Raw genomic sequence first — 114897 nt, 5'->3', positions numbered from 1 at the left:
ATAAGGTTTTGCAAATTTCCAAATGAGGAATGGGAATACGAGATAAAAGACAAGATCTAATATAGCTTTTTTATTTTGATTCATACAAATCCTCCTTAAGTCATACATATATTTTATAATATAATTTCTGAAAATTGTATAAGGTTTAATAAAAAAAAGAAAAGTAGATGATTGGTAGACTGAAAAATTGCCCCTAGCGTAGTAAGTTTTTTTAGTATATAATAAAGGAAACGCTTTCATTTTTGGGTTTGTTCACAAAATGGACGGAAAATCACATATTTACTATTGATATGTTGCTTTATAATGAAACTAATTAAATATATATGCATACAATATTGTGAAATAAATAACATAAATAATCTATATAAATGTAAACGTTATCAAAAAGAGAGGTGGAGACAATGAGTAAATTTTTCTTCAATCATAATCCAGCAACATTAGAGGATGGAAGACTTGTTAAGTATGCTGAAATTATTTATGGAGAAGGTGGCCGTTCTGTATTAGAAAATTTAATGGTGAAGGCATCTATCAGATTGCGTGATCGTTATCCGAATAAATCTGACGAACAGATCTCGAACCTCGTAAATCAAGGCATCCATGATATGTTTCAAAAATACGTGAATGACTAGGAGTAGCTAATTGCTACTCCTATTTTTTTTGTATAAGGATTGTGCTTTTAGCTGAAAATAAAGGTGCATTTTGAAGTGTGTAAAAAGGAGGGGAAAAGATGAGCAATGGAATTGGGCGTTCAAAAGAAAACCTTCCAACTGATGCAAATCATGTAAGTGCGAAGGATCGTGCATATCAAAAACGCATGACAGAGAAAAAACAACAAGAGCGTAATGACGATAGAGAATAGGATGGAAAAACATCTTAAAGAAAGCTCCTTCAATAGTGCAGTGACCCCTGTCAAGTAGACAGTATTTAAAAAGCGCAACTAAGCAACCTGAGTTCTATATTTATATGGACTCAGGTTATTTAATTTCTTTTGAAATCTTTGATGATTATAAAAGTGCATATATTTACGCACGGCAAGTTTGACCTCATTCGCTTTATGGAAGGAGTGTAAATGAAAACACTCTGCCTTAAAGTGACTGAAGAAGTTTTCCATACAAGCATTATCCCAACAGTTGCCTCTTCGAGACATACTTGCCTTCATCTGATATTTTTTAAGTAATTGATTATATTGACGAGATGTATACTGGAACCCTTGATCACTATGTAAGAGGATTCCCTTCACATTTCGTTTTTTCTTTGCCTTTTTCAGTGTATCTAACACAAGTTTCAAGTCGTTTCTACGACTGGTTTCATAGGCAACAATTTCATTATTGTATAAATCCTTAATAGCGGATAAGTACAAGCGCTGTCCATTGAAAATCAAATAGGTAATATCGGTTACCCATTTCTCATTCGGTTTTGAAGCTTGAAACTCCCTATTTAGATGGTTCTCTGAAATCACATAAGCTTCTTTTTTTCCGTAATAAGGTCGTTTTTTCCTAATTACGGCTTTGATACCTAGTTCACGCGTCAATCTTTGGATGCGCTTATGATTCAAATAAAGGTTATATGTGGCTTTCAGCCACACTTGTATTCTTCTATATCCATAAATTCCTCTTAATTTTTTATGACACGCCAATATCTTTTTCTTAATTTCGATATCCTCTGATTGTTTTTTTGAAGGCGTCGTATGCCGTTTTATCCATTTGTAGTACCCACTTCTGGTTACACCAGCAATATCGCATAGAATGGTCACTGTATAACCTGTTTTTGTCATTTCATGGATGACTTCGAATTTTTTCGTTTTGGATACGACTTTCATTCCTCCTTTTACATCCCTAAGAGCTTTTTTAACATTTCATTTTCCGCTTCTAATCGTCTGATCTTAGCTTCTGGATCTTCGGGTCTAACCCTTGGTCTACCTAAACCTGGTCCTTTCGCTTTACCGCGTTTTTCTTCTAGTCCTTTGATTCCTTCAGCTTCAAAGTGTTTCACCCAACGACTTACAACCGAGTGATGAATACCTAATTCTTTCGCAATGTTTTTATAACTCATGCCGTCTTTTAAGTATAAATCTATAGCTTGTTTCTTAAATTATACATCGTAAGTGACTCTAATTTTCCCCATAAAAAATCCCCTCCATAGTAAACAGGGTAATGTGCTTTCTTTTTCCTGTCTACTATAAGGGGATCATATCATAGTTGAAGGAGCTTTCTTTAAGATAGAAAATGATTTGCGGTAATATAAAAGAGACCACCGTTTATAATTTGTATTGTAATACGTGGTTCGTATTGTTCTTGTAATGCTTGCTTTTCAATTTCGTAGCTTTCTGGAATTTTATCGCTATCTTCGTAAAAGCGATTTAAAAGGTCTAAATCGTGATTCCAACGCACTCTCGCTTCTTTTGCCCACGTGTGGTCATCTTCAGCGATTATACTTTTTAAAGTATCTTCTATACGTTGTAAGCCACTTTGTGGCTTAATGATAGGTGAGAGCGTAAAACAAAAATCAGGTATTTTCGGTGTGAGCTTGATCTCTGCTAAAGTGTCATGAAAGTTTGCAATCATTGTCCCGGAAATAAGATGAATACCGATGGAATGAAGCATGTCTTTTTTTCGGTCGCATTGATAAGATACTTTTATATTTACACCAAGCCAAGGATGAAGGGGGGTATGAGTTGCCCCGCTATGTTTCACTTCCTCATATAAACGTATGTATGAACCTAGTTCTTTTGTCGTTTCAAATATTTGATGCAAACGGGGTGAACCGTAATGAATAAGTTCACCGTCGTTTTCTTTGTTTTCTGGATTTGTAATAAGAGTAAGGCGCATCGGGTTCGGAACGCCGCCTGTTTTTTCAAGATAGTGCCAATAGAAAGGGCGGTTCATTAACAATTTATCCATTTCAATTGTTAACTGCACGTCTAATAGGTGAGGGGAACGCTCTAAAATTTCGCAGTTATTCGCCTCAAAAAAGTTGTATAAGTAATTATGAATTTCATTTTGCTGCATAGTCCTGCACCTCTGCTTCATTGCGCTTCGCAAAATCAATAATAGATGTTAAATTTTCCATCTTGATTCGAATTTCACCTTCGCTTTTTGACTGAGCGAAAATTTCTTGAATATGCGCATCAATATTTTTCATGTTGATTCTCGTTAAAATTTCATCGAGTTCACCGATTACACGTTCAAATAAATTAATTTTTTCATATAGTAGTTTTAAAATGTGCTCTTCAACAGTATGCTTTGTTGCTAAGTTATAAATATGAACATCATTTTTTTGTCCAAGACGGTGAATACGTCCAATCCTTTGCTCAAGTCGCATTGGATTCCACGGTAAGTCGTAATTAATCATATGGCTACAAAATTGTAAGTTAATTCCTTCACCACCAGCTTCGGTCGCAATTAATACTTGGGCACGATTTTGGAAAAGCTCCTTCATCCAATCTTTTTTCCCGCGCTTAAATCCACCGCGAAATGGTACAGAGGAAATGCCATGTTGTTGTAAGAACCATTGTAAATACATTTGTGAAGCTCTATATTCAGTGAAAATAATGACTTTATCGTCAATTTCTTTTATAAGCTCTAGTGCTTTATTTGCTTTGGAGTTAAACGGAATATGATTAATTTTATCCATAAGCACATCAATATGTGGGTCCTTTATGTAATGCTCATTTTCTTTCTGCCGTTTTTCTACATGTTTTTTTAATGAATAGTAAACAGCTTCACGACTACTACATGCTTCCCGTTTTAAAGTTAAGGATGAGAAAGCAGATGTGAAGGCATTTTGTTCACGCCAATTTTCAATTTCATTATACAAAGCTTGTTCTTCTTCATTAAATTCAACGAAGATTGTTCGTACATGCCTCTTCGGCCAATCAATGCCAGTGTTATGGCGTCTATTTCGAACCATTACTTTATTGATAAGAGCTTTTAAATCTTCATCGGATTCAGTGGAACGATTTTTTGAAGCATAATATTCTTCAAAATTAGATTGATTGCCTAAATGACCTGGTTTTAATAAAGAAACGAGGTTGAAGATGTCATCAATTTTATTTTGAACAGGAGTAGCAGTTAGTAATAAACAAAACTTCTTTTTTAATCGCTGTGCAAATTCATAGTTTTTTGTTTTATTGTTTTTTAGTTTATGTGCTTCATCGATAATAATAAGGTCATATTCTAGGTTTAAAACGATATCGCGATGCGGTGAACGTTTCGCAGTATCGATTGATGAAACGATGACATCAGCTTGTTCCCAAGAATAACTTTTCTTTTGAGCGACCGCAGGAATAAAAAATTTTGTGTTTAGTTCATACGCCCACTGAGATACGAGAGAAGCTGGAACGAGAATGAGTACCTTTTTTACAAGTCCTCGAACCATATATTCTTTTAAAATAAGTCCAGCTTCAATCGTTTTTCCAAGTCCAACTTCATCTGCTAGAATCGCTTTACCATTCATTTGTTCAATGACATTTTGAGCAACCTCCAATTGATGCGGAAGCGGCGTGAAATGTGATAAATGTTTCGGTGCTTGCAATCCATCAAAAGTAGGAACGAGTAATGATTTCTCTGTTTTATAAGCTAAATGATATAAATCCCAATTTGTCCAAGGACCATCTTCATCAATTCTTTTTAAAAAATTGTTTTGCCACGTTCGATCTACGGAAATATCGACATTCATTAAGACTCTCCCACCTTTTATAAACTAAAGTGATTATTTTAAAAATCTTTATTATAAGCCTCGTAATAAGGCACTATCACAATTACTAAAAGTTAAAGAATAGGCAATGATTTAGGACTAAATCTCGAAAGTTGTATTTAATATGATTAAGAATAAAAAATTCTAAATTTTTTTTTATGCTAGAATATTGATGAAATATAGCGAATGATGTTAGGATAATGGTGTGAAATGTGTGGAATCTTTCGTATTTTATCCAAGAAAGTAACTTTTTATTTACGCTTTCATAAAAAAATATAGTGAGATTCCGTATATCCTATCTTTTCAGAATGAAAATGTTTAGATATGGGAAGCAACTTTTATTGATTTGTCAGAGCATAAGGGGGAAAGAGCATGATTACATTACAACGTACACCGTTATTTGATGTATACGCGAAGTATGGTGGGAAAACAGTCGACTTCGGTGGTTGGGAATTACCAGTTCAATTTTCAAGCATTAAAGAAGAGCATGAAGCTGTACGTACAAAAGCAGGTTTGTTCGATGTATCTCATATGGGAGAAGTAGAGGTAAAGGGTGTAGATAGTTTAGCATTTTTACAACGTGTTGTTACAAATGACGTATCTACCTTAAAAGTAGGGGGCGCACAATATACAGCTATGTGCTATGAAAATGGTGGCACAGTAGACGATTTATTAATCTACAAACGTGGTGAAGAAGACTATTTATTAGTAATCAATGCATCAAATATCGAGAAAGATTACGAATGGTTAGCAAGTCATGTAATAGGCGATGCAAAAGTAGTCAATGTTTCTAGTGAAGTTGCGCAACTTGCAATTCAAGGACCAAAAGCACAAGACATTTTACAAAAAGTTGTGTCAGAAGATTTGAAAGAAATTAAGTTCTTTAAATTTAAAAACGATATTCTTGTAGATGGAATTCCTGCACTTGTATCTCGTACAGGTTATACAGGAGAAGATGGATTCGAAATTTACTGTAAGAGTGAAGATGCTGCAAAACTTTGGGAGAAACTTCTTGAAGTTGGAGAAGAAGAGGGATTAAAACCATGTGGCTTAGGTGCTCGTGATACACTTCGCTTCGAAGCAACACTTCCGTTATACGGACAAGAGTTATCAAAAGATATTACACCGATTGAAGCGGGAATTGGCTTTGCGGTAAAACCAAATAAAGAAGCAGATTTCTTTGGAAAAGAAACGTTAAAAGAGCAAAAAGAAAACGGTGCATCTCGTAAATTAGTCGGCATCGAAGTAATCGAACGTGGTATTCCTCGTACGCATTACCCTGTATTTATAGGAGAAGAAAAAATCGGGGAAGTAACGAGTGGTACACAATCTCCAACGTTAAAGAAAAGCATTGGTTTAGCACTAATTGATGTGAAATACGCAGCAGTTGATACAGAAGTAGAAATTGAAATTCGTAATAAACGCGTCAAAGCAGTAGTTGTTCCAACACCATTTTATAAACGTTCAAAGTAACGGGGAGAGGGGTAGATTTCATGTTGCATCGTTATCTTCCAATGACAGAAGAAGACAAAAAAGAAATGTTACAAACAATCGGCGTTCAAACGATTGATGAGTTATTCTCTGATATTCCAGAGAGTGTTCGTTTTAAAGGGGATTTAAAAATTAAAGAAGCAAAATCAGAGCCAGAGCTTTTAAAAGAGCTATCTCAAATGGCTAGCAAAAATGCGAACTTAAAAGAATATGCTTCTTTCTTAGGAGCAGGTGTATACGATCATTATGCTCCAGTAATTGTTGATCATGTTATTTCTCGTTCAGAATTTTATACAGCTTACACACCATACCAACCAGAAATTTCACAAGGGGAACTACAAGCAATTTTTGAGTTCCAAACAATGATTTGTGAATTAACAGGGATGGATGTAGCAAACTCTTCTATGTATGATGGAGGTACAGCTTTAGCTGAAGCGGCAATGTTAGCAGCTGGTCATACACGCAAAAAGAAAATTCTTGTATCTAAGGCAGTTCATCCAGAATCAAGAGCGGTACTTGAAACATATGCAAAAGGTCAAAATCTTGAAGTTGTTGAAATTGATCATAAAGACGGTGTAACAGATTTAGACGTATTACAAAGTGAAGTAGATGATACAGTTGCTTGCGTAATCGCTCAATATCCAAACTTCTTCGGACAAGTTGAAAAGTTAGCTGATATCGAAAAAATCGTTCATCAACAAAAATCATTATTTATCGTTTCTTCAAATCCATTATCATTAGGCGCATTAACACCGCCAGGAAAATTTGGTGCTGATATTGTAATCGGTGATGCACAGCCATTTGGTATCCCAACGCAGTTTGGTGGACCTCATTGTGGTTACTTTGCAACAACGAAAGCATTTATGCGTAAAATTCCAGGACGTCTTGTCGGACAAACTGTAGATTCAGATGGTAAACGTGGGTTTGTATTAACGTTACAAGCGCGTGAACAGCATATTCGCCGTGATAAAGCGACATCTAACATTTGTTCAAACCAAGCGTTAAATGCATTAGCAGCTTCTGTTGCAATGACTGCACTTGGAAAACAAGGTGTGAAAGAAATGGCACGTCAAAATATTTCTAAAGCGCAATATGCAAAACGTCAATTCGAAGCAAAAGGCTTCACTGTAACATTTGCTGGCCCATTCTTCAATGAATTCGTTGTAGATTGCAAACATCCAGTTAAAGAAATAAATGATGTATTAATCCAAAAGAATATTATCGGCGGTTACGACCTAGGCCGTGATTATAAAGAGCATGAAAATCATATGCTTGTAGCAGTAACTGAGCTTCGTACAAAAGAGGAAATTGACACACTTGTAAACGAAATGGGGGCTATCCAATGAAGAACCAAGACCAAGCACTTATTTTTGAAGTGACTAAAGAAGGGCGCGTAGGATATAGCTTACCCAAATTAGATGTAGAAGAAGTGAAATTAGAAGATGTATTTGAGAGCGATTATATTCGCGTTGAAGATGCAGAGCTTCCAGAAGTATCTGAACTTGATATTATGCGCCATTACACAGCGCTTTCAAACCGTAACCACGGCGTTGATTCTGGATTCTACCCACTTGGATCTTGTACGATGAAATATAATCCGAAAATTAATGAAAACGTAGCTCGTTTCGCAGGCTTTGCAAATATTCATCCACTTCAAGATGAAAAAACAGTGCAAGGTGCAATGGAATTAATGTACGACTTACAAGAACATTTAATTGAAATTACAGGTATGGATACTGTTACATTACAACCAGCAGCTGGTGCACACGGAGAATGGACAGGTTTAATGTTAATTCGTGCATACCATGAAGCAAATGGTGACTTTAACCGTACGAAAGTAATTGTTCCTGACTCTGCTCACGGAACAAATCCGGCGTCTGCAACAGTAGCTGGTTTTGAAACAATTACGGTAAAATCAAACGAACATGGTCTTGTTGACTTAGATGATTTAAAACGTGTTGTAAACGAAGAAACAGCAGCACTTATGTTAACAAATCCAAATACATTAGGCCTATTTGAAGAAAATATTTTAGAAATGGCAGAAATCGTCCATAACGCAGGCGGTAAATTATACTATGATGGTGCAAACTTAAATGCTGTATTAAGCCAAGCGCGCCCAGGAGATATGGGATTTGACGTTGTGCATTTAAACCTTCATAAAACATTTACAGGTCCGCATGGCGGCGGTGGACCAGGTTCTGGTCCAGTAGGTGTGAAAGCTGATTTAATTCCGTACTTACCAAAACCGATTTTAGAGAAAACGGAAAATGGATATCACTTCAACTATGATCGTCCAGAAGCAATTGGGCGTGTGAAACCATTCTATGGTAACTTCGGAATTAATGTTCGTGCATACACATATATTCGTTCTATGGGTCCAGATGGACTACGTGCAGTAACGGAGTATGCTGTATTAAATGCGAACTATATGATGAGAAGATTAGCGCCATTCTACGATCTTCCGTTCGATAGACATTGTAAGCATGAATTTGTATTATCAGGTCGTCGTCAAAAGAAACTTGGTGTGCGTACATTAGATATTGCAAAACGTCTGCTTGATTTCGGTTACCATCCACCAACAATTTACTTCCCATTAAATGTGGAAGAATGTATTATGATTGAACCAACAGAAACAGAGTCAAAAGAAACATTAGATGGTTTCATTGATAAGATGATTCAGATTGCTAAAGAGGTAGAAGAAAATCCAGAAGTTGTACAAGAAGCACCACATACAACGGTAATAAAACGTTTGGATGAAACATTGGCTGCTCGTAAACCAGTTTTACGTTATGAAAAGCTAGCACCTGTACAAGTGTGATTGGAATAAAAAGAACTCGCTATATGCGGGTTCTTTTTTTTGCAACATTGGTGCGGATAGAATGAAAAAAATGTTAAAAATTTATATTTTTTGTTTCATATTGCTGTAAAGATGCGGTTTTATAGGTGTTTTTGTTGAAAAAGTCGGTTTGATAAAAGTATTTATTTTTGTTAGAATTTTATTGAAATTAAGAAGATGTGATGAGGTAGAAATTACTCATTTTTATGTATATGTGAAAAAACGAGCAAGGCGGGGGTGGAAGCGTGGGATATCGATGCTATAGAATGGTATACCATTTAGAAAATGGAGAAACAATTAAAGATGTAAAAGAATTTTGTTACAGAGACCAAGGAAAAGTGTTAGAAAGAGTAGCGCACCGTGTAATGGATAATAGAGAAGTGACAGCGATTGATAAACAAGGAACAATCATTTCAATAGCGTGTGAGGACATTGTAAAGGTAGAACTTGATTACATAACAGAAAGTTAACCTTGAGTCATATCGAATTATTCGATACAATATACTGTTGAATGGTGAAGTGAGAAGAGAGGAGTTTATAATGGATAATACAAGACACTTTTATATGTTTATTTTAGCGTTTGTTCTTGTTGTGGCGTTAACGATTTATTTAATTGTTGATAGCAGCTGGTACAATACAGTTCATCCGGCATTCCTTCTGTTTATGTATGTAGGAATTGCGGTTGTTAGTTTCGGAATGAGAGACGAGATGTTAGATCGCTTTGAAAAGTGATACATATACGAAAGATCAACAGGAAAATGTTGGTCTTTTTTTCTTGCCAAAAATAGGATGTTGTGTATATACTGTGTATATAAGGTATACACAGTATATACACACTGGAGGAAAACATGAATATTATTATTTCGAATTCTTCCCAAGACCCTATTTATGTGCAAATAAGAAAACAATTAAGCCAGCTTATTTTAAATGGTGGTTTAAAGGGGGGAGATAAGCTACCGTCTATTCGTAGCTTAGCGAAAGAATTACAAATTAGTGTAATTACAACGAAGCGTGCGTACGAGGAGCTGGAAAAAGAAGGATATATAGAAACTGTTGCTGGGAAGGGGACTTATGTTTCACGTAAAAATAATGAAATATTAAAAGAACAGCGGTTAAGTCTATTGGAAAGTAAAGCTGAAGAAATCGTAAAAGAAAGTAAAGTGTTGCACCTTTCACTTGAAGAATTACAACAGATGATTGCGTGTTTATACGAGGGGGAATGAGAAAGATGTTAGAGCTAAAAAACGTTTGTAAAAGTTATCAAGATTTCTCAGTGAAAAATATAAGTTTTACGCTGCCACGTGGATATATTATGGGATTTGTCGGACCGAATGGAGCCGGGAAAAGTACGACAATCAAAATGATTATGAATTTAATTAGAAAAGATAGTGGCGATATAAACATTTTTGGCAAGGACAATAAGAAAGCTGAAAAGGAAATAAAGCAAAATATCGGTTTTGTATATGATGAAAACCATTATTATGAAGATTTAACGTGTGAGCAAATGAAGCGTATTATTGCACCGTTATATAAAAAGTGGGACGAAAATCAGTATCAATCGTATATGCAGAGATTACAGGTTCCAAAGTATAAAAAAATTAAAGAGTTATCTAAAGGGATGAAAATGAAGTTTGCGATTGCCATCGCGCTCTCACACCACGCAGAGTTTATCATTATGGATGAACCGACAGCAGGATTAGATCCAGTTGTACGGAGTGAATTACTTGATATGTTGCAAGAAATTGTAATGGAGGATGAAGTATCTGTATTATTCTCAACGCACATTACGACAGACTTAGAACGTATTGCAGATTATATTACGTTCATCAATGATGGAGAAATTATATTTACTGGTGAGAAGGACGAATTAATGGAGAACTACGTAATCGTAAAGGGAAGTAATGATTTATTAGATCGAGAAGGAAAAGAGCTATTTGTTGGATTACGAAAAAATAAGTTTGGTTTCGAAGGTTTAGCGAAGGATAAACAAGCAATTATAGACTGGTTTGGAAATGAGGTTGTACTAGAAAAGCCTAAATTAGATGACATCATCGTATACACTGCGAAAGGGAGAGGTGCCTATGCGTCAGCTCATATATAAAGATTTGTTCTTTTTTCGGGTAACGTGGTTAGTGAATTTTGTTATGCCTCTTTTGTTCTTTATGTTAGAGCCAAGTGGTGAATTGTTATTTCCGATGAGTTGTTTATTTATAACCCTTTCCTCGGTTATGACGTTAATCTTTATGGATGAAAGGAATAAAAGTGACATTTTTATAAATAGTTTACCGGTAAGCCGAAAGGATATCATCATTGCTAGATATATTTCCTGTGCAATATTCATTGTTGGTGGCATACTCTCTACGATGTTAGTTGTTTTTCTTATGAGAGGCATTGTGGTCATTGGTGATATCGGTGCCTATCATCCTAATCTATACATTGAAATTCCATGGTATGAAGTAATAAATGGAGCTGTTTACGCCTTGTTTTTTGTTGTGATACTTTTCCCTAGTTATTACGGTACAAAATCGAAGGTAGTAAGAAGTATAGTATCAGCAGCATCAATGGGAGTGGGTGTAATTTTTTGGATGTTTATTAGTGATGGGCTGAATGAAACAGCACCTTCATTCATTGAGTGGATTATGAATCCTATGCATATTGGTGTATTTATAGTTGGATTCATTACATTAGTTAGTATTTACATTGCTTCTATGTTTCTTACAATTAAAATTTATGAAACGCGTGATTTATAGAGAGGAGAATTCAGATGCAACAGTTGATTTTGAAGGAGTTTTTCTTACAAAAGAAGATGTTTCCTTTCTATTTTTTAATACCCATTTTATCTATTTTTAAGAATTCCGTCGAACCAATGGGGATTGCAATAGGATTATTTATAACATGTAGTACGATTATATATATTTCTTTTTATTATGACGAGAAAAGTAAAGCAGAAAAAGTATTAGTGAGTTTGCCTATAACAAGACAAGAGATAGTTATAGCTAAATATATTTCAAGCACATTATTTATTATGGCTGGTTTGAGTGCAACTTTTATAGTCGTAATATTAAAAAATATTTTGTTGGACAGGGATATAGTTATGCCTGGATATGCAGTGTTTTCAGCAATAGTAGCAACTTTAATTTATTGTGTAGTAACGATACCTACTAATTACATTGGGGGATATAAAGCTATTACTGTCTTGAATGTGATTATGCTTTTTCCTTTAATGGGTATGATTGGTCTTATGTGCAATGTTTTTGGTGATAAAACAATTATGTTAAAAGTACTCCACTCTCAAGAGGCTACACTAGCAATGAGTGTTCTTGGTATCGGAGTATTAGTAAGTATAGTCATATCAATGTTTCTCTCAATGAAAATGTTTCAGGAGGCAGAGTTATAGAAGGGACATTTTCATATTAGGAGGGGTGAAACGTATGGTTAGATGTAGAGAATGTTTGGAGCACGAGTCTAGTCGTAAATGGTTGTTTTATAGTAGGACTTCTTCTTTTATATATTATGTCAATGGTACTCTCAATTAATTTGTATAATGAGCGTGATTTGTGAGGGGAGGAGAATAGTTTTGAAACAACTTATTTTAAAAGATTTCATCGTTCAATGGAAATTTTTAATTTGGTACATACTGTATCCTGTTTTCTTTTATATGGTCTTAACAGATACGAAAAATTTATTCATAATTATGTCAGTAATTTTTACAGTCGGGGCAACAGTAAAAATATTTGAAGCAGATAGTAAAAATGAGAGTGAAGTTATATTAAGTAGTTTGCCAATATTGAGAAAACAAATTGTGTGTGCGAAATATATAGTAGCAATTATTATTCTTTTCATAAGTGTAACGATTGGTTGTTTCACGATGGGAATGAAGAATGGAGCTAATGTATTTGGATTTATTGAAACGACAGTGGTTGCTAGTATTAGCTTTACTTTAGTGTATTTAAGCTTTGTTTTACCGATATCGTTTTGGTTAGCATATAAAAAAACTGTTTTTATTACGATATTCATATTTATAGCACCGATTGTTATTGTAGAGACGTTCTTTCAAATCAACCTGGAACAAATTCAACTATATAACAGCGTGTTATTCGTTAGTTCAATATGCATGTTCATAGTATCTGCCTTCGTTTCAATAAGAGTATATGAAAAAAGAGAATTTTAAAAGGTGCCTCGTAAAAGGCACCTTCTTCAATAACGACAATACGAGAGCAAAAGTTTATACAAAGAAACGCTATTAGGTACATCTTTCGGAGTATGTAATATAAAGCTGAAAACGATAACGAGAATGAGAAAGAGGAAAAATAAAAATAGGATTTGTTTATGTATAGAATTCTGCATACTATCCACTCCTTTTTTAGGTAGTATGTCCAAAAGAAAGAAGGGTATGAAAAATTTTAGGAGGGAGAATGATGAAAAAAAGAAAATGGTTATATAGAATAGGAGTACTTTTATTTTCAATTGGTCTCATATTAGCAAATTTTTACTCAGATATACCATCGCCATTTCCTAATTTGCATAAAGGGATTGGTATGAGTGTTGTCGTAGTTGGTCTGCTTTGTCTTATCGCATCAAACTTCTATAGAAAGTCTGAATCAATATAAAAAAGGACAGTTACTCTTTTTCAGAGTAACTGTCCTTTTTAAATAACTTGTTCCATAGCTTGGCGATACTCCATATAATCACGATTGTAATGGAGGCAATAATTGACCAAGCGATAGATGCAATTTCAAGTGCCATGTTAGGAAGGAATGTAAGAATGGATAATACTTTATGAAACAGCCATTCTATTATATGAAAACTTATTTGCAATAGAATGACGATCCCAAGTGTGATCCATGTTAAGATTTGTTTTCCTTTTTCTTTCCACATGACATTCACCTCACGTTAGCCTAATAGTTTTAAGCCAACAGCACCGCATAGAATGCAGCTTAAGAAGGCAAGGCGGCGCCAATCCGCTGACTCGCGGAAAATAAGAATACCTAGAAGTGCACTTCCGGCAGTTCCGATTCCAGTCCAAATTGCGTAAGCAGTTCCCATCGGTAATGTGTCCATTGCAAGAGATAAGAAGAAGAAGCTTACGCCAAAGTTAGCGATTAAAATTACTTTTGGTGCCCAGCCTTTCTTTTCAGTGGCTACTTTCATAAAGAGTACACCAACAATTTCACAAATACCAGCTAGAATTAAAAATACCCAAGCCATTTTATGCAGCCTCCTTCGCTTCTTTTTCTTCTGTTACTCGTTTTAAGCCGATTACTCCGAAGAAGATTAAACCGATTAATAATACTTTTACGATAGAGAAAGGTTCTCCGAAAACGAAAATCTCTGTCAGAACGATTCCGCCAGCTCCAATTCCTGTAAAGACTGCGTATACAGTACCTACAGGTAAATCTTTATAAGCTCTAAATAATAAGACGAAACTAATTGTGATTAATAGAGCAACACCTATCCACTCAAGTGGTGTCTCCGCGTGTTTTAGTCCAATCACCCAAAAGATTTCAATAATACCAGCTATGATTACATAAATCCATGCCATATGTCATTTCTCCTTCCTACCAGTCGTTAGGTAAAGGGCTTAAAAACGACGCATTGCAAAGGAGCAATCCGTCAGTTTGAAAGTCCGCGCCAAAATACTTTCCAAGAAGCTTCTAAACGTGTCTCAAAACGATTTAAACCTGCGTATAGTAGTTCAACCATAAGGCCGTCAAGTAAGCATAAAAAAGCCTCCAAAGCGTCTTTTACTTCAATGTTATGCAATTCATCTTGTTCGCTTGCTCTTTTAAACACAGGGAATAAAAGTTTTCCGACGTTTTCAATGTGTACATTCGCTTTATCAATAATTTGTTCGCGGAATGCATCCGGCGGAAAATAAGAAGTTCGTAACCAAAACATTGATTCTTCACTTTCACCAAATCTTTTCGCATAGCCTTTTAACAAATTTAAGAGCAATTCTTCAGTAGACGATTTTGAAAAATTTTCGATATCGTCTGTGAAGCTCTGCAAATCTTTTTGAAGAGCTGATTCTAAGCATGTAAAATATAGCTCTTCTTTACCTTTAAAGTGTGCGTAAATCGATGGTTTTTTAATCCCAACTTCTTGAGCAATATTTGCTAATGAAGTTCCTTCGTAGCCGTAGCGTGCGAAATGAGAAAGTGCTACAGCTTTAATGCGGTTTGCTGTCATTTCCATCCCCCTACCTACCGTTCGTTAGGTTAATTATATGAGATTAAAAATATAAAGTCAATAGGTGAAGAGTTGAAAAAAAGAGCGCTATAATTAACGCTCCTTTTCAGACTGTTTTTCGTTCAATTAAATGGAATGAAAGTTCTTCTGAGTTCCCAATAATTTGTTCGTTTTGCCTCTGTTTATGGAATAAAGAAAAAGCACGTGATCCCATCGTGAGACCGGGATGTTCAATAGTTGAAATTTCTAATGCTTTTGAAATTTCGTGGTTATCAAATCCCAGGATAGCGAGGTCTTCAGGTATGCGAATGCCATGTTTTTTTGCCTCTGTTAATAAACCAGCAGCTACTTGATCGTTCGCTGTGAAAATAGCAGTTGGACGATTTTTCATGTTTAAAATACGATGAAGTATTTTTGCCCCGTCCTGCATCGTATAACATTGATGAAAAATCCAATCAGGATGTACTGTTTTTCCTTCGTGACGAAGGGTATCGGCGAAAGCCTTTTCACGTTCAATCGAATTTACACTTGTTTTTCTTGCTAAACAAATGCCGATTTTTTCATGACCTTTACTTAGTAAATATGCAGTACCGAGACGGAATCCTTCGTAATGATCTACATAGACAGATGAAATGAGGGAGTGGTTCATTTTTTCACATGAAATAATAGGGGCAAATTTTGCGAACGGTTCAATTTGTTCCCATGAACTCGTGCGAGAGCAAATAATCATCCCGTCGAATTGCTTCATTTTCATCATTTCAAGAACGCGAATTTCTTCAATACTATCGTAATTTGTTTGGCATAAATTAATGTGATATCCAGCTGCTAACGCTTCGTTTCCGATTCCTTCAATAATGGTACTGAAGTAAGGGACATTAATGAAAGGGAGCATAACCCCAATTGTATATGTTTTGCCCTTTATTAAATGAATAGCATTAATATTTTTTGCATAGTTCAATTCTTCAACTGCATCTAGAACACGCTTACGCTTTTCTTCTTTTACGTAAGGATGATTATTCAGGACACGAGAAACAGTTGATATAGATACACCAGCAGTTTTTGCAATTTGTTTTATATTGGCCATATGTATCACCTCTTTACTTAATTATAAGGGGAAAATAATAAGAATGAAAAAATCTTGACCTGAAAAGCTTTTCACAATCTATGTTATAAGCATGACTTCTGTTATTCGCGTAACCTTTTTATTTGGGCGTAAGAATAGAGAGGTCTTTTTTATGTCTGCAAAGAATTTTTGTCAAAATGTGTGAGAATAACGTGGAAAGTTTTCGGAGGAGGTGTTTGATAACGAAGCGAATAGAAGAGAGTATAAACGCTTCGTTCGTTAAGAGAGCGGTATGAAAGGGCGGAAACAAATTGAAAAAAGGAATCATTTGTTTCGTGTTTTCTAGTGTAATACTTAGCTCATGTTCATTTCAGCAAACGATACAAGAAGAAAAAACATTTGTAGGAACAACAGGAGGGGCTAAGGACCGTGTTACTGATCCGATTCCGCTAAAGGAACTTCCAAAATATTTTCCGGCGAAGTTTAAAGTTCCAACGTTTTTACCTTATGACATTACGAGTGATGTGCAGGGAGAGGTAAGAACGATGGGAAAGAAGAATGCTGTCTTAACGATTAAATATAAGCAACAAGAGAAAGGAAGGCATGATTATATAGAATTAACAGTGGCCAACTTTTCTTACAGCTTTCCATACCTCGTAGAAGAGAATCGATTTCAAGAACAAATGAAATTGAATAATGGAGCACCTGCTTATTTTAAAAATAAGGATGATTACGAGCGAGGGGACGAATTTGCTACGCTTATATGGAAAGAGAAGGGGATTGAATATCAGCTATTATATCGTAATGTAGATGAGAAAGATGAAGATGTGATTAAACAAAATCTACTGTACATTGCAAACAATATGGAATGAAAAAACTAGCTGTATCGTGCAGCTAGTTTTTGTATGTTATTTCTTTTTAATTTTGCCTGACCAAGATTTAAATCCACCTTTTAATTGGTAGAAATCTTTGTAGCCTTGTTTTTTTAAGTATTGAGCTGCACGACCTGTACGGAATCCGCTTTGGCAATATAAATAAACAGGTTGATCTTCGCGAAGTTCTTTGTAGCGAAGGCGAATTTGTGATAATGGAATGTTACGCGCACCTAAAATATGTCCCGCGTTAAATTCATCCGCTTCGCGAATATCGATAAGCTGTGCTTTACGGTAGCCAGCGCGAAATTCTTCTTCTGAAAGTGTTTTAATTAATTTTTTCTGATAGAAATACATCCATACAGTGTAGCCGATGAATGCTGCAATTGCGGCTAGTATAATAATCAAGTTTGTTGACACGATTCTATCGCTCCCTTTTTTCTTATCCTACTTTCAATATTATAATGCTCATATGTATTTATGCAACAGATTCATTTGTATATAAGAAGAAATTTCGTATTCTTTCACAAATTTTGTCGAATTTGGTAGACTAGAGGATGTGAAAAATAATTGGTTATATGAGGTGCAGGATGGGAAAAGAAAAATGGTGTTATATTAACTCTGGTCAATGTTCACCAGCATTTAATATGGCGTTAGATGAATGTTTATTAAATTGGCAAAGTGAAAAGAAAATGCCACCAACAATTCGTTTTTACGAATGGGAAGTACCAACATTAACAGTCGGGTATTTCCAGCGTGTTGAAAAAGATATAAATATGGATGTAGTTAACGAAAAGAAATATGGATTCGTTCGTCGTCAAACAGGCGGCAGGGGTGTACTACATGACAAAGAATTAACGTACAGTGTTATTGTGTCTGAAGATCATCCAAATATGCCAAAAACAGTTACAGAAGCATACCGCGTTATTTCGCAAGGCTTATTAGACGGTTTTAAGGCATTAGGATTAGAAGCGTATTATGCAGTTCCGAAAACAGAAGAGGATCGTGAGAATTTAAAAAATCCGCGTTCAGGAGTATGTTTTGATGCACCATCTTGGTATGAAATTGTAGTTGAAGGAAGAAAAATCGCAGGTAGTGCTCAAACACGTCAAAAAGGTGTTATCTTACAGCACGGTTCGATTCCGTTAGAAATAGATTTAGATGAGTTATACGATCTATTTTTATTCCCGAATGAACGTGTAAAAGAGCGTATGAAAAACATGTTTTCTTCTAAAGCGGTAGCGATTAATGAATTAACAGACCGTACATTTACGATTGAACAGTTAATTAAAGCGTTTGAAACTGGATTTGAAAAAGGTTTAGATATAGAGCTTGTGCCGTATGAACTAACAGAAGAACAGCTTCATGAAGTTCAAACTTTAGCAAAAGAGAAGTACGAAAGTAATGAATGGAATTATAAAAAATAAGGAGATGGCAACCGCCATCTCCTTATTTTTATAGTAAATTAAGTACTTTTTCTACTTTGATTCCTTTATCTTGTAAAGAACGAAGGCGATTTACAGCGTCCATAATTTCTTTGTCGAATGTAACGCTAATACCTTGGCTTTGTAGCTCTTTTTTTAATCCTTCAATAGAATCATCTATGTCGATGCCAAGCTCGTAATCTTGACAAACTTCAATTGTCTTTTTCACAAGTTTAACATAATTTTCTTGTAGTTTTGTATTTGTTTCAGTCAAAGCAGGTTGTTTCGGTTTTACAGGAGTAACCGGTGCTGTCTCTTGCTTTGTAACTGGAGTAGGTACTGCTTTTTTCATAGGTGCTGGAGTAGATAGTTCTACAGCTGCTTCAACACTTACTGACTTCGGCGTTGGTACCGGAGTAGGCTTAGGTGCTACAGCAGGTGTTTCTACACGCATAACAGGTTTAGGAGCGGGTGTAACTGCTTTAGGAGCCTCTACAACTACTTCTTTGTTCGGAGTAGCTTCTACAACTGTTTCTTCTTGCTCAGCAGCTTCTTTATTTTCTTTGCTCCACATAACGCGTTCAATTTCTAGAGAAACATTGTTCTTATTCATCGCTGTTAATGTAACTTTACCAACTTCCGCGTTCCCAGTGAAATCAACAATTTTATAAATAACACTCTTGTTCCAATCCACGTTTCCGCTCAAAAATAATTCTTCGTTACATTTCGGCGTTAAGCCCTCGATTTTAATTTCTGCGTTTACACCGTTTTCACTATATACCATAATTAGCGAAGCATTTACATCTTCGTCTGCTAACATTAGTTCACGTACCATTTTGCCGGTGCGTACTTGCGTTTTCTTCTTAACTGACATCAAATTTCTCCTCTCAAAAACTCAGTAATAATAAAAAAATCGTATAACGAAAAATAATTGCTCACGAAGATTTATGATACCGATAATAAAAGCATCACGTCAACAATTAACTTTAATTATTTTGCATTTTTCTTATTTTCTTTATGAAATTTTTCAATTTGTAAAATTAGACAGAAGAAAAACAGCCTTTTGAAAGGCTGTTAAAAATTTGATTTTTTGTATAGTAATTTATATAAAATATAAAATAGAATAGCGATTAAAGTGTTTTGCCAAAAGGTTAGATGATAAATGAGATAAGGTTGTTTTCTAAAGTAGAAATTTAAAAATACAGCTGAACAAAATGGAGTAGCAAATGCAAATCCAAATAGAATCCTTCTTTTCCAATTCATCGTTTGATCAAAGGAATAGCGCTTTAATAAATATAAAATGAAAAGTATGCCTAGCATAATAAGTGAAACGAACAAAGTGGTTCCAGGGATGCTAAAAGCTGGGCTTAATTGTTCGATATTCTTCCCGAAGATTAAAATGAAAGTCGAAACAAGTGCATCCATTCCAAACTGTATAGCAAGAAGTAAGCTAATAACAAAACCGATTAAAGAGGTTTTTTCTAGCTTTGTTTGGGTTGGTAAAGCTGATATAAGTTCATCACAGTAAGATCGTAAATCATTTCCGAAAATAGCATAAGCATTTTTATTTTCTGCTTGTGCTTCGATGAGATGATCTAATATTTCTAATAAAAGTTCTTCTACTTGATGTTCGGGTACGTTAGATAACCGAAGATATACTAACATATCACCGTAAGCAGCTTCGTTTTCAGGTGTTAGAAATTCACGTTTTTTATTGTTCAATTCAACCATGTCTTGCGCCCTCATCCTTATCACTCCCCTTGTAATAAGTTGTTTACCGTCGTTGAAACCATTCCCCAGCTTTTTTTAAATTCTTCAAGCTGTTCTAATCCTTTATCAGTTACGTGATAATATTTTCGCTTCGGTCCAAGAGAGGAAGCCTTTAATGTACCTTCAATAAGTTTCTCTTTTTGCATGCGTAACAATAAAGGATAGATGCTTCCTTCACTTACGAATGTAAAGCCGTATTTATTTAATTTTGTACTTAGTTCATATCCGTACACTTCTTCTTGTGAAATGATATATAGAATGCAACCTTCTAGTACACCTTTTAACATTTGGCTGTGCATGATTTCACCACCTTTTATCCAGGTAACTTGCCTTGCAAGGTAGCTGTTATCCAAATTATAACATTCAGTAACTTGTAAAGCAAGTTACTGAAGTGGAAAACTTTAATGTGTGTTAATTTTTCTTTGTTTCCCATACTAACGAGAGGAGGGAAGTATATGAAACCGTTTATGCCAAAACTCGTTTACTTTGAACCGAGGGCACTCGAATATCCGCTTGGAAAAGAGCTGTATGAGAAATTCACGAAGATGGGATTAGAAATTCGTGAAACGACATCACATAATCAAATTAGAAATTTACCAGGCGAAAATGATTTGCAAAAGTATCGTAATGCAAAGGCGACACTTGTCGTTGGGGTGAGGAAGACGCTAAAGTTTGACACGTCAAAACCGTCAGCTGAATATGCAATCCCGCTTGCAACAGGGTGTATGGGACATTGTCATTATTGTTATTTGCAAACGACACTTGGGAGTAAACCTTACGTAAGGGTGTATGTGAATTTAGATGAAATATTTGAGAAGGCAAAGCAATATATGGATGAAAGGGCCCCTGAAATAACAAGATTTGAAGCGGCGTGTACATCGGACATCGTTGGAATTGATCATTTAACACATGCATTAAAGCGGGCGATAGAGTTCATCGGAGAAAGTGAATATGGACGTTTACGTTTCGTTACGAAATATTCACACGTCGATCATTTATTAGATGCAAAGCATAATGGGAAAACACGTTTTCGATTTAGTATTAATTCACGTTATGTGATTAAAAATTTTGAGCCGGGGACATCATCGTTTGAAAAACGAATTGAGGCGGCACGTAAAGTAGCAGGAGCTAATTATCCACTTGGCTTTATTGTTGCACCAATGTATATGCATGAAGGGTGGGAAGAAGGATACCGTGAATTATTTGAGCGCTTGTACAATGAGTTGAAGGATATGGTAATACCAAATTTAACATTTGAATTAATTCAACATCGTTTTACGAAACCAGCCAAAAAAGTTATTCAAGAGCGTTATCCGAATACGAAACTTGAAATGGATGAAGAGAAGCGGAAATATAAATGGGGACGATACGGTATTGGGAAATATGTATATCAAAAGGATGATGCAGAAGTGCTGGAGGCAACAATAAGAAGTTATATACATGAGTATTTTCCTGATGCAGAAATTCAATATTTTACATAAGGGGAATCTGTATGCGAATATGGATTCTTTTTTTGTTTTATATATTTAGGCTCGTTTCCACCTTGTCACGTTATTCTTTCTGGTGTATCATTTTATTGATTGCTTCGTACGGAATAAGCAAAATGAAATTGGATGGAGGAAACCGATGCCTACCCCTAGTATGGAAGATTATATTGAACAAATTTATTTGTTGATTGATGAAAAGGGTTATGCCCGTGTATCTGATATTGCTGAAGCGCTTAGTGTACATCCATCCTCTGTAACAAAAATGGTACAAAAATTAGACAAAGACGAATATCTAATTTATGAAAAATATAGAGGGCTTGTATTAACATCAAAAGGTAAAAAAATCGGAGAACGTCTCGTATATCGTCATGAATTGTTAGAACAGTTTATGCGCATTATCGGTGTGGATGAAAGCAAAATTTATAATGATGTAGAAGGAATTGAACATCATTTAAGTTGGGAATCAATTGACCGTATCGGTGATTTAGTACAATACTTTGAACAAGATAAAGTTCGAGTAGAAACACTTCGTGGTGTTCAAAAAGCAAATGAAGAGAAAAGTAATTAAGGGGAACGTGTGGCGTTTCCTTTTTTATTTCAATCGAAAAGGACGGGAGAATAATGAAAGCAATTATTTTTGATTTTGATGGATTAATTGTGGACACAGAAACAATATGGTTTCACTCTTTCAGAGATGCTGTTCGTGAATACGGCGGCGAGTTACCTTTAGAGGAGTTTGCAAAATGTATTGGAACGACAGATGAAGTGCTTTATGCATATTTAAAAGAGCAATTAAAAGAAAAATTTAACGAGCATGCATTAAAGGAAAAAGTAACAACTTTACATAAAGAGAAAATGAAAATACCAAAAGCGCGTGACGGGGTAAAAGAATATTTAGAAGAAGCGAAAGAACTTGGATTGAAAATCGCATTAGCCTCTAGTTCATCTAGGGAGTGGGTCGTTCGTTTTTTAGAAGAGCTACAAATTAGAGATTATTTTGAAGTGATTAAAACGAGAGAAGATGTAGAGAAGGTAAAACCAGATCCAGCCCTTTATAAAGTTGCGATAGAAGAATTAGGAATTGAACTGTCAGAAGCTGTTGTATTTGAAGATTCATTAAATGGATTGAAAGCAGCGGTTGCAGCAGGATTAAAATGTGTCGTCGTACCTAATGATGTGACAAGAAATTTACAATTTGAAAACCATAACCTTCGTATCGAAAGTATGAAAGAAAAAAGTTTGAAAGAAGTGCTTCAACATATGAAGTGAAACTTTAATCAGTAGGGAGGCTCATTTTCCACTGATTATTAGCCCTGTACCAACCGGGATAAAAAAAGACCGTATTTCCTAAAAGGAAGCACGGTCTTTCTTTTTGTTTTTCTTACCTTCAATGACAGTTAGGTGAGATTGTTTTCTTTTTCTTTTCAACGATGGAGAATGACCCTTTTTTTCCTTGTCATCAGAAGCATTTCGTTTCAAGAAAGAATTGCTTAGGGGTGCTACGTTTTGTTTCCCGTGTTTGCGGTTCGATTGTTTTGCAGCGCGCTTATATGAGCTTTGCGAATTTGCAGAACCACTAGAATTTGTAAACATCTTGTATAGCAAATAAAAGATACCGACAACAAGTAACATGTACCCGATATTTCTTAATACTCCCATTGGATCTGTAATAACAGATGAAACAAGGCCGAATATTGCTAATCCGATAATAAGCACAAATATAGCGAATGTAAACGAACGACCGTTCATAAGGGACACCTCCTAAAAACATATATTAAAATTAGTATATTAACGATGAGGAAAGGAGTTGAACACCATTTTTAAATAATTATTGTTTGTTTTCTAAACGTAATAATTCTTCAAACGATGCGATTGCAACTTCCGCTTGATCATCTGTTGGTTCTTTCGTTGTTAATAGTTGCAGCCATAATCCTGGATATCCAAGTACTCGTAAAACAGGGACATCTCGTAATCGATTGGTAAATTGTAATACTTCAAAAGAAATACCGAGAACAACCGGAATTAATAAAATTCGGTTTACTACCCTTGCCCAAAGCGGATCTGTAGGGACGAGGAAATAGACAAACATTCCAATAATGACCGTAAATATAATAAAGCTACTGCCACAGCGATAATGGAGGCGAGTTTGCTTTTGAACATTTTCTACAGTCAGTGGAAGATTATTCTCATAAGCATTGATTACTTTATGTTCCGCACCGTGGTACTGAAATACCCGCTTAATAAGTGGGGTTAAAGAAATGAAGTATATATAGCTCAATAATAGCATGAGCTTAATGACACTTTCGACAATGATTTGCCCTGTATGAGATGGGAAAATCGGTCTCGTTAATTCAGCTAAAAGTGCAGGAACTGCTGTGAAAATTACTTTACCGAATATGAACGATAAAACGCCAACTGCTGCAACTCCTAATACCATCGTTAATTTTGATTGTTCTTCTTTTTTATTTGCAAGTTGTTCATCTTCTTCTGGGTGGACATCAAATCGTTCTGAAGCAAAGTTTAAATGTTTCGCTCCATTCGCACTTGCATCCACAATAGCGGCAATACCTCGTAAAAATGGAATTTTCTTTAGTAGAGATAATGCTTTATTACGAACGCGTGGTAAACGATAAAATTCAATCGATTTATCTTTACGACGAACCGCTGTAACAGTATATTCTCTACCGCCAAACATAACTCCTTCTATGACTGCCTGCCCGCCATATATTTGTTTTGACTCTTCTGCCATGTTAACACCAACCTGTATTTGTTTCTCTCTTATGTAGAAAAAGAGGCAATTGTCATACTTGGTTCTGTCATCTTGAAATAAGACAATCACCGAGTTTCCTTTATTTTATCGACAAATACAGGTAGATGACAAGTGAAAATGTTACGAGAGTCGGACATTTCTTATTCTTTTTATAGACAAATTTTGCAGGATTTAAACATGCTTCAAAATAGTTTCGGGCATACTATGGAGCGGAGGTGTCAATGTGAATCAAGAACAATCAACAATAAGAAATTTTGTACAAATTGGTTTATTTGGTGGCTTATTTTGGGGAGGTATATGGTATTTTCTTCATATATTCTCATTTACAGAAGCTGGCCCTAACTATTTACTTTTACCGTTTGCATTTGGAGATTGGAAAGAAGGGGTTTGGGGGAATGTACTAGGTATCGTTTGTATGGGACTTCTTTCAATTTTAGTGGCATTTCTCTATAAAGCTCTTTTTAAAAAGTTTGAAGGAGTATTACCTGGCGTACTGTACGGTTTATTTTGGTGGGCATTATTATTTTTGGGGATGGGGCTAATGGCACCAGTTATTAAAAGTGCACTCCATTTACCGAAAGAAACAATTGTAACAACAGTATGTATCTTTATATTATATGGTGTTTTTATTTCGTATTCTGTAGCATTCGAATCGAATAATACAAATAGAGGAGAAGGGATCGAGAAGACGAACTATTCAAATAAGTGATTCCTATGTTAAAATGTCGTATAGACATTCTTTAATATTAAGGAGTTTTAAGAAAATGAAAAAGTTACTCCTCGTAAACGGTCCTAACCTAAATCGTCTTGGCGTTAGGGAAGTAAATGTATACGGAAAAGGAACGTTAGCGACGCTGGAAACAGATATGAAACAAGAAGCAGAAAAAATGGGAGTGGAATTAGAATGTTTCCAATCGAATCATGAAGGTGCTCTTATTGACATCATTCATGAAGCTGAAGATATATATGAAGGAATCATTCTAAATCCGGGTGCATTTACGCATTATAGCTACGCGATTCGGGATGCTATCGCAAGTGTTTCGATTCCAGTTATTGAAGTACATATTTCTAACATTCACGGGCGTGAGTCGTTTCGTCATGAATCTGTGACAGCGGCTGTTTGTGCGGGACAAATTGTTGGATTTGGTTTTTATGGTTATAAGCTAGCGTTATTTGCATTAATGGAGAAATTGAGGGAGGCATAAAGTAATGGAAAAGATCGAGAGATTAAGAAGTGCGTTTGATGAGGCTGGTATTGACGGTATCGTATTAACGAATGAACATAGCCGTAGATACATGGCGAATTTCACGGGAACAGCTGGCGTTGTACTAATTTCAAAAGAGCGTGCTCTATTTATTACAGATTTCCGTTATGTAGAGCAAGCTAGTAAGCAAGCGGTTGGATACGAAATAGTGCAGCATTCAGGAATAATTCTTGATGAAGTTGCGAAACAAGTTAAAGAACTTGGAATTCAAAAGCTAGGCTTTGAGCAAGATACTCTTACATATAGTTCTTACGTAACGCATAATGAAGCGATCGAAGCTGAATTCATCCCAACTTCTGGGCTTGTAGAAAAGTTACGCTTGATAAAGACTGATTCAGAGATTAAGATATTAAAGGAAGCTGCACAGATTGCAGATGCTGCCTTTGAGCATATTCTATCATTCATTCGCCCGGGAGTATCTGAAATTGAAGTGTCAAATGAACTTGAATTTTTCATGAGAAAACAAGGAGCAACATCTTCTTCGTTTGATATTATCGTTGCTTCAGGTCTTCGTTCGGCATTACCGCACGGCGTGGCATCTGAAAAAGTGATAGAAAAAGGAGATTTCGTTACATTAGACTTCGGCGCTTATTACAAAGGATATTGCTCTGATATTACTCGTACGATTGCAGTCGGTGAACCATCTGATAAATTAAAAGAAATTTATCAGATGGTTTTAGAAGCGCAACTATGTGGTGTGAACGGTATTAAAGCTGGTTTAACGGGTCGTGAGGCTGATGCATTAACGCGTGATTACATAACGGAAAAAGGATATGGTGAATACTTCGGACACTCTACTGGTCATGGAATCGGTCTTGAAATCCATGAAGCACCAGGTTTAGCGTTCCGTTCTGATACAGTACTTGAACCAGGTATGGCTGTAACAGTAGAACCAGGTATTTATATTCCAGGTGTTGGCGGGGTACGTATTGAAGATGATATCATTGTAACAAGTGAAGGTAATGAAGTAATAACGAAATCACCAAAAGAACTTATTATTTTGTAATACACAGGAGGATTTTTTTACATGATTTCAGTAAACGATTTTCGTACAGGTTTAACAATTTCAGTGGACAATGCCCTTTGGCAAGTAATGGATTTCCAACACGTAAAGCCAGGTAAAGGTGCTGCATTCGTTCGCTCTAAACTACGTAACCTTCGCACAGGATCTGTTCAAGAGAAAACATTCCGTGCAGGTGAAAAAGTAGAAAAAGCACACATCGAAAACCGTCGTATGCAATACTTATACGCGAGTGGTGAGTCTCACGTATTTATGGATAACGGAACTTATGAGCAAATCGAACTTGGCGAAAACCAAATCGAGCGCGAACTTAAATTCTTAAAAGAAAACATGGAAGTATCTATTATGACATACCAAGATGAAGTACTTGGTGTTGAACTTCCGAACACAGTTGAATTAAAAGTTGCAGAAACAGAGCCTGGTATTAAAGGTGACACGGCTTCTAACGTAACAAAACCAGCTAAATTAGAAACTGGTCTTGTTGTACAAGTACCAATCTTCATTAACGAAGGCGAAATGCTTATCATCAACACTGGTGAAGGTAAATACGTTTCTCGTGCATAGTAGAAAAGCACTCGTGATTATCACGAGTGCTTTTCTTTTATAGGAAATAGGGAAGATAGTAAATTGCGGTTATAACAAAACTAACTGTGACGAGTGAAAGGGTACCCGTAATATATGGAGTCAAAACAATTTGAAATGGTCGTATTTCACCAGTTTCAACACCGGTAAAAGTTTTATTCGTTGCATGATCCATATTGTTATTTCTAAAGGTACTCATAATAATTAACCACGTAATTGCAAATATTGCTAGACTGCCAAGGAAAAAGCTCTCCATAAATGACCAGCCGACCATTTTTGAAAAAAGATAAATAATAGCTAATTCTACTACAATTGTTAAACTAATTTTCAATCCCTTCATATTTTCCCCCCTCATTTTGTACTTCTAACCAATTTGAAAATTTTTCGCATGATACAACATGCAGTACGCAAGGTGATTCTACTTCTTTCTCCAAAGCAGCATGTACGTCTGGAAACTTGTTTTCCACATGTAATGAAATATAAGGTAATTTCTCTTGTGCTTTTAAAGAGCGAATGTTAGTCGTTTTAGCACCAGCGAATACGTATGTAAGTTGCAAGTCTAAAAAAGCGATTTTAAAGATCTCTTTTTTAGCAGCTTCGTTATATCCTCTTCCCCAATAGTGATAGCCGAGCCAACTCCCAATATGCGAGTGCTTTTGTTCGTAATTAATATGTTTAAGTGTCGTGAGGCCGATTATTTCATTTTCTTCGTTTACAATCACTCTTGATAGGGAGTGATTTTTTCGTTCCTCTTCCATTGCAAAAAGAATGAATGTCTTTGTATCTTCCGCTGATTCTACTTTTAGCCCTAATGCATTTTTTACATGTGGATCGCTTGATAGCTCAAAAATAACGTTTGTATATCGTAAATTGAGTGGTAATAAAGTAACTTGCTTCATCGTCTATGCTCCTTTTTTATTAAATATACCATAAAGCAATATGAATATTCAGATTTCAAAAAAGTTGATAGAGAAAAATTATGTTTTTACTTCTGAAATAGACAACCCCTGCATATGGTTGTACAAATATATTCTTTTTCAGAATAAGGAACTAGTAACTGTTATGGGAGAAGGTGGGAGAATGAAACAGTGGCTAGCGGCCATGGAAACATCCGTGCTTGTTATGGGGTTACTTCGGTTGTTTTCAGGTAGCGCGGAAATATTCGCCGCTTTGCTTATGCTTTACGTGAATGATGCGAAAAAAGCATTGTTTATAAATGGTATGTTGGCGTTTGTTGGACCAACCGTATTAATTTTAACAATGACAATTGGCATAGCGAGTGTAGCAAGTGAGATTTCTTTCTTGAAACTCTTTTTTCTAGCACTTGGAATTGGCTGCATTTTTATCGCGTTGTTGAAATAGTAAGTCGAGTATAGTGGGGAGAAGCTTATGAAAGAAGTATTAGAAGTATTACCGAAAACGATGAAACAGTTAGTTGAAGGTTGTAAGCAATACGATTCTCTAGAGGAAATTCGCGTTCGAATTGGAAGGCCACTAGAGTGTATCGCACATGGAGAAGTGTTTTTTTATGACTATGTTGCTACAGCGGAAGATGCAATTTACTTATTGAATAAATTGAGTCAATTTTCGATTTATACGATGGAAGAGGAATTGAAACGTGGATATGTGACACTACGAGGGGGACATAGAATTGGCCTGGCGGGAAAAGTCATTACAGAAAAAAGTGCGGTGAAAATGATCCGGGATGTCTCTTCGTTTAATATTCGTATTGCTCGTCAAAAAATAGGGATTGCTGAGCCGCTTCTGCCATACCTTTATGCATCAAGATGGTTAAACACGATGGTAATTGGCCCACCACAAACGGGGAAAACAACATTATTAAGAGATGTGGCACGCTGCATGAGTCAAGGTGTTAGTGCTTCGGAAATTCCTTCTTGTAAAGTGGGGATTGTTGATGAACGATCAGAAATTGCCGGCTGTGTGAAGGGGATTCCGCAATATGACTTTGGCACGCGAGTAGATGTATTAGACGCTTGCCCAAAAGCTGAAGGAATGATGATGATGATTCGTTCTATGAGCCCAGATATTTTGATCGTAGATGAAATTGGACGTAAAGAAGATAGTGAAGCGATTATGGAGGCGGTGCATGCAGGCGTTCAGCTTTTTATAAGTGCACACGGATTTTCTTATGATGATGTTGTGAAGCGTCCATCGCTGCAGGCGGTGCTGGAACTTGGCGTATTTGATAGGTTTGTGGAATTGTCAAAGGCGAGAGGACCAGGAACGGTTATGCAAGTGAAAGATAAATATGGCAAGCCAGTATTACCGCATAGAAAGGCTCAAGGCGTATGGTAAAAATATTTGGTGCGGTATTAATAGTTGCGGTCAGTACCTTTTTCGGATTTTCATACGCTAAACGATACAGCGAGAGACCGCGGCAACTTAGGTTATTGAAGGCAGCGTTGCAATCATTAGAAGCTGAAATTATGTATGGACACACGCCGTTATCTGAGGCTGCAGAGCGTTTAGTCAAACAAATGCCGAAGCCATTAAATTGGATATTTCAAAGCTTTTCGAAACGGCTAGAGGGCGGGGAGCAAACAGTTAGAGAAGCTTGGATTGATAGTTTAAAAGAGAACTGGACGTTAACGGCGTTTAAACAAACCGAGTATGAAATACTGCAACAATTTGGTGAAACACTTGGACAACATGATCGTGAATCACAGCAAAAACATATTCGCTTATGTATTACACATTTGGAGAGAGAAGAAGGAGAAGCGAAAGCATTACAACTACAATATGAAAAAATGATAAAGAGTTTAGGGGTACTAGCAGGGCTACTTATTGTAATTTTACTGCTATAGGGGGGAGAAAGGCGATGTCCATTGATGTTGGATTAATATTTCAAATCGCCGGAATCGGCATTGTTTTAGCTTTCATTCATACTGTATTAAAAGAATTAAAGCGAGAGGATATTGCAAATTGGGTTATCCTTGTCGGTTTTGTCGTTATTTTGTTTCATGTTGCATTTTTAATTAATACTCTATTCGACAAGATTAAAAGTGTCTTTCTCTTCCAGTAAAGGAGGCGGTTCGAATCGAAATTATACAAATTGTCGGATTAGGCCTCGTTGCTACATTTTTAGCTGCTGTTTTAAATCAGCATAAGTCTAGTATTACATCGTTATTTATTGTGTTCATTGGTAGCATGATGTTTCTTCTCTTAATCGATCAAATTCATTCTATTTTACAAATGATTGAGAGAGTGGCGAGTGAAGCGAAGGTTAGCAACGTATATGTAGAAACGTTGTTGAAAATTATAGGGATTGCTTATATCGCTGAGTTTGGTGCGCAAATTACAAAGGATGCTGGTCAAGGTGCAATCGCTTCGAAAATTGAATTAGCTGGGAAAATCTTAATTCTCGTCATGGCAATTCCTATTTTGACGGTTGTAATTGAAACAATTCTCGGTTTTTTACCTACGGGATAAGGGGGAGTGAATGTTGAGGAAGTTTGGAGCTAAGCTATTATTTGCTTGCTTCCTTTTCTTTTCTTTACCGATTGTTGTACAAGCTTCTCCTATAGAAACAAACGTCGTTGATCAACAATTGGATAAGCTCGGAATTGAAGATGTGAAGCAATTTTGGGACGGGCTTGTTACAAAGTATGGAGGCTATTTACCAGAGAGTCAAAAAGGAAGCTTTATGGAGTTTGTAAAGGGAGAAAAAGAGTTCTCCATAAAAGAGTGGATGATAGGTCTACTAAAATATTTATTTCACGAGCTTGTTGCAAATGGAAAGTTACTTGGAACGCTCATTATGCTAACGATTTTCAGTGCATTGTTGCAATCGTTGCAATCTGCTTTTTCAAAGAGTAGCGTGAGTAAAATCGCTGATGCAGTCGTATACATGGTACTTATTATTTTCGCTTTAAATAGTTTTTATGTCGTCATGACATATGCAAGAGAGACGATACAAACAATGGTAGATTTCATACTAGCGTTATTACCAATTTTACTTGCACTCATAGCAACAGGCGGCGGTGTTGTTTCTGTATCATTTTTTCATCCAATCATCATTTTCTTAATGAATACGAGTGGGCTTCTTATGAATTATATCGTTCTACCACTTTTATTACTTGCAACTATATTAAGTATTGTAAGCACGATGAGTGATCAATATAAAGTTACGAAATTGTCCAAGCTTTTGCAAAACGTTAGTGTAGGGATTATTGGTATCTTTTTGACGGTCTTTTTAGGCGTATTATCTGTACAGGGAACAGCGTCTGCCGTTGCTGATGGTATAGCTGTGAAAACGGCTAAATTTGTAACAGGAAACTTCATTCCTGTAGTAGGAAGGATGTTTACTGAGGCAGCAGATACTGTTATTAGTGCATCTGGATTATTAAAAAACACAGTCGGAATTATCGGGCTCGTTATTTTATGCTTAATTGTCGCTTTCCCAGCGATTCAAATTTTTTGTATCGCGTTTATTTATAAATTCGCAGCAGCAGTATTGCAACCAGTAGGCGGAGGAGCAATTATTCAATGTTTAGATATCATTGGACGAAGTATCATTTACGTATTTGCTTGCTTAGCTATCGTATCATTTATGTTCTTTTTAAGTATCACAATTATTATTGCTGCCGGGAACATTACTCTCATGATGCGGTAGGAGGTGAAGAGTGTGCAATTTGTTACAGAGTGGATTAGAAATATTATCGTTTTTTTACTCTTAGCGACAATGCTTCATCTTATTCTTCCAAATTCAAATTTGCAAAAGTACGTTAAATTCGTTGTAAGTCTATTGTTAGTCGTACTAATTTTAACGCCTCTATTTAAGTTGTTACAAACAGATGTAAATGAAGTTATCGCAAATTTCAATGAAGAAAAGTACGTAGCAGATGGATCTGTAAAAAATTCGATAGATTCGAAGAAAAAAGAAATACAAGCTCTAACACGTGCATATAGTTTAGAAGAGATGGCTACCAAAATGAAAAAAGACGTAGGAAAAGAGTTTGAGAAAAAGTATGGTATGACAGTCTCTGAAATACAAATAGTCGCAGTGGAACATGCAGAAGAAGTAAAGTCAGCGAAAGATATTCAATCTGTTGTTGTGACGTTGAAAGAAAAAGAACGTAGTAAAAATGATGCAATCGAAACAGTAAAGCCAATTGAAATTAATATGAAAGAACCTCCAAAAAAAATAGAAGAAACGAATGTAGAAATGAAAGATTTCTTTTCAAGCAGGTGGCAACTAGAGGATAAACAAATCCAAGTTCAGATGGAAGGGAGGACAGGTAGCGTAAATGGACAATAAAGATAAAAATTCGAGGTTCTCATTTTTTCGAAACCTATTAAATGGGGATGGAAAAGAAAGTAATGAGAAGGGGAAAAAGGTAACACCTAAGTTTTTGCTTGTCCTACTCATACTTGGGATTGCGCTTATGTTTTCTAGTAATTACTTATCACCTAAAAAAGAAGAAGTGCCTGTGTTTAAAGAAAAGACAAGTCAAAGCCAAGATAAAGATGTACCAACTTTCGGTCAAAAAAACAATGATAATATGTCAAATGTAGAAAAATACGAAAAAGCGTATGAACAAGAATTGAAAGCTTCTTTAGAAGAGATAGCCGGAGTAAAAGATGTAACTATTAAAGTGAACTTAGATTCATCTGAAGAAAAAATACTCGAGAAAAATACAGTAAAACGTTCACAAACGACAGGTGAAACTGATAAAGCAGGAGGTAAAAGGGAAGTAGAAGACGAGTCTCTTGATGAAAAGACAGTCATTATACGTGAAGGTGATAAAGAAACTCCAATTGTTTTGCGAACAGAGAAACCGAAAGTACGAGGTGTTCTGGTCGTAGCAAAGGGAGTGGATAATATACAAATAAAAGCAATGGTAAAAGAAGCTGTGACGCGATTATTAGATGTACCAGCTCATCGGGTTTCAGTATCACCGAAAAATTGATAGGGAGGAAATAAAGTGTTGAAAAAACAAACGGTTTGGCTATTAACGATGTTAAGTTTGGTGGTTGTACTATCTGTTTATTACGTAACAACTCCTGAGAATAAAAATACTGCAGCACCAACAGCGGGTGAAAAGATGGGACAAGAAAAGCAAGGTGCTGATAAAGCAGTAACAAAAGAAACAACGAAAGAAACTACAAATAAAGAGGCAACAAAAGAAAGTACAAGTAAGGAAACTACAAATAAAGAAACAGACAAAAAAGAGAATGATAAAAAAGAGACAAGTAAAAAGGACGCTAACGTATCAGTTCAATCAAGCGATGAGAATTTCACAGCTTTACGTATGCAAATGGAAGATCAGCGTAGTGCAGATAAAGAAAAATTACAAAATGTAATGAAGTCATCAAAATCTTCAGCAGAAGAAAAGAGTAAAGCGAAAGATAATCTTGATGCAATCACTACAATGGAAACGAAGCAACAATTACTTGAGACAGTGATTAAATCTCAAGGTGGATATAAGGATGCTCTTGTAAGAGCTGATGGAACGGACATTAAAGTAACGGTTAAATCGGCAAAGCATTCACAAAAAGAAGCGAATAAAATTATTCAGCTCGTAAGAAGTGAAGGTGGATCAAAAGATGTAGGTGTGAAATTTGATCCATCAGTAAAATAAAGTGCATATTAATTATAATGGGTGTTTTTGCTTCAAATTAGATAAAAGAATAATAGAAAAAAGCTATCGTTTTCGATAGCTTTTTTCTATTTCATCTTTGCAGTTGTATTTCGTATTTTTAATTGGAAACGGGGAAATACGCTGTGAGTAAAAGATTAATGGTTCATGATGATGGTGATTACTTTTTCCAGATTTGACGTGGATGAAGAGGACCAATGCCCAAATCACTACGGCAGGCAAGAACAGGATGAGCCATATCATATGTCCGCACCTCACTACAATAAATTTTCTACACTTTGAACATACTATTCTTATATGAAGGAAGAATGAACGGCACGTAAACAAAAAAATAATATTTGGTAAAAATATGTTTTTTCACCGTAGATAAAATGAAGAATGCTGAGGGAATTACGTTTTTACACTTTACAGTTTTGAAAAAGTAAAGAATGTTTTTTTGGAAGTGGTCTTGCCAATTTTGTGTGAAACTTGGTATTATTACTAGGTAATAAATTTTTGGTGGAATAATATTTTAACAGGAGTTTCGATTTATAATAAAGAAATATAAATTGGAATGTTTAAAAAATTTAGCGTAAGATGGGAATAGTAAATATTTCTATTAGTAAATGTCATAGGAATAAATTTTCTAATAGAATACATCGTATTTTTACAGTAAATCAGTTTGATGCCAATCTGTAAAAACGGGACAAACAAGAGTATGGGAGTGGATTTTACATGTTTAAAATTCAAGAAGTTCGTGAATTAATTAAATTAATTGATAGCTCTAATATTGATGAATTTGAATACAAAAAAGACGGTACAACAATCAAAATGAAAAAACGTGGTAATGAAGTTGTTGCTGTGCAAGCACCGTTAACGAAACAGGTAGTACAACCAGCAGCATCTGTTGAAGTAGAAACAACAGTAGCGGCAGCGCAAGTAGAAGTGCAAAAGCAAGAAGAGAAGGAAGCTGTTCAAAATGAAAACCTACATAAAATCACATCACCGATGGTAGGGACATTTTATTCCTCTTCTTCGCCTGATACACCTCAATATGTAAGTGTTGGGGACAGAGTATCGAAAGATTCTATCGTATGTATTGTTGAAGCTATGAAATTATTTAACGAAATTGACGCAGATGTAGAGGGCGAAATTGTTGAAATTCTTGTTAATAACGGACAGCTTGTTGAGTATGGACAACCGCTATTTCTTGTAAAAGCGTAATAAGGGAGTCTTTGTGATGATAAAAAAAGTATTAATAGCCAATCGTGGGGAAATTGCTGTACGAATTATTCGTGCTTGTAAAGAAATGGATATTGAAACAGTTGCAATTTATTCAGAAGCAGACAAAGAGTCACTTCATGTGCAAATTGCAGATGAAGCGTATTGTGTTGGACCAACGATTTCAAAAGAAAGCTATTTAAATTTGACGAACATTATTAGTGTTGCGAAATTAACAGGTTGTGATGCAATTCATCCGGGATATGGATTTTTGGCAGAGAATGCAGATTTTGCAGAATTATGCCGTGAGTGTAACTTAATTTTTATCGGTCCAAGTCCAGAAGCGATTTCAAAGATGGGCACAAAAGACGTTGCACGTGATACAATGAAAGAAGCAGGGGTTCCAATTGTACCAGGTTCACAAGGGATTATTAAAAATACCGAAGAAGCGATCGAGCTTGCTAATCAAATTGGATATCCAGTTATCATTAAAGCGACTGCAGGTGGCGGCGGAAAAGGTATTCGTGTTGCGCGCCATGAAGAAGAGCTTGTAAAAGGAATTCAAATTACACAACAAGAAGCCAGTACCGCTTTTGGGAACCCTGGTGTATACTTAGAGAAGTACGTTGAAGATTTCCGCCATGTTGAGATTCAAATAATGGCAGATACACATGGAAATGCCATTCATTTAGGAGAGCGTGATTGTACAATTCAGCGCCGTCTGCAAAAACTATTAGAAGAAAGTCCATCACCTGCACTTGATGAGAATATTCGCAAGCAAATGGGTGACGCAGCAGTTAAAGCGGCGGTAGCGGTTGATTATACAGGTGCTGGTACGGTTGAGTTTATTTATGAATATAAAACGAAAAGCTTTTATTTCATGGAGATGAATACGAGAATCCAAGTTGAACATCCAGTTACTGAAATGGTAACAGGGATGGATTTAATTAAAGAACAAATTCTTGTTGCTTCTGGAGAAAAGTTATCGTTACAGCAAGAAGAAGTGCAATTTAATGGTTGGGCAATGGAATGTCGAATTAATGCGGAAAACCCTGCCAAAAAATTTATGCCATCTCCAGGTAAAGTAGAAATGTACTTACCACCAGGCGGATTTGGTATTCGCGTCGATTCAGCTGTATATCCGGGATATTCAATACCACCTTTCTATGATTCGATGGTTGCTAAATTAATTGTTCACGGAAAAACACGTGAAGAGGCAATTGCAAAAATGAAGCGAGCGCTCAGCGAGTTTGTCATTGAAGGCGTACATACAACAATCCCGTTCCATTTGCAATTGCTAGATCATCCTGATTTTGTAAAAGGTGAGTTTAACACGAAATTTTTGGAAGAGCATGAACTTGTGACGCAGTGATACATTAAAGGAGGTTTTTTTCATGGCTGAACATATGTTAGATATGGGTCAAGATACAACTCTTGGAAAAGTAGAAATTGCACCAGAAGTAATCGAAGTGATTGCAGGTATTGCAGCTGCTGAAGTAGAAGGTGTAGCGGCAATGCGTGGTAATTTTGCTACAGATGTTGTTGAGAAGTTAGGTAAGAAAAATCATGGTAAAGGTGTAAAGGTTGAATTAGCAAACGAAGATATTATTGTTGACCTTTATGTTGTGATGTATTTTGGTGTAGCAATTCCAGTTGTTGCACAAAAAATTCAAGACAATATTCGCCAAGCACTCTTTACAATGACAGGACTTGAGCCAAAAGAAGTGAACGTTCACATCGTTGGCGTAACATTCGAAACACAAAAAACAGAAATCGAACCAGTGTAAGAGTGAAAAAGGTGCCTAGTAAAATAGGCATCTTTTTTATCGTTTCATTTCTTCGCAAACTAAAACCCTCTAATTATTATACTATTTCAAAAAATAAGAAATATAAAAGGGAATGTTTCATTTTTCCAAAAAACGTACATTGTGATAAGATATGGAACTTGAAGTTAATCTTTTTATTATTTTTCAGCCCTGTACCCCGTGTGTGAAACGATAAATTGTGTTATTATCATTGTATTATAAGGTTGGAAAATCAATGAAAACTGCAAGAGTAAGTGAATTGACGGCTTATAAATTATAATAATATAACAAAGCATAAGGAAAGACTTGAAGTATAAAGGAGAGTTACAATGAAACGTAGGACGGCTAGAGAAAGAGCAATGCAAGCATTATATCAAATGGATATTACAGGAGAATTAGAACCGAAAGTAGCGGTGGAAAATACGCTAGATGAAGGTGAAGAAACAAATGAGTTTCTAGAATCACTTGTTGTAGGATTTGTAGACAACAAAGAAGAGATTGACGCAGCAATTCGTCAAAATTTAAAAAAGTGGAAGTTGGAACGTATTAGTATTGTTGATCGCAGTATTTTACGTGTAGCTGTGTGTGAGATGAAATACATGGAAGAAATTCCGCACAATGTAACAATTAACGAAGCAATTGAAATCGCAAAAACATTTGGGGATGAGGAATCTCGTCGTTTTATTAACGGCGTTTTATCTAATATAAAAGATACACTGTAATTTCTTTAAGGGGGAAACTTAAAATGGTAGCAGTAATCATCAAAGGAAATGAAGTTGCGGAGAAAAAACGAGCACAATTAAAAGAAGAAGTTGTGAAGTTAAAAGAGCAAGGGATTGTACCAGGATTAGCAGTTATTTTAGTTGGAGAAAATCCAGCATCTCGTTCTTATGTAAAAGGAAAAGAAAAAGGCTGTGAGCAAGTAGGAATCTATTCAGAGCTAATTGAACTTCCTGAAACGATTACTGAGGAGCGTTTGCTTGCTGAAATCGATCGCTTAAATGGAGACGACCGCATTAACGGCATATTGGTACAATTACCTTTACCAAAACATATTGAAGAAAAAGCTATCATTGAAAGAATTTCACCGGAAAAGGATGTAGATGGATTTCACCCAATCAGCGTAGGACGTATGATGACGGGACAAGACACATTCCTTCCATGTACACCGCATGGCATTTTAGAATTAGTAAAAGAAACGAATCTTGATATTTCTGGAAAGCATGTTGTTGTAATTGGAAGAAGTAATATTGTTGGTAAACCAGTGGGACAACTGTTTTTAAATGAAAATGCAACTGTCACATATTGTCATTCTAAGACGCAAAATATAAAAGAATTATCGAAGTTAGCTGATATTTTAATCGTAGCCGTTGGACGACCGAAAATGGTAACAGCTGACTATATTAAAGAAGGTGCGGTTGTAATTGATGTTGGTGTTAACCGTTTAGAAACAGGTAAACTTTGTGGTGATGTTGATTTTGACAATGTATTAGACGTTGCAGGTTACATTACGCCTGTGCCAAAAGGAGTCGGCCCAATGACTATTACAATGCTTCTTCACAACACTGTGGAGTCTGCAAAGCGTACAGGTGTTGTTTGTCAATAATTTGAATCGGCTATGAGGAGAGAGAAATGGAGAAACAATATTTAACCGTTACAGCATTAACACGCTATATTAAAACAAAAATAGAGTATGATCCGCATTTACAGTCTGTTTGGTTAAAAGGAGAAATTTCCAACTTTAAATATCATAGTCGTGGTCATATGTATTTTACATTGAAAGATGAAAATGCAAGAATTGCAGCGGTTATGTTTGCGGGTCATAATCGTAACATTAAATTCAGACCGGAAAATGGAATGAAAGTACTTGTAAAAGGAAAGATTTCTGTTTACGAGGCGAGTGGTTCTTATCAAATTTATATTCAAGACATGCAGCCTGACGGAATTGGAAACTTGCATTTAGCTTATGAGCAATTAAAAGTTCGTTTAGAGGAAGAGGGCTTGTTTTCTCAAGTTTATAAAAAAATAATTCCTCCGTATGCTAAAACAATAGGTGTAATCACGTCGCCAACAGGAGCAGCAATTCGCGATATTATAACAACAATTAAACGTCGTTATCCAATTGGAAATGTTATTGTGTTTCCTGTACTTGTACAAGGGGAGTCAGCAGCTCCCTCGATTGTACAAGCAATTCGTACAGCGAATGAAATGGGAGATATTGATGTTTTAATTGTTGGACGTGGTGGAGGCTCTATTGAAGAATTATGGGCCTTTAATGAGGAAGTAGTTGCAAGAGCAATTTTTACAAGTGAGATTCCGATTATTTCGGCTGTAGGCCATGAAACAGATTTTACAATTGCAGATTTTGTCGCGGATTTACGTGCGCCAACACCGACTGCAGCAGCTGAGCTGGCGGTACCTAATACTATAGAGTTACAAGAAAAGGTATTACAAAGAACTCTGAGATTGCAAAGAGCAATGAGAGAGAGAGTACATAAAAAAGAAGAAAAATTGCAAGTGTTACAAAAATCTTATGCGTTCCGTTATCCAAGGCAAGTGTACGAGCAAAAAGAAGAGCAGTTAGACAGGGCTCTTGAACAACTTGTTTTAGCGAAAGAGCGTTATATAGATAAAAAAGTAAATCAATTAAAGCAACTTTCATTTTATTTAGAAAAGCACCACCCATCTCAAAAAATTATACAAACGAAAACGGCAATTGAAACGTTGCAAAAGCAGTTGCAACGTGAAATGCAAACATTACTTCAAACGAAGGAGTTCGTATTTGTGAGAGCGGCTCAAAAGCTTGAGGTATTAAGCCCGCTTAAAGTAATGATGAGAGGGTATGGGCTTGTATACGATGAAGAGAAACAAGTATTAAAAAGCGTGAAAGGTGTTAGCCTTGGAGATGCTGTTTCGGTTCAATTACAAGATGGAATACTAGATTGTAGCGTATCAAGCATAGAGGAGCGTGAATTGAATAATGGAAAATAAGTTAAGCTTTGAAGAAGCAATTTCGCAGCTTGAGCATCTCGTTTCTAAGCTTGAACAAGGTGATGTACCTTTAGAGGAAGCGATTTCTTATTTTAAGGAAGGCATGGAATTATCTAAGCTTTGTGATGAGAAATTGAAAGATGTACAAGAACAAATGGCAGTTATCCTTGGGGAAGATGGAGAGCTTAAACCGTTTACTGCTTTAGGAGATGAAGCATAGTGACACATATAGCTTTTGATGCTTTTTTGAAAGAGAGTAAAACTTTTGTAGAAGAAAAGCTTGTAAGCTATGCAAATGAATTACAATGTCCAAATGTGCTTCGTGAAGCGATGGCGTATTCTTTGGAAGCGGGTGGGAAACGTCTCCGCCCGTTACTTTTATTTGCAACGTTACAAGCGTTTGGGAAAGAAAGAAATCTTGGAGTGGGTGCAGCTTGTGCCCTTGAAATGATTCATACATATTCGTTAATTCATGATGATTTACCTTGTATGGATGATGATGATCTAAGACGAGGAAAGCCTACAAATCATAAAGTATTTGGTGAAGCAATGGCAGTTTTAGCGGGAGATGGTTTGTTGACATATGCTTTTCAAGTTATTATGGCATATGAGCAAAAAGAAATCTCTGCTGAAAAAAAAGTAAGACTTGTACTTGAGCTTGCGAAAGCAGCGGGACCTGAAGGAATGGTTGCTGGACAAGTGGCAGATATGGAAGCTGAAGGAAAACGACTTACAATTAATGAATTAGAGTACATCCATAATCATAAGACAGGTAAACTGCTTGAGTTTGCTGTACTTGCAGGAGCGATACTTTCTGATGCTACAGAAGAGCAAGAAGAGAAGTTACTTGCATTTGCGAAATATATCGGTCTAGCTTTCCAAATTCGAGATGATATTTTGGATGTTGAAGGAACAGAAGAAGCGATTGGAAAACCGATTGGTAGTGATGCTTCCAACGAAAAGAGCACATATACGACGTTATTTACTGTAGATAGAGCAAAATCTATTTTAGAGGAGAAAATTGCAAAAGCAAAAGATTCTATTAGCTCCTTACAATTACAAGATGAATATTTACTATCTATTTGTGATTTAATCGCAAAACGTAATAACTAATATAACAGCGTTTTCATTTGTTGAGTCATTCATCATTTTATGATATAAATGTAGGAAAAGGTTTTTCTTTTCTTGTTATTGGCAAAAATATATGTAGATTACATTGCCGTTATCACTTCGTGTTAGCGGCTATTTTTTTCATCGCGTAAAGAAATATGATGTATAATATGATAAGTGAAAAAATGGAAGTGTTTTCTGAAAGCAGGATAAGATAAAAAGAATAGAAAAGATAATTTCTTGTGTTGTGTAAATGTTTCTTATAATATTTGACATGTTGACAGATTATGAAATGAAAGTGAGTGATCCATGTGGATCTAACGCAAATTCAAAACCCTAGTTTTTTGAAAGATATGTCTATCAGTGAACTAGAGGGGTTGAGTGAGGATATTCGTAAGTTTTTAATTGAAGAGCTCTCTCAAACAGGTGGACATATTGCACCTAATTTAGGTGTAGTAGAACTCACAATTGCTCTGCATAAATTATTTGATAGTCCGAAAGATAAGTTTTTATGGGACGTAGGACATCAATCCTATGTACATAAAATCTTAACAGGGCGTGCGAAAGAATTCGGCACGTTAAGGCAATACCAAGGTCTATGTGGTTTTCCAAAACGCTGCGAGAGTGAGCATGATGTTTGGGAAACTGGTCATAGTTCGACGTCGTTATCTGCTGCAATGGGAATGGCTCTAGCACGTGATTTAAAGAAAACGGACGAATACGTTATACCAATCATTGGCGATGGTGCATTAACAGGCGGAATGGCTTTAGAGGCATTGAACCATATTGGGCATGAAAAAACGGACATGACTGTTATTTTGAATGATAATGAAATGTCAATTGCACCAAACGTCGGTGCACTTCATAATGTACTTGGTCGTTTACGTACCGCAGGGAAGTACCATTGGGTAAAAGATGAACTAGAGTATATATTGAAGAAAATCCCAGCAGTTGGCGGGAAAGTTGCTGCGACAGCAGAGAAAATAAAAGATAGTCTAAAATATTTACTAGTATCAGGCGTCTTTTTTGAAGAATTAGGCTTTACATATTTAGGCCCGGTCGATGGGCATGATTATGAAAAGTTATTCGAAACGTTGCAATATGCAAAGAAAACAAAAGGCCCAGTACTTGTTCATGTTATTACGAAAAAAGGAAAAGGTTATAAACCAGCTGAGAGTGACGTTATTGGAACTTGGCATGGAACAGGACCGTATAAAATTGAGTCAGGTGACTTCGTTAAACCGAAGGAAGTTGCACCAGCATGGAGTGCTGTTGTTAGTGAAACAGTGCTTAAGCTAGCGAGAACGGATGAACGTATCGTTGCAATTACGCCTGCAATGCCTGTTGGATCAAAACTTGAGAAATTCCAAAAAGAATTTCCGAATCGTATGATTGATGTAGGTATTGCAGAGCAGCATGCTACAACAATGGCGGCTGGTATGGCAACGCAAGGAATGAAGCCATTCTTAGCAATTTATTCAACGTTTTTACAAAGAGCATATGACCAAGTTGTTCATGATATTTGTCGCCAAAATTTAAATGTTTTCATTGGAATAGATCGTTCTGGATTAGTTGGAGCAGACGGTGAAACGCATCAAGGTGTATTTGACATCTCGTTTTTACGTCATTTGCCGAATATGGTACTTATGATGCCGAAAGATGAAAATGAAGGACAACATTTAGTATATACAGCGATGCAGTATGAAGATGGACCGATTGCTTTACGTTATGCACGCGGCAATGGACTTGGCGTTCAAATGGACGAAGAATTAAAGGCGATTCCAATCGGTACATGGGAAACGTTAAAAGAAGGCACACAAGCAGCAATTTTAACGTTTGGTACGACAATCCCGATGGCAATGGAAGCAGCTGAGCGTCTTGAACAAGCTGGGGTATCAGTGAAAGTAGTGAATGCTCGCTTTATTAAGCCGATGGACGAAGCATATTTACATGAGCTTTTAGGGAAAAATATACCGGTTTTAACGATTGAAGAGGCTTGTTTAATCGGTGGCTTTGGAACGGGAGTAGTTGAATTTGCTTCTGAGAACGGGTACCATAGTGCTTTAATTGAACGAATGGGTATTCCTGATCGCTTCATAGAGCATGGTAGTGTAACAAAACTGTTAGAAGAAATTGGTTTAACGACAGATGCTGTTGTAGACCGTATTCATACAATGATTCCATCAAAACAAAAAAGGGCGTAACAAATGAGCGTAAAAAAAGAAAGAGTAGATGTATTATTAGTAGAGCGAGGACTTATAGAAACGCGTGAGAAGGCTAAACGTGCTGTTATGGCAGGTCTTGTATATGCGAATGAAATGAGACTCGATAAGCCAGGGGAGAAAATCTCGCAAGATACGGAGATTACGGTGAAAGGGCAAGTTATGCCGTATGTAAGCCGTGGTGGTTATAAGCTTGAAAAGGCATTAGAAACATTTAAACTTGATTTACAAGATAAAGTTATGATAGATATTGGTTCATCAACTGGTGGTTTTACAGACTGTGCGCTTCAAAATGGGGCGAAGTTATCCTACGCATTAGATGTAGGATATAATCAACTTGCGTGGAAATTGCGTCAAGATGAGCGTGTTGTTGTGATGGAACGAACGAATTTCCGTTACGTGACACCGGCAGATTTAGAGCGTGGTTTACCGCAGTTTGCAAGTATTGATGTTTCATTTATATCATTAAGGCTTATATTGCCGGTTTTAAAAACAATGCTTACGCCAAATGGTGATGTGGCTGCATTGATTAAACCTCAGTTTGAAGCTGGACGAGAACAAGTCGGGAAAAAAGGCATTGTTCGTGATAGAAAAGTACATGAAGCTGTCGTGGAAATGATTGTCGATTTTGCTCTTAAGGAAGGCTATAATGTCGAAGGTTTAACATTCTCACCAATTACAGGCGGGGATGGAAATATTGAATTTTTAATTCATCTAAAGTGGCACGGTGAGCGTGAGAATGGTGAAAATCATTCTCCGGTTTCTATTGAGCAAGTTGTTACAGAAGCGCATGATGTTCTAAAACAAAAAGGGAAAGGGGAATAACATATGTTGTTCCTCTTTTTGTTGTAATTGTATAATGATTGTAAAAACAATTGTGTACAAGTAGCGGATTATACGTTAACATAAATAAATGAAGTATACCAATGTTTAAACTATGGTAAGAGATAGTGTGAGGTGCAAATGTATGAATAAAGGTCAGCGCCATATTAAAATCAGGGAAATTATTGCGAACAAAGAAATTGAAACACAAGATGAACTAGTTGATATTTTACGTAATGTGGGGTTTAATGTAACGCAAGCAACAGTATCGCGCGATATTAAAGAACTGCACTTAGTGAAGGTACCATTACATGATGGTCGCTATAAATATAGCTTGCCAGCAGATCAACGATTTAATCCGTTGCAAAAATTAAAACGAAATCTAGTGGATTCATTTGTAAAATTAGACACGGCAGGACATATGCTGGTGCTAAAAACATTGCCTGGTAACGCTCATTCACTTGGGGCACTTATTGATCATTTAGAGTGGGATGAGATCGTTGGAACCATTTGTGGTGATGATACTTGCTTAATTATTTGCCGTACACCTGAAGATACAGGTGTTGTCTCTGATCGTTTCTTAAATATGCTGTAACAGAAAAATCTTGTTTACTTTCCTCTGTAAAGTGGAAAGTAAACAAGATATTTTTATTGGCGAAAAATACGGATTTTCAAATACAATACATTATTTTTTTTTGAATGAAGTTAGAAAATAGGTGGATTGACCCGTAAAACGAATGTTTGGTACAATGGAGCGGGTTAGAAGAGTAATTTATACATACAAACATATAGTATAACTATTTGAATGAAGAATACTGAGAAAAGCCCTTAATAGGGGATTAGTTTATAACGAGGTGAATGGGGCATTGTTATCGGAATTATCGATCAGAAACTTTGCTATTATTGAGGCATTAAATATTTCTTTTCAAAAAGGTTTAACCGTTTTAAGTGGTGAAACAGGAGCTGGAAAATCTATTATTATTGATGCAATTAGTTTGCTTGTTGGTGGCCGTGGTTCAGCAGAATTTGTTCGATATGGAACAGAAAAGGCTGAGATAGAAGGATTATTCTATGTAGAGGATGACAAGCATCCATGTATCGCAAAGGCAGAAGAGTTAGATATAGAAATAGAAGATGGCATGATTATTTTGAAGCGTGACATCGCTGCGAACGGAAAAAGTGTCTGTCGTGTAAATGGGAAACTTGTTACACTCAGCATATTAAAAGAGATTGGAAAAACGCTAGTTGATATTCATGGACAGCATGAAACACAAGATTTAATGAATGAAGAGCGTCATATGTTTATGCTTGATCATTTTGATGGAAATCGCATTGTTAAACAATTGGACATATATCAAAATGTATATACAGACTATGAGAAGTTAAAAAAACAGCTGAAATCTTTGAGTGAAAATGAACAACAAATGGCCCATCGTCTAGATTTAATTCAATTCCAACATGAAGAAATTCGTAAGGCGGATTTAAAAATGGATGAAGAATATGAATTGACTGAGGAACGATTAAAAATCTCTAATTTTGAAAAGATTTATAAAGCATTAGGAGATGCGTATCGTTCGTTAAGTGGAGACGGACAGGGATTAGATCACGTAAGAAATGCAATGGGACAAATGGAGAGTATTACGCACTTAGATGAAGCGTATCAAGAAAATCATGATTCTATTGCAAATAGTTATTACTTATTAGAAGAAGTTGCATACCAGCTTAGAGAAAAGTTAGATATGATGGAATATGATCCGAAACGTCTAGATGAAATTGAAACACGTTTGAATGAAATCCGTATGTTAAAGAGAAAGTATGGAAATACTGTAGAAGAGATTTTAGCGTATGCTGATAAAATTGAACAAGAAATTTTTACGATTGAAAATAAAGACGTACATATTGAAACGACGAGAAAGCAGTTAACGAAATTAGAAAGTGTTATTGTAAAAGAAGCAACGTTGTTAAGTACTATGCGTCATGAGCTTGCAGATCATCTTACAAGCGCTATTCATCAAGAATTAAAAGAACTATATATGGAAAAAACGAAATTTGAAGTGAGAATTATGAAGAGGGTAGGAAATGTAGAAGAACCTCTCGTGGAAGGAACACCGGTAAAACTTACGGCGGATGGCTACGATCATGTGGAATTTTATATTTCAACGAATCCGGGTGAACCTTTAAAGCCACTTTCAAAGGTCGCTTCTGGCGGAGAGTTATCTCGTATTATTTTAGCTTTAAAAAGCATTTTTTCTAAGCATCAAGGTGTTGCATCTGTTATTTTTGATGAAGTGGATACGGGTGTGAGTGGTCGGGTGGCACAGGCTATTGCGGAAAAAATTTATCGTGTATCAGTAAACTCGCAAGTACTTTGTATTACGCACTTACCTCAAGTAGCTTCAATGGCGGACTCTCATTTATTTATTAGAAAACAAGTGGCGAATGATCGGACGATTACATCGGTTACCGTGTTAAGTACGGATGAAAAAGTAACAGAAATTGCTCGAATGATTTCTGGTGTTGAAATTACAGATTTAACGACAGAGCATGCGAAAGAGTTACTTACGCAAGCGCATCATTTCAAACAGACAGCAGAGGCTATCCAGTAATGGATAGCTTTTTTTTCTCAAATGACGATTTCTTAATTCTTCCGGTTATAAATAAAGCGCTGCAAGGAGAGATTAAAAAGTGAAGCCAAGAGGCTGAATGTGGGGTAGGAGCGAGGAGAGTGAACAAATTGAAATTAGAAAGATTTCGAAAAATAATAGGTCTTTGTCTCCTTGTTTCTCTAGTTTTTATTGGATGTTTTAAACCGCTTCGAACGTTTATTTCATCGCCGAAGCAACTTGTTGTTTTTGAAGGACAACAATCAGAAATAGCATCATTACCAGTTTTTAAGGCTGCATCTACAAATCGTAATGTATTTACTGTAAGTTCAAATGAACAAGAACTTATGGTGAATTCTCATCAAAATGGTGAAGCTGATATGGTGTTTCAACTTGCTGGTTTTCCAGTGAAAAAAGTAAACGTGAAAGTATTAAAAGATTTTAAAGTTATTCCAGGTGGACAATCGATTGGTGTAAAATTGAACACAAAAGGTGTACTTGTTGTAGGCCATCATTTAATTCAAACTGAAAAGGGTAAAGTATCTCCTGGTGAAACAGCTGGTGTACAGATTGGAGATATGATTACTGAAATCAATGGTAAAACAATTGAAAGAATGAGTGATGTAGCACCATTTATTCATAATAGTGGAGAAACAGGTGAACCGCTTAATCTTGTTTTATTAAGAGATGGAAAATATATTCGTGCTAAGCTAACACCACAAAAAGACAATGGTGAATCCTCTTACCGAATTGGACTGTATATTCGTGATTCAGCAGCTGGTATCGGAACGATGACATTTGTACATCCAGATTCTATGAAATATGGAGCGCTTGGTCATGTAATTTCTGATAATGATACAAAAAAGCCAATTCAAGTAGAAGATGGACAAATTATGCGTTCGACAGTAACGTCTATTGAAAGAGGAAGTCACGGGAACCCGGGAGAAAAATTAGCAAGATTTTCACCGGATCGTGAAGTGATTGGTAATATTACAATAAATAGCCCGTATGGTATTTTTGGGAAATTAAACACAAATATGACAAACGGCATAATGGATAAAGCAATGCCTATCGCATTATCCCATCAAGTAAAAGAAGGGCCAGCGAAAATATTAACAGTTATTGATCAAGATAAGGTGGAAGCGTTTGATATTGAAGTTGTTAGTACGGTACCACAAAAGTTCCCGGCTACAAAAGGTATGGTTATAAAAGTGACAGATAAACGTTTACTAGCAAAAACGGGTGGTATTGTACAAGGAATGAGTGGAAGTCCGATTGTGCAAAATGGGAAAGTAATTGGTGCGGTTACACATGTATTTGTAAATGATCCAACGTCAGGATACGGTGTTCATATTGAATGGATGTTACATGAGGCTGGAATTAATATTTATGATCAAGAGAAAAAAGCGAGCTAATACATATTAGCTCGCTTTTCTCTTGAAAAATTCGTTGAAATTTTGTAAAAGTTCCGCAAGAGCTGTTTTTTGTTGTAAGATATAAGCAAAGGGTTGAACGTTTCGCTGTAATTCTATGATGGAATGTGTTGCGAAAAGAAAAAAATGAACGATAAACATATTTTTTTGTGATTTTATCGGAAAGTAAGAAACTTTAAAGGGAATTTTCACACAATTGTCGAACAATTCATGTAGCCTAGAAGCTTACACATGTCGGAAGAATCGATTCGGTAAGGGAGGAAAAACTGTGGAGAAAATTAAAGTATGTCTTGTGGATGATAATAAAGAATTGGTATCGATGCTAGAGAGCTATGTTGCTGCCCAAGATGATATGGAAGTTATCGGAATTGCTTACAATGGTCAAGAATGTTTAAACTTATTGAAAGAGAAGCAGCCTGATATACTCGTTTTGGACATTATTATGCCACATTTAGATGGTCTAGCTGTGCTAGAGAAAATGCGACATATTGAAAGGTTAAGACAACCTAGCGTTATTATGTTGACAGCATTCGGACAAGAAGATGTGACGAAAAAAGCGGTTGATTTAGGGGCATCATATTTCATATTAAAACCATTTGATATGGAGAATTTAACAAGTCATATTCGTCAAGTTAGTGGTAAGGAAAGTGCTACTATTAAACGTCCATTACCATCTTTCCGATCAGCAACAACGATCGATGGAAAACCGAAAAACTTAGATGCGAGTATTACAAGTATCATTCATGAAATTGGTGTACCCGCTCATATTAAAGGGTACATGTACTTACGAGAAGCAATCTCTATGGTGTACAATGATATCGAATTACTAGGGTCTATTACTAAAGTATTATATCCAGATATCGCAAAGAAATATAATACAACAGCAAGTCGTGTTGAGCGCGCAATCCGTCACGCAATTGAAGTAGCTTGGAGCCGTGGGAATATTGATTCTATTTCGTCCTTATTTGGTTATACAGTATCCATGTCAAAAGCAAAACCTACGAATTCCGAGTTCATCGCAATGGTTGCGGATAAGCTGAGACTTGAACATAAGGCTTCGTAAACGCTGTAATATCAAGGTGTTAAGCGTATTTCATAACAAAATTTAATAACCAACGAATTATGTATGTAGGCAATAAAGTACATAGGTAATTGGCGGTTAATTTAAAAACCTTCTATTTATTGGATTGAAATTTTAATTCCAATAGCTAGGAGGTTTTTTTGTTGTATGAATAACTTTCAGATGAATGTTGAAAACTTTTTGCTTCATTGCGATGCAAAGCATTTAAGTAGGAAAACAATTCGGTCATACGACCAAACGTTGAAACTATTTGCTTCATATTTAGAAAGAGAACTAAAGATTACGGATGTTGATAAGGTGAAACCTCTTCATATTCGAACGTACATTAAATATTTGCGGGAACGTGGTAAATACACATTTACATCTAATACGGCTAGTGAAGAAATTAATTATCCAACACGTAGAACTGATTATGGAAAGACCGTTAGCGAAACAACAATTGCTAATTACCTTCGCAATATTAAAGTGTTTTTTAATTTTTTAGAAGCTGAAGGTGATATTGCTAAGAATCCAATATCTAATATCGAATCAATTAAGCCGCAACGGAAACAAAAAATATTGTTATCAGTAGATGACATAAAGAAAGTGTTGTATTCGATTGATATAAGTACATTCCATGGGTTTAGAAGTTACGTCATGATTAAACTTATTTTAGATACAGGTATACGTGCAGGAGAATGTTGCAGTATGCAAGTCGAAGACCTAGATATAAAAAATAAAAGTATCCTAATTACAAATCCGAAAAATAAGAAACAACGATATGTGTATTTTTCTAATATCATGGCTAACGATTTAAAGCGTTGGTTGAAGTATAGGGATAGATTTAGTGATGCAGAGTACTTGTTCCCTACGATAAGAGGGACAATGTTAAACGTCAATAATTTTGAAGCGAGTATTAGAAGTATTGGTAAAAAGGTAAGGATACATTTCACACCTCACCAATTAAGAAATAACTTTGCAAAGTATTACATTCTTAATGGTGGTGATTGGTTTAGCTTGTCTAGGGTATTAGGTCATTCATCGGTAGAAGTAACTCAAAGGGCGTATTTAGACTTTACTGATGATGAGATTAAAAATAAATATCAACGTCATTCACCACTGGCAAGTATGAAATTTTAAGTAAAAGAAAAAGTCCCCAGCGGCAACTGGAGACTCAAAATTTAAAATCATGTTTTAAAACTAAATAACGGATATTCCGTACATTCAGCACTTGTATTATACCATTTTTCAAAAATGGATAGCAAGGGGTGTAGTTTCTTATTGCCTTTTTTAGACGATTAGTGGTGTTGGTGTGCGGTAATTCCGAACGTGGAATTGCCTGATACCACGTATATAAAAACTGATAAGCCGTAATTCCGTGCTGCCATACATTTAGCGGGAACGTGTTACGGCGTGGCTAGCTGTTGGTCGTGCAGGGGGTACAGAGTATACGCCTACAAAAACAGAACCCCTCATTGGAACCCTGTTCTTCTGGTGAGGGTGGGCGAGAACTTGCCCAGGGACGATTCTCTAAAAGGTTCGGGGGTTATCGTTAGTATTACGGTGCTAGGGAATACATTCAGCTTGTCGTGTAGGGACGATATTACAAGGACAGGCCATAGAAAAAGGGTGTATGCGGTGAAAATCGCTGAGTGAATAGGGGCTATACATACGGAACACTGACAAAGCAAGGCATGGCATTAACCGTAAAAAAAGTCGCTTACCTTTCTAGCTTTCTTAGTTATTTTTAACTTTGAATTCTAGGGGATAAACCTGCCTGCCAGCCGTTATCCTAACTTCGCTGTGGCATGATAAAAACCGAAAAAACCTAAAGTCAAGAGATTTAAAAGAGTTTCTACCACTAACAATGGATAGAGGAAACTCTAGATAAATACCACTAACTAAGATATGGTAAGAACTGTATAGAAAAAGGGGGAAATGAAATGGAAAAGAAACACATTGAATTTTTACTAGAGAATGAGGAACATTTAAAACAACTTGAACGATTAAGTAAACTGTGGAATGAATACATTGATGGGGCGTTTAATGGTATTGCTAATAGTAAAGAACATGATAAAGATAAGATTCAGGCTGACTTTAACAAGTTAATAGAGGAAAATTATTTGATAGATTCTGATTGCGACCCATATGGGGTTATCGAGGAAGGATTACTAAGTGCGGTAGTTACAGGTCATCCTCATATATTGTTATCAGCTATTAAACAGGAACGAGAAAGAAGGCATACGAGGAAACGACATCCTAAAAAGTCATGGGAAAGATTAAAAGAGTTGGGACTAGAATAAACAAAAAAAGTTCCCCTATGAATTACTAAGAAGGATTCAGATACAACAGAAATATCTTTTCATGTTAATTTTGAAGTGATTATTTCTGCTGTATTAGGGTCTGGGACAACTTTTGAAGTTGTTAAACAACTGTTAATGAACATATAACAATGGAAAAGGGAATGTGGAGATAGTCCATGTTCCTTTTTTATTTTCAAAGCGATTTAAATACGATTAGCAGTACAGATAGCCTGAATCAAGAGAACTGATATATGAAGTATACCTATCGGTTAAAAAATAACCTGATAGGTTAGGAGGTAATTAATGGTAGAATTAGGTAACAATGTTTAAAGGGGGAGAAAGTTAGTGACAGTTCAAGATATTAAGATTACTGGCGAATTAACTGAGAGAATTTTTTTGGAAGAAAAGATGGGGAAAGATGTTAAGAAAACGCTACTGTTATTTTTTAAGGAACACATTTTAAATGGTGCTAAGGGAATGATTGATGAGGATGGAAATAAAATCACTTTTAAATTCTCTGAGGGCAAAAAGTTCCCAGTACCAGTTGTACCGTTTATTGATTTTGAAAGAGGACGTATAGATATAGATGAACTATTAGTGTATATGTATCTTTGCTATGTTGTGCATACTTCTAACAATTCTAATGTCAAAATAAGAGTTGATATGATAAGTAAGCGTACAGGCCTTTCTAAGAAGAAAGTGAAAGATGTCCTAAATAGCTTGTATGAAAAAGAAACTTACATCACTGACTTAGGAAAAGGTATGATTGACGTTTACTTACTTTCAAAGGATTTACTATCTCAATTAGAACGAGGGAAAGAGTTACATGAAAAAAGTGAGTTAGAAGGCGGAGAATCTACTCCAATACCTAGAGAGTTAATGGAAAATTATCATAAATACGATTTGTCTAACACTGAATTAGCCATAGTGTTAATGTTTATGTCTTATGCGTATAAAGGCACATACACGTATGAGGAAATCATTAAAGAGATTATTGAAAAACATCCTGAAGCACCTGAATTTCAGATACAGTCCGCAGTTAAAAAAGCTGAAAATCATGGGTTCTTTAAATTAGTGAAGTTAAGTAATGGAAACACGCAACTTATTTATGAAGATTAATAATGTAAGGGGCGTTGACATTAGCATTACGGTGCTAGGGAGTGCATTCAGCTTATCACGTAATATCGTTCCTACGTGATAAGCTGATAATGTTTAAAGGGGGAGAAAGTATTATGGCTTTTATAAGGGCATATCGTTCATTACATGAAGACACACTTGGCTATTTTCAATATAAAGGAGAATGCGTTCAAGCTATGGTTAATGAGGGATTTCCTGTAGTATCGAGTGTACTTGTGGTTGATGCATGGGGATTTCAATTTAGCGAATTGGAGGATATTGAGGTTTACCAATCAATTGCTAGAAGATATAAAGAAAAGGGATTAACTAGCCCTGTAGCAGTTGCAATGGCTTTAGATGAAGAAATGAAAATGATTCATAAAACTAGAGTACAAAATATACTAAAACGTAATTAACTAACATTGTTTATATTGTCTCTTTCTCTGTGTTCCTGGAGGACTGTATGGTATTATTCCCGTTCGAGTGATATGTAATTATATTCGAAAGTTAATCTCTATTTGTAACACTTAATTTTTAAAAAATATAAATTCAGCCCAATAAATTATTTCTAACACCGTCTGTATTGTCTTTCTCTTACGTTACTAAGATGTAGAGGTATTATTTCCGTTAGTAAGATATGTAATTAAATTCGAAAATTAACCTCGATTTGTAACACTTAATTTTAAAAAATTAGGAGAGATTGAGAGATGACGGTGGCATTAGTAAAAAAGGCAGAATCTACAAAGATTCAAAGAGTACAGGAGACAAAGAGACGTAGGGTAATCCGTTATAGACATTGTAATAGGATATTTGAGTTAGAAAAACAGTGGGAAGTTTATGCTAAAAGGACTTATGGTATTGAACCGGGCGAACCTTTTGAAGCATTTTATCAAACTTCACATTCATTAATTGATAATTTAGCAAGGATACAAGCAGCTACAATCTTTAAGAAATTCGGTAAGTCTACACGGATAAGCTACAGCGATTTATACTCAATAGCCCAGGAACGTGCCTGGGAGGCTGTAGAGGAGTATTCTTGGATAAGCGAATACTATTTATATGAACACATTAAAAAGGCTATCAAGTCCGTTATAATAGACTATTTACGTGCAGAGGGACTTGTCTCGGATTCTCCAGTAGGGAAAAATTTTTTTCATATTGCGAAATCAGTAGAAGCGAACTTAGAGGATGTAGAAGAAGGCGAAGCGGTACCATTAAAATTGGGAAGCGTGGAATTTGAGAAGGATTTAACAACTAAACTTTTTCTTGAAGAAGTTTTAACAGGTGAAGAATTAGAAGTTGCAAAGCTATATATCATGGAAGGTGTTAAAACATTAGATGAAATTGGTGGGATGCGGGATATTAAATATCGTTCGCAAGTTAAAAGGTTCCTGGATAGTGGAATTAAAAAGCTGGCAACGGCTTGGGCCGCTTAAACGTATTGATTAGTTTAATTCTTATAAAAAATTTTGAGGTGTTATTAGTGGTTTGTTTTCCGCTGGTAGCACCTCTATTTTTATGTCTATTAACTAATAAATGATAAAGAAATTGTAGTACAAAACCTTGTTCTAACGCTATTAAAGATAAGAAAGGCTATCAATTGAATAGTTGAAGTAGGAGGGAGGTTACATACATGAAGAACAATAGCCATCTATTAAAATTCATGACTGGAGAAGTCATTTCTGGGATTGCTAGACTGTATGGCTTATCACATCAAGATATGGCGTTTCCTTTACGCTGTACGCGTATAAATGTCCAGTATCACATTAGAAACAATTCTTTTGCACCACATCAGAAGACGTTAATTCTAGAGTTGTTCCAGTCTAGAGGTTTAGAAGATACAGAACTATTATTTTATCACCAACTAGTTTCACTGAAGAAAGAAAAACAAGCCGTTTAACGGCCTTAACAGGCTTATAGATGACTTTAACAAATATACACTATAAAGGAGACAGAAACACATGACAAAGGCAAAAACACGCTTAGATTTCATCAAAGATTACTATGCTAGACATAACAAACTTGTTCACCTAGTAATTCCAGGACACCCAATAGAGAATGGGCAGATAAGAGTTGATGAGTATGAATACAGTGGAATTAAATTTAATCGAAATATCGCTAAAGATGTACCAGTAGCAGAAGCACACCGATTAGCAGAAGCATTTGATTACATGATTATTGTTGAACCAGGAGAAAAGGAGGGTGAAGAATTATGCAAAGCACTTTACAGTCGAGTGTCAAAAGCCGAGTAGAAGCATTTCATAAAGCTTTCTACGAAGGATTAGAAAAGATTGACCAACAAATTGAAGCTACTAATAAGACTATTGCAGATAAAATCCTCGAAATGAGATTTATAAATGAAGTTGAATATCCTAAGGCAGTAGAAATAAGGGTTGTTAGTGGTGACGATAAGGAAGCAAAGAAGTTAAAAACGTTACTTGATAAGCTACAGGAGGACGTTGCAGAATTGCAAGAAGAATTAGTTGTAATGGCTTCAGTTCGGGATAGATATGTATTTACGAAATCAGCTGAAGCAAAGGAATTAATATCTGGGTTTAACGTAGAAAGAGACTCTGCTGCTAAACAATCCTATCATAGAATGTCATTAGCTAAACGAAAGTACTTAGAAGCATTGAAAGCAGAGTCTAAACCGTTAAATGAGTATTACAAGGTGGATGGAATGCTAGAAGGTGTTCTTGAAGAAGGCGGCCACGCTAAGCCAATGTCTTACTTCCCTAATTTATCCTCTAAGAAGTTTGGAGATAAGTTTTTAACTGGCGGCATTTACTTGCCAGTAACGTATGATGAAGCTACACGCTTTATTCAAGGCAGAGATACAGCAGAAGATATTGAGTATCTACCTAAACGGTAATTACTCGTACTACTTGTTTTTAATTTAGTTGTAATTAAATAAAATCCTAAATTCCTAAATTTCTTTTTAGCCCACTGTGTACACGGAAAGTATACGGTGGGCCTTTTTTTATGCCTATTTTTAATATAATGGCGTCTGAAAAGAATCTTTACTACGTTACTAAGGTGAAAGGCAGTTAAAACCACTAGTTGTAATCATTACGAAAAGGAGGGAAGGGCAATGACACAAGTAATCTTTGTAGAATCGGAAAAGACGTTAAAACCTTGGGAAACGCCAGAAGCTATTGAATTAGCAAAAACAAATAAAGCTAGACGTGAAGCACTACGAAAACTAGAAGCGACACCAATAGAGTCTATTCCAGAAGAATCAGATGACTACTACATTAAAAAAGCATTAGATTATAACGCTAAAGTTAGGGGCAGCCATTAATAGGGTTGTCTCTTTTTTTTGTTGTGCAGCAGCTGTATAAGGTTACGCAAGAGATATGGCTGTGGGAAGTGCTGTTTCTCTATTTAACGAAGCATAGCGAATCTTGACGAAGCTACTACACGAAAGCGGGATTGTGTGGGCATTATTGAAAATATTATGCTGAAAAGAATCCTGTAACGGTGCGGATTCCCTTTAACCTGGTAGGGCATGTCATGGCCAGGTAGTAGTTTTGGTTGTCACTATATAAAAGTAAGTTTATACAAAAAAACACCCGCTTCTATTGTGCAGATGCTTTTCTTTTTTTAACTTCCCTTATTAAGGTTGATTTGCTGATACCTGTCTTTTCTACTACTTGTGTGTAGCTGTGAGTTTCTAATAGTTGAATTGCATGATTCATTTGTTTTGTCGTGTACTTGTTAGGTCTACCTTCCTTATAGTCCGGGTTCTGCCTTGCGATTTCTTTTCCTTCAGCAGTACGTTCCAGGATTAAGTTTCTTTCCATTTCTGCCACCGCTAACATTGTTTGTAGGAAGAAGCGGCCCATTGTCGTATTTTCTAGTAGCCCAACGTTTAAAACGTGAACTTTAACACCTCTTTCAAATAACATTTCTACAATCTCAATACCTTCTTTAGTGTTGCGGGCTAGTCTGTCTAGTTTAGTTACAACTAGCGTGTCACCTTCTGTTAAAACTTCTAATAATGCCGTGAACTCCGGGCGGTTCGTATTCTTTCCAGTATATTTTTCTGAATAGATGACTTCACAGCCCTCACTGTTTAAAGTCTGTAATTGTGATTCTAAATCCTGGTGAACTGTACTAACACGTGCGTAACCGTATTTCATATATAACCGTCTCCCTTTTGTGGTGTTATTTATGGTACTGAATTATGACACCGACTGATGGTGCTATCTTATCATGTGGGATTACTGGTGTCAAATATGTTAGTTTATGACACTGACATAGGTGAGGTGATAGCTATATGTATAGTAGCAGAGTTAGACAGACTGTTAGGACTATAGGTATGTGGTACATCGTAGTACGTATGGTAACACGCCGTTCGGGTATGAGTGGTACATAGTACATAGTGTATGATGGTGCATGGTTGGTGCATTGTGCATGTGCATGTGTGTCGTGTGTATAGCAATACGAAGCGATTCGAACAGCGTGTTCCGTTCGATGCGTTATTGAGTGCCACATCCGGGACTAGGTATATAGGCCCTTCCCAGGTGCATATATGACGCTGTTTCGCACGCGTTTCGCAAATGAAAACCTCAATACCCACCACCCAGGGGGTACGGGGGGGAACTATGCCCCATCCGGCCCTTAAATAATTTCTGCACCGATTTCGTAGACTAAGCTTTCTGACGATTTAACGCTACTAAAAGTCGACTGTATAATTATTAATCGACTACCTTTCTTATAAGTTCTATAATTTCTATAGATTCTATAGGAAGGAGGTAAAAAAATGGCTAAAGTATTCCACCCAATCGAATCCTTATTAGTTCCTGCTACTACAGGACAGAAAGCCCACCCAGCGAACACTGAATATAAAGTGTCATACGGCAGTGAAATCTGGGACGGTATTGCAGTAGAGGTATATAAGGTTCAAATGGTTTATGATGGTAAGGTTTCTGGGAGAAGGTCACCTTCATACCCATGTGCTAGTGATTATCAGAAAGTACATGAAGCAATGCAGGAACTAATAGAAAAACACGGTAAATAAAAAAGGAGGAAAGTCAATATAGACTTTCCACCAACACACACTTGTTTTAGTCTATATTGGCGAATTTAACAATGAATATTCCGGCTATCGAGAGACTATTGAAGAATGAAGAGTTTGCCAACATTAGATACACAGAAAAAGAAGGCTTTTTATTTGATTTAAATGCTGAAGTGCTGAAGTACATACAGGATGGGTTAACTTAGAGTATGATAAGCAACAGAATCAATTTGTAATTAAAAGTACTGAGTTTAAAACAACTGAATTGGCTTGTTTAATGGACGTAGCCATCGAAATGAATAGTTTCACTAGATGTATGTATTACGCTAACTCGTGGTTATAGTGAGAGATTAGAAGGGGGCCTGGTTGTGGCAGTCCTTTTCTTTTTATATAGTAGAAACTTCTTAAAATCATGTTATGACCTCATGCCGTTAAATCTAAAAAAAAGTTTTATCGGCATAATGAACGGAAAGACGTACAGCAATTCGACCCTTGCTGTACGTCTATTTTTATGCGATTTTATAGACGACATCATCACGCTTTACCTGTTTCTTCCGTCATACGCTTGTTGTTCTCGATGGTCTCCATTTACATAAATTTATAATCGTTATAATATATTATAACGATGTTGAGGGAATCTTGTTCAGCTACCCTAAATTATTTAATAGCTTTTAATAGGGTATGGGGAAGTGGTATCTACAAGAATAGAATAAGGGAGGGCTTATATCCTTGTAGAAAAAAACAATGAAGATGTGAAAAATTTATTTAACCCAATTGAGAAAAAATGAATTTGTCCAAGCTAAATTGTTGGATTGTAATGCGAAGTTTAAATCTATTTTTAAACTTTCCAGGTTGTATTCAAATTCTTTAATAGAGATAGTTTGGTTTATAAGCCCTTCTATTTGATTTTCAATAGCGGTTATTATTCTTATATCTTCTTTATTTAACATATAAGTTTTTCCTTTAGTAGATTCTTTAAACTCATTACAGCGTTCTAATACTTTTTGGGGAGGAATATTGTATTTACACATGTTAAGGGCGTGAGAAATAACATGGTCTATAGAAATAAATGCATCATCACGTGCAGATAGTTTTAATCTTACGTATGCGAATACTGCTAATGTATGAAGTGTATATATTGTAATTATTTTATCTAGAAAATCATATGCTGAAATTCCTTTTAGCCAGCCAAACATAGAACCTGTATCAATGAATGAACAGATAGTTAATACACTAAAAATAAGAAAAAATACTTCGAATAAATAAACTGCTAGTTGTACAAATTTTTGTCTTTTGTAATGTTTATCTCTATCTTTTATCTCTGTCAATATGGTTCACTTCCTTTAGTTTTATATTTCTATTAATTATATCATTTTACATGCTATATTTATAATTAGGTATATTTTTACATAAGGAGAAGTGAGGGGAAGAGTATGTTTTTTAAAACAGAAAAAAGACCATACATGATTATGAAGGCTGGTAACGGTGGTTGGATAAACATTTCAGGTAGTGGTATACCAGCAGAGTTAAGAAATAAGCGTATAATTATTGAAGATTTAGATGATAAAGGAAACGTTATACAACGAACAATATTAGATGAGGAAGATAAAGATGATGTTCTTGCAGTTGTAACAGCAAAAAGGGGCTATATAAGTATTTCTAATGAAAAAGATTTACTTCAATTTACCGAGGAACAGAAAGATATAATACATGAAGTATTAGAACAAAAAGATAAGTTTCTATCTAAAGAACAGACTATCTTTTTTAAAAACTTGTTTAAGGAAAATTCTTTAGAAAAAATACAATATGGACTGAACTTAATGCAAGATAATTGGGCTTTCAATACAGCAATGAACAGTCCTTACTACGCTAAAAAGTTTTCTACATTTGAAGAAGCTTTAGATTTTATAAATGAACGTGATGGTATTTATTATGCTATGAAAAAAGATGGAACAAAACATTTAGATTTTATAGACAAACCTACAAAGAAACAAGCTGTTTACCAACGAGTAAAAAATGGTAATCAAATTGTGTTCCTTAGTTTTGCTGATTTTAAAATATATGTGGTATCAGAGGATGAACTACGGTAGGACAGAGGGGGCTTAATATGATTAAAAGGTGTTTTAGTAAAGGGAAATGGAGAATTTATGATGTTAGCCAAGAATATGAAGCATTTAATGTATTTGAAATAAGAGGGTACTCTGAAATTTTAGAGGAAGAATCAGAAATATTAACTTTGTGGGCTAATGATGTGCATTATGAAGAACAATTAGCTAATCTTGTATTAGTATCGAAGTCTGTAGAAATGTTTGAAATGTTGGAAGTATGTCTTAAGCAGTTTAAAGAAGAGGGAAATGAAATAATGGTTAAAAGAATAGAAAAACTTTTAACAGCAGCTACGGAAGAAGAGTTTGAAGTGGTTGTAGAAGAAGTCGATGAGGATTAGTAAATAGGGGGATGGAATATGAGTTTATTACAAGATTTGATGACTGAATTAAACGAAGAGATAGTAGAATATAAAGTGGCTATAGAGGATAAGTTACATCAAATAAGAGGTTGTAATAATGATAGTGAACAGGAAAAGATTCAGTATTCAATTGATATGGATAAAATGTACATACAGGGTATGGAACGTGCGATTGAAGTAGCAAAATCTTTACGAAACAAGGCTTAGTAATAGTTTGAAATTTTTCCTTACATAAAAATATCAGTAAAGTAAAAAGGACGCTATTCCAGTATGAGGAAGGCGTCTTTTCTTTAAATGCTGTACTTTTATGTGTGGTATTTATATATCAAAATGATTTCTTTTATTCAACTTTCTCTATATCTATATTTCTATTATCAAACTCAAATTTTTCAATAGGCTTACGGAATTTTTTATTGTTAATTTCTTGGTATAGCGAAATTTTTTCATGGAGAAATTCAGTTTCCACCTCGTTAACGGCTGTATTTTCAGGTAAAGTTTCTAACTCCTCTAACTCCCTGAGTATTTCTTCTAATTCCGCATCTGTTTTTAACTCTTCTCTTCTTAATTCTTCCTCTTCCTGTTCAATTGTATCTTCTAATTTTATACTCTTTAAAACAGGTATTAGAGGTAAAACAACACTTACTCCAATATAAAAACATATTAAATACGGACTATTATGGGAAATTTCTTTAATATCCAAAAATTTATTATCTCTTTTTTGGCTATTAATAAAACTGTTGCATAAAATTTGTATTCTATTTTCTTCTTTATTATAAATCGCTACAATAGGTCTTTTTAAATCGTTTAACTTACCAAAAAAGTTGGAAAAATATTTTCTCTCAAGGTGACTATATTTGTCCTCTTTTTTGAATGAAGAAATTATATTACCTTTTATATCATTTATAAGAATTTCTAGATTAATTTGTTCTTTAAGGAACTCGTCGTAATCATTTAAATACTTTCGACGAGAACTTGATAAACTATTTTCAATCTGCTTAATGTTAAAATCCTTATTTTTTGAACTATCAATAATTTCAACCGCATTATTATAAATTTCATCAAGGATTCTTTCAAGTGCATTCTCATTATGTTTAATATAGTTAATAAACTCACCTAAAATATCCTTATACATTCTAGGCAAATTATAACGGTGTAGAATTTCGTTAGCCTTGCGAAAATAACCAAAAATAATGTTAATTTTAATCAAAAATTCATTAGGAAACAAGCTTATTGGGTTTCCTAAATGGTAAAAGTCTTTGACTCCATTAATATCATTTAAATCAATAGTATCAAGGTTAGCGTAAGATTTATATAGATTAAAGGAGTTATTAAAAATAAAAATGTTTTCTGGTTGTATACCCTCTTTTAAGGCTAAACTAATGGTGTTTAACAACTCATTTTTATAATAATGGCTAGAAATTGTTGAAATGAAATTTGAGATTTGCCAAGGGCTTAATAAATCTTCTTTATTTCTTTTTAAAGTAACTCTTAATTTTGTATCATAATCTTTTAACTCTTTTTCTCTAAATATCATGTTACTTCCCCTTTATGTATTCTTTTTTGTGTCTTTTCTTTTCTTTATCTCTTCTAAAACTTCTTTTTTTCCATCTAGCTTTGCACGTCTTAATTGTAATCTGAATTTTTGTTTATAAATGTCCCCTAAGTACATGGTGATGAATGCGAAACCTAGTGCGGATAAAAGGAAAACACTATCTGGTATATTCTTCCTAAAATCTAATAATTCAGTGTTATTTTCCAATGTTGGAAGGATAGCTATTACAATAATCGCAATACCGTAGCTAGTAATTTTAATGATTTTGCTTAAAGTAATTTTTCTTTCGTTTTCAATTGGCGAATCGAAAATACCAGAAAAACTCATTAAAAATGCACTTATAGAAAGTCCAAAGAGTTGTATTGAACTTAGTGGAACTTTTCCATACAACGCTATACATGAAGCGATTAGGAAACCAAAACCAAAGAAAAGTTTTTCCAAAAGGAATCCACCTGCCATCAAAAATTTATTTATATATGTTTATATAATACGATGTAAAAAATGGAAATACAATTAAATGCTGTAATTTGTAAAATGTAAATTAAAAATTTCAGTTATTCTATAACATATGCTATTTTGAATTTGCCATACAATGATTTCTAGTAGACAAATTTTATATACCTAAAATAGTCAGTCAATTATATAAAGATTGTAGACAAATTCTAATTTTTATATTAATAAAAAGAAGGCATTCATAATGGAAAGAATATTTAACAAAAGAATACTATTGAGATGAATACAATTAACTAAATACCCCCACTTCCCTTAAACAATCCAATAACTAATTAGTATGGTCACCTAAAGCTATCGTATAACCAGCTACAAGGCTATTCGCTTGTAAACTGTAATACGCGGGCTGAAAGAAAAAATCCCTGTCTACTATGCAGGGATTACCTTAAAACAAGAAAGAACTATATGAATTTATTGGCTATCTTTATAAAAGGTTCCCAGCCTGTTACAAGTGTAACAATTGCTGATAAAAAACCAATTAGAATAATTAAAAAGTTCAGGAATTTAAAGATGAAGTAATCTGAAACCCTATTTAATGTTGAATATTTAATTAAACCAGTCCAATACATAAGTGCAATTGGAAGAGTAACAATAAATTGTACTCCTTCTTTTAGTAAAATAAAGGGATTTCGAATTTCTTTTCTTATTTTATCTTCACGTTCTTCATAATAGCCAATACGCATCATTAAATGATTGTGAACCCATAAAAATTCTTCATCGATAGGGTTACTTCTTGCTAGGGATGATAATGAGTCAAGTACTTTATTCGAACGTAAAGAGGGTATTGTGTTAACAAGTAAAGGATAATTCTTTATGATATGATTTTCAAATGCAGGTCTATAGTCAATGTATCCAAGTTCACCAAGGAGTGCCTGGGATTTTTGGGAGTTTTTAATCAAGTAATTGAACAAGGTATTTCCTTCTGGGCTGTTAGGTTTAACAAGATACTTATTGAGGTATTCAACATAATTTTTGGTGAAAGTAACAAGAAAGTTAGTATCTTCTTGTAATTGATTTAAGGTATTTATTTGCCTGATAAATCCTATTACTATTAATAAGAAAAATGAAGAAATAATATAAATCATATTATGCTTACCACCTATTCCTAATTTTGAATTTCTATATAATTTTACTATGAAAAAAGTAAAACTTCATCTTTAGTTTAATATTGAATACACAATAGTTTCTTAATATAGTAGGGAAAATAGAACTTATTGTGGACCTTAAACTTCCATCTAATAAATATAAGATTTTTAACAATTGTTATTACACAGCTAATGAGGTGGAAATCAAACATATGCAAATATTGTTTGGTCAAATAGTTAATAAATAATGTGAATTTATATAAATTATTATTAGTATTAGTTATAAAGATGAAGGGAGTGTTTTATTGATTTTATAGTAATTAATTTGTACTATTAAAGCTGATGTTTCTATATAAAAGATAAAGAAAAAGAACAAGGGGATTAATATTGGTACTATTTAAAAGAATTAATTTAGATAAAACGGAACTATTATTACTGTACATTTTGAAAGAATTAGAAGCGGATAAAGCACCCGTGAAGTTATCGTATAACCAGTTGCAAGATTATTTACGTGCTAATCGCAATACAACATCAAAGGCAATAAAAGGACTGAAAGAACAGGGGCTACTATCTGTTACAGTGGGACAAGGGAAAGCTTCTAACACTTACTACCTTACATTAGAAACAAATGTACAAGGATAACTCATGAATTTGAATAGAGTTCATTTTTAATTTAATAAAATTATAGAATAAAGCAAAAGATTTCTTGTAGGAAATTGTAAGTGGTTAACTGTTACTCAGTTGAGAGGAAGTTAGATTCACATTATGTTGAAATAGATTACTTATAAGTTATATGTGTAAGTATTCAACAGGCTAAAAATAATGTCTGAATATAATTGAAGGTACTTCAAATAGGTGATACAATTAAATTTAGATAAGCAATAGATTATACACTTCTAACCAATAAATAGAAGTTTTTAATAATTGTCATGAAACATGCAATGTCTTGATATAGTGTTGGTTATACTGTATCGATGTCAAAAGCAAAACCTACGAATTCCGAGTTCATCGCAATGGTTGCGGATAAGCTGAGACTTGAACATAAGGCTAGCTGAGAGTAGTTAAGCTGATAATATATTCGAAATGAATTTAAAAAAAGATCAATGAGTTTTAAACTCATTGATCTTTTTTTTTGTTGTGTTGTTTCATATATTCATAATTTTAGTGGGTAAGTTATCCGTGATATAATAGATGATAATAAAAAGCCCTGCAAAACAGGACTATATTATTCTTCGTCTTTATTTTGTTTTTCTAATTCAACTAACTTTTGGATTAAAATATGCTGTGGCATATGCATAAGTTGTTCAAGTGGAACACCTAACGCTTTTGATAGGCGGACTGCAGTGTCTGGAGAAATTTGTAATGGTCTCATAGAAGTACCTCCTTTTTCGTATAGTATAGCATAAGATTGGGGGAGTGAGGATGACTCTTATATTTGCGCATCGTGGTGCGGCGGGAACGTATCCGGAAAATACAATGATTTCATTTGAAGCGGCGGAGGCTTTCGGAGCAGATGGAATTGAACTCGATGTTCAATTAACGAAAGATGGAAAAGTTGTCGTTATTCATGATGAAACTGTGAATCGAACGACGAATGGAAAAGGTGCTGTTCGAAATTATTTATACGAAGATTTATGTAAGTTAGATGCAAGTTATAAATTTAGTGAAAAAGTAGGTTTTTGTAAAATTCCTCTTTTAGAAGAGGTACTGGAATGGCTTGAAAAAACGCAATTGCTACTTAATATTGAACTTAAAAATGATAAAATTCCATACAGAGGTTTAGAAGAAGAGGTTATAACACTTGTGCGTAAGTTTAGTCTGGAGGATCGGGTTATATTTTCTTCGTTTAACCACTATAGTATGAAACGGTGCCATATGATGGCTCCTGATATTCAAACAGCTATTTTGTATCGTGAAGGTTTGCATAGCCCGTGGGCATATGCAAAAAAGATGGGTGCTACTGCAGTGCATCCAAATTATCGTTATCTTCAAGATGCCATCGCTGAATTAACGATGGAAAGTGGTGTAGAGGTTCGTCCCTACACGATAAATGAAGAAACGCTTATGCGTAAATATTTTGATATGAACATATCGGCGATTATTACTGATTATCCTGAAACAGCAAGAACTTTATTACCGATAAAAAATGAGACCTAATATAATGGTCTCATTTTTTTATCGGTATGTGAAAACTTTGTTCTATCTTCTGAAGCGGGCTTGTACTTTATTTCTCTTACGATCTCTGTGTAAGACGAAGCCACCGAAAATATAAAACCCGAATGCAAAGCAAAGAGCGCCGATTAAAAATTGTAACCATAATATAGGGATTGGGGAGAATAAAATCCCAAATACAGTATCTCTCATTAGTTTAATACCAAGCACGGCTAATGAAATCGGGATGAGTGCTAATGATAGAGCGAGGTAACGCTGCATATATAACGCTCCTTTTTAGATTATTTTGTTTATTTTAATGATGTTATATGAAAAGGGGGTTTGTCAAGAGATTGCTGAACGAGTAAGATAAGGATGTGAAAAATTTTGCAGAGATACTTCGAGAGGAAGTGTAATGTATGAAACAAAAGGTGTTAATTGTTGGAGCGGGTGAAGGTGGGAGTACACTACTGAGTCTGTTACAAAATTCGAATATATTTCAAATTATAGGAGTTATTGATATTAATCCAATTGCGAAAGGATTACAAATCGCAAAGGAATATGGGACTCCGATTGGTGATAGCGTAACTCCGTTTCTTTCTATGCATATTGATGTAATGTTTGATATGACAGGTGATTATGATTTACATAAAGTTTTATTGGGAAGCAAGCATAAAGACACCCTTCTTATACCAGGGGATATTGCAAAAATTGTTACGAGACTAGCGCATGAGAAGGAAAGCTTAATTGGGAAGCTAGAAGAAAAGACGCAACAAGGGAATTTAATTTTAAATTCAACGCATGACGGTATGATTGTTATAGATCAAGAGGGACAAGTTCGTCTGTTTAATAAAAGTGCAGAGCGTATTATCGGATATAAGAAAGAAGAGGCGATAGGAAAATATATTTTAGAAGTTATTCCAACGAGTAAGTTGCTTCGTATTATACGCACGAAAAAAATAGAAGTGAATCATGAACTGACGTTAGAGAATGAAAATAAGATCATTACAACGCGTATCCCGATATTAAAAGAAGATGGAGAGGTTCAAGGCGCATTTGCGATTTTTAAAGACATTACAGAAGTTGTAGATTTAGCGGAAGAAGTTACAGATTTAAAAGAAATTCAAACGCTACTTGAGGCGATTATTAACTCATCTGAGGAAGCGATTTCGGTTGTTGATGAGAAAGGAAGAGGGTTAGTTATAAACCCTGCTTATACGAAGTTAACGGGTTTAACCGAAGAGGATATTATAGGGAAGCCGGCTACAACTGATATTGTAGAAGGTGAAAGTATGCATATGAAAGTACTTCGGACGCGCCGAGCGGTACGAGGAATACATATGAAGATTGGGCAAAAGAAGCGGGATGTAATTGTAAATGTAGCACCGGTTATTGTTGATGGGATATTGAAAGGAAGCGTCGGGGTAATTCGCGATGTATCAGAAATTCAAAAGTTAACAAATGAATTGAATAGGGCAAGACAAATCATTCGAACGTTAGAAGCGAAATATTCATTTGATGATATTGTTGGCGATTCAGATGAAACGACGGCAGCTATTGAGCAAGCAAAACTTGGAGCGAATACACCAGCAACAGTATTGCTTAGAGGGGAATCTGGTACGGGGAAAGAGTTATTTGCACACGCTATTCATAACGGTAGTAATCGAAAATACAATAAGTTTGTACGAGTAAACTGTGCTGCTATTTCTGAGACCTTATTAGAAAGTGAATTATTCGGTTATGAGGAAGGCGCGTTTTCTGGAGCGAAAAGAGGCGGGAAACGAGGATTCTTTGAAGAAGCGAATAATGGAAGTGTTTTTTTAGATGAAATCGGAGAGTTATCTGCAAATACGCAAGCGAAGCTCCTTCGTGTACTACAAGAAAAAGAAATTGTGAAAGTAGGGGGAACGAAAGCGATACCTATTAATGTTCGAGTGATTGCTGCGACGCATGTGAATTTAGAAAAAGCTATTTTAGAAGGGAAGTTCAGAGAGGACTTATATTATCGTTTAAATAAAATCCCGATTCAAATTCCTTCCCTTCGTCAGCGTAAAGGAGACATACCAGCGATTGCAGAAAGGCTAATTCAAAAAATTAATCAAGATTATGGTCGTAATGTAGAAGGACTCACCGATTCAGCCATTTCATATTTACAATCATATGAATGGCCAGGGAATGTAAGGGAACTTGAAAATATTTTAGGACGAGCTATTATCTTTATGAATTATAACGAGATTTATATTGATGTACATCATTTACCACCTTTGCATAAAGAAGAACAAGTAGAGACGAAACAAAATAATTTATTACCTGGATTAGAAGAGAAGGCCCTTGAACACCTAGTGACAGAATTTGAGGGGAATATTATCCGTGAATATTTAGAGAAATTTGATGGGAACAAAACGAAGACTGCAAAAGCGTTAGGAATTTCAGTTCGAAACTTATATTACAAGCTAGAAAAGTACGACCATGCAAAAAATAGCATGCAATAAATTGCGTACCATGCAATTTATTGCATGGTATACAAAAAGCGACAAAACGAGACAGAATATTTCGTTGTTTTCCAAAGTATTGATTTCACTGCACTTTGAATGCGTTTTCATTATTGGTAGGACCACTTTCAAAAGTTGGCACGGTATTTGCTTAATGAATAGACGAGGGACGACGGAAAGGGTTGATTACAAAATATGAAGTTAGAACACTTAATTGATCAAGCAGCAGGACAGCCTAAAAAAACTGTGGCTGTAGCAGTAGCTGAAGATCATGAAGTAATTGAAGCTGTAGCGAAAGCAATCAAGTTACAGCTAGCTCAATTTCGTCTATATGGAAATCAAGAGAAAATAATAGGGATGCTACAAGGGCATGGGTTACAAACTTCAGAACATATTGAAGTGATTGCAGCAGCGTCAAGTGCTGAGGCTGCAGAACTTTCTGTTAAAGCTGTAAGAAATGGCGAAGCAGATGTACTAATGAAGGGGAACATCCCAACAGCAAATATTTTGAAAGCTGTATTAAATAAAGAGTGGGGACTTCGTAAGGGCAGCGTACTTTCACATGTTGCAGCGTTTGAAGTTCCAAATTACGATCGTCTTATTTTTGTTACAGACGCAGCGATGAACATTGCACCTGATGTAACACAAAAAGCTGCTATTATACAAAATACTGTAGAAGTTGCCCAGGCAATAGGAATTGATTTGCCAAAGGTAGCGCCAATTGCAGCGGTAGAGGTTGTTAATCCTGCGATGCAAGCGACAATTGATGCAGCGATGTTAACTCAAATGAATCGCCGCGGACAAATTAAAAATTGTGTCGTTGATGGACCACTTGCTTTAGATAATGCAGTATCACAAATTGCAGCAGAACATAAAGGCATAGTAAGTGATGTAGCAGGTAAGGCAGACATTTTACTCGTCCCAACGATTGAAGCTGGAAATGTGCTATATAAATCACTCGTCTATTTTGCAAATGCAAAGGTAGGAGCGATGATTGCTGGCGCTAAAGCACCGATTGTTTTAACATCACGTGCTGATTCAGCAGAAACAAAAGTATATTCATTAGCATTGGCAGTTGCGACTGCTTCAAAATAAACCAAATAGGGTAAAACAATTAGGGGGAAACGACAATGACATTAGAAATCTTCGAATACTTAGAAAAATATGATTATGAGCAAGTGGTATTTTGTCAAGATAAAGAATCTGGTTTAAAAGCAATCATCGCAATCCATGATACAACACTTGGACCAGCTCTTGGTGGAACAAGAATGTGGACATATGATTCTGAAGAAGCGGCGATTGAAGATGCATTGCGTCTTGCAAAAGGGATGACATACAAAAATGCAGCAGCTGGTTTAAACTTAGGTGGTGCAAAAACAGTAATTATCGGTGATCCACGTAAAGATAAAAGCGAAGCGATGTTCCGTGCATTAGGACGCTACATTCAAGGACTAAACGGACGTTACATTACAGCTGAAGATGTTGGTACAACAGTAGATGATATGGATATTATCCATGAAGAAACTGATTTTGTAACAGGGATTTCACCATCATTCGGTTCTTCTGGTAACCCATCTCCAGTAACTGCATACGGTGTTTACCGTGGTATGAAAGCAGCTGCAAAAGAAGCATTTGGTACAGATAATCTAGAAGGAAAAGTAATTTCTATTCAAGGCGTTGGTAACGTAGCATATCACCTATGCAAACATTTACACGCTGAAGGAGCAAAATTAATTGTTACAGATATTAATAAAGAAGCTGTACAACGTGCAGTAGAAGAATTCGGTGCAACAGCAGTTGAGCCAAATGAAATTTACGGTGTTGAATGTGATATTTACGCACCATGTGCATTAGGCGCAACAGTTAATGATGAAACTATTCCACAACTTAAAGCAAAAGTAATTGCGGGTTCTGCAAATAACCAATTAAAAGAAGATCGTCACGGCGACATCATTCATGAAATGGGTATTGTATACGCACCAGACTATGTAATTAATGCAGGTGGCGTAATTAACGTAGCAGACGAATTATATGGATACAATAGAGAACGTGCACTAAAACGTGTTGAGTCAATTTATGACACAATTGCAAAAGTAATCGAAATTTCAAAACGCGATGGCATAGCAACTTATGTAGCAGCGGATCGTCTAGCTGAAGAGCGCATTGCAAGCTTGAAAAACACTCGTAGCACATACTTACGCAACGGTCACGATATTATTAGCCGTCGCTAATCATTCATATATAACTTTTACAAAAGGTGTGGTTACCTCTTATGAGGTTCCCACTTCCTTTTGAATTTATTAGTGGAGGTAGCAACATTGTCTGTAAATCGAATTCTTGTTATTAATCCAGGTAGTACATCCACAAAAATTGGTGTTTTTGATAATGAAAGACCTGTTCTAGAAGAAACTATTCGTCATGACGTAGAACAGATTGGGAAATATAAGCGAATTATCGACCAATATGAGTTTCGAAAAGAAACGATTTTAGAAGTTCTACATTCTCATGGTATTAACATTTCAAAATTAAACGCTGTTTGTGGACGTGGTGGATTACTTCGTCCAATCGAAGGCGGTACGTATACAGTAAACAATGCGATGTTAGAAGATTTAAAAAATGGGTTTAGCGGTCATCACGCTTCAAATCTCGGTGGCATTCTAGCTTATGAAATCGCTTCTGGATTAAATATTCCTGCATTCATTGTGGATCCTGTCGTTGTAGATGAAATGGAACCTATTGCTCGTATTAGCGGTATTGCTGGTATGGAACGTAAAAGTATTTTCCATGCATTAAACCAAAAAGCGGTTGCTCGTAAAGTAGCAGATGAATTAAATCACAAATATGAGGATTTAAATTTATTAGTTACACATATGGGCGGCGGTATTACAGTTGGTGCTCATAAAAAAGGAAAAGTTATCGATGTTAATAATGGCTTAAACGGAGAAGGACCATTTAGTCCAGAGCGTGCTGGTACAGTACCAGTAGGACAATTAGTTGAAATGTGTTTTTCTGGTGAGTATTACCGAGACGAAATGGTTAAAAAACTTGTCGGACAAGGTGGACTTGTAAGTCTTATCGGTACAAACGATGCAATTAAAGTAGAACAAATGGTTGAAAAAGGTGATCCTGAAGCAACTCTTATTTATAAAGCAATGGCATATCAAGTTGCAAAAGAGATTGGCGGAGCTAGTGCTGTACTTCACGGGAAAATCGATGCAATCGTATTAACTGGTGGACTTGCGTACAGTAAAATTCTTGTCGATGAAATAAAAGAACGTGTTCACTGGATTGCAGATGTTATCGTACATCCAGGAGAAGATGAATTACAAGCGTTAGCAGAAGGAGCACTTCGTGTATTACGTGAAGAAGAAGCGCCGAAAGAGTATGTTGTACGAGAAAAACAAACAGTAGCTAGGGGTTGAGATAATGGCAAGAGAATATGATTTAGTCATCGTTGGCGGGGGTACTGGTGGATACGTTGCTGCTATTCGTGCATCACAACTAGGGTTAAAAACTGCACTTGTTGAAAAAGAAAATCTTGGTGGTACTTGTTTACACAAAGGGTGTATTCCTAGTAAAGCTCTTTTACGTAGTGCGGAAGTATACGCAACTGCTAAAAAAGGAGAAGAGTTCGGAGTTATTGCAAGTAATGTAGAACTAAACTTTGCTAAAGTACAAGAGCGTAAAGAGAAGATTGTAACGCAGCTTCATAAAGGCGTTCAGCATTTAATGAAACAAGGTAAAATTGATGTGTTTGAAGGTATTGGCCGTATTCTTGGCCCATCTATTTTCTCTCCAATGCCAGGTACAATTTCAGTTGAACTTGCAAGTGGAGAAGAGAATGAAATGTTAATTCCAAAAAATGTACTTGTTGCAACAGGCTCACGTCCAAATTCATTACCAGGATTAGAGTTAGACGGAGAGTATGTAATGTCTTCGGATCATGCCCTAAAAATGGAAACGCTTCCCAGTTCGATCATTATCGTTGGTGGCGGTGTAATCGGTATTGAGTGGGCATCTATGCTTGCTGACTTCGGTGTAGAAGTTACAGTATTAGAGTATGCGAAAAACATATTACCACTAGAGGATAATGACGTTTCAAAAGAAATGCAGCGTCTATTCAAGAAAAAAGGTATTAAAGTGGTAACTGGTGCAAAAGTATTACCAGAAACATTGGTAAAAGATAATGGAGTAACAATTCAAGCTGAACATAACGGTGAGAATAAAGCATTTAAAGCAGAAAAAATGCTTGTATCTGTAGGAAGACAAGCGAATACGCAAAATATGGGCTTAGAGAACACAGATATTGTTGTGGAAAAAGGATACATTCAAACAAATGAGTTTTATCAAACGAAGGAATCTCATATTTACGCAATTGGGGATGTAATCGGCGGCCTACAACTTGCTCACGTTGCTTCGCATGAAGGAATTGTTGCTGTAGAACATATTGCTGGTAAAGAAGTTACACCAATTGATTATTCAATGGTATCGAAATGCGTATATAGCAGTCCAGAAGTTGCTTCTGTCGGTTTAACAGAACAAGAAGCGAAAGAAAAAGGCTATAAGTTAAAAGTAGGTAAATTCTCATTCCGTGCAATCGGAAAGGCACTTGTATACGGAGAATCAGACGGTTTTGTAAAACTTGTAGTTGATGAAGAAACAAATGACATTCTTGGTGTTCATATGATCGGGCCACATGTAACAGATATGATTTCTGAAGCTGGTCTTGCAAGAGTACTTGATGCAACACCTTGGGAAGTAGCACATACAATTCATCCGCATCCATCATTATCTGAGGCGATTGGTGAAGCAGCACTTGCTGTAGATGGAAGAGCGTTACACGCATAAAAATGTGGATTTAGGAGGTTATGAAAAATGGCAGAAGTAAAAGAAAAGCGCCATGAAGAGCTTGGCTTAAGTGATGAGCAAGTATTAGAGATGTATCGTACGATGTTACTTGCGCGAAAAATCGACGAACGTATGTGGTTATTAAACCGTGCAGGTAAAATTCCATTCGTAATTTCTTGTCAAGGACAAGAGGCTGCACAAGTTGGTGCATCATTCGCTCTTGATAGAGAGAAAGATTATGCATTACCATACTACCGTGATATGGGTGTTGTATTAGCGTTTGGTATGACAGCTAAAGAGCTTATGTTATCTGCTTTCGCGAAAGCTGGAGATCCAAACTCTGGTGGTCGTCAAATGCCTGGTCATTTCGGACAAAAGAAAAATCGTATTGTAACAGGTTCATCTCCAGTTACAACACAAGTACCACATGCAGTTGGTATTGCATTAGCTGGAAAAATGGAGAAGAAAGATTTAGTAACGTTCGTTACATTCGGAGAAGGTTCTTCCAATCAAGGTGATTTCCATGAAGGGGCAAACTTTGCCGGTGTACACAAACTACCTGTTATTTTCATGTGTGAAAATAATAAATATGCAATCTCTATTCCGGTTGAAAAACAATTAGCATGTAAAAACGTATCAGATCGTGCAATTGGTTACGGTATGCCAGGATATACAGTAGACGGAAACGATCCGCTTGCAGTATATAAAGCTGTAAAAGAAGCAGCAGACCGTGGCCGTCGTGGTGAAGGCCCGACTTTAGTTGAAACAGTATCGTATCGTTTAACAGCACATTCTAGTGACGACGATGATCGTGTTTACCGTGATAAAGAAGAAGTAGAAGAAGCGAAGAAGAAAGATTCAATAATAACATTTGCAGCTTATTTAAAAGAAGTTGGCGTGTTAACTGAGGCATTTGAAAAACAAATGTTAGATGAAATTATGCATATCGTAAACGAAGCAACAGAATATGCAGAAAATGCTCCGTATGCAGCACCTGAAGATGCATTGAAGCACGTATACGCAGAATAAGGGGGAACGTTTCATGGCTGTAATGTCTTATATTGATGCTATTACATTAGCAATGCGCGAGGAAATGGAACGCGATGAGAAAGTATTCGTTTTAGGTGAAGATGTTGGTAAAAAAGGTGGCGTATTTAAAGCGACACACGGATTGTATGATCAATTTGGTGAAGACCGTGCGCTTGATGCACCGCTTGCAGAATCTGCAATCGCAGGGGTAGCAATTGGTGCGGCAATGTATGGTATGCGTCCAATTGCTGAAATGCAGTTTGCTGATTTCATCATGCCAGCAGTAAATCAAATTGTTTCTGAGGCAGCAAAAATTCGTTATCGTTCTAATAATGATTGGACTTGTCCAATTACAGTTCGTGCGCCATTTGGCGGCGGTGTTCACGGTGCATTGTATCATTCACAATCTGTAGAAGCGATGTTTGCAAACCAACCAGGTTTAAAAATTGTTATCCCTTCTACACCATATGATGCAAAAGGCTTATTAAAAGCTGCAATTCGTGATGAAGATCCAGTATTATTCTTTGAACATAAGCGCGCATATCGCTTAATTAAAGGTGAAGTGCCGGAAGATGACTATGTATTACCAATCGGAAAAGCAGATGTAAAACGCGAAGGTGATGATATTACTGTTATCACTTACGGATTATGTGTTCACTTTGCTCTTCAAGCAGCTGAGAAGTTAGCGCAAGATGGCATTTCTGCACACATTCTTGATTTACGTACTGTGTATCCATTAGATAAAGAAGCAATCATTGAAGCTGCTTCTAAAACAGGTAAAGTTCTTCTTGTAACAGAAGACAATAAAGAAGGAAGCATTATGAGTGAAGTGGCAGCTATTATCGCTGAAAATTGTCTGTTTGATTTAGATGCGCCAATCGCACGTCTTGCAGGCCCAGACGTTCCGGCAATGCCATATGCACCAACAATGGAAAAATTCTTTATGGTAAATCCAGATAAAGTTGAAAAAGCAATGCGTGAACTTGCGGAATTTTAATCGGGGGGACTATACATGGCTGTAGAAAATATCACAATGCCTCAGCTCGGGGAGAGCGTTACAGAGGGTACAATTAGTAAATGGCTCGTTAATGTTGGCGATCACGTAAATAAGTATGATCCGCTTGCAGAAGTAATGACGGACAAAGTAAATGCCGAAGTACCATCTTCTTTCACTGGTATTGTGAAAGAGTTAATAGCTGGCGAAGGTGAAACGTTAGCCGTAGGTGAAGTTGTTTGTGTCATTCAAGTAGAAGGCGCAGATGAAGTAGCAGCAACAGCTGTAGAGGAAAAAACGAAAGAAGAACAAAAGGCAGAAGTAACTACGCCTGAAAAAGCACCGAAAGCAAAACAACCAACTGGTGGAAAACCACGTTTTTCACCAGCGGTTTTAAAACTTGCGGGTGAGCATAACGTTGATTTAGATTTAGTAGAAGGTACGGGGGCAAATGGCCGTATTACTCGTAAAGATATTTTAAAGCTAGTGGAATCTGGAAATATTCCGCAAGCAGGTGCGAAGAAAGAGGAAGTTGTTGCAGTAGCAGAGCGTCCAGAAGCACCAAAATCAGCGACAGTAGTACCGGTAGCGCAAAAAGTAGAAGCTGCAAAACCAGTTTCTGTGCCGACAATGCCTGGAGATATCGAGATTCCGGTAACAGGTGTGCGTAAAGCAATTGCAGCAAATATGTTACGTAGTAAGCACGAGGCACCTCATGCTTGGATGATGATTGAAGTAGATGTGACAAACCTTGTGTCATACCGTAATTCAATTAAGGGTGACTTTAAAAAGCGTGAAGGCTTTAACCTAACGTTCTTTGCTTTCTTCGTAAAAGCAGTAGCACAAGCGTTAAAAGAATATCCTCAAATTAACTCAATGTGGGCAGGCGATAAAATCGTTCAGAAGAAAGATATTAACCTTTCTATCGCTGTTGCAACAGAAGAAGAGTTATTTGTGCCAGTAATTAAACAAGCGGACGAGAAGACGATTAAAGGAATCGCTCGTGAAATTACAGAGCTTGCAGGAAAAGTACGCACGAAATCGTTAAAAGCGGACGAAATGCAAGGCGGAACATTTACAATTAATAACACAGGATCATTCGGTTCTGTTCAATCTATGGGCATTATTAATTACCCACAAGCGGCTATTTTACAAGTTGAATCAATTGTAAAACGCCCAGTAATTATGGATAACGGTATGTTCGGTGCTCGTGACATGGTTAACTTATGTTTATCACTTGATCACCGTGTACTTGATGGTTTAATTTGTGGTAAATTCTTAGGACGTGTAAAAGAAATTTTAGAAAACGTGTCAGAGAACAATACATCTGTATATTAATAAAAAGCTCGCATTTGCGAGCTTTTTATCATTTTATTTCTTCATTTGTATCCTACTATATGTACAAACCTTTCCCAGTAATCTTACAATGAATGATCATGTATTAGGAATTTGCGAAAATACATTGCTGATATATGGTATATAGATATAAAATAAGAAAAGAATAATTTTTTTGGCAAATCTTACTGACGAAACTGTAGTATAATATATTGTATTGTATGAAAAAGAGAGTTATTCTATATAAGTGTTTTATAGATAATGTGTAATCAGTCGTCAAAACATGAAGAATGTTGACTCCTGGTTTTTTATTTTGCTGTAACAATGTTTCAGGAGGATGTCATGAAAAGAAGTACCGAGTTTTTAAAAAGTTTAGATGTAAAATTAATTTTAATTTTGTGTGCATTATGTGTTACGAGTATAGCCGCTATATATAGCAGTCAGCAAACTGGACAATATGGGGCTGAGAATTTTGCTCTGAAACAAGGTGTTAACTACATAATTGGGATTGTAATGTTACTTCTTGTTGCAAGTGTTGATTCAGATCAGCTACAAAAACTATCTTGGCCATTGTATATTGCTACATTTGCTTCGATTATTTTGTTGAAGATATTACCAGTTTCAAACTTTACACCTGAAATACTTGGGGCGAAAAGATGGTTTAGGTTTCCGGTAATTGGATCTATTCAACCGTCGGAGTTTTTCAAAATTGCACTGGTTATGTTAGTAGCAAATTTAGCAGTAAAGCATAATGCACAGTATATGGTTCGAACATTTAAAACAGACCTAATATTAATAGGAAAGGTAATGTTAGTAGCTATTCCTCCTACGGCTGTTGTATATAGCCAACCGGATACAGGTATGGTGTTCTTATATGCTGCTGCAATTGCATGTATTTTATTTATGTCAGGTATTCAGAAGAAATTGATAGCGTTATGTACAATTATTCCGGTGACCATAGTATCTGCGTTAATATTTATTTACGTAAGGTATGAGGATTTCTTCTTTAATAATTTAGTTACTTTACTAAAACCTCACCAACAATCACGAATTTTGGGTTGGTTAGATCCATTTGAACATACAGATCAAGGCTATCAAACACAGCAATCGATTTTAGCTGTAGGTAGTGGAGGTATGGAAGGGAAAGGATTTGGTGAAGGGAACGTCTATATTCCAGAGAAACACACTGACTTTATTTTCGCTACAATTGCCGAAGAAGGTGGATTTATAGTAGCGGCGTTAGTTGTGTTCTTGTTCCTGTTACTACTATATCGAACAATTATTATCGGTTATTCTGCTGATAATTTATTTGGTACATTATTATGTGCTGGATCAATAGGAATACTAACGGTTCAAATATTCCAAAATATTGGTATGATCGTTGGATTAATGCCTGTAAAAGGGATTGCATTACCTTTCTTATCGTATGGGGGAAGTTCCTTATTCTCGAATATGATTATGATGGGGCTCATATTATCGGTACGGAAAACGTATAAAAAATATATGTTTTCAGTTAAGTAAAAAAGCTGGTTCGTTTTTAAACGAACCAGCTTTTTTACATATATGCTCCTAAACGTTGCAAACTAAAACAGACTAGCAGTTTGGGATGTAAGGAGTGCAAAGTGATGCATATGCATATTTTTGAAGGAGCACGGCATCTTTCTAACGGTGAATGGGTTGTTCGAGCTATTATAGCGTACACATTTTTAATATTAGTTGCGAAATCGATGGGACAAAGATCCATCGCACAACTTCGCTTTTTAGATGTTGTATTAGTGTTATTACTTGGTGGGAATATTTCTAATGCGCTATCTGATGAAAAGGTCGGATTACTCGGTTCAATGATTACAACTTTTATACTAGTTGTACTTCATATTATAAGCTCTGTTTTAATGTTGAAATGGGATAGATGGAGACGCTTTTTAGAGCCTGCACCTATTATTCTTATACACAATGGTGCCATTGATTTTAGCAATTTGAAAAAGGCGAGAATTACGGTGGAATATTTATTTTCGGAACTTCGCATGCGAAATGTGAGCGATATTCAAACGATTAAATTAGCATTATGGGAAGCAAGTGGTGTTGTTTCTATATTTCAGTATCCAGAATATGAAGCAGTTTCTCGGCTGGATCTTAAAGTGGCGGGGAAAAAATCTCCAGTTGCTTTTATTTTAGTGAAGGATGGAAGAATTCAGCAGGACGTTCTCGCTTTAGTAGGAAAAACAGAAGAGTGGGCGAAAGAGTTTTTAGAGAAGAATGCAGAAATTGAATCCATTATGTTAGCTACAGTAGATGAAGCACATAAAATAAATATTTTGTTAAAAAAATGAAAAATATACGCATTTTGTCGTTTCATACATATGATACAATAGTGTGGACAACGAAAAAGGAGGCGATACGATGGGATATGTAGAAGAATTACGAAAAATAGTTGGTCATCGCCCTTTAATCTTAGTTGGTGCTGTTGTACTCGTTATAAATGAAAATGGATATGTTTTATTGCAGCAAAGAACAGAGCCGTACGGAAAATGGGGGCTACCTGGTGGGCTAATGGAGCTTGGTGAATCACCAGAAGAAACAGCTTACCGCGAAGTATATGAAGAGACAGGAATAGAAGTAAAGAACCTCCGATTAATCAATGTATTTTCTGGAGCGAACTATTTTACAAAATTAGCAAACGGTGATGAATTTCAATCCGTAACGACAGCCTATTATACGGATGAATACGAAGGTGATTTTGTTATGAATAAAGAAGAAGCGGTTCAGCTTAAATTCTTCCCAGTAACAGAACTACCGGACTATATTGTAGGATCGCATAAAAAAATGATTGTTGAATATATGAAGATTATGGAAAAAAGGATATAATAATAGTGAAAGAAATACAAAAACACAGTTCTGGTTGGTAGTCCAGACGCATGATTTCATGTCAGTAACCTTCCCCTCCGGGATGTCCAGTATTTCTAATTTTTTTAAAGGAGGGGCTGTCAATGGATTTGACAGTATATCACGATGGTCAATTTTTTGTAGGAATTATTACGCATAAAGAAAAAGGGAAATTGTATGGAGCAAGGTATATTTTTGGAATGGAACCATCAGATGAGGAAGTACTTATATTTGTGAATGGTCCAATGTTAGCATATTTCCAGCACGTCGCAAAATGCGGTGTGGAAGTTAAAGAAAAACTGCGTCCCAAAAATATAAAACGTATCATACGACAAGCGGCAAAAGAAGTAAATGTAAAACGTTTTACAAAGGCGCAAGAAGCAATTAGTTTATCTTATGAACTGCACAAACAAGATAGAAAAGTGCAATCTAAAAAGAGACGAGAAGCAGAAAAGCAGCGAAAACGTTTTATAAAAGTACAAAAAGCAAAGCAAAAGCATCGTGGCCATTAAGAAAAGGTGTTAGAGCAAGAGCCCTAACACCTTTTCTATGCCCAAATACAAGTAAGTTTACTTGTATTTCATAAACATTAACTGGTAAGATACAAATAGGTAATTTTAGAGGAGGGAAAAGATTGATTAACTTTAACTTTTTTATGAATGATGTTGTCCGTCAAGCGCGTGAAGAGATTGTCTCTGCTGGATATACAGAATTGACGACGCCAGAAGCAGTAGAAGAAGCATTTAAAAGAAATGGTACAACACTTGTAATGGTAAACTCTGTATGTGGTTGTGCAGGTGGCATTGCTCGCCCTGCTGCTGCGCATTCCGTACATTATGATAAACGTCCTAACCATCTTGTAACGGTGTTTGCAGGCCAAGATAAAGAAGCAACAGCAAGAGCGCGTGAATATTTCGAAGGATATCCACCTTCTTCTCCATCATTTGCTTTGTTGAAAGATGGAAAAATTGTAACGATGGTAGAACGTCATGAAATTGAAGGTCATGAACCAATGCAAGTCATTGCGAAATTACAATCTTATTTCGAAAATAATTGCGAAGAACTATAAATAAGCGAAAAGGCGGTACGTCCACGATCAAGTGGATGTACCGCCTTTTTTTATTTAGAATTCAAAATGCTGAAACATGCATAGGTTTTTCTTTTTATGCATGTTTTTATACATACGAAACGTTATTATTAATGTAGTTTTATTTATTTTTATTTTATATATTGCATAAAAATAAAACTACTGATACAATACAAACATCGAATAAATATTCTATTAAACTTTTAAATATACATTATTAGGGGGAAGAAAGATGAAGAAGTTATTATCAATATCATTTGCACTTATTTTAATTGTAAGTATGTTCAGTGCTTGTAGTAATGGGGAAGAAAAGGCGAATGGCAAAAATAAAAAAGTACTCGTTATGGGGACTTCAGCAGACTATAAACCGTATGAATACGTAGAAGCTTCAAAAAGTGATGAAATTATCGGTTTTGATGTTGATATTGCAAAATATATCGGAAAAGAACTTGGGTATGAAGTAAAAGTGAAAGATATGGATTTTGGAGGATTATTAGCATCTCTTAGCTCAGGAAAAGTTGATTTCGTTATGGCAGGTATGACGCCAACTGCAGAGCGTAAAAATAATGCTGATTTCACCGATATTTATTTTGTTGCTAAAAATATGATCGTTTCAAAAAAAGGCTCTAATATTAAATCATTAGAAGATTTAAAAGGAAAAAAAGTAGGGGTACAAACAGGGTCAATTCAGGAAGAAAAAGCAGAAGAATTTAAAAAACAAGTCGATTTCAAAGCTGAGGGACGTGACCGTATACCAGAAATCGTACAAGAAATTAAAGCTGGTCGTTTTGACGCTGCAATTATAGAAGACACAGTTGCAAAAAATTATTTAGAAAAAATGAAAGAACTACAAGGAATTGAAATTCAAGAAGCACCAGAAGAAGTAGGTGCAGCAATTGCTCTTGCGAAAAACAGTGATAAAACAGAAGAATTTAATAAAGTAATTAAGAAAATGCAAGAAAATGGAGAAATGGATAAATTAGTGAAGAAATGGTTTGGCAGCGGAAAATAAGCTGCCTTTCACTTTTCAGTGAGGGGAATGAAAAGGATGAATCTAGATTTTTCGGCAATTACGCCTTCAATACCATATATATTAAAGGGCTTAGAAGTTACATTGAAAATTGTAGCGGCATCAGCTGTGGTAGGATTTATTTTAGGAACGTTATTAGCACTTTGCAAAATTGCTAGAATACGAGTATTGAATATTGCAGCAGATATTTATACATCAATATTTCGTGGTACACCACTTGTATTGCAATTAATGATTATTTATTTCGGTGTTCCGCAAATGATTGGATATGAGATACCAGCCTTTTTAGCAGCTGTACTTGCATTTAGCTTAAATTCAGGTGCATATATGTCAGAAGTAATTCGTGCCGGCATTCAAGCGGTCGATAAAGGACAAACAGAAGCAGCGATGGCTTTAGGGATTCCTTACGGTAAAATGATGAAAAATATAATTTTTCCTCAAGCTTTAAAAAATATATTACCAGCACTTGTAAATGAGTTTGCGACTCTTACGAAAGAATCGGCTGTAGTAACCGTAATAGGAGCGACTGATTTAATGCGCCGTGCTTATATTGTAGGCGGTGAAACATTTAAATATCTTGAGCCATTACTGTTTGTTGGACTTATTTATTATATATTAGTAATTATTCTTACAGTAGTCGGGAAGGCAATTGAAGGGAGAATGAAGAAAAGTGATTAAAATTGACAACCTTCATAAATCATTTGGAAAAAATGAAGTATTAAAAGGAATTACAACAACGATTGAAAAAGGAGAAGTTGTTGCAATTATCGGACCGTCTGGATCTGGCAAATCAACATTTTTACGCTGTATGAATGTATTAGAAGCGCCGACAGATGGTCACATTTGGATTGGAACGGAAGAAGTAACGAATCCGAAAACGAATATTATGCACGTTCGTGAAAATGTCGGAATGGTATTTCAACATTTTCACCTATTCCCTCATATGACTGTATTAGAAAATATTACTTATGCCCCTATCAATGTAAAAGGAGTGACGAAGCAAGAGGCTGAAAAAAAAGCTGAGAAACTTTTAGAAAAAGTAGGGTTATTAGATAAGAAAGATGCATATCCCAATCGTCTTTCAGGAGGACAAAAGCAACGTGTAGCAATTGCGAGGGCACTAGCGATGGAACCGGAAGTTATGTTATTTGATGAACCGACCTCTGCGCTAGATCCAGAAATGGTGAAAGAAGTGTTAGAAGTTATGAAATCATTAGTTACGACAGGAATGACGATGGCAATCGTTACACATGAAATGGGATTTGCAAAAGAAGTGGCAGATCGCGTTCTCTTTTTAGATGGTGGAAAGCTCGTAGAAGATAGTAATCCAGAAGAGTTTTTTACAGCACCAAAAAGTGACCGTGCAAAAGAATTTTTGCAAAAGATATTGTAATATGTGAAGGGTACGTGAATAATAGGTAGAAAAGGATGACATTGCGTCATCCTTTTTTTATACTATTTTTAAATACATTTATACATATAGGAGTAATGATATGTTTAAAATTGGATATAGAACAGTGAAAACAGCGCTTGGAACGGGTGCGGCAGTTTTTATTGCTCAGCTATTAGGATTAGAATTTTATAGTTCAGCTGGTATTTTAGTCATTTTATGCGTGCAAAATACGAAACGAAAATCCGTTCAAGTATCGTTGCACCGTTTTTTAGCTTGTGTATTATCGATGGTGTTTGCGTTTTGTATTTTTGAAACGATTGGTTACACACCACTTGCGATTAGCGTATTACTGCTTACCTTTATTCCGACTGCAGTTATGTGCAAAATTCAAGAAGGGATTGTCACGAGTTCGGTTATCGTTATGCATCTGTATTCATTAAAGCAAATTACATGGTCTATAGTTGGTAATGAAATTGCTATATTAACGATTGGAATTAGTGTCGCTTTATTAGTAAACATGTACATGCCAAGCAGTGAGAATAAACTGAAAGAGTATCAAGGGAAAATAGAAGACCATTTCAGAACGATTTTGTTTGAAATGGTCGTTTATTTACGAAATCGAGATAGTAATTGGAGTGGGGCCGAATTAATTGAAACAGAAATGATGCTGAAAGAAGCAAAAGATTTATCATTTAAAAAACTTGAGAATGAGTTTATGCGTGAAGATGACTATTATTATCGGTATTTTGATATGCGCATGCAACAATTTGAAATTTTGGAGCGAATGATACCATTAGCTGCATCACTATCTTGGACGTATGAACAAGCTGATATGATTGCAGACGTAATCGAAAATATAGGGAATTCTATTCGTCCTGAAAGTACAGGGGTTATTTCGTTAAGACAACTTCAAGAAATGCGAGAAGTATTCAGAGAAATGCCTTTACCAGTCTCGCGAGAAGAATTTGAAATACGTGCAAAACTCGTTCAACTTGTTTATGAAATGGAGCAATATTTACTCATTAAAAGTCGTTTTAAGGGAAAGGATAATATAAAAGAACTTATTTAGAAGGTAGGAATTATTTATGCCGTATCTTCTTTCTTTATTATTATGTCTTTCGTTATCACCAATCTGGCCTCTTGGTGATAACCCACGTGCTGGAGATCCTTATATAATTGTAAATAAAGCAACGAATAAACTAGCTTACATCGATGATGGGAAGATCCAAAAGGTTTTTCCAGTAGCGACAGGGAAAACAAATGAATTAACCCCAGAAGGAACCTTTGACATTGTATTGAAGGCGAAGGATCCGTATTATATTGCGAAGGATATTCCTGGGGGCTCTCCAAAAAATCCACTTGGATCGAGGTGGATGGGATTTAATGCAAGAGGAACGGATGGAAGTAAGTATGGGATACACGGGACAAACCAGCCTAGTTCAATTGGAAAATATATTTCGCAAGGATGCATAAGAATGAAGAAACATGATGTGGAATATTTGTTTGATCGTATTCCACTTGGAACGAAAGTATCGATTGTGAAATCGAAAAAAACATTTCAGCAATTGGCGAAGGAAAAAGGGGCCATAGTATTTGGAAAAGTCAACGAAACGGTTGGCTTTTTTCTTTTCTATAAGTTGTCTTGACATGTGTACATAACCATGCGTTAATGAGAATATATAAAGATAATTGAGTAAAGGGGTTGCTCATATGTATTTAAATCCAAAAATTTCTTACATGCAGTTTTGTGTTGGTTTTCTATTTGTTATTACATTCATATTGGCAACTTTTAATATATGCTCTTACGTTGTAGCGATTGTATTTATGGCATTACTCAATCTTACTTTTGTTATTGGGGCATTTCAGCAGAAACAATATACAAGTTTTGTAATAGCACTTGTAATGGCCTTTTCCTTTAGCATTGTAGCAATTGTAATATATATAAAATAAAATGTTCAATACAGGATAGACTATCTCGATTTCGAGATGGTCTATTTTGTATGTGTAAGCAGTAAAAAAAGGACGAGTGAATCGTCCTTTTTACCAAAACATACTTGCGCCAGTAAGTAATGTTGTTACAAGCATAGAAATTAGCATTATATAAACCATAATTTTTTGAGCTTTTTTATGCATAGTTAAACCTCCTTGCAAATCAGTACAATTTCATTGTAACGAGAAATGAAATTATGGACAAGGGGAGAGAAAGGACAAAATTCGGGAAGGGGGTGCAAAATATTACAGGAAATTTGAGCATACGTAGAGAATATGTTAAAAGATAGATTACTAATTTTTTGTTATGCAAGCTGAAGAATGGAGATACAATGATGAAAATATACGAAACAAATCGTTTACATTTAAGGGAAATTGATGAGTCGTATACTGAAAAAGTTCTTCAATATTACGACAGAAATCGTGAATTTTTAAAAGCTTGGGAAGAGTATAGACCGGAGGATTTTTTTACATTAGATTATCAAAAGAAAAAGTTGCAAAAGGATAGAAAAGAGTTTGCAGAAGGTAAAATCATCAGGCTATGGATTTTTAAAAAGGGTGATGATACGAAAATAATTGGCTGTATATCATTTAATTTAATTGTTCGCGGAATTTATCAATCTTGTGTACTCAGTTATAAATTAGACAAGGAAGAATTGAATAAAGGTTACACAACAGAAGCGCTTAGAAAAGCAATTCAAGTTACCTTTGAAGAATTTCATTTACATCGTATAGAAGCACCAATTATGCCACGAAATTTAGCATCTATACAAGTAGTGACGAAGATAGGATTTCAATATGAAGGTGTATCTCGAAAAATGCTAATGGTAAATGGCATCTGGGAAGATCATATGCGCTGGGTATTGTTAAACGAGTAATAGAAGGCAGATGGGTATCTAGATGTGTTAACCATCTGTTTTTTGTCTTGTATTTCGAAACTTTTGCGAAATTCTGTTATAATTAATGTTGTTACATACATAATGGTAGTGCAGGAGGCGCAGTCTTATGATTAATCAAGAACGTTTAGTAAATGAATTTATGGAGTTAGTACAAGTAGATTCTGAAACAAAATTTGAAGCAGAAATTTGCAAAGTGTTAACAGAGAAATTTACTGCTTTAGGTGTAGAAGTATTTGAGGATGACACGATGGGTGTAACTGGTCATGGTGCAGGTAACTTAATTTGTACTTTACCAGCAACAAAAGACGGTGTTGATACAATTTATTTCACTTCTCATATGGATACAGTAGTTCCTGGTAATGGAATTAAGCCTTCTATTAAAGATGGATATATCGTATCAGATGGTACTACAATTTTAGGAGCCGATGACAAAGCTGGATTAGCATCTATGTTTGAAGCGATTCGTGTCTTAAAAGAGAAAAACATTCCTCATGGTAAAATTGAATTTATTATTACAGTTGGAGAAGAATCTGGTCTTATTGGTGCAAAAGCGTTAGACCGTGAACGTATTACAGCAAAATATGGTTATGCATTAGATAGTGATGGAAAAGTTGGTGAAATTGTAGTTGCAGCGCCAACACAAGCGAAAGTGAATGCGATTATTCGCGGGAAAACAGCTCATGCTGGCGTAGCACCAGAAAAAGGTGTATCTGCAATTACTATCGCAGCAAAAGCAATCGCAAAGATGCCACTTGGTCGTATCGATTCTGAAACAACTGCAAATATTGGACGTTTTGAAGGTGGTACACAAACAAATATCGTTTGCGATCATGTTCAAATCTTTGCAGAAGCTCGTTCTTTAATAAATGAGAAAATGGAAGCACAAGTTGCAAAAATGAAAGAAGCATTTGAAACAACTGCAAAAGAAATGGGTGGTCATGCAGACGTTGAAGTAAACGTTATGTATCCAGGATTTAAGTTTGCTGCTGGCGATCACGTTGTAGAAGTTGCGAAACGTGCAGCTGAAAACATCGGTCGTACGCCTTCTCTTCACCAAAGTGGTGGCGGAAGTGATGCGAACGTAATCGCAGGACATGGTATCCCAACAGTTAACTTAGCAGTTGGTTATGAAGAAATTCATACAACAAATGAAAAAATTCCTGTTGAAGAATTAGCGAAAACAGCAGAATTAGTTGTAGCTATTATCGAAGAAGTAGCGAAGTAAGTAATAAAGTCAAAAAGACGTGTGAACCAATTATGGTTTACACGTCTTTTTTTATTTTGATTCAATTGCTTTCACAAGGCGGATAAGCCAATATAGGAAAATCCATGGCAGTATATAGGTTGTTACGATACTTAGTAAACGTGGAAGGAGCCCTGCTACGTTTATATCAAAAATAGGAAGTAATAAATAATTAATTAAGAGGACTAATATAATAATGAGAAATGTATAGTTGAGTTTACCATTTGATTTCACAATAGATCACTCCTTTTACAATAATATCCATAGTTCATATAAAGTATAGCAAAAATAAGGATAAAAGGAATAAGTAATTATTATATTGTACATGAATTTGATATAATGAAAGAACAAACGTTCTTTGAAAGGGGTGAGTATTATGCGAGAAATGTATCCGAAAAATGGTCGTGTTATTTTACATGTAGATATGAATTGTTTTTTCGCATCTGTTGAAATTGCTCATGACTCATCATTACAAGGAAAGCCATTAGCGATTGCGGGGAATGAAAAAGAGAGAAAAGGAATTATCATAACATGTAGTTATGAGGCGAGAGAATATGGAATACGTACGACGATGCCTCTATGGGAAGCGAAGCGATTATGCCCGCAATTAGTTGTGAGGCACCCTAATTTTACATTATATCGGGAAGCTTCATTTCAAATGTTTCAAATTCTTTCCCGTTTTACAGAAAAAATACAACCGTTTTCTATAGATGAAGGGTATTTAGATATTACAGATTGCTATGCGCTCGGTTCGCCTCTTGAAATAGCGAAGATGATTCAACAAGCGTTAATAACAGAGTTACAGCTGCCATGTAGCATTGGAATTGCCCCAAACCTTTTCCTAGCAAAGACTGCTTCAGATATGAAAAAACCTCTTGGTATTACAGTACTTCGAAAACGTGATATCCCAGAAATTATTTGGCCACGATCAGTTGCAGAGATGCATGGAATCGGAGAGAAAACAGCTGAAAAACTAAAAGACATTCATATACATACAATTGAACAGTTAGCAAAAGGAGACGAGCATATCATTCGCGCTAAAATTGGAAAGCACGGTGTTGATTTACAAAAACGTGCAAAAGGTATGGATGACAGGGAAGTTGATCCGAATCAAATGGGACAACATAAAAGCGTTGGAAATTCTATGACTTTCTCAAAGGATATGGACGAAGAAAAAGAATTACTTGATATGTTAGAAAGATTATCGAAATCAGTAAGCAAAAGGCTACAAAAACGAACTCTCGTTAGTTATAACATTCAAATTATGATTAAATACCATGATCGTCGCACAGTAACACGGAGTAAACAATTGAAAAATGCAATATGGGAAGAACGGGTTATTTTCCAAGCAGCATCACGTTTATGGAAGCAACACTGGGATGGTGATTCTGTTCGTTTGTTAGGTGTTACAGCTACTGAATTAGAGTGGAAGACAGAATCAGTGAAACAGTTAGATTTGTTTTCATTTGAAGAAGATGCGAAAGAAGAGCCGTTACTTGCTGTTATTGATCAAATTAATGATAAGTACGGAACACCTCTTTTACAGCGAGGTAGTCAATTATTGCGTAAGCAAGAGAAGTCGTTTCAGCAAAAATTAGAAAATAAGTTTATGTAGAAGTTGTTATGAATATAAACCCTTCTTTTTTAGATGGAAGAGAAGATCCGGCCATACATAGAAGCGGTCAAATCCTTTTTTAGCTCCATACTAAGTTGAAACAAAAAGATTGAAAGAGTATGGATTACTTTTAGTTATTCCTAGCAGTTGCTAATGACTTGAAAATAAAAAAGAAGGTGTCATGTAAACTGTACCCTATCGAATAGACACTTAAAAAAGTCTATTCGATAGGGTATTTCTTGTATAATAAGAAGAAAATTAGAATCGGAGAACATTCAGAATGACAAAAAAATTATTCACCACAAAGGAAACACAAAACCTATCGAAGAATCCATACGTAAAATCTGTAAGTGAGAAAGGCATTACCTACACAGATGAATTTAAACGTATCTTTATTGAAGAAAATGAAAAGGGAAAACCACCTCGTATTATTTTTGAAGAATGTGGATTTGATATAGACATCATCGGTCTACAACGTGCTGTGTCATCAGGAAATAGATGGCGTACTTCCTATAAGGAAAATGGTGTGTTTGGTTTAAGAGATACACGTAAGGAAAACTCGGGAAGAAAGCTAGAAAGAGAGCTTACATTAGAAGAGAAATATGCACGTTTGGAAGCGGAACGAAACTTATTAAAAGCTGAAAATGAGCTGTTAAAAAAGATCAAATTTATGGAAGGGAGGATGGGAAAAAAATAACGTTACAACCTAGTCAAAAGTACCTATTAATTCGTTCTATTATTGGAAAATATAGCCTAAAAAATATGGTGAGATATTTGTGTAAAATTGCAGGTGTTTCGCGTTCTGGATACTATAATTATTTTTCCACCACTTCTCAAAGTAGGCGAGAAGAAAGAATACATCAAGATGAAGTGGTGAAGAAACTCATATTAAAGGCATTTCAATTTAAAAATCGAAAGAAAGGGGCGCGTCAAATCAAAATGACATTGGCGGGTCAATTTCAAGTTGTCTACAATTTGAAACGTATCCGTAGAATCATGAAAAAATATGGGATAATCTGTCCCATTCGTAAAGCGAATCCCTATAAAAGAATGTTGAAAGCGACGAAAGAACACTTCGTGGTACCGAATCAATTAAAGCGAGAATTCAGGCAAGGTACACCTGGAAAGGTACTTCTGACAGATATCACATACCTGTTTTATGGTAAGAATCAGAAAGGATATTTATCTACCATTCTAGACGGGTCCACAAATGAAATTTTGGCGTATCATGTTTCAGAACGACTTACACTAGATATCGCAACGACGACTCTTCACAAACTAAAGAAGAATAAGAGAGTGCGATTAACGGAAGGTGCCTATATTCATTCAGATCAAGGAGCTCATTACACAAGTCCTACTTATCAAAAATTAGTCAAAAAATTAAAGCTGGGACAATCTATGTCAAGACGAGGAAACTGTTGGGATAATGCCCCTCAAGAATCTTTTTTCGGGCACTTTAAAGATGAAGCACACATAAAAACTTGTACGTCTTTCCCTCAGTTAAAACAAGAAATTAAAGACTATATGAAATACTATAATCAGCATAGATATCAATGGAATTTAAAGAAGATGACTCCTGTTGAATACAGAAATCATCTTCTTGATGCCGCCTAACTTTTTTTAAAATGTCCTTTACAAAGGGTACAGATTAATGAATATTAAACCTTCTTTTTTATTCATGACACTTTTATGATTTAACTTGCTTCTAAGTCTAGTGTTGTCTTCCACCCCGCGGCAGTAACACCAGATTCTAAAAGCATTCTACTTACTATTTTTTCAATTAAGATAGCTGTATTTGTATTGCAATGTAAAGTAGCCTGTATACATACTTTTTGGTTAGAATCAACGTCTTCACTGTACAATTCTTTTAAACCGATACCTTCTGAACTTACCATGTGCATGAGAAGAAAACGAATATGCGCTTCATTTTCTTCCAAACAGGTAAGAGAAAGTAAGTAGTTTGTTTGTTCAGGTAAATCTTCTTTTGATTTATTATTCATAAATAGAGCGATTGGGCGAAGCAGTATATTTGCTAGTAAAACGCCAGCTGCACCTAGCATAGCTGCAACGAGGAAGCCAGCACCTGTAAGAGTACCAACAGCAGCTGCGCACCATAAAGTTGCTGCTGTATTTAACCCTCTAATACTAAAACCGTCACGAATAATAACACCGCCTCCTAAAAAGCCAATACCACTAACAACTTGAGCGGCGATGCGTGATGGACTAGCATCATGATCAAGCATGACGGATAATAAAACAAATATACAGGCGCCAAGTGATACGAGAGCATTTGTCCGCAAACCAGCCATTCGATGTCTCCATTGTCTTTCCATTCCGATGCAAGCTCCTACAATAATTGCTATAAATAACCTTAATACGATGTCATACCATATCATCATGGTCACCTCCATACATATAAGTACATGTTATATTTTTTAAGAATGAGAGGGGAATCTCCACTCATTCTCATTTTTACAACCAGCTATGAAATTTTTTAATATAAAGTTTTTTCAGGAATTGTGTTAAGGAAGCATAACCTAATAATATTCCTATGAGCCACGGGAAGTAGCTTAGTGGTAATGCTTGTAAACCAATTGCTGCACCAAGTGGTGAGAATGGAATATAAATTCCGATTGCCATAATACAAGCGGTTAATAAAAGAACTGGTATTGATGCTGTACTTTGAATGAACGGAATTTTCTGTGTTCTAATCATATGGACAATTAATGTTTGAGTTAGTAGCCCAACGACAAACCAACCTGATTGGAATAGTGATTGTTCTCCAGGTGTATTTGCACCGAATACATTCCACATGACAACGAATGTGATAATATCGAATATAGAGCTAATTGGACCGATGCAAATAATGAAGTTACGCAAGTTTGCAGTATCCCATTTTCTAGGCTTCTCTAAAAATTCCTTATCCATTTTATCCCATGGAATTGAAAGCTGTGAAATATCATAAAGTAAGTTTTGAATTAATAGATGAATTGCAAGCATCGGTAAGAATGGAATGAAAGCACTTGCCACTAATACACTAAATACATTTCCGAAGTTAGAGCTAGCTGTCATTTTTATATATTTTAAAATATTGCCGAAAGTAGTGCGTCCTTCTAAAATACCTGCTTCTAATATAGTTAAACTTTTTTCAAGTAGAATAATATCGGAAGATTCTTTTGCAATGTCAGTAGCAGTATCAACAGATATTCCAACATCAGCATCACGTAGTGCAACGGCATCGTTAATACCATCCCCCATATAACCTACAGTATGACCATTACCTTGCAATACACGAATGATGCGGGACTTTTGCATTGGATTTAGTTTTGCGAACACTGTGGTTTCTTCTGCTAGTTTCGCTAATGCTTTATCTGGTAAAGAATCAATTTCGTAACCGAGGACAGGCTCACCTATATTTAATCCCACTTCTTTACAAACTTTTCTTGTAACAATTTCGTTATCGCCCGTTAAGATTTTTACTTGTACGCCGTGTTTATGCAATGCTTGAATTGCAGAAGCAGCAGATGGTTTAGGCGGATCTAAAAAGCCGATATATCCAGTAAGGATCATAGCGGATTCATCTTGTACTGCATAAGCTTTATGATAAGGTTTGTTATCTTTCTTGTATGCTACAGCGATGACACGCATTCCTTCACTGTTTAAAGTTTCGCTAAGATGTTTTACATTTGCTCTCATTTCTTCAGTAAGAGGGACAATTTGCCCATCCACTTCAGTGTAATTACAAATTGATAAAATTTCTTCTACGGCACCTTTACAAACCATTGTCTGTTCACCTGAAATATCTTTCACGATAACAGACATGCGGCGACGAGCGAAATCGAATGGAATTTCATCTAGCTTTTGAAAAGTTGATGGATCAAACTTATGGTTTTCCTCTGTATGTTCAATGACAGCTTTATCTATTAAATTTTTCAATCCAGTTTGGTAGAAGCTATTTAAATACGCAAATTGTAAGACGCGATTGCATTCATTTCCGTTAGGATCTAAATGACGAACAAGGACGACTTTATCTTCTGTTAAAGTTCCAGTTTTATCCGTGCAAAGGATGTTCATAGCACCTAAGTTTTGAATTGAGTTTAGCTGTTTTACAATTACTTTTTGTTTAGACATGTTCACGGCACCTTTAGCTAAATTAGCAGTTACAATCATTGGTAACATTTCAGGTGTAAGACCAACTGCAACGGCAATAGCAAAGAAGAAAGCTTCTTGCCAATCTCCTTTTGTAAATCCATTAATGAGAAGGACAATGGGTGCCATAATAAGCATAAATGTGATTAAGAGCCAACTTACTTTGTTCACGCCTTTATCAAAGCTTGTTTCTGCACGTTTTCCGATAACCTTATTTGCTAAAGAGCCGAAATACGTATCCGTACTAGTTGAAACAACAACAGCTTTTGCGCTACCGCTAACAATATTTGTACCCATAAAGCAAAGGTTTTCCATATCGAGCGGATTGTAATTTTTTTTCATGTTTTTCGGTAATATATGTTTATTTTCCGTATGGTAGCAGTTCTCGTATTTTTCTACAGGAAGTGCTTCCCCTGTTAAAGAAGATTGATTAACAAATAAATCTTTAGCGGATAAAATCCGCACATCAGCTGGAACGATATCACCGGCTGAAAGTGAAATAATATCGCCAGGAACAAGTTCTTCAATTGGAATTTCCATTGTATGATTACGGTTTAAATTGGTTATGTTTTTTGTTTCATGTATAAATCCATCTATTCTAAAGACACTCGCGGTTGTTCGAACCATAGCCTTTAACTTATCTGCCGCTTTCTGAGAGCGGAATTCTTGTAGAAAGCGAATCGTTGCACTTAGCAGTACCATTACAGATACGACAATTGTTCCTTGTATGTCATCTGTGAAAAACGAGAGTGCTCCAAGAGCTAATAAAACAAAAATAAATGGATTTTTAAATGCCAGCAGAAATTGAATGTACCACGGCAATGTTTTATTATGAGCGATTTCGTTCGGACCATATAAAGAAAGTCTACGAGACGCTTCTTGTTTAGAGAGTCCATCTTGTGTTGTTTCTAAGAGTTTTAACGCAGAGTATACATCCTGTGTTGCAACTTCCACTAATAATTCGTTATTTGCTTTCATGCTATCTTGATCGTAAGCATGCTTCGTTTCTTGTCTTTGTAAATTTAACATTGGTAGTTCCTCCTTTTCATGAAGGAGGAAACAATCTGTTACTCGACTATTTTAAACAGGGAGGAACAGCTTCTTTCCTACCTACATGGTGAAATATTAACGTAAAACATATGGGTATCTGGGCCGAATCATCACTTGCCACTGTTCCTCACCTCCGTACAATTTAATAGTTTCTGAATATGCTATGTTTGTTTCATAGTAAGGTGCATAAAGATATAAAAAAGACCTTTACTCAAAACGAGTAAAGGTCTGAATTCGCAGTCAAAAAGAGTCAACAACAAAGACTGTTATTAAACATAGATAAAAACAGTTTTTGTGTATGACAAAACATACGCACCTCTCCCTCGTTGAGTTTTAGCACTGTATAGCATAGGTACTGAAACCAGCTACGTTAAGAAAGGCCTTCATTCCGACCTTTCCTGTTGACCCATTGGCGTCTCTCGACATTTTTGGGCAGCAGCGTTTCTCTATACAGGAGCCTCACCTAACAGAGACCATATTCAATTACATGTTGAATGTTAGCACTGTGAAATCGTAGTGTCAATATCTTTTTAATCTGTTTTTTGAAAAATTAAATAGATTTATGATTGGTATATAGTATGAAGTAAGATGTGAAAATTTAAAATTAATGAACATAAAAAAAAGCACTGATTACAGTGCTTTTTTTATAGATTACGAGATTGTAGGATTTTCAAAAATGACAATCTCTGAACTGTTTGTTGTTGAAACGCGTTGTGCGTAATATGTTAAAGCGGAAGAAATATATGATGGCAACGTCTCATTTGTATGTGATGTTGTATATTCATGAATTAATTCTTTTAAAGTAGTCCACTCTAGTTGTGCTGGGTGATCAGAAACGAAAGAACTTACCCAGCGGTCAAATGAAGATGAAAAATCAGTTTGTAAACGAAATACTTCTTTCATAATAAAACGCTCCCTTTAAATGTGATAGTATTATTCTACTACAAAACACGAACGATTGTTAAGTTTTTTATTTGTAATGTTCGTGTTATATAGTTGTCTAGATGATTGGTTATGTAAATTCAATTTGCCATTTGAAATAACATTCCGTAAGATGAAAGATAGATTATATAAAGAGCTGGAGGAAAGAAAGTGGAATTTGTATTTTTAGGAACTGGTGCAGGTGTTCCTTCAAAAGGAAGGAACGTTTCAGCAATCGCCTTACAATTGCTAGAAGAACGAGGGCAAACGTGGCTATTTGACTGTGGTGAAGCGACTCAGCATCAAATTTTACATACATCTGTACGCCCAAGACGCATTGAAAAAATATTTATTACCCATTTACATGGAGATCATATTTTTGGTCTGCCTGGTTTATTAGGGAGCCGTTCTTTTCAAGGAGGAACGACGCCGTTAACAGTGTACGGCCCAAAAGGAATTAAACAATTTATTGAAGTAGCATTATTAGTAAGTACGACACATGTTAAATATCCACTTGAAATCGTTGAGATTACGGAAGAAGGTATTGTGTTTGAGGATAATGAATTCTGTGTAGAAACAAAAAGGTTATCACACGGAATCGAATGTTTCGGATATCGGATTGTAGAGAAAGATATACAGGGAGCTCTTTTAGTGGATAAGTTACTGGGAATGGGTGTGAAACCTGGTCCAGTTTTTAAACGCTTAAAAGATGGTGAAGTAGTTGAATTAGAGAATGGCACAGTGTTAAATGGAAAAGATTTTATCGGCCCGCCTCAAAAAGGCAGAGTTATTACAATTTTAGGCGATACACGATATTGCGAAGCGAGTAGAGAGCTTGCGCAAGATGCTGATGTACTTGTTCATGAAGCGACTTTTGCGGCAGAAGATGAACAGCAAGCACATGACTATTTCCATTCAACAACAGAACAAGCTGCGCGTATTGCATTAAATGCAAATGTAAAGCGATTAATATTGACACATATTAGTTCTCGTTATCAAGGAGATACATATAAGGAATTGCTGAAAGAAGCAAGAGAGTTATTTTCTAATACAGAAATCGCGATGGATTTGAAATCATTTCCAGTAGAAAAGTAATGTTCAAAAAAATGGTGACATATGTTTGCCATTTTTTTTATTTATAATAAAATTTTTTTTTACTAAAACTGTTATCATTTTATATTTATATTGGATAACACAGAAAGTTGTAATGGTTTAGAGATATAGGATAAAAATATATAATATCGATTATTTAGAAAAACTGTTATATAAGTAGGACGACATACAAGTGATACAAATAGGAAAAACGGATTTTTATTCAGAAATTTTAAAATTCAATAAAAGTAAGCGTTTCATAAAAAACAAGCTATAATGAGGGCACATTATAATTTATAGTAAGTTACAGCGTGCGTTTTAGCCATTTTTCGTAACAAACGAAATTGACTAAAAAGGGAGAGGGCATCATGGAGATTTAATTGGTATACCATTTTTAAAAGAGGTTGGACAATCAGCAGGTAGTCTAGGCGGAGTAGCCGGTGCAACTTTAGTTGCATTAGCAATGGGTGTATCACCTGTTTATGCTATGCTTGTAATGGCTTCTGTGTTAAACTTTGGATTGCTACCAGGCTTTATTGCTGGTTATCTTATATCATTTTTAGTAAAACAAATTGAAAAACGTGTACCAGAAGGATTAGATTTAATGATCCAATGAAAGTAACGTTAAGCTTATTATGTATTATGTATTATGGTATCTGGTATTAGTTCAGGATATATTGGTTCACTGCTATTCAAAAACTATCCAATTCGTACAGCGGAGCAAATTCGTGGTACGGCTGGAAAAGCAACAGATGTGGCAGCTTAATAGAATAGTAGAAAAAATTTTCATAGAGGTTTAGGGGGAGTTATGATGAAGTACCGCTCAGTGTTTGATATTATTGGTCCGGTTATGATTGGTCCATCAAGTTCACATACAGCAGGCGCGGCAAGAATGGGGCAAGTTGCTCGTCAGCTGTTTCGTCATGAGCCAGAGAGAGTTAGCATTTCATTATATGGTTCATTTGCAAAAACATACCGTGGTCACGGTACCGATGTAGCGCTAATCGGTGGAATACTAGGATTTGAAACAGATGATTTACGTATTCCAAGTGCGTTAGATATTGCAAAAGAACGCGGGATTGAAGTGGAATTTATTGAAGAAGATGCAAATGCTCCGCATCCAAATACAGCGAAAATTCGTCTGTATAAAGGTGAAGAGGAAATTGAAGTTGTTGCTTGCTCAATTGGTGGCGGTAAAATTGAAGTTGTAGAATTAAACGGATTCGATCTTCAATTAACAGGCACGAGTCCAGCACTACTTATTGTAAATAACGATCGCTTTGGTGCTATCGCAGCTGTAGCTTCAATCCTTGCTAAGCATGAGATTAACATTAGTACAATGAGTGTTTCTCGTAAAGAAAAAGGAAGAAGAGCGCTTATGGTCATTGAAACAGATGAATTATTAGCAGATGAAGTGATTGAAGAAATAAATGGACAACAAAATATTTGCCAAGTAACTATTATGGATTAATTGCAGGGGGGAAACACCATGTTTCGGAACGCAGCGGAACTAGTGGCGCAAGCTAAAGAGCAAAATGTAAAAATCGCAGAAATTATGATTCAATGTGAAATGGATACAAGACGTATTTCACGTGAAGAAGTAATTGCTGGTATGGAAAAGAACTTAGTCGTGATGGAACAAGCAGTAGAACGTGGTATTCGTGGTGTAAAATCACCGACGGGTTTAACTGGCGGTGATGCTGTGAAAGTTCGAGAGTATATGAAGAGCGGAAAAGGCTTATCTGGGGATACAATTTTGGACGCAGTGAGTAAAGCGGTTGCGACAAATGAAGTAAACGCAGCGATGGGAATCATTTGTGCAACACCAACAGCAGGTTCTGCTGGAACAGTGCCAGGTGTACTGTTTGCACTTAAAGAAAAATTACAGCCTACACGTGAAGAAATGATTGAATTTTTATTTACAGCAGGAGCTTTCGGTATGGTTGTTGCGAATAATGCTTGTATTTCCGGCGCTGCAGGAGGTTGCCAAGCTGAAGTAGGTTCAGCAAGTGGAATGGCAGCGGCAGCAGCAGTTGAGATGGCTGGTGGAACACAAGATCAAGCAGCTACAGCGATGGCGATTTCATTAAAGAATATGCTTGGTTTAGTATGTGATCCTGTTGCAGGGCTTGTAGAAGTACCTTGTGTAAAACGTAATGCAGCAGGAGCTGCGAATGCCATGATTTCAGCTGATTTATCATTAGCTGGTGTAACTAGTACAATTCCATGTGATGAAGTCATTGAGGCGATGTTTAGAATTGGACAAACGATGCCAGTAGCACTTCGTGAAACAGCAGAAGGTGGACTTGCGGCAACACCAACAGGTCGTCGTTTGCAAGAAGAAATTTTTGGTAAGAGTAATAACTAAAAGCATATCATATGATTAAAGTAAAAACGGAGCTCAAATAAAGTTGAGCTCCGTTTTTATTTTTCTTTTGCTATTTTTTCTAATGTTTTTCCAAGATCGTGTGATCGTTTCGTTGCTTGTGTAATACATGAGATTAATGCTTGTTGAAAATTATGCTCCTGTAATACTTCAATACCTGCTTCAGTTGTTCCACCAGGAGAAGTAATTTCTTTTCGCAAAATAGAAGGGTGTTTTTCGCTTGCTTTTAGCATTTCAGCAGCACCAATCATCGTCTGAAGAATAAGAGATTTTGCAACATCTTCTTTTAAACCAATTTTTCTTGCTGCCTCTTCCATTGCCTCTACCAGGTAATAAATATAAGCTGGTCCACTTCCGGATAATGCAGTTACAGCATGCATATCTTCTTCTTCTACAACAGAGACGAGACCAATCGTTTCGAATAACGATGTTGCAATGCGAATATGTTCCTCCGTTGTGTGTTCTGAAGGTGAGATAGCGGTGGCGGATTTTAAAATGGCTGCAGATGTATTTGGCATTGCACGAATAATCGGAACGTCTTTTTGAAGTAGGTTTCTAATCGAATGAGTAGAAACACCTGCTAATAACGAAATAATAAGCAAGTCATTATTTATGTATTCTTTAAGAGGAATAATCGCTTCTGCGACATCTTTTGGCTTCATAGCTAGAAAAAGAATATTTGCATCAGCAAGTAATTCCTTTTTATTATGTGTACCTTTGACACCGTATTTTTTATGTAACTCCTGTAATCTTGTCTCGTTAGAGCGATTACTTACAGTGACATGTTCTCCCTTAACGACATTTGCGTTTAATAAACCACCAATAATCGCTTCGGCAATAGAGCCTGCACCGAGAAAGGAAATGTTTTGCATAGACATGATGTGCCTCCTTTAAATTTGGTTAGAAATACTTATAAATGTACATATATTCGTTTTTTAATGGAAAACACCTCTTTTTATCTGAAAATAATGACAAATTTATAGGGAAGTTGTAAACTGAAGAGGTATTCATTTTTGAACCGGAAAAAGACAGGGGGGGCTAAGCATGACGGCGATTCATCGAATGGAGATTCCTGTTCCATTTGCAGTTGAGACAGTGAATGTGTTTTTAGTTGAGGGAGAAACATTAACGTTAATTGATACAGGGACAAATACAGAAGAAGCAAAGAAGGCATTAGAAAGCCAATTAGGTGCATTAGGGTATAAGATAGAAGATATTGAAACGGTAGTGATTACGCATCACCATGCGGATCATTGCGGACTTTTAAATACATTTTCTGAAAAAGTAAAGATTATCGGACATCCTTGGAATGAACCGTGGATTACACAGAATGCTGAATTTTTAAAGAGGTATCATGAATTTTTTAAAGAGACAGCCTTGCAGTTCGGCGTTCCAGCAGTATTTCTGAATGGTGAGGCGTTATTGACGACGAAGACACTTAAATATTCTTGTAATAGATCGTTAACACATACCGTGAGAGAGGGAGATCGTATAGATTCGTTACCTGGATTTACAGTGATTGAAACCCCGGGTCATGCTTCCACTCATATTTCATTATATAGAGAATCTGATGGAATATTAATTGGTGGGGATGCTCTCATTAGTCATATTTCTTCAAATCCAATATTAGAACCACCATATGAAGGGCAAACAGAAAGAGCGCGTCCTTTATTGCAGTACAATCAAACGTTAAAACGTTTAAGTGAAATGAATATTTCACGTATTTTATCAGGGCATGGGGAAGATGTTCTGAATGTGAAACAACTTATTGAAACAAGGTTACAAAAGCAAGAGATACGTGCTTTTAAAGTACTTGAACTATTAAAGGAAAAACCAATGACAGCATTTGAAGTATGTGTAAAACTATTTCCGGTATTATATAAAGAGCAATTGCCACTTACTATCTCAGAAACTGTTGGACAATTAGATTTTTTAGCATATAATCAACAAGTGGTGATTGATGAATCCTCACAACAATTGATTTATTATGCAAAGTAGGTGACAGCAATGACGGGACGTTTACGAGAAAAAGTAATCGTCATTACAGGTGCTTCTAGTGGAATTGGGGAGCAAGTTGCAATGCAGGTTGCGGAGCAAGGGGCGACGCCAGTATTAATGGCTCGAACAGAAGAGAAGCTACAAGCATTAGCAGACAAAATTAAAGCAACTTATAATACGCCTTGCTATTACTATGTATTAGATGTAAGTGAAGAAACGAAAGTACAATCTGTTTTTTCAAAGGTATTACAAGAAGTAGGACGTATTGATATATTGGTAAACAATGCGGGATTTGGTATTTTTAAAACGTTTGAAGATGCATCAATGGATGAAGTAAAGGATATGTTTCAAGTAAACGTATTTGGATTAGTAGCTTGTACGAAAGCGGTATTACCTTATATGGTAAAAAAGAACGAAGGGCAAATTATTAACATTGCTTCATTAGCTGGAAAAATTGCAACTCCGAAGTCTAGTGCTTATGCTGCAACGAAACATGCTGTATTAGGATTTACAAATAGTTTACGCATGGAGTTATCTAATACAAATGTTTTTGTAACAGCAATTAATCCAGGACCGATAGATACGAACTTTTTTGAAATAGCTGATCAATCAGGTACATACGTAAAAAATATGGGACGTTACATGTTAAAACCAACATATGTAGCAGAACAAATCGTAAAGGCGATGCAAACGAAAAAACGTGAAGTAAACTTGCCGAAGTGGATGGGAATTGGGCCAAAGCTCTACGCATTATTCCCAGGTTTATTTGAACGTGTTGCAGGCAAATCATTAAGTAAAAAATAGGAGATTTCCATATGGAAATCTCCTATTTTTTTATTTTCCAGTCACATAATCGTAAACGATATCCTCAACTGCCTCGTATACATCAATTTCAGTATTTGAATGAATTATCGTTTGAATATGTTTAATTAGCATTTCCTGATCCTCTTTTGAAACAGGATTACATTGATATTGCCGAAAACTTTTTGTAATCATTTTCTCAATTAATTTTTCATTCATGTTTTCCCCCGCCTGCATGTATACATGTATTGTTTTATTGTACTTGAAGTGAAATGAAAAAACTATTATACACTGTTTTTGTATAAAAAATCGGTTGTGCATATTATTTTTCTAGTAAAATTAAGTTTTTTAAGTTTGCGAAATTAATAAATATTTAATTGACTCTATAAATATACAATATTATAATCATACTTAATTTAAAGAATCGATAGAGGAGGAGCATATGAAAGTCGCGATTATTGGAGCTACTGGGTATGGAGGTATTGAGTTAATTCGGTTATTAGAGCAACATCCATATTTTTCGATAGCATCTCTCCATTCTTTTTCGCAAGTTGGCGAGTGTATAACAAATGTATATCCGCATTTTCAAAATGTTCTTGTCCATACGTTACAAGAAATTGATGCGGAGGAAATAGAGAAGAAAGCAGAAATTGTATTTTTAGCAACCCCAGCAGGAGTATCCGCAGAGTTAACTCCGAAATTATTAGCAGTAGGTTTAAAAGTAATTGATTTATCTGGAGACTTTCGTATGAAAGATCCTTCGACATATGAACAGTGGTATAAAAGGGCAGCTGCAAAAGAAGAAGTTCTTAGGAAAGCGGTATATGGATTAAGTGAATGGAAAAGGTCCGAGATTCAAAATGCAAATTTAATTGCCAACCCAGGATGTTTTGCTACAGCTGCATTATTAGCGATATTGCCGTTAGTACGTAGCGGCATGATTGAAGAAGGTTCAATTATTATTGATGCCAAATCAGGAGTATCTGGAGCGGGTAAAACGCCAACAACAATGATTCATTTTCCTGAGCTATACGATAACTTGCACATTTATAAAGTAAATGAGCATCAACACGTTCCTGAGATTGAGCAAATGATTGCAGAGGGGAATAGGGAAACGAATCCAATCACGTTTAGTACACATTTAATACCGATATCACGGGGGATTATGGTTACACTTTATGCGAAAGTGAAACGAGAAATGAAGATAGCACAACTTCAAAAATTATATGAAGAAACGTATGAACAATCGGCTTTTATTCGAATTCGCACGCAAGGAGAATTTCCAAGTCCAAAAGAAGTGAGGGGCTCAAATTATTGTGATATGGGGATAGCTTATGATGAAAGAACAGGAAGAGTGACAGTCGTTTCTGTTATAGACAATATGATGAAAGGTGCGGCTGGGCAAGCGATTCAAAATGCAAATATAGTAGCGGGACTAGAAGAAACAACAGGTTTACAACATATGCCGCTTTATCTATAAGGGGGACATGATGATTAAAGTAGAGTCTATTACAAAATTAGAAAATGGTTCAATTGTAACGCCAAAAGGCTTTTCTGCAATCGGTACTGCAAATGGTTTGAAAAAAGAAAAAAGGGATTTAGGTGTAATCATTTGTGAAGTGCCAGCATCATGCGCCGCCGTCTATACAACAAATCAAATACAAGCAGCCCCGCTGCAAGTAACGAAAGACAGTATAGCAGCTGAGGGGAAATTGCAAGCAATTATCGTCAATAGTGGAAATGCAAATGCTTGTACAGGAATGAAAGGGTTACAAGATGCGTACGAGATGCGTGCATTAGGGGCGGAACATTTTGGAATGAAAGAAAATTACATTGCAGTAGCTTCAACAGGTGTAATTGGTGTTCCTTTACCGATGGATATAATTCGAAAGGGAGTTGCAACTCTTATACCGACGAAGGAAGTAAGTAAAGCACGTACTTTTTCTGAAGCGATTTTAACGACGGATCTTATAACGAAAGAAACGTGCTATGAGATGATAATTGATGGGGAAGCAGTGACCATTGCTGGGGTCGCAAAAGGTTCAGGGATGATCCACCCGAATATGGCAACGATGCTTAGTTTTATTACAACAGACGCAAATATAGAGCATGAAATACTGCAAACAGCATTATCACAAATTACGAATCATACGTTTAATCAAATTACGGTGGACGGAGATACGTCTACAAATGATATGGTTATCGTTATGGCAAGTGGATTATCAGAAACGAAAACGATGGATATGGAACATAAGGACTGGGAAACTTTCGTATTTGCTTTACAAAAGGTATGTGAAGATTTAGCGAAAAAAATTGCACAAGATGGTGAAGGTGCTACGAAGTTAATAGAAGTAAACGTGTTAGGGGCTAGAACAAATGAAGAAGCAAAGCAAATTGCAAAACAAATAGTCGGTTCAAGTCTTGTGAAAACAGCGATATATGGTGAGGATCCAAATTGGGGACGAATTATTAGTAGTATTGGACAGAGTGAAGTAACTATTAACCCAAATACAATTGATATCACTCTTCAATCTATCGCCGTATTAAAAAATAGTGAGCCTCAAATGTTTTGCGAAGAGGAAATGAAAAAGAAATTACAAGAACATGAAATAAAAATTGATGCGTGTTTAAATTTAGGAGATGAAACGGGATCAGCTTGGGGCTGCGACTTAAGTTATGAATATGTGAAAATAAATGCTTGTTATCGTACATAAGGAGAGAGAAGATGAGCGATTATATTGTAGTTAAATGTGGCGGTAGCATGTTGAATCGATTAAATAGTGTGTTTTTTGATTGCATAAAGAAATTGCAAAATAAGTATAAGGTTGTTATTGTCCATGGCGGTGGCCCAGAAATTGATGCCAAGTTAGAAGACTCTAATATCAAGATAGAAAAGAAAGATGGATTACGAGTAACACCGAAAGAGGTTATGGATGTTGTTCAAATGGTGCTATGCGGAAGTACGAATAAAAAATTCGTAATGAATTTACAAAAACATAATTTACTTGCGGTAGGGCTTTCAGGATGTGACGGTAATTTACTTCAAGTTCAACCTGTTGGCGAAGAGATAGGATATGTAGGAGAAGTAAGTTATGTAGAAACAGCCTTATTAAAAGGGTTGATAGATATGAATTATATTCCTGTTATTGCTCCAATCGGGATAAATGATAATGAAGTGTATAACATAAATGCGGATACCGCTGCAGCTGGGATTGCGGCCGCACTATCCGCAAAAGAACTCATTTTTATTACGGATGTAGATGGGATATTACATGAAGGGAAATTGGTAAAGAAAACAGATGAGTCTGAAATTGCAACTTTTATAGAAAAAGGAGTTATTACAGGCGGGATGATTCCGAAAGTACAGGCGGCACTAACTTCATTAAAAATGGGAGTGCAAAAGGTTAGTATCGTAAATGGTACAAAAGATTTTACTGAAGTTACAGGAGAGTGTATCGGAACGACGGTAACGAGGGGAGTGAGTATCATATGACAAGTCATCTTTTTCAAACGTATGGGAGAAGAACTGTTGAGTTTGTAAAGGGAAAGGGAACGAAAGTTATTGATAACAACGGTAAACAATACTTAGATTTCACGTCAGGGATTGGTGTATGTAATTTAGGACATTGTCACCCTACTGTTATGAAAGCTGTACAAGAACAACTTGATGATATATGGCATATATCTAACCTATTTGCAAACAGCTTACAAGAAGAAGTCGCGTCATTATTAACAGAAAATATAGCATTAGATTATGTTTTTTTCTGTAATAGCGGGGCAGAAGCGAATGAAGCAGCTTTGAAGCTAGCCCGTAAGCATACTGGAAAATCTCTCGTCGTAACATGTCTGCAGTCTTTTCACGGTAGAACATTCGGAACGATGAGTGCGACGGGGCAAGATAAAGTGAAAGAAGGATTTGGTCCACTACTTCCGTCTTTTTTACATATCCCTTTTAACGATATAAAGGCATTAGAGGAAGTAATGAATGAAGAAGTTGCGGCGGTAATGGTAGAAGTTGTTCAAGGAGAGGGAGGAGTCATGCCTGCTGATTTATCTTTTTTGAAAGAGATTGAAACATTATGTAATAAGTTCGATTCCTTATTTATTATAGACGAAGTACAAACAGGGATCGGAAGAACAGGGACACTATTCGCTTACGAACAAATGGGAATAGACCCTCATATCGTTACTACCGCTAAGGCTCTTGGGAATGGTATTCCTGTTGGAGCGATGATTGGCCGGAAAGAACTCGGAACATCGTTCACTGCAGGATCACACGGTTCAACTTTTGGCGGGAACTATATTGCGATGGCTGCAGCGAAAGAAGTATTGCAATTAATTAAGGAACCATCGCTTTTAAAAGAAGTAAAGGAAAAGGGCGAATACGTATTAGAGAAGTTACGAGAGGAATTACGACATGTTGAATGTATTCAAAATATACGTGGTAAGGGGCTTATGATTGGGATTGAGTGTAAGCATGAAGTTGCAAGTTTTATAGAACAACTAGAAAAAGAAGGACTTCTCGTATTACAAGCAGGGCCTAATGTTATAAGGCTATTACCACCACTCATTGTAACGAATGAAGAACTAGAACAGGCAGTATATATGATAAAAAAAGTAGTTTGTACAAAAAACGTATCAATCATATAAGGGGGAAGTTTCATGTCAACTGTACAAGTACCGAAATTAAATACGAAAGATCTTTTAACGCTAGAAGAACTGACGCAAGAAGAAATCATTTCATTAATTGAGTTCGCTATATATTTAAAAAAGAATAAACAGGAGCCTTTATTGCAAGGGAAAATATTAGGGCTCATTTTTGATAAACATTCAACTCGTACTCGCGTTTCTTTTGAGGCAGGAATGGTACAGCTCGGAGGACATGGAATGTTTTTAAGTGGGAAAGAGATGCAAATTGGAAGAGGAGAGAGCGTTTCAGATACTGCAAAAGTGTTATCTCATTATATTGATGGGATTATGATACGTACATTCTCACATGCGGATGTAGAAGAGTTTGCGAAAGAGTCCAGTATCCCAGTTATTAACGGTTTAACTGATGATCATCATCCTTGCCAAGCATTGGCAGATTTAATGACGATATATGAAGAAGTTCATACGTTTAAAGGAATTAAATTAGCTTACGTAGGTGATGGGAATAATGTATGTCATTCACTATTGCTAGCAAGTGCAAAAGTCGGAATGAATATGACTGTTGCAACTCCCGTAGGCTATGAACCGAATGAAGAAATTGTTAAAAAGGCGTTAGCGATTGCTGATGAAACAGGAGCTGAAATTGAAATTTTGCATAACCCTGAATTAGCGGTAAACGAAGCGGACTTTATTTATACTGACGTTTGGATGAGCATGGGGCAAGAGGGAGAAGAAGAGAAATATACTTTATTTCAACCTTACCAAATCAATAAAGAACTTGTTATGCATGCGAAGCAAACATATCGTTTCTTACACTGTTTACCTGCCCATCGTGAGGAAGAAGTAACAGGGGAGATTATAGATGGGCCGCAGTCTATCGTTTTTGAGCAAGCTGGTAACCGATTGCACGCTCAAAAAGCGTTATTAGTGAGTTTGTTTCAAACTACTGGAAAACCTTCCTAAAAAGGAAGGTTTTTTTTATATCGAAATGTCGGATGTATATTTGGTTAATCATCTCTATATCATTTATAATAACAAGAGAAAACTAAATTTGTTTTTCATATGATGTAAGGACATACTAAATAGAAAAAATATAGTTAAAGAGATGATAATTGTGAAGACAACTAAGAAGACATATTCGTTTTTTCAGCGGATGTGGAGAATATTAAAGTTTCAATATTTTAAGTTGCTTCGATCACCAGAAGGAGCAAAAAAAGTATCATTAGGTTTTGCTATTGGATTTGGGCTAGAAATGTTAGTGATTTATACGGCATCGCTCGTATATTTAATATTTTATCCAATTGTCAGGTTAGCAAAGGGATCTTTTCCAGCCGCAGTCATTGGTAATATTATTGGGAAAATATCGTTTCTCCCAGTATTTTTATTTCCGCTTGCTTACGCATTAGGGAAAATGATTTATCCATTTGATGTAAAGAAAATACATCATAAGCCATTTACTATATCAGATTTATTTTCGAGTCATATTTTTACGATGTTAAAGAGCTTATTACAGAGTGAAGTGTATGTATTAATTGGTATGACGATAATAGGGATTGTGTTTGGGGTAATTTCATATTTCGTTGTGCATTATTTATATGAAAAAAATCGTAAGTTACGTTTGAAGAAAAGAAAGAAACAAGTGAGAGAACCACTTGTGCAAATATAAAGAATGTCACATTCATTTTCCCCTTTGAATATGTTTAAGAAAAAGGGGGAGAGAATGAATGTATTATTACTATGTACCTCAAGTATATCCATATACAAATTATTATCCTGTAAATAATATGAGGCAGCAATTCGGCGTATATCCGCAGCAACAAATACAGCAAATGCAACAGCCTGAGCAGCAACCTGTTCAAGAACGAAAGCCGTATTTAATGACATGGCCGTATTCAAATGTATACTATGGTAATTATTACGAATCATAAAGCTGCTTCTATTTAGAAGCAGCTTTATGCGTTTGTTTTCAAAATTAAATTTTGAATGGTTTGAAGAGAATAAATGAGCTTTTCGCGCTCTTCCTCAGATAATGTTTGAAAGTTTTCTTTTAGTTTGTCTAAAATGAATTGCTGATACTGACCTACTAGTAATTTCCCTTCAGCTGTTAGGGAAATTAAAATGACCCGTCGATCTTTTTCGCTATAATGACGCTCTATTAGTTCTTCTTGAATGAGTTTGTTTAATAGAGGGGTCATGTTAGGCCGTGAAATCGCTAGCCGCTTGCCAATTTCTGAAACTGCTAATGTACCATTTTCATGCAAAAGCAGTAACACTTGCGTATGTGATGGCGGCATATGTCTTTGAGAAGAAAACTCTCCAGGAAGCATAAATTTGCGATAAAAAAGAGGCACTAGCGAAAGAAGATGATCAACAATACGTTCCCACTCGCGTGATTCCATATAACGGCCCCCTTCCACTATCATTGTAACAAAAAAGACAAGGTATAAAAATAGAATTGTTTCACGGTAATCTTAATATTTGTAGGATAACACTTGTTTTGTAAATGTATTGGCAATAATCGTATAACCGTTATCATTTGGGTGTACTTGGTCAAAGAGTAAATCTTTTTTATCATTTGATATTAATTTTCGAATTGGTAAAACGATAGATGGCTGATTCGCTTTTGAAATAGCATAAACAGAATCATTCCAAGTATCTAAAAACATATCTGCGTAACTGGCAATGGAGTCATCGAGTTGTAAAGGGTTATAGAGCTCAGAGAGAATGAGTAAAGCATTCGGATTTTGATCTCGAACGGTCTTTACAATAGAGTTTACATCCGTTTCAAAACGAGTTTTTTCTTTATTTAACATTTTAATACCATCAATAACACCTACATCACGATTTAAGCGAAATAAATTGTTTCCGCCAATATTAATAGTAATGATATTGGCTTCCCTAATTTTTTGTTGTACTTCTTCTAACTGAACTTTTTTTACGAGACGACCTGTAGTGAGACCGTTTACACCGAGATTCTCTACCGTAATTGGTTTATGAATTTGTCCTTCTAGTTGCTTAGAAGCTAATTCGGCAAATCCCCCTTGTGTAGATCCATATCCTTTGGCGAGTGAATCACCTAATACGAGATGATAAAAGGAGTCGTTCGTTTGCTTATCAATCCAACTCGGAGCAGATGTTTTTTCTGCTTTTCCTTCAGTTTCTTTTTGTTCTATTTCATCGTTCTTTTCAAAATTAGAACAAGAAATGATTAGAAGGAGGAGACAAACAATTGTTAAGATGACTTTTTTCATAAATTCATCCTCCTTGTAATTGGTAATTGTATCATATTCAGCAGTATAAGCAATGTAAGGGCATATTATATATTTATGAAAAATTCACAATAACTTTACAGAAAATTTGTAGAAGTATGTCAAAAAATATTGACGGTATGAAAGAACTTTAGATATGATAATGTCAGATAAGGTGGAAATCATCGCTCTAATAGAAGAAAAAGGTATGTGATTAGGGACTGATAGAGATTCATTTCATTATTTTGGGGTAATTGTATAAGGGGGATTTTTTGTGAAAAAGTCAAAAAAAATGCTAGCTGGAGCAACACTTGCAATTGGTGTTATAGCGCCACAAGTGTTGCCAACAACAGTTCATGCGGAGGAGCAATCTGGGGAGAGTACAGTTAACTTACGAATTTTAGAAACATCAGATATTCACGTTAACTTAATGAATTACGATTATTATCAAACGAAAACAGATAATAAAGTAGGTCTCGTGCAAACTGCAACACTTGTTAATAAAGCGCGTGAAGAAGCGAAGAACTCTGTCTTATTTGATGATGGGGATGCATTACAAGGTACGCCACTTGGGGATTATGTGGCGAATAAAATCAATGATCCGAAGAATCCGGTTGATCCGAGTTATGTACATCCATTATATCGTCTAATGAATTTAATGAAGTATGACGTCATCTCTCTTGGAAACCATGAATTTAACTATGGCTTAGATTATTTAAACAAAGTAATTAGTAAAACAGAATTCCCGGTTATTAATTCAAATGTTTATAAAGATGATCATGATGGTATTGAAGAGAACGACGAACATTACTTTAAACCATATCATATTGTAGAGAAAGAAGTAGTGGATGAAGCAGGCCAAAAACAAAAGGTGAAAATTGGTGTAATAGGATTTGTTCCACCTCAAGTTATGAACTGGGATAAGGCAAATTTAGAAGGAAAAGTAAAAGCGAAAGATATTGTCGAAACAGCGAAGAAATTAGTACCGAAACTGAAAAATGAGGAGCATGCAGATATTGTCGTTGCACTAGCTCATTCAGGTGTTGATAAGAGTGGATACAACATTGGAATGGAAAACGCATCGTTTTATTTAACTGAAGTTCCTGATGTTGATGCAGTATTAATGGGACATTCACATACTGAAGTGAAGGATGTATTTAATGGTGTTCCAGTTGTAATGCCTGGCGTTTTTGGTAGTAACTTAGGTATTATTGATATGCAATTGAAAAAGGTAAACGGAAAATGGGAAGTACAAAAAGATCAGTCTAAGCCACAACTTCGTCCGATTGCTGATAGTAAAGGTAACCCATTAGTACAATCTGATGAAAAACTAGTTAATGAAATTAAAGATGATCATCAAGCGACAATCGATTATGTAAATACAGCTGTAGGTAAAACGACAGCGCCAATTAATAGTTATTTCTCATTAGTACAAGATGATCCGTCTGTACAACTTGTGACAAATGCCCAAAAATGGTATGTCGAAAAGTTATTTGCTGAAAATGGACAATATAGTAAATATAAAGGAATTCCAGTTTTATCTGCAGGAGCACCATTTAAAGCAGGTGGCCGAAACGGTGCTTCATATTATACTGATATTCCGGCTGGAACTTTAGCAATTAAAAACGTAGCGGATTTATACGTATATCCAAATACATTATATGCTGTAAAAGTAAGTGGGGCACAAGTGAAAGAATGGCTTGAAATGTCTGCAGGTCAGTTTAATCAGATTGATTCAAAGAAAACAGAAGAGCAGCCATTAGTAAATATCGGATATCCTACATATAACTTTGATATTTTGGATGGTTTAAAATACGAAATTGATGTGACACAACCGGCGAAATATGATAAAGATGGAAAAGTTGTAAATGCAAATACGAATCGTATTGTAAATATGACGTATGAAGGTAAGCCTGTAGCCGACACTCAAGAATTCATAGTTGCTACAAATAACTATCGTGGAAGTAGCCAAACATTCCCTGGTGTAAGTAAAGGCGAAGTTGTTTATCAATCGCAAGATGAAACACGTCAAATTATTGTGAAGTACATGCAAGAAACACCAGTTATTAATCCAGCAGCTGATCAAAATTGGACATTTAAACCAATTGTTGCAGATAAATTAAATACAACATTTGATTCTTCACCAAATGCACAAAAGCATATAAAGAAAGATGGAAAAATATCATATGTTGGACCATCTGAAAATGAATTTGCTAAATATGCAATTGATATAACGAAGAAGAACGACAGTGATAAGGAAACTGGTGGAGAAAATCCAACGACACCACCAACAGGTGATGGTAATAATGGGGAGAATCCAACGACACCACCAACAGGTGATGGTAATAATGGGGAGAATCCAACGGCACCGCCAACAGATGAAGGTAATATTGGAAATGAATCAAAACAAGATGGAAACAACGCAGGATCTGGACAAACTACAACAGATGATCAAAATACAAAAGAAACAACAACTGTAAGTGAAAATAAAGAAGCTGAAAAAGATGAACGTGATTTACCGAAAACAGGTGCAAGCGTTGCTTCTACAATTGGAGCAGGACTTGCGTTTGTAGGAGCGGGTTTACTTATGTTATTTAGAAGAAAGAAAGCAAATAGATAGTAAAGTATTGTACAAAAAAAGGATTACCAATTACGGTAATCCTTTTTTATGTGTATATTATGAAACTGGTACTGCTTTTTCTTTTTTCCAAGAAAGACCGAATCCAGTAAATCCAACAATAATAGTTACGACTGGACAAGCTAAACAGAAGATTGCGTATGGAACATAATCGATTGTTGGAACGCTAAGGACGTTTGTTAAGAATACGCCACTTACACCCCATGGTACGAGCGGATTAATTACTGTACCAGCATCTTCTAGTACTCGTGATAAATTACGACGTTCTAAACCGACTTCATCGTATTTGTTAGCGAATGCTTGTCCTGTTAAAACGATTGATAGGTATTGCTCGCCGAGTAAGAAGTTTACACCAATTGCCGTTGTAGCAGTAGAAATAATTAAGCGTGTACTATTGTTTACGAAGCTAGAGATAATATTCATTAGTTGCGTTATAATACCCATCCCTTGTAATAAACCTCCCATACAAAGAGCTAGGAAAATAAGAGCGATTGACATCATCATACTTTGTAAACCACCGCGAGATAATAAGCTATCAATATCTTTTATACCAGTTTTAGAAACATAACCGTCTTGCATAATTTTCATTAAATCAGCTAAAGAAGTACTTGGTTTAAAAATAAAGAGAATGATTATCCCTACTACGATTCCAGCAAGTAATGTTGGAACTGCTGGAACCTTTTTAAATGCGAATAGGAACAGTAATAAAATCGGAATAAGCGTAACGATAGAAATCGTTGTATTTTTTTCTAACGTATTAATAAAAGTTGAGAAATCAACATTGCCCCCAGATCCACTTCCTAAAATGAAAAATGCAATAAAAGCAATAATGAAAGCTGGAACTGTCGTCCAAAGCATGTTGCGAATATGTTCAAATAAATCTACACCCGTTACAGCTGGAGCTAAGTTTGTTGTATCAGATAAAGGAGACATTTTATCCCCAAAGAATGCACCAGAAATAATTGCACCAGCGATAAGAGCTGGATCGTATCCAAGAGCACTACCCATGCCCATAAAGGCAAGTCCTACAGTTGCGGCAGTTGTAAAAGCACTACCGATACTCGTTCCAACAATTGCACAAACAACAAAAACAGTTGGAACGAAAATTTTAGGAGATACAAGTTGGAAGCCGTATACCATTAAAGTTGGAATTGTTCCAGCTGCGATCCAAACACTGATTAATACGCCTACAAGTAAGAAAATAAATATAGATGGAATACCAGCTGAAATACTACTGATCATCCCTTTTTCCATAGTAGACCAAGAGATTTTTTTCATAAATCCAAACGCTAATAAAATAACGATACCGAATAAAATTGGGATATGCGGTGAAACTTCTAATTGAATAACACTAAACCCAATACAGAAAAAGATAAAAATTGTTAAAAGAACAGATTCAATTTTTGAAACCATTGTTTTCCCCTCCTAATTAATCGAAAATAGCCTTTTTTATATAAAATTCGCCAATATTATATATTTCCTTCTAAAATTTAGAATTTTGTGACAAATTACCGGTAAATTTTGACACTTCTATATGATACGGAAATGATTGGATAAAAAAACGTCCCTGCATATAATTATGCAGGGACGAAGAAATCGCGGTACCACCCTAGCTTGTGAAATGAATGTATCACAAAATAAAGGGTCATATGATATGCGCTAATAAAATAAAAACGCCCCTGCAATATATGCAGGGACGAAAAATTCGCGGTACCACCCTAAATTGTGAAACAGTGTCGTTTCACCACTCTTTAGACATAACGGTCTAAACCGTCTTTCACTACTCCTCACGTTTCGTAAAAGAAGCTCCAGGGGGTAATTCATAAATCGCTCTGTACTGGTTCGCACCGACCACCAGCTCTCTGAAATCAGAAAACGAAATACTACTAAATCCTATCAACGCCGATTCATATGATGTTAGTTAAATTTTTATCATATATTCATCATACATGTCAATAAAAACATTCGATATTTTTTTAGGGAAATAAAGGATAAATGTTTTTAATACTGTAAAAATGTGCGTTATAATGAATTTGAAAGGGGAGGAAAGAGTGAAGAAAAAAATAATTCTTTTTACCACCTTACTAGTCGTTGGCGGAAGTGCTGGAATTTATACAGCTTTTGCAGCTGAATCAGAGCAGTCGAAACAAAAGCAAATACAGCAGTCAGAAGTGAAGAAAGTGAAAGAAACTGAAGAGAAGAAAACAATGGAAAAATCAGCTGAAAAACTAGGAGTTTCTACTGAAGGGAAAACAAAAGAAGAAATTACGAAAGACGTAGATACCGCTAGGTTTGAGCAGCGTCATGATTTATTAATTGAGCATGCTAAGCAACTTGGAATTGATACAGAAGGAAAAAAAGATGAAGAGATTATTTTAGAAATTGGAAAGATACAACATGGAAAGTAGAACAACTTATCGTATGATAAGTTGTTCTTTTTTAAGAACTATTTGATTTAAAAATAATTGACAGTCATTTAATTTTAATGTTAACTATATTTATAAATAAGTTAACATTAGGGGTGACAATTGTGACTGTTAATAGTAATACGAGTAAAAAATCGTCTTATACATATGAAGAATTATCGAAGAAGAATAAAGATTACGTATGGCACCCATTTACACAAATGAAAGATTATTTAGAAGAAGATCCTGTCATTATTGAACGTGGAGAGGGAAGAAAGCTATACGATGTAAATGGAAATGAATATTGGGATGGTGTTTCGTCTATTTGGTTAAATGTTCATGGGCATCAAGTACCAGAACTAGATGAGGCAATTCGTGAGCAATTAAATAAAATTGCCCATTCTACTATGTTAGGACTTGCTAACGTTCCATCTATTTTATTAGCAGAAAAAATAATTGATGTTGTACCAGAAGGCTTGAAAAAAGTATTTTATTCCGACTCTGGTTCTACCGCTGTTGAAATTGCAATTAAGATGGCTTTCCAATATTGGCAACATAAAGGGAAACCGAGAAAACAAAGATTCGTTACATTAAAAGAAGCATATCACGGTGATACGATTGGTGCTGTTTCAGTAGGAGCAATAGACTTGTTTCACCAAGTGTATAGTTCACTCTTATTTGAGGCAATTAAAATGCCGTATCCATATACATATCGTTCTCCTTATGGAGATAATAAGGAACAAATTGTAAAGAAACATTTAGAAGAAATGGAAGAATTGCTGAAAGAAAAACATGAAGAAGTAGCAGCTATCATTGTGGAGCCATTAATGCAAGGTGCTGGCGGGATGATTACAATGCCAAAAGGATACTTAAAAGGGCTTCGCGATTTATGTACAAAATACAATGTATTATTTATTACAGATGAGGTAGCGACTGGATTTGGGCGTACTGGGAAAATGTTTGCATGTGAACACGAGGATGTGACGCCAGACATTTTAACGGCTGGGAAAGGCTTAACAGGTGGTTATTTACCGGTTGCAGTTACGGTAACGACAGACGAAATATATAATGCCTTCTTAGGAGAATATGAGGAACAAAAATCATTTTTCCATGGTCATAGTTACACAGGTAATCCATTAGGGTGTGCAGTAGCAATTGCGAATCTAGAACTATATGAAAAAACAAAT

134 protein-coding genes, 4 pseudogenes, 1 riboswitch and 1 other annotated feature (2 of these 140 only partly in view) are annotated in these 114897 nt (G+C 35.7%); of the genes and pseudogenes, 101 read left to right on the top strand and 37 right to left on the bottom strand.

The annotated features are described in order from the left end of the window. Both KPL75_RS07875 and KPL75_RS07870 read right to left on the bottom strand, forming a co-directional pair. A protein-coding gene (locus KPL75_RS07875; RefSeq protein WP_215586842.1) for a VC0807 family protein crosses the window boundary here: on the bottom strand, positions 1-84 show its beginning. 549 nt of this gene lie to the left of the window's left edge; only the first 84 of its 633 coding nucleotides appear in the window; the start codon lies at positions 82-84; its stop codon lies beyond the left edge, outside the window. Positions 85-211: 127 nt separating this feature from the next. Beyond that, positions 212-329, bottom strand: a pseudogene (locus KPL75_RS07870) (GTP pyrophosphokinase). 72 nt (positions 330-401) lie between these two features. On the opposite strand from KPL75_RS07870, the gene KPL75_RS07865 reads away from it, so the two are divergent. Together KPL75_RS07865 and KPL75_RS27400 are read left to right on the top strand one after the other, a co-directional pair. Then, positions 402-629: a hypothetical protein gene (locus KPL75_RS07865; RefSeq protein ID WP_219920176.1), complete on the top strand. Its 228-nt coding sequence runs from the start codon at positions 402-404 to the stop codon at positions 627-629. A 98-nt stretch (positions 630-727) separates the two neighbouring features. Next, on the top strand, positions 728-859 hold the full coding sequence (locus KPL75_RS27400; protein WP_000064671.1) for a hypothetical protein: 132 nt from the start codon (positions 728-730) through the stop codon (positions 857-859). A gap of 78 nt (positions 860-937) precedes the next feature. On the opposite strand, the gene KPL75_RS07860 is transcribed toward KPL75_RS27400, so the two are convergent. The 4 genes from KPL75_RS07860 to KPL75_RS07845 form a co-directional block, all read right to left on the bottom strand. Continuing rightward, a complete protein-coding gene (locus tag KPL75_RS07860; RefSeq protein ID WP_219920174.1) occupies positions 938-1819 on the bottom strand; it encodes an IS3 family transposase in 882 nt (293 codons plus the stop codon). A gap of 8 nt (positions 1820-1827) precedes the next feature. Then, entirely contained in the window at positions 1828-2076 is a 249-nt protein-coding gene (locus KPL75_RS07855; protein WP_219921082.1) for a helix-turn-helix domain-containing protein, read from the bottom strand. A 137-nt stretch (positions 2077-2213) separates the two neighbouring features. Then, positions 2214-3008 (bottom strand): YqhG family protein, encoded by a 795-nt coding sequence (locus tag KPL75_RS07850; protein WP_219920172.1) that lies wholly within the window; start codon positions 3006-3008, stop codon positions 2214-2216. Further along, positions 2995-4677 (bottom strand): DEAD/DEAH box helicase, encoded by a 1683-nt coding sequence (locus KPL75_RS07845; RefSeq protein WP_219920170.1) that lies wholly within the window; start codon positions 4675-4677, stop codon positions 2995-2997. Before KPL75_RS07845 ends, KPL75_RS07850 begins: the two co-directional genes overlap by 14 nt. A 390-nt stretch (positions 4678-5067) precedes the next feature. Here KPL75_RS07845 and gcvT point away from each other — a divergent pair, with 390 nt between their 5' ends. The 12 genes and pseudogenes from gcvT (at position 5068) to KPL75_RS07785 (ending at position 13632) form a co-directional block, all read left to right on the top strand. Further along, on the top strand, positions 5068-6168 hold the full coding sequence (gene gcvT, locus KPL75_RS07840) for a glycine cleavage system aminomethyltransferase GcvT (RefSeq protein ID WP_070144844.1): 1101 nt from the start codon (positions 5068-5070) through the stop codon (positions 6166-6168). A gap of 20 nt (positions 6169-6188) precedes the next feature. Next, a complete protein-coding gene (gcvPA, locus tag KPL75_RS07835) occupies positions 6189-7532 on the top strand; it encodes an aminomethyl-transferring glycine dehydrogenase subunit 1 (protein WP_219920168.1) in 1344 nt (447 codons plus the stop codon). After that, the gene (gene gcvPB, locus KPL75_RS07830; protein WP_002122485.1) at positions 7529-9004 is read left to right on the top strand and encodes an aminomethyl-transferring glycine dehydrogenase subunit 2; all 1476 of its coding nucleotides are present in this window, start codon (positions 7529-7531) and stop codon (positions 9002-9004) included. The genes gcvPA and gcvPB overlap by 4 nt, the downstream gene beginning before the upstream one ends. 284 nt (positions 9005-9288) lie before the next feature. Continuing rightward, positions 9289-9492: a DUF3929 family protein gene (locus KPL75_RS07825; protein ID WP_000262495.1), complete on the top strand. Its 204-nt coding sequence runs from the start codon at positions 9289-9291 to the stop codon at positions 9490-9492. Between the two features lie 70 nt (positions 9493-9562). Beyond that, positions 9563-9754, top strand: a complete 192-nt coding sequence (locus KPL75_RS07820) for a hypothetical protein (RefSeq protein WP_002160499.1) — start codon at positions 9563-9565, stop codon at positions 9752-9754. 116 nt (positions 9755-9870) lie between these two features. Then, positions 9871-10245, top strand: a complete 375-nt coding sequence (locus tag KPL75_RS07815) for a GntR family transcriptional regulator (RefSeq protein WP_219920165.1) — start codon at positions 9871-9873, stop codon at positions 10243-10245. 5 nt (positions 10246-10250) lie between these two features. Continuing rightward, the gene (locus tag KPL75_RS07810) at positions 10251-11123 is read left to right on the top strand and encodes an ABC transporter ATP-binding protein (protein WP_219920163.1); all 873 of its coding nucleotides are present in this window, start codon (positions 10251-10253) and stop codon (positions 11121-11123) included. Beyond that, positions 11104-11772, top strand: a complete 669-nt coding sequence (locus KPL75_RS07805) for an ABC-2 transporter permease (RefSeq protein ID WP_219920161.1) — start codon at positions 11104-11106, stop codon at positions 11770-11772. The genes KPL75_RS07810 and KPL75_RS07805 overlap by 20 nt, the downstream gene beginning before the upstream one ends. Before the next feature lie 14 nt (positions 11773-11786). Further along, the gene (locus KPL75_RS07800; RefSeq protein WP_219920159.1) at positions 11787-12419 is read left to right on the top strand and encodes an ABC-2 transporter permease; all 633 of its coding nucleotides are present in this window, start codon (positions 11787-11789) and stop codon (positions 12417-12419) included. Between the two features lie 29 nt (positions 12420-12448). Further along, positions 12449-12583, top strand: a pseudogene (locus tag KPL75_RS07795) (ABC-2 transporter permease); the annotation flags it as partial. Next, on the top strand, positions 12567-13193 hold the full coding sequence (locus KPL75_RS07790; RefSeq protein ID WP_219920157.1) for an ABC-2 transporter permease: 627 nt from the start codon (positions 12567-12569) through the stop codon (positions 13191-13193). The pseudogene KPL75_RS07795 and the gene KPL75_RS07790, both read left to right, overlap by 17 nt. A 247-nt stretch (positions 13194-13440) precedes the next feature. Continuing rightward, positions 13441-13632 (top strand): hypothetical protein, encoded by a 192-nt coding sequence (locus KPL75_RS07785; RefSeq protein ID WP_219920155.1) that lies wholly within the window; start codon positions 13441-13443, stop codon positions 13630-13632. A 10-nt stretch (positions 13633-13642) separates the two neighbouring features. Here the strand turns inward: KPL75_RS07785 and KPL75_RS07780 are convergent, their stop codons facing one another. The 5 genes from KPL75_RS07780 to KPL75_RS07760 form a co-directional block, all read right to left on the bottom strand. Beyond that, complete coding sequence (locus KPL75_RS07780; RefSeq protein WP_193656123.1) at positions 13643-13900, bottom strand: DUF3975 family protein; 258 nt, start codon at positions 13898-13900, stop codon at positions 13643-13645. A 15-nt stretch (positions 13901-13915) separates the two neighbouring features. Continuing rightward, positions 13916-14230 (bottom strand): DMT family transporter, encoded by a 315-nt coding sequence (locus KPL75_RS07775; protein WP_002122482.1) that lies wholly within the window; start codon positions 14228-14230, stop codon positions 13916-13918. 1 nt (position 14231) lies between these two features. After that, positions 14232-14564 carry a DMT family transporter gene (locus KPL75_RS07770; RefSeq protein WP_219920154.1) on the bottom strand — a complete coding sequence of 111 codons (333 nt, stop codon included), beginning with the start codon at positions 14562-14564 and terminating at the stop codon, positions 14232-14234. A 71-nt stretch (positions 14565-14635) separates the two neighbouring features. Further along, on the bottom strand, positions 14636-15217 hold the full coding sequence (locus KPL75_RS07765; protein WP_199708804.1) for a TetR/AcrR family transcriptional regulator: 582 nt from the start codon (positions 15215-15217) through the stop codon (positions 14636-14638). 100 nt (positions 15218-15317) lie between these two features. Then, a complete protein-coding gene (locus KPL75_RS07760; RefSeq protein ID WP_219920153.1) occupies positions 15318-16295 on the bottom strand; it encodes a LacI family DNA-binding transcriptional regulator in 978 nt (325 codons plus the stop codon). 314 nt (positions 16296-16609) lie between these two features. On the opposite strand from KPL75_RS07760, the gene KPL75_RS07755 reads away from it, so the two are divergent. Next, positions 16610-17146, top strand: a complete 537-nt coding sequence (locus tag KPL75_RS07755) for a DNA polymerase III subunit delta (RefSeq protein WP_219921081.1) — start codon at positions 16610-16612, stop codon at positions 17144-17146. Positions 17147-17182: 36 nt separating this feature from the next. On the opposite strand, the gene KPL75_RS07750 is transcribed toward KPL75_RS07755, so the two are convergent. Further along, the gene (locus tag KPL75_RS07750; protein WP_071747101.1) at positions 17183-17566 is read right to left on the bottom strand and encodes a rhodanese-like domain-containing protein; all 384 of its coding nucleotides are present in this window, start codon (positions 17564-17566) and stop codon (positions 17183-17185) included. 170 nt (positions 17567-17736) lie between these two features. On the opposite strand from KPL75_RS07750, the gene KPL75_RS07745 reads away from it, so the two are divergent. Then, complete coding sequence (locus tag KPL75_RS07745; protein ID WP_002167688.1) at positions 17737-18573, top strand: lipoate--protein ligase family protein; 837 nt, start codon at positions 17737-17739, stop codon at positions 18571-18573. Positions 18574-18601: 28 nt separating this feature from the next. Here KPL75_RS07745 and KPL75_RS07740 read toward each other — a convergent pair whose 3' ends face one another. The 3 genes from KPL75_RS07740 to KPL75_RS07730 all read right to left on the bottom strand — a co-directional run bounded on the left by KPL75_RS07740 (position 18602) and on the right by KPL75_RS07730 (position 20639). Further along, positions 18602-19444 carry a hypothetical protein gene (locus KPL75_RS07740; protein WP_219920151.1) on the bottom strand — a complete coding sequence of 281 codons (843 nt, stop codon included), beginning with the start codon at positions 19442-19444 and terminating at the stop codon, positions 18602-18604. 200 nt (positions 19445-19644) lie between these two features. Next, positions 19645-20316 (bottom strand): DUF1129 domain-containing protein, encoded by a 672-nt coding sequence (locus KPL75_RS07735; RefSeq protein ID WP_219920150.1) that lies wholly within the window; start codon positions 20314-20316, stop codon positions 19645-19647. Between the two features lie 5 nt (positions 20317-20321). Then, a complete protein-coding gene (locus KPL75_RS07730; protein WP_002160515.1) occupies positions 20322-20639 on the bottom strand; it encodes a PadR family transcriptional regulator in 318 nt (105 codons plus the stop codon). Positions 20640-20795: 156 nt separating this feature from the next. Between KPL75_RS07730 and splB the strand changes: the two genes are divergently transcribed. The 3 genes from splB (at position 20796) to KPL75_RS07715 (ending at position 23096) form a co-directional block, all read left to right on the top strand. After that, positions 20796-21821 (top strand): spore photoproduct lyase, encoded by a 1026-nt coding sequence (gene splB, locus KPL75_RS07725; RefSeq protein WP_219920149.1) that lies wholly within the window; start codon positions 20796-20798, stop codon positions 21819-21821. A gap of 145 nt (positions 21822-21966) precedes the next feature. Beyond that, complete coding sequence (gene mntR, locus KPL75_RS07720; protein WP_071747095.1) at positions 21967-22395, top strand: transcriptional regulator MntR; 429 nt, start codon at positions 21967-21969, stop codon at positions 22393-22395. 53 nt (positions 22396-22448) lie between these two features. Further along, positions 22449-23096, top strand: a complete 648-nt coding sequence (locus tag KPL75_RS07715) for an HAD family hydrolase (RefSeq protein WP_219920147.1) — start codon at positions 22449-22451, stop codon at positions 23094-23096. A 78-nt stretch (positions 23097-23174) separates the two neighbouring features. Here KPL75_RS07715 and KPL75_RS07710 read toward each other — a convergent pair whose 3' ends face one another. Together KPL75_RS07710 and KPL75_RS07705 are read right to left on the bottom strand one after the other, a co-directional pair. Continuing rightward, positions 23175-23576: an SA1362 family protein gene (locus tag KPL75_RS07710; RefSeq protein WP_002145785.1), complete on the bottom strand. Its 402-nt coding sequence runs from the start codon at positions 23574-23576 to the stop codon at positions 23175-23177. 79 nt (positions 23577-23655) lie between these two features. After that, positions 23656-24576 carry a DUF1385 domain-containing protein gene (locus KPL75_RS07705; protein WP_002015047.1) on the bottom strand — a complete coding sequence of 307 codons (921 nt, stop codon included), beginning with the start codon at positions 24574-24576 and terminating at the stop codon, positions 23656-23658. Between the two features lie 244 nt (positions 24577-24820). On the opposite strand from KPL75_RS07705, the gene KPL75_RS07700 reads away from it, so the two are divergent. The 4 genes from KPL75_RS07700 to efp are packed head-to-tail and all read left to right on the top strand — an operon-like array spanning position 24821 to position 27447. Next, positions 24821-25306, top strand: a complete 486-nt coding sequence (locus KPL75_RS07700) for a YqhR family membrane protein (protein ID WP_002111770.1) — start codon at positions 24821-24823, stop codon at positions 25304-25306. 55 nt (positions 25307-25361) lie between these two features. Beyond that, complete coding sequence (aroQ, locus tag KPL75_RS07695) at positions 25362-25802, top strand: type II 3-dehydroquinate dehydratase (RefSeq protein ID WP_219920145.1); 441 nt, start codon at positions 25362-25364, stop codon at positions 25800-25802. A 4-nt stretch (positions 25803-25806) separates the two neighbouring features. Then, on the top strand, positions 25807-26868 hold the full coding sequence (pepQ, locus tag KPL75_RS07690; RefSeq protein ID WP_219920143.1) for a Xaa-Pro dipeptidase: 1062 nt from the start codon (positions 25807-25809) through the stop codon (positions 26866-26868). 21 nt (positions 26869-26889) lie between these two features. Continuing rightward, the gene (gene efp, locus KPL75_RS07685; RefSeq protein WP_002111767.1) at positions 26890-27447 is read left to right on the top strand and encodes an elongation factor P; all 558 of its coding nucleotides are present in this window, start codon (positions 26890-26892) and stop codon (positions 27445-27447) included. Positions 27448-27484: 37 nt separating this feature from the next. Here efp and KPL75_RS07680 read toward each other — a convergent pair whose 3' ends face one another. Further along, the gene (locus KPL75_RS07680; protein WP_219920141.1) at positions 27485-27805 is read right to left on the bottom strand and encodes a hypothetical protein; all 321 of its coding nucleotides are present in this window, start codon (positions 27803-27805) and stop codon (positions 27485-27487) included. Further along, positions 27786-28364 (bottom strand): GNAT family N-acetyltransferase, encoded by a 579-nt coding sequence (locus KPL75_RS07675; RefSeq protein WP_219920140.1) that lies wholly within the window; start codon positions 28362-28364, stop codon positions 27786-27788. The genes KPL75_RS07680 and KPL75_RS07675 overlap by 20 nt, the downstream gene beginning before the upstream one ends. Before the next feature lie 181 nt (positions 28365-28545). On the opposite strand from KPL75_RS07675, the gene KPL75_RS07670 reads away from it, so the two are divergent. The 9 genes from KPL75_RS07670 to KPL75_RS07630 are packed head-to-tail and all read left to right on the top strand — an operon-like array spanning position 28546 to position 34067. Continuing rightward, positions 28546-28827, top strand: coding sequence for a YqhV family protein (locus KPL75_RS07670; RefSeq protein WP_000816054.1), 282 nt, complete (start codon positions 28546-28548; stop codon positions 28825-28827). A gap of 27 nt (positions 28828-28854) precedes the next feature. Then, positions 28855-29781 carry a stage III sporulation protein AA gene (spoIIIAA, locus tag KPL75_RS07665; RefSeq protein ID WP_071747087.1) on the top strand — a complete coding sequence of 309 codons (927 nt, stop codon included), beginning with the start codon at positions 28855-28857 and terminating at the stop codon, positions 29779-29781. Then, positions 29775-30290: a stage III sporulation protein SpoIIIAB gene (gene spoIIIAB, locus KPL75_RS07660; protein ID WP_002111763.1), complete on the top strand. Its 516-nt coding sequence runs from the start codon at positions 29775-29777 to the stop codon at positions 30288-30290. Before spoIIIAA ends, spoIIIAB begins: the two co-directional genes overlap by 7 nt. A gap of 14 nt (positions 30291-30304) precedes the next feature. Then, entirely contained in the window at positions 30305-30508 is a 204-nt protein-coding gene (gene spoIIIAC, locus KPL75_RS07655) for a stage III sporulation protein AC (RefSeq protein ID WP_000020914.1), read from the top strand. Positions 30509-30531: 23 nt separating this feature from the next. Beyond that, positions 30532-30915: a stage III sporulation protein AD gene (gene spoIIIAD / locus KPL75_RS07650; protein ID WP_078172833.1), complete on the top strand. Its 384-nt coding sequence runs from the start codon at positions 30532-30534 to the stop codon at positions 30913-30915. Positions 30916-30925: 10 nt separating this feature from the next. Then, positions 30926-32098, top strand: a complete 1173-nt coding sequence (gene spoIIIAE / locus KPL75_RS07645) for a stage III sporulation protein AE (protein ID WP_002033983.1) — start codon at positions 30926-30928, stop codon at positions 32096-32098. 12 nt (positions 32099-32110) lie between these two features. After that, positions 32111-32743, top strand: a complete 633-nt coding sequence (gene spoIIIAF, locus KPL75_RS07640) for a stage III sporulation protein AF (RefSeq protein ID WP_002015059.1) — start codon at positions 32111-32113, stop codon at positions 32741-32743. After that, positions 32733-33395: a stage III sporulation protein AG gene (gene spoIIIAG / locus KPL75_RS07635; protein WP_002138287.1), complete on the top strand. Its 663-nt coding sequence runs from the start codon at positions 32733-32735 to the stop codon at positions 33393-33395. The genes spoIIIAF and spoIIIAG overlap by 11 nt, the downstream gene beginning before the upstream one ends. A gap of 15 nt (positions 33396-33410) precedes the next feature. Beyond that, entirely contained in the window at positions 33411-34067 is a 657-nt protein-coding gene (locus KPL75_RS07630; RefSeq protein WP_219920139.1) for a SpoIIIAH-like family protein, read from the top strand. 63 nt (positions 34068-34130) lie between these two features. Here the strand turns inward: KPL75_RS07630 and KPL75_RS07625 are convergent, their stop codons facing one another. Further along, on the bottom strand, positions 34131-34328 hold the full coding sequence (locus KPL75_RS07625; protein ID WP_219920137.1) for a DNA recombination protein RecO: 198 nt from the start codon (positions 34326-34328) through the stop codon (positions 34131-34133). Positions 34329-34799: 471 nt separating this feature from the next. Between KPL75_RS07625 and accB the strand changes: the two genes are divergently transcribed. The 23 genes from accB to KPL75_RS07510 all read left to right on the top strand — a co-directional run bounded on the left by accB (position 34800) and on the right by KPL75_RS07510 (position 56051). Further along, positions 34800-35288, top strand: a complete 489-nt coding sequence (gene accB / locus KPL75_RS07620) for an acetyl-CoA carboxylase biotin carboxyl carrier protein (protein ID WP_219920135.1) — start codon at positions 34800-34802, stop codon at positions 35286-35288. A 16-nt stretch (positions 35289-35304) separates the two neighbouring features. Beyond that, entirely contained in the window at positions 35305-36657 is a 1353-nt protein-coding gene (accC, locus tag KPL75_RS07615) for an acetyl-CoA carboxylase biotin carboxylase subunit (RefSeq protein WP_002122429.1), read from the top strand. Positions 36658-36679: 22 nt separating this feature from the next. Continuing rightward, complete coding sequence (locus KPL75_RS07610; RefSeq protein WP_000807630.1) at positions 36680-37072, top strand: Asp23/Gls24 family envelope stress response protein; 393 nt, start codon at positions 36680-36682, stop codon at positions 37070-37072. 347 nt (positions 37073-37419) lie between these two features. After that, positions 37420-37812 carry a N utilization substance protein NusB gene (nusB, locus tag KPL75_RS07605; RefSeq protein ID WP_002067080.1) on the top strand — a complete coding sequence of 131 codons (393 nt, stop codon included), beginning with the start codon at positions 37420-37422 and terminating at the stop codon, positions 37810-37812. Positions 37813-37835: 23 nt separating this feature from the next. Next, the gene (gene folD, locus KPL75_RS07600) at positions 37836-38696 is read left to right on the top strand and encodes a bifunctional methylenetetrahydrofolate dehydrogenase/methenyltetrahydrofolate cyclohydrolase FolD (protein ID WP_219920133.1); all 861 of its coding nucleotides are present in this window, start codon (positions 37836-37838) and stop codon (positions 38694-38696) included. Positions 38697-38722: 26 nt separating this feature from the next. Further along, positions 38723-40081: an exodeoxyribonuclease VII large subunit gene (gene xseA, locus KPL75_RS07595; RefSeq protein ID WP_219920131.1), complete on the top strand. Its 1359-nt coding sequence runs from the start codon at positions 38723-38725 to the stop codon at positions 40079-40081. Next, positions 40071-40301 carry an exodeoxyribonuclease VII small subunit gene (gene xseB, locus KPL75_RS07590; RefSeq protein ID WP_000428422.1) on the top strand — a complete coding sequence of 77 codons (231 nt, stop codon included), beginning with the start codon at positions 40071-40073 and terminating at the stop codon, positions 40299-40301. Before xseA ends, xseB begins: the two co-directional genes overlap by 11 nt. Beyond that, positions 40301-41194, top strand: a complete 894-nt coding sequence (gene ispA / locus KPL75_RS07585) for a (2E,6E)-farnesyl diphosphate synthase (protein WP_219920129.1) — start codon at positions 40301-40303, stop codon at positions 41192-41194. The genes xseB and ispA overlap by 1 nt, the downstream gene beginning before the upstream one ends. Before the next feature lie 308 nt (positions 41195-41502). Next, on the top strand, positions 41503-43395 hold the full coding sequence (gene dxs / locus KPL75_RS07580) for a 1-deoxy-D-xylulose-5-phosphate synthase (RefSeq protein WP_219920127.1): 1893 nt from the start codon (positions 41503-41505) through the stop codon (positions 43393-43395). A 3-nt stretch (positions 43396-43398) separates the two neighbouring features. Continuing rightward, positions 43399-44238: a TlyA family RNA methyltransferase gene (locus KPL75_RS07575; RefSeq protein WP_219920125.1), complete on the top strand. Its 840-nt coding sequence runs from the start codon at positions 43399-43401 to the stop codon at positions 44236-44238. A 142-nt stretch (positions 44239-44380) separates the two neighbouring features. Beyond that, a complete protein-coding gene (gene argR, locus KPL75_RS07570; RefSeq protein ID WP_002015076.1) occupies positions 44381-44830 on the top strand; it encodes an arginine repressor ArgR in 450 nt (149 codons plus the stop codon). Between the two features lie 271 nt (positions 44831-45101). Further along, entirely contained in the window at positions 45102-46841 is a 1740-nt protein-coding gene (recN, locus tag KPL75_RS07565) for a DNA repair protein RecN (protein WP_219920123.1), read from the top strand. Positions 46842-46960: 119 nt separating this feature from the next. Next, positions 46961-48253 (top strand): SpoIVB peptidase, encoded by a 1293-nt coding sequence (gene spoIVB / locus KPL75_RS07560; RefSeq protein ID WP_219920121.1) that lies wholly within the window; start codon positions 46961-46963, stop codon positions 48251-48253. 286 nt (positions 48254-48539) lie between these two features. Further along, the gene (gene spo0A / locus KPL75_RS07555; protein WP_002015081.1) at positions 48540-49334 is read left to right on the top strand and encodes a sporulation transcription factor Spo0A; all 795 of its coding nucleotides are present in this window, start codon (positions 48540-48542) and stop codon (positions 49332-49334) included. Positions 49335-49499: 165 nt separating this feature from the next. Beyond that, positions 49500-50471 carry a tyrosine-type recombinase/integrase gene (locus tag KPL75_RS07550; RefSeq protein WP_144504929.1) on the top strand — a complete coding sequence of 324 codons (972 nt, stop codon included), beginning with the start codon at positions 49500-49502 and terminating at the stop codon, positions 50469-50471. 803 nt (positions 50472-51274) lie between these two features. After that, on the top strand, positions 51275-51634 hold the full coding sequence (locus KPL75_RS07545; RefSeq protein ID WP_219920119.1) for a hypothetical protein: 360 nt from the start codon (positions 51275-51277) through the stop codon (positions 51632-51634). A gap of 345 nt (positions 51635-51979) precedes the next feature. Further along, positions 51980-52753, top strand: a complete 774-nt coding sequence (locus tag KPL75_RS07540; RefSeq protein WP_219920117.1) for a hypothetical protein — start codon at positions 51980-51982, stop codon at positions 52751-52753. 113 nt (positions 52754-52866) lie between these two features. Then, the gene (locus KPL75_RS07535) at positions 52867-53166 is read left to right on the top strand and encodes a hypothetical protein (RefSeq protein WP_219920115.1); all 300 of its coding nucleotides are present in this window, start codon (positions 52867-52869) and stop codon (positions 53164-53166) included. A gap of 291 nt (positions 53167-53457) precedes the next feature. Next, positions 53458-54186, top strand: coding sequence for a sigma-70 family RNA polymerase sigma factor (locus tag KPL75_RS07530; protein WP_219920113.1), 729 nt, complete (start codon positions 53458-53460; stop codon positions 54184-54186). Positions 54187-54383: 197 nt separating this feature from the next. After that, a complete protein-coding gene (locus KPL75_RS07525; RefSeq protein ID WP_219920112.1) occupies positions 54384-54650 on the top strand; it encodes a hypothetical protein in 267 nt (88 codons plus the stop codon). Between the two features lie 61 nt (positions 54651-54711). Next, positions 54712-55002, top strand: coding sequence for a hypothetical protein (locus KPL75_RS07520; protein WP_219920110.1), 291 nt, complete (start codon positions 54712-54714; stop codon positions 55000-55002). Then, positions 54963-55622 carry a hypothetical protein gene (locus KPL75_RS07515; RefSeq protein ID WP_219920108.1) on the top strand — a complete coding sequence of 220 codons (660 nt, stop codon included), beginning with the start codon at positions 54963-54965 and terminating at the stop codon, positions 55620-55622. The genes KPL75_RS07520 and KPL75_RS07515 overlap by 40 nt, the downstream gene beginning before the upstream one ends. A gap of 219 nt (positions 55623-55841) precedes the next feature. Beyond that, positions 55842-56051 (top strand): hypothetical protein, encoded by a 210-nt coding sequence (locus KPL75_RS07510; protein ID WP_219920106.1) that lies wholly within the window; start codon positions 55842-55844, stop codon positions 56049-56051. Between the two features lie 277 nt (positions 56052-56328). Here KPL75_RS07510 and KPL75_RS07505 read toward each other — a convergent pair whose 3' ends face one another. After that, positions 56329-56892, bottom strand: coding sequence for a recombinase family protein (locus KPL75_RS07505; RefSeq protein ID WP_219920104.1), 564 nt, complete (start codon positions 56890-56892; stop codon positions 56329-56331). Positions 56893-57515: 623 nt separating this feature from the next. Between KPL75_RS07505 and KPL75_RS07500 the strand changes: the two genes are divergently transcribed. Then, positions 57516-57773 (top strand): hypothetical protein, encoded by a 258-nt coding sequence (locus tag KPL75_RS07500; RefSeq protein WP_001141087.1) that lies wholly within the window; start codon positions 57516-57518, stop codon positions 57771-57773. 758 nt (positions 57774-58531) lie between these two features. Here KPL75_RS07500 and KPL75_RS07495 read toward each other — a convergent pair. Continuing rightward, positions 58532-59098, bottom strand: coding sequence for a hypothetical protein (locus tag KPL75_RS07495; RefSeq protein ID WP_219920102.1), 567 nt, complete (start codon positions 59096-59098; stop codon positions 58532-58534). A gap of 105 nt (positions 59099-59203) precedes the next feature. Between KPL75_RS07495 and KPL75_RS07490 the strand changes: the two genes are divergently transcribed. The 3 genes from KPL75_RS07490 to KPL75_RS07480 are packed head-to-tail and all read left to right on the top strand — an operon-like array spanning position 59204 to position 60444. Continuing rightward, entirely contained in the window at positions 59204-59860 is a 657-nt protein-coding gene (locus KPL75_RS07490; RefSeq protein ID WP_219920100.1) for a hypothetical protein, read from the top strand. Between the two features lie 17 nt (positions 59861-59877). Beyond that, positions 59878-60216, top strand: coding sequence for a hypothetical protein (locus KPL75_RS27395; protein ID WP_258237019.1), 339 nt, complete (start codon positions 59878-59880; stop codon positions 60214-60216). A gap of 18 nt (positions 60217-60234) precedes the next feature. Continuing rightward, positions 60235-60444 (top strand): hypothetical protein, encoded by a 210-nt coding sequence (locus KPL75_RS07480; protein WP_144506465.1) that lies wholly within the window; start codon positions 60235-60237, stop codon positions 60442-60444. Positions 60445-60577: 133 nt separating this feature from the next. Here the strand turns inward: KPL75_RS07480 and KPL75_RS07475 are convergent, their stop codons facing one another. The 3 genes from KPL75_RS07475 to KPL75_RS07465 all read right to left on the bottom strand — a co-directional run bounded on the left by KPL75_RS07475 (position 60578) and on the right by KPL75_RS07465 (position 63384). Beyond that, entirely contained in the window at positions 60578-61771 is a 1194-nt protein-coding gene (locus tag KPL75_RS07475) for a hypothetical protein (protein WP_219920098.1), read from the bottom strand. Positions 61772-61783: 12 nt separating this feature from the next. Continuing rightward, entirely contained in the window at positions 61784-62230 is a 447-nt protein-coding gene (locus tag KPL75_RS07470; protein ID WP_144506467.1) for a hypothetical protein, read from the bottom strand. A 470-nt stretch (positions 62231-62700) separates the two neighbouring features. Continuing rightward, a complete protein-coding gene (locus KPL75_RS07465) occupies positions 62701-63384 on the bottom strand; it encodes a hypothetical protein (protein ID WP_219920096.1) in 684 nt (227 codons plus the stop codon). A gap of 387 nt (positions 63385-63771) precedes the next feature. Between KPL75_RS07465 and KPL75_RS07460 the strand changes: the two genes are divergently transcribed. Together KPL75_RS07460 and KPL75_RS07455 are read left to right on the top strand one after the other, a co-directional pair. After that, entirely contained in the window at positions 63772-64026 is a 255-nt protein-coding gene (locus KPL75_RS07460) for a GntR family transcriptional regulator (RefSeq protein ID WP_098257222.1), read from the top strand. Positions 64027-64343: 317 nt separating this feature from the next. Continuing rightward, positions 64344-64439 (top strand): annotated as a pseudogene (locus tag KPL75_RS07455) (sporulation initiation factor Spo0A C-terminal domain-containing protein); the annotation flags it as partial. Positions 64440-64609: 170 nt separating this feature from the next. On the opposite strand, the gene KPL75_RS07450 reads toward KPL75_RS07455, so the two are convergent. Continuing rightward, entirely contained in the window at positions 64610-64756 is a 147-nt protein-coding gene (locus KPL75_RS07450) for a YycC family protein (RefSeq protein ID WP_001247671.1), read from the bottom strand. Between the two features lie 50 nt (positions 64757-64806). On the opposite strand from KPL75_RS07450, the gene KPL75_RS07445 reads away from it, so the two are divergent. Then, positions 64807-65541, top strand: a complete 735-nt coding sequence (locus KPL75_RS07445; RefSeq protein ID WP_215579625.1) for a glycerophosphodiester phosphodiesterase — start codon at positions 64807-64809, stop codon at positions 65539-65541. 42 nt (positions 65542-65583) lie between these two features. On the opposite strand, the gene KPL75_RS07440 is transcribed toward KPL75_RS07445, so the two are convergent. Continuing rightward, positions 65584-65817 (bottom strand): DUF2627 domain-containing protein, encoded by a 234-nt coding sequence (locus KPL75_RS07440; RefSeq protein ID WP_219920094.1) that lies wholly within the window; start codon positions 65815-65817, stop codon positions 65584-65586. A gap of 137 nt (positions 65818-65954) precedes the next feature. Here KPL75_RS07440 and KPL75_RS07435 point away from each other — a divergent pair, with 137 nt between their 5' ends. The 19 genes from KPL75_RS07435 (at position 65955) to KPL75_RS07345 (ending at position 84576) form a co-directional block, all read left to right on the top strand. Further along, positions 65955-68027 carry a sigma-54 interaction domain-containing protein gene (locus KPL75_RS07435; RefSeq protein ID WP_219920092.1) on the top strand — a complete coding sequence of 691 codons (2073 nt, stop codon included), beginning with the start codon at positions 65955-65957 and terminating at the stop codon, positions 68025-68027. A gap of 195 nt (positions 68028-68222) precedes the next feature. Then, positions 68223-69122, top strand: coding sequence for a phosphate butyryltransferase (yqiS, locus tag KPL75_RS07430; protein WP_219920089.1), 900 nt, complete (start codon positions 68223-68225; stop codon positions 69120-69122). Between the two features lie 35 nt (positions 69123-69157). After that, positions 69158-70258, top strand: coding sequence for a leucine dehydrogenase (locus KPL75_RS07425; protein WP_002111731.1), 1101 nt, complete (start codon positions 69158-69160; stop codon positions 70256-70258). A gap of 87 nt (positions 70259-70345) precedes the next feature. Beyond that, complete coding sequence (gene buk, locus KPL75_RS07420) at positions 70346-71449, top strand: butyrate kinase (RefSeq protein ID WP_002111730.1); 1104 nt, start codon at positions 70346-70348, stop codon at positions 71447-71449. 4 nt (positions 71450-71453) lie between these two features. Beyond that, positions 71454-72875 (top strand): dihydrolipoyl dehydrogenase, encoded by a 1422-nt coding sequence (gene lpdA, locus KPL75_RS07415; protein ID WP_002033960.1) that lies wholly within the window; start codon positions 71454-71456, stop codon positions 72873-72875. 27 nt (positions 72876-72902) lie between these two features. Beyond that, entirely contained in the window at positions 72903-73904 is a 1002-nt protein-coding gene (gene bfmBAA, locus KPL75_RS07410; protein WP_219920087.1) for a 3-methyl-2-oxobutanoate dehydrogenase subunit alpha, read from the top strand. A gap of 13 nt (positions 73905-73917) precedes the next feature. Then, positions 73918-74901, top strand: coding sequence for a 3-methyl-2-oxobutanoate dehydrogenase subunit beta (bfmBAB, locus tag KPL75_RS07405; protein WP_002122394.1), 984 nt, complete (start codon positions 73918-73920; stop codon positions 74899-74901). Positions 74902-74916: 15 nt separating this feature from the next. Next, positions 74917-76236 carry a dihydrolipoamide acetyltransferase family protein gene (locus tag KPL75_RS07400; RefSeq protein WP_219920085.1) on the top strand — a complete coding sequence of 440 codons (1320 nt, stop codon included), beginning with the start codon at positions 74917-74919 and terminating at the stop codon, positions 76234-76236. 339 nt (positions 76237-76575) lie between these two features. Beyond that, the gene (locus KPL75_RS07395) at positions 76576-77754 is read left to right on the top strand and encodes an FtsW/RodA/SpoVE family cell cycle protein (protein ID WP_219920083.1); all 1179 of its coding nucleotides are present in this window, start codon (positions 76576-76578) and stop codon (positions 77752-77754) included. Positions 77755-77858: 104 nt separating this feature from the next. Then, entirely contained in the window at positions 77859-78563 is a 705-nt protein-coding gene (locus tag KPL75_RS07390; RefSeq protein ID WP_219920081.1) for a DUF421 domain-containing protein, read from the top strand. A 70-nt stretch (positions 78564-78633) separates the two neighbouring features. After that, positions 78634-79098 (top strand): NUDIX hydrolase, encoded by a 465-nt coding sequence (locus KPL75_RS07385; RefSeq protein ID WP_219920079.1) that lies wholly within the window; start codon positions 78634-78636, stop codon positions 79096-79098. 122 nt (positions 79099-79220) lie between these two features. Beyond that, positions 79221-79628, top strand: a complete 408-nt coding sequence (locus KPL75_RS07380) for a YjdF family protein (protein ID WP_219920077.1) — start codon at positions 79221-79223, stop codon at positions 79626-79628. Positions 79629-79771: 143 nt separating this feature from the next. Next, positions 79772-80185: a BrxA/BrxB family bacilliredoxin gene (locus KPL75_RS07375; RefSeq protein WP_219921080.1), complete on the top strand. Its 414-nt coding sequence runs from the start codon at positions 79772-79774 to the stop codon at positions 80183-80185. A 250-nt stretch (positions 80186-80435) separates the two neighbouring features. After that, positions 80436-81215, top strand: coding sequence for a transporter substrate-binding domain-containing protein (locus tag KPL75_RS07370; protein ID WP_219920075.1), 780 nt, complete (start codon positions 80436-80438; stop codon positions 81213-81215). Positions 81216-81251: 36 nt separating this feature from the next. After that, complete coding sequence (locus tag KPL75_RS07365) at positions 81252-81911, top strand: amino acid ABC transporter permease (protein WP_219920073.1); 660 nt, start codon at positions 81252-81254, stop codon at positions 81909-81911. Then, positions 81904-82626, top strand: coding sequence for an amino acid ABC transporter ATP-binding protein (locus tag KPL75_RS07360; RefSeq protein WP_002145838.1), 723 nt, complete (start codon positions 81904-81906; stop codon positions 82624-82626). The genes KPL75_RS07365 and KPL75_RS07360 overlap by 8 nt, the downstream gene beginning before the upstream one ends. A 100-nt stretch (positions 82627-82726) precedes the next feature. Next, positions 82727-83695 carry an aromatic acid exporter family protein gene (locus KPL75_RS07355; RefSeq protein WP_002111713.1) on the top strand — a complete coding sequence of 323 codons (969 nt, stop codon included), beginning with the start codon at positions 82727-82729 and terminating at the stop codon, positions 83693-83695. Between the two features lie 16 nt (positions 83696-83711). Beyond that, the gene (locus tag KPL75_RS07350; RefSeq protein WP_219920071.1) at positions 83712-84272 is read left to right on the top strand and encodes a L,D-transpeptidase; all 561 of its coding nucleotides are present in this window, start codon (positions 83712-83714) and stop codon (positions 84270-84272) included. A gap of 64 nt (positions 84273-84336) precedes the next feature. After that, the gene (locus tag KPL75_RS07345; RefSeq protein ID WP_002088543.1) at positions 84337-84576 is read left to right on the top strand and encodes a DUF3894 domain-containing protein; all 240 of its coding nucleotides are present in this window, start codon (positions 84337-84339) and stop codon (positions 84574-84576) included. A 90-nt stretch (positions 84577-84666) separates the two neighbouring features. Here KPL75_RS07345 and prli42 read toward each other — a convergent pair whose 3' ends face one another. Further along, positions 84667-84759 carry a stressosome-associated protein Prli42 gene (gene prli42 / locus KPL75_RS07340; protein WP_000549036.1) on the bottom strand — a complete coding sequence of 31 codons (93 nt, stop codon included), beginning with the start codon at positions 84757-84759 and terminating at the stop codon, positions 84667-84669. A 188-nt stretch (positions 84760-84947) separates the two neighbouring features. Between prli42 and KPL75_RS07335 the strand changes: the two genes are divergently transcribed. Both KPL75_RS07335 and KPL75_RS07330 read left to right on the top strand, forming a co-directional pair. After that, positions 84948-85493, top strand: a complete 546-nt coding sequence (locus KPL75_RS07335; protein ID WP_219920069.1) for a GNAT family N-acetyltransferase — start codon at positions 84948-84950, stop codon at positions 85491-85493. 127 nt (positions 85494-85620) lie between these two features. Then, positions 85621-86739: a tripeptidase T gene (locus KPL75_RS07330; RefSeq protein ID WP_002015107.1), complete on the top strand. Its 1119-nt coding sequence runs from the start codon at positions 85621-85623 to the stop codon at positions 86737-86739. A 51-nt stretch (positions 86740-86790) separates the two neighbouring features. Here the strand turns inward: KPL75_RS07330 and KPL75_RS07325 are convergent, their stop codons facing one another. Further along, a complete protein-coding gene (locus KPL75_RS07325) occupies positions 86791-86991 on the bottom strand; it encodes a hypothetical protein (RefSeq protein WP_002145842.1) in 201 nt (66 codons plus the stop codon). Positions 86992-87133: 142 nt separating this feature from the next. Here KPL75_RS07325 and KPL75_RS07320 point away from each other — a divergent pair, with 142 nt between their 5' ends. Together KPL75_RS07320 and KPL75_RS07315 are read left to right on the top strand one after the other, a co-directional pair. Next, on the top strand, positions 87134-88372 hold the full coding sequence (locus KPL75_RS07320; protein ID WP_219920067.1) for a DNA polymerase IV: 1239 nt from the start codon (positions 87134-87136) through the stop codon (positions 88370-88372). A 280-nt stretch (positions 88373-88652) separates the two neighbouring features. Further along, positions 88653-89986 (top strand): IS3 family transposase gene (locus tag KPL75_RS07315; RefSeq protein WP_258237012.1). Its coding sequence is split into 2 segments (ribosomal slippage): positions 88653-89040 and positions 89040-89986, totalling 1335 coding nucleotides; the frame shifts between segments, so codons are not numbered across the junction. Between the two features lie 80 nt (positions 89987-90066). Here the strand turns inward: KPL75_RS07315 and KPL75_RS07310 are convergent. The 3 genes from KPL75_RS07310 to KPL75_RS07300 form a co-directional block, all read right to left on the bottom strand. Next, positions 90067-90768: an MgtC/SapB family protein gene (locus tag KPL75_RS07310; protein ID WP_219920065.1), complete on the bottom strand. Its 702-nt coding sequence runs from the start codon at positions 90766-90768 to the stop codon at positions 90067-90069. A gap of 76 nt (positions 90769-90844) precedes the next feature. Continuing rightward, a complete protein-coding gene (gene mgtA, locus KPL75_RS07305; protein WP_219920063.1) occupies positions 90845-93550 on the bottom strand; it encodes a magnesium-translocating P-type ATPase in 2706 nt (901 codons plus the stop codon). Positions 93551-93883: 333 nt separating this feature from the next. Continuing rightward, a riboswitch (M-box (ykoK) riboswitch) is annotated at positions 93884-94049 on the bottom strand. A gap of 173 nt (positions 94050-94222) precedes the next feature. Continuing rightward, a complete protein-coding gene (locus KPL75_RS07300; protein ID WP_219920061.1) occupies positions 94223-94474 on the bottom strand; it encodes a DUF3932 family protein in 252 nt (83 codons plus the stop codon). A 189-nt stretch (positions 94475-94663) separates the two neighbouring features. Between KPL75_RS07300 and rnz the strand changes: the two genes are divergently transcribed. The 4 genes and pseudogenes from rnz (at position 94664) to sdaAA (ending at position 97952) form a co-directional block, all read left to right on the top strand. After that, a complete protein-coding gene (gene rnz / locus KPL75_RS07295) occupies positions 94664-95587 on the top strand; it encodes a ribonuclease Z (RefSeq protein ID WP_016106118.1) in 924 nt (307 codons plus the stop codon). 367 nt (positions 95588-95954) lie between these two features. Beyond that, positions 95955-96191 (top strand): annotated as a pseudogene (locus tag KPL75_RS07290) (PTS sugar transporter subunit IIC); the annotation flags it as partial. A gap of 204 nt (positions 96192-96395) precedes the next feature. Beyond that, positions 96396-97055 (top strand): L-serine ammonia-lyase, iron-sulfur-dependent subunit beta, encoded by a 660-nt coding sequence (sdaAB, locus tag KPL75_RS07280; RefSeq protein WP_002145855.1) that lies wholly within the window; start codon positions 96396-96398, stop codon positions 97053-97055. Between the two features lie 18 nt (positions 97056-97073). Then, entirely contained in the window at positions 97074-97952 is an 879-nt protein-coding gene (gene sdaAA / locus KPL75_RS07275; protein WP_002145856.1) for an L-serine ammonia-lyase, iron-sulfur-dependent, subunit alpha, read from the top strand. Between the two features lie 56 nt (positions 97953-98008). Here sdaAA and proI read toward each other — a convergent pair whose 3' ends face one another. Next, positions 98009-98848: a pyrroline-5-carboxylate reductase ProI gene (gene proI / locus KPL75_RS07270; protein ID WP_219920059.1), complete on the bottom strand. Its 840-nt coding sequence runs from the start codon at positions 98846-98848 to the stop codon at positions 98009-98011. Positions 98849-99014: 166 nt separating this feature from the next. Between proI and KPL75_RS07265 the strand changes: the two genes are divergently transcribed. Continuing rightward, positions 99015-99968: an MBL fold metallo-hydrolase gene (locus KPL75_RS07265; RefSeq protein WP_219920057.1), complete on the top strand. Its 954-nt coding sequence runs from the start codon at positions 99015-99017 to the stop codon at positions 99966-99968. 9 nt (positions 99969-99977) lie between these two features. Further along, on the top strand, positions 99978-100772 hold the full coding sequence (locus KPL75_RS07260) for an SDR family oxidoreductase (protein ID WP_219920055.1): 795 nt from the start codon (positions 99978-99980) through the stop codon (positions 100770-100772). Positions 100773-100802: 30 nt separating this feature from the next. Here the strand turns inward: KPL75_RS07260 and KPL75_RS07255 are convergent, their stop codons facing one another. Further along, the gene (locus KPL75_RS07255) at positions 100803-100988 is read right to left on the bottom strand and encodes a YqzH family protein (protein ID WP_002145860.1); all 186 of its coding nucleotides are present in this window, start codon (positions 100986-100988) and stop codon (positions 100803-100805) included. 223 nt (positions 100989-101211) lie between these two features. Here KPL75_RS07255 and argC point away from each other — a divergent pair, with 223 nt between their 5' ends. The 7 genes from argC (at position 101212) to KPL75_RS07220 (ending at position 107347) form a co-directional block, all read left to right on the top strand. After that, a complete protein-coding gene (argC, locus tag KPL75_RS07250) occupies positions 101212-102249 on the top strand; it encodes an N-acetyl-gamma-glutamyl-phosphate reductase (RefSeq protein WP_219920044.1) in 1038 nt (345 codons plus the stop codon). Positions 102250-102259: 10 nt separating this feature from the next. After that, complete coding sequence (argJ, locus tag KPL75_RS07245; RefSeq protein WP_219920042.1) at positions 102260-103483, top strand: bifunctional glutamate N-acetyltransferase/amino-acid acetyltransferase ArgJ; 1224 nt, start codon at positions 102260-102262, stop codon at positions 103481-103483. Positions 103484-103494: 11 nt separating this feature from the next. Next, the gene (gene argB / locus KPL75_RS07240; RefSeq protein ID WP_219920040.1) at positions 103495-104262 is read left to right on the top strand and encodes an acetylglutamate kinase; all 768 of its coding nucleotides are present in this window, start codon (positions 103495-103497) and stop codon (positions 104260-104262) included. After that, positions 104259-105419 carry an acetylornithine transaminase gene (gene argD, locus KPL75_RS07235; RefSeq protein ID WP_219920038.1) on the top strand — a complete coding sequence of 387 codons (1161 nt, stop codon included), beginning with the start codon at positions 104259-104261 and terminating at the stop codon, positions 105417-105419. The genes argB and argD overlap by 4 nt, the downstream gene beginning before the upstream one ends. 12 nt (positions 105420-105431) lie before the next feature. After that, positions 105432-106382 carry an ornithine carbamoyltransferase gene (gene argF, locus KPL75_RS07230; protein ID WP_219920036.1) on the top strand — a complete coding sequence of 317 codons (951 nt, stop codon included), beginning with the start codon at positions 105432-105434 and terminating at the stop codon, positions 106380-106382. A 151-nt stretch (positions 106383-106533) separates the two neighbouring features. Beyond that, positions 106534-107085 (top strand): DUF2062 domain-containing protein, encoded by a 552-nt coding sequence (locus KPL75_RS07225; RefSeq protein ID WP_219920034.1) that lies wholly within the window; start codon positions 106534-106536, stop codon positions 107083-107085. A 58-nt stretch (positions 107086-107143) separates the two neighbouring features. Continuing rightward, on the top strand, positions 107144-107347 hold the full coding sequence (locus tag KPL75_RS07220; RefSeq protein ID WP_219920033.1) for a hypothetical protein: 204 nt from the start codon (positions 107144-107146) through the stop codon (positions 107345-107347). A 24-nt stretch (positions 107348-107371) separates the two neighbouring features. Here the strand turns inward: KPL75_RS07220 and KPL75_RS07215 are convergent, their stop codons facing one another. Both KPL75_RS07215 and KPL75_RS07210 read right to left on the bottom strand, forming a co-directional pair. Beyond that, a complete protein-coding gene (locus tag KPL75_RS07215) occupies positions 107372-107818 on the bottom strand; it encodes a MarR family winged helix-turn-helix transcriptional regulator (RefSeq protein ID WP_105584590.1) in 447 nt (148 codons plus the stop codon). A 72-nt stretch (positions 107819-107890) separates the two neighbouring features. Continuing rightward, positions 107891-108670 (bottom strand): GDSL-type esterase/lipase family protein, encoded by a 780-nt coding sequence (locus KPL75_RS07210; protein ID WP_219920031.1) that lies wholly within the window; start codon positions 108668-108670, stop codon positions 107891-107893. A gap of 271 nt (positions 108671-108941) precedes the next feature. Here KPL75_RS07210 and cpdB point away from each other — a divergent pair, with 271 nt between their 5' ends. Beyond that, entirely contained in the window at positions 108942-111287 is a 2346-nt protein-coding gene (cpdB, locus tag KPL75_RS07205) for a bifunctional 2',3'-cyclic-nucleotide 2'-phosphodiesterase/3'-nucleotidase (protein WP_219920029.1), read from the top strand. A 57-nt stretch (positions 111288-111344) separates the two neighbouring features. Here the strand turns inward: cpdB and nhaC are convergent, their stop codons facing one another. Further along, positions 111345-112718: a Na+/H+ antiporter NhaC gene (gene nhaC / locus KPL75_RS07200; RefSeq protein WP_219920027.1), complete on the bottom strand. Its 1374-nt coding sequence runs from the start codon at positions 112716-112718 to the stop codon at positions 111345-111347. A 276-nt stretch (positions 112719-112994) separates the two neighbouring features. Then, positions 112995-113214, bottom strand: a binding site (T-box leader). A 142-nt stretch (positions 113215-113356) separates the two neighbouring features. On the opposite strand from nhaC, the gene KPL75_RS07195 reads away from it, so the two are divergent. Then, a complete protein-coding gene (locus KPL75_RS07195; protein WP_219920026.1) occupies positions 113357-113713 on the top strand; it encodes a hypothetical protein in 357 nt (118 codons plus the stop codon). A 77-nt stretch (positions 113714-113790) separates the two neighbouring features. Then, a protein-coding gene (gene bioA, locus KPL75_RS07190) for an adenosylmethionine--8-amino-7-oxononanoate transaminase (RefSeq protein WP_219920025.1) crosses the window boundary here: on the top strand, positions 113791-114897 show its 5' portion. Its footprint extends 327 nt past the window's final position; the window shows 1107 of its 1434 coding nt (coding positions 1-1107); the start codon lies at positions 113791-113793; its stop codon lies beyond the right edge, outside the window.

This window comes from Bacillus sp. NP247, assembly GCF_018966865.1.
Taxonomy (GTDB): domain Bacteria; phylum Bacillota; class Bacilli; order Bacillales; family Bacillaceae_G; genus Bacillus_A.
This window is presented reverse-complemented; position numbering and strand designations above follow the sequence as displayed.

Coding starts and splice junctions, on each gene's coding strand:
- KPL75_RS07865 (WP_219920176.1), top strand. CDS start 402: ATGAGTAAATTTTTCTTCAATCATAATCCAGCAACATTAGAGGATGGA.
- KPL75_RS27400 (WP_000064671.1), top strand. CDS start 728: ATGAGCAATGGAATTGGGCGTTCAAAAGAAAACCTTCCAACTGATGCA.
- KPL75_RS07860 (WP_219920174.1), bottom strand. CDS start 1,819: ATGAAAGTCGTATCCAAAACGAAAAAATTCGAAGTCATCCATGAAATG.
- KPL75_RS07850 (WP_219920172.1), bottom strand. CDS start 3,008: ATGCAGCAAAATGAAATTCATAATTACTTATACAACTTTTTTGAGGCG.
- KPL75_RS07845 (WP_219920170.1), bottom strand. CDS start 4,677: ATGAATGTCGATATTTCCGTAGATCGAACGTGGCAAAACAATTTTTTA.
- gcvT (WP_070144844.1), top strand. CDS start 5,068: ATGATTACATTACAACGTACACCGTTATTTGATGTATACGCGAAGTAT.
- gcvPA (WP_219920168.1), top strand. CDS start 6,189: ATGTTGCATCGTTATCTTCCAATGACAGAAGAAGACAAAAAAGAAATG.
- gcvPB (WP_002122485.1), top strand. CDS start 7,529: ATGAAGAACCAAGACCAAGCACTTATTTTTGAAGTGACTAAAGAAGGG.
- KPL75_RS07825 (WP_000262495.1), top strand. CDS start 9,289: ATGGTATACCATTTAGAAAATGGAGAAACAATTAAAGATGTAAAAGAA.
- KPL75_RS07820 (WP_002160499.1), top strand. CDS start 9,563: ATGGATAATACAAGACACTTTTATATGTTTATTTTAGCGTTTGTTCTT.
- KPL75_RS07815 (WP_219920165.1), top strand. CDS start 9,871: ATGAATATTATTATTTCGAATTCTTCCCAAGACCCTATTTATGTGCAA.
- KPL75_RS07810 (WP_219920163.1), top strand. CDS start 10,251: ATGTTAGAGCTAAAAAACGTTTGTAAAAGTTATCAAGATTTCTCAGTG.
- KPL75_RS07805 (WP_219920161.1), top strand. CDS start 11,104: ATGCGTCAGCTCATATATAAAGATTTGTTCTTTTTTCGGGTAACGTGG.
- KPL75_RS07800 (WP_219920159.1), top strand. CDS start 11,787: ATGCAACAGTTGATTTTGAAGGAGTTTTTCTTACAAAAGAAGATGTTT.
- KPL75_RS07790 (WP_219920157.1), top strand. CDS start 12,567: ATGAGCGTGATTTGTGAGGGGAGGAGAATAGTTTTGAAACAACTTATT.
- KPL75_RS07785 (WP_219920155.1), top strand. CDS start 13,441: ATGAAAAAAAGAAAATGGTTATATAGAATAGGAGTACTTTTATTTTCA.
- KPL75_RS07780 (WP_193656123.1), bottom strand. CDS start 13,900: ATGTGGAAAGAAAAAGGAAAACAAATCTTAACATGGATCACACTTGGG.
- KPL75_RS07775 (WP_002122482.1), bottom strand. CDS start 14,230: ATGGCTTGGGTATTTTTAATTCTAGCTGGTATTTGTGAAATTGTTGGT.
- KPL75_RS07770 (WP_219920154.1), bottom strand. CDS start 14,564: ATGGCATGGATTTATGTAATCATAGCTGGTATTATTGAAATCTTTTGG.
- KPL75_RS07765 (WP_199708804.1), bottom strand. CDS start 15,217: ATGGAAATGACAGCAAACCGCATTAAAGCTGTAGCACTTTCTCATTTC.
- KPL75_RS07760 (WP_219920153.1), bottom strand. CDS start 16,295: ATGGCCAATATAAAACAAATTGCAAAAACTGCTGGTGTATCTATATCA.
- KPL75_RS07745 (WP_002167688.1), top strand. CDS start 17,737: ATGGGAAAAGAAAAATGGTGTTATATTAACTCTGGTCAATGTTCACCA.
- KPL75_RS07740 (WP_219920151.1), bottom strand. CDS start 19,444: ATGTCAGTTAAGAAGAAAACGCAAGTACGCACCGGCAAAATGGTACGT.
- KPL75_RS07735 (WP_219920150.1), bottom strand. CDS start 20,316: ATGAGGGCGCAAGACATGGTTGAATTGAACAATAAAAAACGTGAATTT.
- KPL75_RS07730 (WP_002160515.1), bottom strand. CDS start 20,639: ATGCACAGCCAAATGTTAAAAGGTGTACTAGAAGGTTGCATTCTATAT.
- splB (WP_219920149.1), top strand. CDS start 20,796: ATGAAACCGTTTATGCCAAAACTCGTTTACTTTGAACCGAGGGCACTC.
- mntR (WP_071747095.1), top strand. CDS start 21,967: ATGCCTACCCCTAGTATGGAAGATTATATTGAACAAATTTATTTGTTG.
- KPL75_RS07715 (WP_219920147.1), top strand. CDS start 22,449: ATGAAAGCAATTATTTTTGATTTTGATGGATTAATTGTGGACACAGAA.
- KPL75_RS07710 (WP_002145785.1), bottom strand. CDS start 23,576: ATGAACGGTCGTTCGTTTACATTCGCTATATTTGTGCTTATTATCGGA.
- KPL75_RS07705 (WP_002015047.1), bottom strand. CDS start 24,576: ATGGCAGAAGAGTCAAAACAAATATATGGCGGGCAGGCAGTCATAGAA.
- aroQ (WP_219920145.1), top strand. CDS start 25,362: ATGAAAAAGTTACTCCTCGTAAACGGTCCTAACCTAAATCGTCTTGGC.
- pepQ (WP_219920143.1), top strand. CDS start 25,807: ATGGAAAAGATCGAGAGATTAAGAAGTGCGTTTGATGAGGCTGGTATT.
- efp (WP_002111767.1), top strand. CDS start 26,890: ATGATTTCAGTAAACGATTTTCGTACAGGTTTAACAATTTCAGTGGAC.
- KPL75_RS07680 (WP_219920141.1), bottom strand. CDS start 27,805: ATGAAGGGATTGAAAATTAGTTTAACAATTGTAGTAGAATTAGCTATT.
- KPL75_RS07675 (WP_219920140.1), bottom strand. CDS start 28,364: ATGAAGCAAGTTACTTTATTACCACTCAATTTACGATATACAAACGTT.
- KPL75_RS07670 (WP_000816054.1), top strand. CDS start 28,546: ATGAAACAGTGGCTAGCGGCCATGGAAACATCCGTGCTTGTTATGGGG.
- spoIIIAA (WP_071747087.1), top strand. CDS start 28,855: ATGAAAGAAGTATTAGAAGTATTACCGAAAACGATGAAACAGTTAGTT.
- spoIIIAB (WP_002111763.1), top strand. CDS start 29,775: ATGGTAAAAATATTTGGTGCGGTATTAATAGTTGCGGTCAGTACCTTT.
- spoIIIAC (WP_000020914.1), top strand. CDS start 30,305: ATGTCCATTGATGTTGGATTAATATTTCAAATCGCCGGAATCGGCATT.
- spoIIIAE (WP_002033983.1), top strand. CDS start 30,926: ATGTTGAGGAAGTTTGGAGCTAAGCTATTATTTGCTTGCTTCCTTTTC.
- spoIIIAG (WP_002138287.1), top strand. CDS start 32,733: ATGGACAATAAAGATAAAAATTCGAGGTTCTCATTTTTTCGAAACCTA.
- KPL75_RS07625 (WP_219920137.1), bottom strand. CDS start 34,328: ATGATATGGCTCATCCTGTTCTTGCCTGCCGTAGTGATTTGGGCATTG.
- accB (WP_219920135.1), top strand. CDS start 34,800: ATGTTTAAAATTCAAGAAGTTCGTGAATTAATTAAATTAATTGATAGC.
- accC (WP_002122429.1), top strand. CDS start 35,305: ATGATAAAAAAAGTATTAATAGCCAATCGTGGGGAAATTGCTGTACGA.
- KPL75_RS07610 (WP_000807630.1), top strand. CDS start 36,680: ATGGCTGAACATATGTTAGATATGGGTCAAGATACAACTCTTGGAAAA.
- nusB (WP_002067080.1), top strand. CDS start 37,420: ATGAAACGTAGGACGGCTAGAGAAAGAGCAATGCAAGCATTATATCAA.
- folD (WP_219920133.1), top strand. CDS start 37,836: ATGGTAGCAGTAATCATCAAAGGAAATGAAGTTGCGGAGAAAAAACGA.
- xseA (WP_219920131.1), top strand. CDS start 38,723: ATGGAGAAACAATATTTAACCGTTACAGCATTAACACGCTATATTAAA.
- xseB (WP_000428422.1), top strand. CDS start 40,071: ATGGAAAATAAGTTAAGCTTTGAAGAAGCAATTTCGCAGCTTGAGCAT.
- KPL75_RS07575 (WP_219920125.1), top strand. CDS start 43,399: ATGAGCGTAAAAAAAGAAAGAGTAGATGTATTATTAGTAGAGCGAGGA.
- argR (WP_002015076.1), top strand. CDS start 44,381: ATGAATAAAGGTCAGCGCCATATTAAAATCAGGGAAATTATTGCGAAC.
- KPL75_RS07550 (WP_144504929.1), top strand. CDS start 49,500: ATGAATAACTTTCAGATGAATGTTGAAAACTTTTTGCTTCATTGCGAT.
- KPL75_RS07545 (WP_219920119.1), top strand. CDS start 51,275: ATGGAAAAGAAACACATTGAATTTTTACTAGAGAATGAGGAACATTTA.
- KPL75_RS07535 (WP_219920115.1), top strand. CDS start 52,867: ATGGCTTTTATAAGGGCATATCGTTCATTACATGAAGACACACTTGGC.
- KPL75_RS07530 (WP_219920113.1), top strand. CDS start 53,458: ATGACGGTGGCATTAGTAAAAAAGGCAGAATCTACAAAGATTCAAAGA.
- KPL75_RS07525 (WP_219920112.1), top strand. CDS start 54,384: ATGAAGAACAATAGCCATCTATTAAAATTCATGACTGGAGAAGTCATT.
- KPL75_RS07520 (WP_219920110.1), top strand. CDS start 54,712: ATGACAAAGGCAAAAACACGCTTAGATTTCATCAAAGATTACTATGCT.
- KPL75_RS07515 (WP_219920108.1), top strand. CDS start 54,963: ATGCAAAGCACTTTACAGTCGAGTGTCAAAAGCCGAGTAGAAGCATTT.
- KPL75_RS07510 (WP_219920106.1), top strand. CDS start 55,842: ATGACACAAGTAATCTTTGTAGAATCGGAAAAGACGTTAAAACCTTGG.
- KPL75_RS07505 (WP_219920104.1), bottom strand. CDS start 56,892: ATGAAATACGGTTACGCACGTGTTAGTACAGTTCACCAGGATTTAGAA.
- KPL75_RS07500 (WP_001141087.1), top strand. CDS start 57,516: ATGGCTAAAGTATTCCACCCAATCGAATCCTTATTAGTTCCTGCTACT.
- KPL75_RS07490 (WP_219920100.1), top strand. CDS start 59,204: ATGTTTTTTAAAACAGAAAAAAGACCATACATGATTATGAAGGCTGGT.
- KPL75_RS27395 (WP_258237019.1), top strand. CDS start 59,878: ATGATTAAAAGGTGTTTTAGTAAAGGGAAATGGAGAATTTATGATGTT.
- KPL75_RS07480 (WP_144506465.1), top strand. CDS start 60,235: ATGAGTTTATTACAAGATTTGATGACTGAATTAAACGAAGAGATAGTA.
- KPL75_RS07475 (WP_219920098.1), bottom strand. CDS start 61,771: ATGATATTTAGAGAAAAAGAGTTAAAAGATTATGATACAAAATTAAGA.
- KPL75_RS07465 (WP_219920096.1), bottom strand. CDS start 63,384: ATGATTTATATTATTTCTTCATTTTTCTTATTAATAGTAATAGGATTT.
- KPL75_RS07450 (WP_001247671.1), bottom strand. CDS start 64,756: ATGAGACCATTACAAATTTCTCCAGACACTGCAGTCCGCCTATCAAAA.
- KPL75_RS07445 (WP_215579625.1), top strand. CDS start 64,807: ATGACTCTTATATTTGCGCATCGTGGTGCGGCGGGAACGTATCCGGAA.
- KPL75_RS07440 (WP_219920094.1), bottom strand. CDS start 65,817: ATGCAGCGTTACCTCGCTCTATCATTAGCACTCATCCCGATTTCATTA.
- KPL75_RS07435 (WP_219920092.1), top strand. CDS start 65,955: ATGAAACAAAAGGTGTTAATTGTTGGAGCGGGTGAAGGTGGGAGTACA.
- yqiS (WP_219920089.1), top strand. CDS start 68,223: ATGAAGTTAGAACACTTAATTGATCAAGCAGCAGGACAGCCTAAAAAA.
- KPL75_RS07425 (WP_002111731.1), top strand. CDS start 69,158: ATGACATTAGAAATCTTCGAATACTTAGAAAAATATGATTATGAGCAA.
- lpdA (WP_002033960.1), top strand. CDS start 71,454: ATGGCAAGAGAATATGATTTAGTCATCGTTGGCGGGGGTACTGGTGGA.
- bfmBAA (WP_219920087.1), top strand. CDS start 72,903: ATGGCAGAAGTAAAAGAAAAGCGCCATGAAGAGCTTGGCTTAAGTGAT.
- bfmBAB (WP_002122394.1), top strand. CDS start 73,918: ATGGCTGTAATGTCTTATATTGATGCTATTACATTAGCAATGCGCGAG.
- KPL75_RS07400 (WP_219920085.1), top strand. CDS start 74,917: ATGGCTGTAGAAAATATCACAATGCCTCAGCTCGGGGAGAGCGTTACA.
- KPL75_RS07395 (WP_219920083.1), top strand. CDS start 76,576: ATGAAAAGAAGTACCGAGTTTTTAAAAAGTTTAGATGTAAAATTAATT.
- KPL75_RS07390 (WP_219920081.1), top strand. CDS start 77,859: ATGCATATGCATATTTTTGAAGGAGCACGGCATCTTTCTAACGGTGAA.
- KPL75_RS07385 (WP_219920079.1), top strand. CDS start 78,634: ATGGGATATGTAGAAGAATTACGAAAAATAGTTGGTCATCGCCCTTTA.
- KPL75_RS07380 (WP_219920077.1), top strand. CDS start 79,221: ATGGATTTGACAGTATATCACGATGGTCAATTTTTTGTAGGAATTATT.
- KPL75_RS07375 (WP_219921080.1), top strand. CDS start 79,772: ATGAATGATGTTGTCCGTCAAGCGCGTGAAGAGATTGTCTCTGCTGGA.
- KPL75_RS07370 (WP_219920075.1), top strand. CDS start 80,436: ATGAAGAAGTTATTATCAATATCATTTGCACTTATTTTAATTGTAAGT.
- KPL75_RS07365 (WP_219920073.1), top strand. CDS start 81,252: ATGAATCTAGATTTTTCGGCAATTACGCCTTCAATACCATATATATTA.
- KPL75_RS07355 (WP_002111713.1), top strand. CDS start 82,727: ATGTTTAAAATTGGATATAGAACAGTGAAAACAGCGCTTGGAACGGGT.
- KPL75_RS07350 (WP_219920071.1), top strand. CDS start 83,712: ATGCCGTATCTTCTTTCTTTATTATTATGTCTTTCGTTATCACCAATC.
- KPL75_RS07345 (WP_002088543.1), top strand. CDS start 84,337: ATGTATTTAAATCCAAAAATTTCTTACATGCAGTTTTGTGTTGGTTTT.
- prli42 (WP_000549036.1), bottom strand. CDS start 84,759: ATGCATAAAAAAGCTCAAAAAATTATGGTTTATATAATGCTAATTTCT.
- KPL75_RS07335 (WP_219920069.1), top strand. CDS start 84,948: ATGATGAAAATATACGAAACAAATCGTTTACATTTAAGGGAAATTGAT.
- KPL75_RS07330 (WP_002015107.1), top strand. CDS start 85,621: ATGATTAATCAAGAACGTTTAGTAAATGAATTTATGGAGTTAGTACAA.
- KPL75_RS07320 (WP_219920067.1), top strand. CDS start 87,134: ATGCGAGAAATGTATCCGAAAAATGGTCGTGTTATTTTACATGTAGAT.
- KPL75_RS07310 (WP_219920065.1), bottom strand. CDS start 90,768: ATGATATGGTATGACATCGTATTAAGGTTATTTATAGCAATTATTGTA.
- mgtA (WP_219920063.1), bottom strand. CDS start 93,550: ATGTTAAATTTACAAAGACAAGAAACGAAGCATGCTTACGATCAAGAT.
- KPL75_RS07300 (WP_219920061.1), bottom strand. CDS start 94,474: ATGAAAGAAGTATTTCGTTTACAAACTGATTTTTCATCTTCATTTGAC.
- sdaAB (WP_002145855.1), top strand. CDS start 96,396: ATGAAGTACCGCTCAGTGTTTGATATTATTGGTCCGGTTATGATTGGT.
- sdaAA (WP_002145856.1), top strand. CDS start 97,074: ATGTTTCGGAACGCAGCGGAACTAGTGGCGCAAGCTAAAGAGCAAAAT.
- proI (WP_219920059.1), bottom strand. CDS start 98,848: ATGTCTATGCAAAACATTTCCTTTCTCGGTGCAGGCTCTATTGCCGAA.
- KPL75_RS07265 (WP_219920057.1), top strand. CDS start 99,015: ATGACGGCGATTCATCGAATGGAGATTCCTGTTCCATTTGCAGTTGAG.
- KPL75_RS07260 (WP_219920055.1), top strand. CDS start 99,978: ATGACGGGACGTTTACGAGAAAAAGTAATCGTCATTACAGGTGCTTCT.
- KPL75_RS07255 (WP_002145860.1), bottom strand. CDS start 100,988: ATGAATGAAAAATTAATTGAGAAAATGATTACAAAAAGTTTTCGGCAA.
- argC (WP_219920044.1), top strand. CDS start 101,212: ATGAAAGTCGCGATTATTGGAGCTACTGGGTATGGAGGTATTGAGTTA.
- argJ (WP_219920042.1), top strand. CDS start 102,260: ATGATTAAAGTAGAGTCTATTACAAAATTAGAAAATGGTTCAATTGTA.
- argB (WP_219920040.1), top strand. CDS start 103,495: ATGAGCGATTATATTGTAGTTAAATGTGGCGGTAGCATGTTGAATCGA.
- argD (WP_219920038.1), top strand. CDS start 104,259: ATGACAAGTCATCTTTTTCAAACGTATGGGAGAAGAACTGTTGAGTTT.
- argF (WP_219920036.1), top strand. CDS start 105,432: ATGTCAACTGTACAAGTACCGAAATTAAATACGAAAGATCTTTTAACG.
- KPL75_RS07220 (WP_219920033.1), top strand. CDS start 107,144: ATGTATTATTACTATGTACCTCAAGTATATCCATATACAAATTATTAT.
- KPL75_RS07215 (WP_105584590.1), bottom strand. CDS start 107,818: ATGGAATCACGCGAGTGGGAACGTATTGTTGATCATCTTCTTTCGCTA.
- KPL75_RS07210 (WP_219920031.1), bottom strand. CDS start 108,670: ATGAAAAAAGTCATCTTAACAATTGTTTGTCTCCTCCTTCTAATCATT.
- nhaC (WP_219920027.1), bottom strand. CDS start 112,718: ATGGTTTCAAAAATTGAATCTGTTCTTTTAACAATTTTTATCTTTTTC.